Genomic DNA, 88,410 nt, shown 5'->3' with positions numbered 1-88,410 from the left:
CTGACTAGCCCCTTGATACGTTAGTATCAAGGGGCTTTTCTTTGACTGCAATTCTAATAACTCTCTATTTTACACTTGCTGCCAATTATATTCGTTCTACTTACTATTCATATTTCATATGGTTGCTTTCATTATGCTGATATTCAGCATGTCTTTATCTTATGCTTTGTTTATTATCAGTCTTTCAGATATTCAGTTATTAATTGAATAAAGTTGATTCAAAGCTTATATTTATATTGTTGCTCTGGGAGATTAGTGCTAACTTTGATTAATGATATATTATCATTTCAAAGAGCCAAACCATGAATATAGATAAACTCCCTCCTTATATCAGCGCTTCAGATAAAGTCATTCTTTTCGATGGTGTTTGCAAGTTGTGCAACGCATGGAGTAACTTTATCATCAAACATGATAAATACCGTCTCTTTAAATTGTGCAGCGTACAGTCAGAAGAGGGTCAAGCAATACTGCTTCATTTTGGCCTACCTACCGATTCTTATGAGACGATGCTCTATGTAGAAGGTGGTCAGGCTTTCCAAAAAAGTGACGCTTTTTTTCAAATAATGGCAAAGCTGGGTTATCCATGGAAAACGGCTTGTATCTTTAGCATTATTCCAAGACCAGTACGTGATTGGATGTATGACCGTGTTGCCCTAAACCGTTACCGCCTTTTTGGTAAATATGACTACTGTACTTTACCATCGCCAGAACATGAGACGCGCTTTTTAAATGCAAAACTCTAAGCTTACTCATATCTCATTTATCAGCAGATTATCACTCGGCTTCTTATTTATTTATCATGGCTTAGTGCCAAAGATACTATGGTTAAGCCCAGTTGAAACCCATTTGGTTTCTTTAAGTGGTCTCGATATTCCTGCCAATATAGTTTCTCTATTATCTGGTATTGGTGAGGTACTCTTAGGTGGCTCAATCCTATTTTTTCGAAAATCTATTATTACAATTTATATGGCAGTGGTCGTTTTACTGCTGCTACTACTCTTTGTAGGTTTTGTCAGCCCAGAGTATTTAGTTGAGGCCTTTAACCCTGTTACAACCAATATGCTGGGGCTGGGTTTTTGTTATTTAATATGGTTTGCTTATAAAGGTGAAAAGGTCTAAATAACAGATAACTTGTCGTTCGTTCTGATGCCTTATGCGTAAAAATTGAATAGCATTTTATTTAGCTTAGTATTATATGTTTAGGTGATATTTTAGGCACAATGCTATGAAAAAAATTAATGTGGTCGGAACGAGTGGAAGTGGGAAATCTACTTTTAGCCGTATGCTAGCGAAAAAACTGGATTATCCGTATCTTGAAATGGATGCGATGTTTTGGAGAGCCAATTGGCAAGAATCTAACGATGAAGAATTCTTTGCCAAGCTTCAGCAATATTTATCACAAGATACATGGGTTCTTGACGGTAATTATCATAGAACAGTCGATATAAAATGGGCGGACGTCGATCACGTTATATGGATAGATTACCCATTCTCTCGTACTATTTATCAAGCGGTAAAACGGGCATTTATTCGCTCATTAACTAAAACTGAGCTTTGGGATGATACAGGCAACATTGAGACATTCCGTAAGTCATTCTTTAGTCGCGATTCGGTTATTCTTTGGACGTTGAAAACATATAATCGCAACCGCGTTCGTTATATAGAAATGTTTAATGATCCTAAGTATCGTCACATAAAGTTTGTTAGGTTAAAAAGTCCAAAAATGGCTAAGAAATTTATAGATGAGTTAGACCTATAGCAGCAAGCTGGGTCGGGTTCATTTCATATTTAGCGCTACTATTAGTAAAAATTTTAATACCGCTTTAACTACTTTTGGAAATGATTATGAATGTAACTGATATAAAAGTGTTTGTGCCAAGTAAGGACTATGAAACCTCAAAATCGTTTTATTCGGAAATTGGTTTTAAGCCTGAGTCCGTAACGGATGATTTAACGCTCTTTCAAAGTGGATCGTGTTCTTTATATCTGCAACGGTTCTATAATCAAGAACTGGCAGATAACTTTATGCTGCAAATCTGCGTCTCAGATATCGAAGAAGCGTTCGATGTGTGCTCAAGCTCCGAGCATAAGACAAGAATCATGCCTATTCAGCAAGAGGCATGGGGTAAGGTATTTTACTTGTGGGGACCCGCGGGTGAGCTGCTGCATATTACTGAGTTTGATCGTTAATAATAAGTTCTGCGAAGATAGGTTTTGTGCAGTGCTCCAAGCTAGCTCTCGTTGTAGGTATTATTTTAGATGTGTATATCAAGGATAGATGTATGAGTATTCAAAGAGTGGCACTCATCATAGGTGGCGGTCGAGGCATTGGTGCTGCCACAGCGAAGCTGTTTGCCAAGCAAGGTTATGCGGTCGCTATCAATTATAAATCTAATTCGGAAGCAGCCAACAAACTGGCTGAGATGACCACTGCTGATGGTGGATAGAGTGGGTAGAGCGATTACAGAAGGTGATTCCACTGCAAAGAGGTGGGCAGCCTGAAGAGGTTGCCGAAGCCATATATTGGTTGGCGTCAGATAAATCCTCCTTTTCGACTGGGAATTTCTTAGATATCACAGGTGGGTTGTAGGTGGAATAAAGGATTTAAGGTCACATGATAAATGCATATTGTTTTTTGCTTGGTCTATTTGAGAGTAAGTTATGGTCGGCTTTGTATACTTGAAAGTTCCTAATTTGATTGAGAGTTTATTAAGAAGTCGTTCCTGTTCGATTTTCATGAAGTGTGTTAGATAGCTTTTCTTGTTATATTAGTTTTTAATATTGTTAAAAATTTATAATGGGCTCGAAATGGATGACTATAAAAACCCTCAAGCTGGGAAAACATATATAAGCCCAAAACTAGATGCCTTTCGAGATCCTACTAAAAAAGTCCGTATTGCTTCAAAACTAATCGAATCGCCAGATGCTTACACCTTTGTTAAGGTTAAAGATGAAGTCGTACTTCGCCACAAAGAGAATGCAAAATCGTATATAACAGCGAAGTTCATTGAAGATTCAAGAGATGTTTTTGTACTAAGTATACAGAAATATACTGTTGGAACTGATAATCCGCATAGTCTGAGCTTTTCTTTTGTGAATGAAGAAATTGGCAAGCTTCTTGAGTTTATACAAAATATACAATCAGTTAATTTAGATCGCTCCTCACCAATGAACATCAAAGATGAGGAGTTAAAAAAAATTATACTGTCAGATAATCAAGCCAAGAAGATAGTTCAAGAAAATCAGGAACTACTTATTGAAGTACTCCGTTCGGAAGTCACTAAGGAAGATATTATCTCAGTAGGGTTTAGGAAGAAGCAACTTGAGTGGTATGAAAAATTATTAAATGATTCAAAATGGTTTGAAGAAATTAAAGACAAAAAGGGAACAACTAAAGAAGGGCTTTGGCAGTATTATTTTGAAAAGAACTCTTGGATATTCGGCTATGGCCTTGGCTATATCTTCCTAGAAGGACTAGACGACAAAAAACTAGAACAGGTAGTGCAAGGTCATAACGTAAATAGTCATGGTAAGCGTGTTGATGCTCTTATGAAGACAAAAGGTATTATATCTAACCTTTGCTTTGTAGAAATAAAAACGCACACAACTCAACTACTTGACTCTACACCATATAGAACTGGTTGTTGGGCACCTTCAAAAGAGTTGGCAGGTGCAATCGCTCAAGTACAAGGAACGGTAGCTTCCGCTGTCGATAGTCTCACTGACAGAGTTAGTCTAAACGATAAGTTAGGTAATCCAAAAGGTGAAGATATATATAATTACCAGCCGAAAGCTTATCTCGTGATTGGAAATATGGGAGAGTTCTCGACTGAAAATGGAATAAATAAAGATAAACTTAGATCATTCGAGCTTTTTAGAAAAAATATATCAAGCCCAGAAATAATTACTTTTGATGAGTTATATGAACGTGCTAGATTCATTGTGCTTCATAATCAAAATCAACATGGTGTTGCAAGCGAATAACTTATTTGTTTCTCTAATTCTGATATAAGTAAAATTTTTTCATATGAACTTAGTGCTACAACAACCATTAAAGAGAACTCCCATGACCACATCAAAAGTAACTTACCAAGGCGATCTACGCACCACCGCCATTCATTTGCAATCAAATAATGAAATCATCACCGATGCGCCAACGGACAATCAAGGCAAAGGCGAGGCATTTTCACCGACTGATTTGCTAGCGACCAGTTTGGCCAGTTGTATGCTGACCATTATCGGTATCAAAGCCCGTGACATGGATATCGATCTCGCAGGAACAACGGCTGAAGTGACCAAAATCATGGCGGCCGACCCAAGGCGCGTGAGCGAAATACATGTCATCGTGACGTTTAACAGAGAGCTTGATGATAGAACGCAAACGATCTTTTATAACACCGCATTGACTTGCCCAGTCGCCAACAGCATCCATCCTGATATCACGCAAAATGTCGTTTTTAGATGTGCAAAACTGCTTGATTAAGGGCTGACTATGGCTGCCAAAACCTTACTTATCGTCGCGCATGCACCATCGCCCAATACTAAAAAGTTAGCGCAAGCTGCTTACAAGGGTGCCAACCATCCTGATATAGACATCAAGGTTATTATCAAGTCGCCGCAAGATACGCAGCCGGAAGACGTGTTGGCTGCCGATGCGCTATTACTGGGCACGACTGAGAACCTTGCGTATATGGCAGGATTGACCAAAGACTTTTTTGATCGTTGTTATTATCCTGTTTTAGAGGAGAAGCAAGGATTGCCGTTTGCCTTATATATTCGAGCAGGGCAGGATGGCACGGGTACTAAACGTGCGATGAAGACGATTACGACAGGTTTGCGCTGGTCATGGATACAAGAGGCTCTAATACTACAAGGCGAGTGGCAGGACGACTTTACTGAACAAGTAGAGACGCTAGCGATGACACTTGCGGCGGGACTAGAAGCTGGGATTTATTAGCATCATTAGCCTTATTATCCATATGGTGCTACTTATCATATAAGAAGTGAAAATACGATGATATATAGCAATACTGATTTTATGCCCTCTGAGGCGTTACCGTTTTCTCAAGCTTGTGAAAACAACAAACAACCTATCTTATCTGTTTTACAAAAAGAGTTGGTAGAAACGGCTCACGTGTTGGAAGTCGGTTCAGGAACGGGTCAGCATAGCGTGTATTTTGCCCCAAGACTCGCGCACCTAGCATGGCAGACCAGTGATGTTCTAGTCAATCATACTGCCATTCATGCGTGGCATGCCGCGTATCCTGCGAACAATTTATATGCGCCATTGGCGTTTGATCTGTCTCGTGATTCAGTACCTATCAATACAAATAATAACGCACCATATGATGCCTTCTTTACGGCTAACACTTTGCATATCATTGCGTGGCTATTGGTAGAGCGCTTATTTGCATTGGCAGGTGATACCTTGCCTTTGGGTGGCAAACTCATTGTCTATGGCCCCTTTAACGAAAATGGTCATTATACGAGCGCCAGCAATCAGCAATTTGATATAAGCCTGCGTCAGCGCGATCCAAAAAGCGGTATTCGTCATAAAGAAGATATTGTAGCTTTAGCAAGTCAGCATGATCTGAAGCTAAGCAATACTTATGCATTGCCTGCCAATAATCAGATATTGGTCTTTACCAAAGCAGATTGAAGCCATTCACGCTTCTAAAAAACAAAAACCAAGATAGGATGATGTAATCTATCTTGGTTTTTATATATGCTGTTTTTTATACAACAACTACAGTCTTTTGAATACAATTACAATGGTTTTACGAATAAGGTCTTCGTATAGATGATTTGCGCTATTTATATTCGTTGGCTAAAAAATCTAAATAACGTTTCCAAGAACGTTCATCAGCACGCGCATCGTAACGATCACTTCCAAACACGCTAAAGGCATGTGGGGCGCCGCTGTAAGTTACCATCTCATGAGGTACTTTGGCCGCTTCTAACGTTTTGCCCAAAGTAGCAAAACTCTCTAGCGAAACGGACTCATCGGCAGAGCCGTGGAATACTAAGATTTCTCCTGTGGTTTTATCATAGTTCTGTCCCGTTGGGATATCAAAAGCGCCGTGGAAAGGCACGAAGGCTTTTTGCGGAAAGCCTGAACGTGCCAGTTCTAAAGCAACCGTGCCCCCAAAACAGTATCCCATGGTTACGCCTTCACGCACATCATTTCCTTGCAAGCGACCCGCATTCAACGCACCTTCTAGTATGCGGCGCATTTTACTGCGATCATCATATAGGGCACCCGTTAGGCGCTTATTTTCTTCAACGGACGTAGGGCGAATGCCTTGCCCAAACATATCTGCGGCGAGGACGTTATAGCCCTCATTCGCTAACATATCAGCGCGCTTACGCTCATAGTCTGTGAGGCCGTCCCAATCATGAATCAGTAAAATAAAAGGGGCATTGGGCTTGTCGGCTTTGGCGTAATATCCTTCATAGGCTTGGTCATCGACGGTATAAGTAACGTTCTTGGTCGTGATGGCAGCTGCCGTCTGACTAAATGTCAATGCCATGACGCACATTGATGCACCTACTAGCAATGAGCGATAAGGTTTTTTGGATAAGATATTTGATGTTGGTCGCATAGTAGATAGCCTTATAGTTGTATGAGAAGGCGATAAAGAGATGGCTAAACACCATGCCACTATCATTTATCGATAATTTTGGAACGTCATAAAAGCATACCTTAAAGAATAACTACATTACAAGATTGGATTGTTAACGTTACTGCTCGTATTAAATATGGAGTTTATAGGACTTTCTGAACGCATACTTTAACCAAACATCAACAAGGTTCACCATATACACAACTTAGTTTTTGGGTAAGATAAGCCGTATGCCTTTTATTCCTTTATATTTTTTATTTCTTTATATTATTTGATAATCGGTTATACAAACACACAGATAAATAATCGACAGATGAAGTCAGCATTATCTCAAAGGATACTAAACCTGTGTAAGCACACTTTTAATGGTCTAAAAAAGACTATTTTACTCATTAGCTAGGATGTTTTATGAATAATAATATCGATCATACCGACCCAGCCAAAGACATGAATTCTGAACGTGGTAACGGTGGTGAAACCCATCAGCGCGCAGGCGATGACACCAAAGTATTAACAACGCAGCAAGGCGTGCCTATCTCTGACAATCAAAACTCTCTAAAAGCAGGTTCACGTGGACCTACATTGTTAGAAGATTTTGTGTTACGCGAAAAAATTAATCATTTTGACCATGAGCGTATCCCTGAGCGTATTGTCCATGCTCGTGGTAGTGCGGCGCATGGTTATTTTGAGCTGACCGAATCGTTAGAAGCGTATACGACAGCCAAAATTTTGACTGAAACTGGTAAACAGACGCCACTTTTTACGCGCTTCTCGACCGTTGCGGGTAATAAAGGCTCAAAAGATACACCACGCGATGTACGTGGATTTTCTGTCAAAGTATATACCGAAGAAGGTAACTGGGACATCGTTGGTAATAACATGCCAATCTTCTTTATTCAAGATGCGATTAAATTTCCAGATTTGATTCATGCGGTTAAGCCTGAGCCAGATCGCGGATTTCCGCAAGCGGCTTCAGCACACGATACATTTTGGGATTTTGTGTCTTTAAGCCCTGAAACCATGCACAACCTGATTTGGCTCATGAGTGATCGTGGTCTGCCACGTAGCCTACGCATGATGGAAGGTTTTGGTATTCACAGCTATCGTTTGATTGATAAAGACGGTAAGAGCACGTTCGTCCGTTTCCATTGGAAACCAGTACTGGGTGTACAATCAACCACATGGGATGAAGCAGTAAAAATCTCGGGCGCGGATCCTGATTACCATCGCCGCGACTTGTTTGAGTCCATTGATAACGAGATGTATCCTGAATGGGAATTTGGCGTACAGCTGTTTACGGAAGAAGAAGCGGATAACTTCCCGTTTGATCATCTAGATGCAACTAAGCTTATTCCAGAAGAACTAGTACCCGTAAAAATCATCGGTAAAATGGTCTTGAACCGCAATGTAGATAATTTCTTTGCAGAAACTGAGCAAGTGGCATTCTGTCCATCGCACGTTGTACCTGGTATCGATTATAGTAACGATCCTTTACTACAAGGGCGTTTGTTCAGCTATTTAGACACGCAGTTATCACGTTTGGGCTCACCAAACTTCGCCCAAATCCCAATTAATGCACCAAAATGCCCATTTGCGAACAATCAGCAAGATGGTCATATGCAAATGCAAGTACCTAAAACGCGCGTGATGTATGAGCCACAAAGTCTTGATCCAACACGACCTCGTGAAAGTGCCAAGCGCGGATTTGCATCATTCCAAGAGCGCTTGGATGATGGCGTAAAAGGTCGTATCAGAGCAGAAAGCTTTGCTGATCACTATAGCCAGCCACGTATGTTCTATCGCAGCCAGACGGCGACAGGGCAGGCTCATATTGCTTCTGCATATGCGTTTGAGCTAGGTAAAGTGGATACTGCGCATGTACGCACCCGTACGCTGAGCCATCTACGTCATATCGATGAAGATTTGGCCAATCGTGTGGCCACAGCACTTGGTATGGAGCTTCCAGAGCCTGCTGATGCCGCCGCTCCTGTACAAGATTTAGAGACGTCTAAAGCCGTTCAAACCATTGGTATCACGCCTAAGAGTTTGGAAGGTCGTTTGGTCGGTATTTTAGTTGCTGAAGGTTCTAGCCATAGCGAAGTTGAGAAGTTTGAAAAAGCCGCCCGTGCAGCTGGTGCTAATGTCAAAATCGTTGCTCCTAATAAGGAAGTGACGTTAGATAACGGTACGCGCATTCAAACGGATGAGCGTTTGGCTGGCGCGCCGTCAGTCATCTTTGATGCGATAGTAAGTATCATCATGCATCCACCTGCTAAAAAGCTGGCTAAAGACAGTGCAGCACTAGACTGGTTTAATGATGCTTATGCGCATTGCAAAGCGATTGCATACTGCCCTGCGACTGAAGAGCACATTTTGAGCAAACTACCTATCGAAAAAGATGCGTTTGTAACGCCGCTTGACGATGTTGACGGTTTTATCGAAAATGCTAAAACTCGCTTGTGGGAGCGTGAGCCAAAGGTACGTGACCTTGCATAATTGAAGGCATAATCTTTGAATATATAAAACACACTTTTGATATAAAAACCCAGCCTATGTGCTGGGTTTTTGCTTTTATACGAGCAGAGATCAATCCGTTATTAGATGGAAGGTTTAGTTTTTATAAGTTTTTATTTACGGTCGTCTCTTTTACTGATGGATATCTATAGTCACAAGCGTTCACTCAAAGTCATTTTTTTTGAGTTGACGGACGTTATACTAAAGATCGTCTATAAAACTGAATAAAACCTCATAATGATAATTATAAAGGAGGTGAGGGATAGCAATGAGTTTATGCAAGATTGTACGTTTAGAAGGATATATTCAAAGTACCTACCTTGCGATATATCCAGACAAGATAATGCTGCTGGACGGTGGCTGCCGTGCTGATGTGCCAATGGTTCTCGATTATATTAAATTGACATTGAAACGACCGATCACGGATTTAAAAGTCGTCGTCGTCACACACATGCATCCTGATCATGCTGGTGGGGCAAATAAGTACCGAGAAAAAACGGGTTGCCTCATTGTTTCCTCTAACAAAAAGCATCAGTGGTATGGCGGCATTGGTGGACGTGCCATGTACTTTATAGATATAAATCTTGCGTATTATGTGGCTAAGCGTCAAGGGCGCTCATTTAAAAACTTATATTACCCAGCAAGCCTAAAACCAGACATCACTGTGACAGATGAAGATTGCGTGCCAAGGTTTGAGGAATGGCAAGTACTAGAGACGCCAGGGCACACAGATAGGGATTTGTCTTTGTTCCATATGCCAAGTCGGCAAATATATACCGCTGATTTGATTATTAAGCTGCGTCACAAATTTGTGGCACCGTTTCCTATTTATGATCCTAAAGTCTATATTCAGTCATTGACCAGAGTCAGAGATTTAAAACCTTCCATGGTGATGATGGCACATGGGTGTGAGATGGCGATAGATGAGGATACTTTTGATGAGCTTATTGCTGGCGCGCCCAAACATCCTCGTACGATCAAAGACACGATCAAGCACAAACTACTATGGCGAAGAGATAGAGACCGTCATATTTTTAAACAAAATCGCAGGCAATAAAAAATGAAGTCAAAAAAAAGCCCCATGACGATATAGTCATAGGGCTCTCTAAATATGGTGGGCCGACCGCGACTCGAACGCGGGACCAATTGATTAAAAGTCAACTGCTCTACCAACTGAGCTATCGGCCCTGAGAAGCATTAAAAACTGTATAACAATTTTAGCTTCGCAAGATAAATTTCCTTATAGGCAAATTTATTAAAACTGGATATCTTAGCGATATCTTTTAAACTTAAACTCGTTAATCAACTACCGGATAGGGCAGAACAATTAATAAGTATCAAACTAAATATGGTGGGCCGACCGCGACTCGAACGCGGGACCAATTGATTAAAAGTCAACTGCTCTACCAACTGAGCTATCGGCCCTGAGAAGCATTAAAAATTTAGCTTCGCAAGATAAATTTCCTTAGAGGCAAATTTATTAAAACAAGACATCTAAAAAATGTCTCAAAACTTAATTCTTTATGTATTGAGCTGTCAATAATAAAAGAGGCATTAAGTTTCTTTCACCGTTTTGAGAGTTTGTATCCCTAAACGTGAGAGCACATTATATATATAATTCTGACAATTACAACCCCACATCGTAAAAAAAGTGCAATTCTTGCGTAAAAAGGGCTATTTTTCTGGAATACTTATAAAAATGCCTGTTCTGATTGCCATTTTGAGAAAAAGTACGCTCTTGATTAACCATTAATCTCTGGATAATGCTTCAACAGGATCTAATTTTGCCGCATTACGTGCTGGTAAGAAGCCAAAAACCACGCCAATGAGCGTTGAGCAAACAAAAGCCGCAATGATGGAGGTCATTGAATAAATCACTTTGAAACTATCGCCACCCACACGGTTGATCAATTCGCCAATAGCAAAGGCCATTCCAATACCAATCAGTCCTCCTAAGACACAGACCAAAACGGCTTCGATCAGAAATTGCTGCATGATATCGCTTTGGCGTGCGCCAACGGCCATACGTACACCAATCTCATTGGTACGCTCGGTCACTGATACCAGCATGATATTCATGACACCGATACCGCCGACCACTAACGAGATAATGGCGATGGAGGATATCAAGAGAGTCATGGCTGTCGTGGTAGACTCAATGGTTTGGCGAATAGAGTCTGAATTACGTATGCGAAAATCATCCGTACCGTGGCGACTTTCCATCAACTGATAGATGGCAGACTCAGCGGCCGAAGAAGATATCTTGTCATCGATGAGCGCGACGAAACTTTCAATATTATCGCTACCTTTGATACGTGACATCATGGTGGTATAAGGCATATACAATGTCGGTGTGTCGACCTCGCCACCAAAACCGCTGTTGTTGGGTTCAAGCACACCAATCACTCGTCCTGGTACGCTACCAATCAATACCACTTCACCAATAGGATCCGCATCATTGGGGAAAAAAGTATTTTTGGCATTATTATCAATAATGATGTCTTGCGTGCGACGTAAAATACTTTGATCATCAAAACCCTGACCTTGCGCCAATGTCTCACCACTAACGCTCAGATAATCTTGTCCAACACCGCTGATGCTGGCAGCTTCCTGTATGTTGCGATAGCGTACGTTCATATTGGCGTCAAGCTGAGGGCTGACACTAATGACGTAAGGCTGATCTTCGACGGCCTGAGCATCTTGCGGGGTCAAATTCTCATCGTTGTATTGTCGCCTTGGGTCACCATAAGGATACCCATCACGGACAGTGATCGTATTGGTACCAAGCGAGCTGATATTGGTCAGGATTTGTTCTTGTGAGCCTTTACCTAAGCCTACGACAGAGACCACTGAAGCAATACCAATAATAATACCTAGCATGGTGAGTAAGGTACGCATTTTATGGGCACGCATGGCCAACAGCGACATTTTGAATGCTTCGAGCAGCCGATCGATAAAGCTGCTAAAAACGCTCTTACGGTTATTGTCTAAGATAGGCGCGGGTTGAGTGGTCGTTGACTTATAGTGCTCGTTTTTATAGTCCGCAATCACGTAACCATCTTTTAGCTCAATCACACGCTCAGCTTGTGCAGCGAGGCCTGGGTCATGAGTCACCATGATGATGGTATGACCTTGAGCGTTTAGGTCATATAAGATTTTCATCACATCTTCGCCAGACTTGCTGTCAAGCGCGCCTGTAGGCTCATCGGCTAAGATGATATCGCCGCCATTCATGAGCGCCCGTGCGATCGACACACGTTGCTGCTGCCCACCTGAGAGCTGGTTGGGGCGGTTATTCACTTTTGCGCCCAAACCCAAATCTGCTAATAATTTTTCAGCGCGCTCGCTACGGGCTTGTCCATCCATACCAGCATATACCGCAGGGACAGATACGTTGTCTCGAGCACTGATATCGCCAAGCAAATGATAACGCTGAAAAATAAAACCAAAATGCTCGCGGCGTAGCTTAGCCAACTCATCAGCGTCTAAGCGACTGACTGATTGACCATAAATTTTATATTCACCAGCAGTCGCTTGATCTAAGCAGCCTAGGATATTCATCAGGGTTGACTTACCTGAACCCGACTGACCGATGATAGCAACCATTTCACCTTGATTGATGGTCAGATCGATATCATGGAGCACACGAATGGTTTGTTCACCAGCTTTGAACTCTCTGATTAATCCTTTGACCTGCATCAATGGGGTATCTGCTGCGGTAGTAGGGCTGGACTCTCTGGTATTCATTTGCGATGCTGCCTATATCAATGCTGCTTATATAATTGCTCTTATCGAAAGCAATAAAATGCTTGGCGATGAAGATTGGTACCAAATGCTTGTCTAAGTATTAAAACCCTCTCATGCCTCTACCGCCTTGTTCCTTTTTTTGTCCTTCTTCGCCCAGTATCACTTCATCACCTTGATTTAAACCGCTTAAAATCTGTACGCTGACGCGGTTGTTAATACCTGTTGTTACGGTTTGCTCGACTACTTGACCATCGGCTTTGAGCACGCGTACCATCGCCGTTTTTGCGTTTGGATCTGTATTAGCGTCACGAGATTTAGTGGTTTTACTGATAGGTTGTAGGGCAGCTGCTGGTATAAGAAGGGCGTCTTTTGCTTGATCGATGACAATATAAACCTGTGCTGTCATATCAATACGAAAACGTCGTTCAGTATTTGGCACTTCGATATAACCAACATAATAAATAGCAGAGTCGGTTGAACTGGTGTCACTGATGACTTCAGGAGCAGGTTCGACAGCCTTTAGGACAGAGTCGAATTTTTGATCCGGATTACCAATGATATTAAAATAAACAGGCATACCGGCATTGACGTTGATGACGTCAGCTTCTGATATTTGAGCATTGATTCGCACTGTAGACAAATCAGCTAATGTCACGATAGTCGGTGCAGTTTGGTTGGCGTTGACGGTCGTGCCTTGCTCTGTGGTAATCGATACGACGGTTCCTGACATAGGCGCACGGATTGTGGTATAGCTAAGATCTTCTTCAGCCGTATTAACGTTGGTCTGTGATTTGCGCAATGCCGCTTCTTGGCTGTTGATATTGGCCTCAGTCGTTGCAATCGCAGCTTTGGCAGTGTCGATGGCAGCAAGGGCATTGGCTACCGCAGCCTTAGCTGTCTCTACGCTGGTTGCTTGAGTGTCATACTCTTGCTGAGAAATCGCGTTAATGGCGACCAACGATTTTAAACGGGTAAAATCTGACTGCGCTTGCTTGAGCTCAGACTGACGGCTGGCAAGATCGGCATAAGCACTTTTTAGGCTGGCTTGTCTGCTCAAAGATTCGGCTTTAGCGCTTTGTATCGCGGCCACACTTTGTTCAAGACTGGCTTGCTCGTTACTTAGATTGTTCTTTTGCGTGACTTGATCGATTTGGGCAATCAAATCGCCTTGCTGTACCTCATCACCAACGTCAACATAAAGGCGTTTTACTTCACCTGAAACCTGAGCACCAACATCAACCGTGTTCAGGGCTTTGACTTTACCAGACGCCATGACATTGTTTTCAATGTCACCAATCTCAGCCGTCGCTGTTAAATAATTAGGCGTGGTTTCTTTTGGTTTTAAGAAATGATAAGCCAAGGCCGCGAGTGCTATGACAACTAAGGCGATAACCCCCCATTTAATAGCAGATTTTTTGCTCATTTTGCGCATAACAACAGTCCAATCACAATTAAATCAAATGTAGCTATAGTAGAGGCTTCATCAGCAAAAGGGAATGGGAATTAGTTTAAGAAAGGTTAAGGTAGCGTGAGACAAAGTAAGGATGTAGCAGCAAAACAGGCGTCGCACTAGGTTTGAATAAGCCAATTACCGTAAGCATTAAGAAAATAATATTAGTATAGGTGGGTTACTAGGAGAGTGGTTGTGCAAGAGAGTCAGTAAAAATTCAAAGATAGCAAGAAGAGTAAAATGGCAGTTATCGTTTTATAAACAAACGCTTTCCAGCCAGCTCAAGTGCGGCTTGTAATAATAATTCCCATGCAGGCTGGCGAATAAGCCCTTTGATGGCTTGGTCACAACGATAAAGTAGGGCGGGCCACTCGGCAGTTTGTACTTTTGACTGCCTGCGACAAGCTTGTTGATACAATCCTTGTTTGCTACGCCAAATGCCAAGCGCTTGCGGGTCTTGTCCATCCATCAATTGTATGATTTGACGCATGTCTTTACTGATTGCCCATAATACCAAGGTAGTTGGCTCATCTGTGGCTCTAAGCTGAAACATAATCTTTGCCACTTGGGCGCTGTTGCCCATCAGCATGGCGTCTGATAAATCAAACACGCTAAATTGAGCATCACTGACCAAGGCTGCTTGCAAGTCATTAATGTCCAGCGCCACACTATTATCAGGCTGGTTCAATGTACGACTTGTTTGCAAAGCATCCTTATTTTGACTGACAAGTTGCGGCGCAAATAAATAGGACAGTCGCCATAAGGTTTGATAAGCGCTCAACAGATGATGCTCAGTATGGGACATAAGTAGCTGCCACGCTTCTTGTGACAAGCGTAATCCAAATTGCTGGGCTTGTATTTGTAATAATTGTTGTCGTTGCTGCTCGTTATAGAGATTACAGTCAATCACGTGACCATATTGAGCAAATGGCGCAAACCACTTGCTGCTTTGACTGCGTTTGTCTTGCTTTGGCGTTAGCCATAACACGCTATGAGTATGTGCGCCTGTTTGCGCTTCTTGGGCAAAACGTTCTAACGCCTCAATTACGCCTTTGTCTGGTTTATGATTGCCGGTCACGATTAATGCGCTGGCATCATCAAATAGAGATTGACTGCCAAGCTCTGATAATACTTCTTGCCAACTCTTGACTGATATCAGCTCGATACGTTTGACGGCGTAGTTTTGCGCTCGCCAGTGTGGACGTAATGCATCAATAAGCCATTGACTCAACAGCGGCTCATCTCCATGAGCCAGCCACAAGCCTGCTACCACAACAGAAGATTGTAGTAGTCTTGGATAGGCTTGTATAAAGGTATCTTGCATAGATTAGAGGGACGCAGGTTGATAAAAATAAACGTGAAACGTTAAGGATCTGGTATTACAACAGTTGTCGAACCTACGTTACCAGTAACGGGTATCGGTTTGCTAGCACCGTTCGAAGTCACTTTGGGTAAGGAGATAGCGACATACTGATCCGTGATGCGGCGCGCCAAACTGTCATAGAGCCAATCACGAATCTGATCACCCTGTAGATCGTCTGTACTGACTGAGGCTTCATTATACTGATAGCTACGCTCGACTTGAATCGGGTTGGTTAAGGTGACGGGTTTGCCATTTTCAGTCGTTTGGTAAGTCACATTGGCTGACAATACCAAGCGTATTTCTGTCAAAACACCCACCAGCTCATAACGTTTAAAACGGACGTTACTGATATTGATGGCAGCAATTGGATCAGCACTGATGTTATTATTATTCGCCGCCACATCAGAAACAGTCATGTTATCGATAACATCGACACCTAATGTTTCTAGACGGCTTGTTAAAGGTAATTTGAGAGGAAACGAGATTCTGTTATCCTCAATAATCACTGCTGTTTTGGCTGCATCAAACAACATCGGAGAATCATACCCACGAAGCTGAAAACCGCAGCCACTAAGCCCTGCGGTTGCACCAACGACAGTAAACATAGGCAAGGCGGCAAATAGAGCGGCTGCTAGTTTCTGTCTGCTTGATGATTTGGCAAGATTGGAGGGTTTGCTCAATTTGATATGAGGTGACTGCCCAGCTCTCTGCTTATACCACATAATCGCTATCCTTAAATTATAAGAAGGCTTAGAGAGCTAAGCCTACAACACTCAGCTCAATGCACTTATTTTAAAGTACTTATTAATCAAAGTATTTCTCAATTAGAGCACTTAGCCTGCAACCACGATATTCACCAATTTATTAGGAACGACGATTTCTTTTTTGATGTCGCCCGTAATGAATTTTGCCACACTTTCCATCGTACGTGCTTGTACTTTTAGTTGCTCAGGATCGCTGTTCGGTGCCACATCCATCTTACCGCGCATCTTACCATTGACCTGTACCACCATCGTAATGGTATCTTGTACGAGCGCATTCTCATCGACGGCTGGGTAAGTTAGGGCGCTACTCTCAAGACCAAGCGCTTCAAGTAAATGCTCGCCCACGTGCGGCGCATAGACAGATAACATAGTTAGCAAATCAACCAAGGCTTCGTGTTGTACTCGCAAGTCTTGCTCACTACTGGCCTTGAAGCTTGCAAGCTCATTAGAAAGCTCCATCAAGCTAGACACTGGCGTATTCAATGCCAGACGATCGCCCAAATCATTATCAATCTTGGCAATGGTCTCATGTGTTTTACGGCGCAAGTTTTTGGCTTCTTTGCTCAAATCGTCTGTATTCAAGTCATTATTGTTTAGCGCATCAAGGCTTAAGTTTGCATCAGCAAGTGCTTGCATGTGTTCAGTTGCAATGCGCCACACTTTTTTCACAAAGTTGTAAGGGCCTTTTAACGCATCATCTGACCATTCAAGCGTTTGGTCAGCAGGTGCGGTAAATAACGTGTACAAGCGTACTGTGTCAGCGCCATATTTATCGATGGTAAGCTGTGGATCAACACCGTTGTTTTTTGATTTAGACATTTTCTCAATTTTGCCAATCGTCACAGGCTGTCCATCTGCTTTTAATAACGCTTTAATGGGTTGTCCGCGCTCATCGAATTCAATGTCGATGTCTTCTGCAAAATAGTACGTCGTACTACCATCCGCATTGACACGATAGAACGTACCAGCGAGCACCATACCTTGGGTCATCAAGTTGGCAAACGGCTCATTGCCTGATACTAAGTTTTCATCACGCATTAGCTTGTGAAAGAAACGCGCATAAAGCAGGTGCATGACGGCATGTTCTACGCCGCCGATATATTGATCGACAGGCAGCCATTTGTTGGCGGCAGATTTGTTGACCATGTTCTGTGCATCGTTCGGACTGGCAAAGCGAGCATAGTACCAGCTTGACTCGACAAAGGTATCAAAGGTATCGGTTTCGCGCTCAGCAGGGTTGCCACATTTTGGGCAAGTCGTGTTTACAAACTCTGGGATATTTTTGAGCGGGTTGCCACGGCCATCAGGAACGACATCCGTTGGCAATACAACTGGCAAATCTTGCTCTTCGACAGGAACTGTACCACAATGCTCACAGTTGACCATTGGGATAGGGCAACCCCAATAACGCTGGCGCGATACGCCCCAATCACGCAGACGATATTGGATTTTTTTCTTAGCCAATTCTTGTGGTTCAAGTTTGGCTAGCATTGCGTCGAACGCCTGCTCAAAATCTAACCCGTCGAATTCACCTGAGTTAACCAAGGTATTACGTTCAGTATAAGCAAGATTGGCCACAGTATCATTGGCCTTAGCATCAGCTTCTATCCCATCAAAATAACCGTTTGGAATATCGATCACTTGTTTAATAGGTAAGTTGTATTTGGTTGCAAACTCATAATCACGTTCGTCGTGAGCAGGAACCGCCATAACCGCGCCTGACCCATAACTCATCAACACATAGTTGGCCACCCAAACTGGCACTTCTTCACCAGTCAAAGGATGCGTGACCGTAAGACCTGTATCCATACCGATTTTCTCGGCTTTGGCAAGATCCGCTTCCGCCACTGAGCCTTTTTTGCACAGGGCACAGAATTCCGCGATTGTGTCATCTTGTTCAGAAGCGTACTGTGCAAGCGGATGCTCTGCTGCGACGGCAACATAAGTCACACCCATCAAGGTGTCAGGACGAGTGGTGAAGACGTCTAATGTGTTTTCTTGGCCAGCAAGTTCATAAGGGAAGTGTACTTCCATACCTGAACTACGACCAATCCAGTTACGCTGCATGGTCAATACTTCAGACGGCCAATGACCCTCTAGTTGATCCAAATCATCCAACAGCTCATCAGCATAATCGGTGATATTGAAATAATACATAGGAATGTCGCGTTTTTCGACTGGCGCACCACTACGCCAGCCTTTACCATCAATGACTTGCTCGTTTGCTAGAACGGTATTATCAACCGGATCCCAGTTGACGGTAGAAAGCTTTTTATAGACCAAACCTTTTTTGTACAACTGCAAAAATAACCATTGCTCCCATTGATAATACTCAGGGCTACAAGTGGCAAATTCGCGTGACCAGTCAATCGATAGACCAAGTAGCTTGAGCTGCGCGCGCATGTTGTCAATATTGGCAAACGTCCATGCCGCAGGCGGGGTCTGATTAGCAATCGCCGCGTTTTCTGCTGGCAAACCAAAACCATCCCAACCCATTGGCTGCATGACCTCGAAACCTTTGAGTCGGTAATAACGGCTTAACACATCAGAGATGGTATAGTTACGTACGTGGCCCATGTGCAGCTTGCCGCTTGGGTACGGGAACATCGACAGCATGTAACGACTTGGCTTATCGCTTGGCTCGTTGCCCACTTCATAGCGCTTATCATTTGCCCATTTAGCCTGCTGCGCGGCTTCGATCAGTTGTGGCTGATACTGGGTGCTGTTATTAGAAGTGTCATTTGCGCTGATAGGGCTGTTGTTAGTATTAGATTGGTCTGCTGTCACGGCATTGCTCATAGTCGGCTCGGAATTGGTTAATACTGATAAAAATAGGTGGAATTTGACAATGCCATAGCATAGCGTAATTTGGCAAAAATTGCGACGATATGATGTATTTGCTTATCAGGTTCACAGCTAAACATGCGATAGCAGAGACCTTATGTCTACCTGTGGTCAGTCTTAGGTATAATGAAGGGGCTTTCTTATAAATAATAGTATTGATTTGGAGTAAATATGACCATCACCATTTACGGTATAAAGTCTTGTAGCACGATGAAAAAAGCATTTACCAAGCTGGATGAACTAGGCGTCAGCTATGAGTTTCATGACTATAAAAAACAAGGTATCGATAAAGAAACGGTACAGCGCTGGGTCAATGAGCTTGGTATTGAAAAAGTACTCAATAAGCGCGGCACGACATGGCGCAAACTGGATGACCATCAAAAGCAAGCGGCTGATACCAGCGTAGACAATGCCATTGAGCTACTGGTTGAAAACACCAGTATGATTAAGCGTCCCATAGTAGAAGGTTCGCTTGAGGATAAAAATGCGCCGATACTGCTATGCGGTTATGATGAAGCAGTATTCGATACCAGTTTTCGTTAATAAAATTTTCATAAATAAGCTATGCCTTTTGCTCATTATAACTTATGCTACTTTTAATAGAATTATGTTCAGTAGTTAAGTGTGTTCAATGACGAGGATAAGACGATGAAAAAATTGTTAATAGTAGCGGCTTTGGCAGTCGCACCTTTAATGGTGACTAGTGTGCAGGCGGCTGATTCATCCACTAAGATAACTTTTGCAAAAGACAGTTATTGCGGTAGCTTTACTGGCAATATCAGGGATGGGAAAGTGTTTCGTTTGTGGCTCATGCCAGATCAGAACTTAATCATTCGTAATGTGGGCGACGATCAAATCAATGTCGCTTATGTGACAGGGCCCAATGGGCGCTTGAGTGGTGATCGCTATGATAAGGAAAACTCTTATTTTATTCAGCGTAAAGGCAATCATCATATGAAAGTATATGGCAACAGCAGCCATAGCGCTGTTGAGTTCTGTGCTTATTGAGCGATTTTTGATAAGTCCATTTTAGCAAACAAAAAAAGCCCAAGCGGGACATTCAAGCTTGGGCTTTTTCATATCAATTATTGCAAAAACTCCTAACTCTGTGAGGCATCTATCTCACGACTGATGAGCGTACCAACCCCTTCATTGGTGAAAATCTCAAGCAAGGTGGCATGTGGCACGCGACCATCAACGATAACTGCACTTTTGACGCCGCTACGTACGGCATCAAGCGCACATTGAATCTTAGGAATCATACCGCCTGAAATCGTACCATCTTCGATTAAAGCATCGACTTTTTTGGGTGTGAGTCCAGTCACTACTTCGCCATCACGGCCGAGTACGCCTTTAATATTGGTGAGGAGCATCAGCTTCTCTGCTTGTAGAAACTCAGCCACTTTACCTGCGACCAAATCAGCATTGATATTGTAAGTATTGCCTTCTTTATCAACGCCAAGCGGGGCGATAACGGGAATAAAATCAGAGGCAATGAGCATATTGATCACGTCTTTATTGACACTCACAACGTCACCGACAAACCCTAAATCTATTGGTACGGCAATACCGTCGTTACCGATTTTTTCCATCATAAGTTTTTTTGCTTGAATCAAATTCGCATCTTTGCCGGTCAAACCAATGGCACGACCACCATGTTTGTTGATTAAGCTGACGATAGACTTGTTGACACTACCGCCCAACACCATCTCAACGATATCCATAGTGCTCTTATCTGTAACACGCATGCCATCGATACGGTCAGACTGACGTCCCAGCTCTTTTAATAAGTTGTCAACTTGTGGACCACCACCATGCACGACGACAGGATGTATACCAACCGTTTTTAGCAAGACGATATCACGGGCAAATGAGCTTTCAAGTTCAGGGTCAGTCATGGCATTGCCACCGTATTTGACCACGATGAGTTTATCAACAAAGCGCTGAATATAAGGTAGTGCTGTGGTTAACACCTCTGCAGTGTTTTTGGCATCATCTAAATTAAGCGTCATTACAAGCTCCTCAAGAAGGGTTTTAATGGGGGATATTGTCAGCGTTATTCTTTTATCTTGGCTGTTATATCGTTAATTCTAAATTGTATGTATTCTATATTGGATTGACGATATAGTCAGTTCAATCTAAAAAAGATGTGCTTATTTTCTAGCAAATCCACTGTATACGGTGCAAAGCATCTCTACTCGGCTGGCATAGCAGAAATCTGCTCTGCCAGATTTTGATCAAATGGGCGACACAGTGCCGCAAATTTTGCCTGAATGTCTTTCAAATCAGCCAACGTATTGCCAGCGAAGCGTGCCGTCAAATTATGACTGGTATTTGATTGGCGCAGTACGCCAAAACCGTGTGCAAAATCTAAACGTACGCCATCGATGCAGCTCAGCTTTGTGCCTACTGGTAGTAAATGCCGCGCTTGTTCACGCGTTACGTGATGCTTGTCTGTTGAACATTCACACAGTGACGACGGACATGTATCTAACTGGTAATGACCAAAATCGCTCTCGGTCGTGGTCGTCACAAGCTTGCGTAAATAATGACAAAGTCTCGCCAACTGCTCTACAACAGGGCACTCTTGGTCAGCAGTGTTGGGCATTGGCAAGTAATGATCTGCCGTACTGACTATGGCTGGCAAGCATTGAGTAATGTTGGTCAAAGCATGTTTGCTATCAATGGCTGATAACCAATGCAGTAAACGTAAAGCGGCGTACATGGCGTCATCATAAATAATAAAATGGCTGTCGTTAAATATAAAGTGACCGGACAACTCACCTGCAAAAATAATGGGGCTATTAGCAGATTGCATGCGTTGACGCATAAAACTACTGCCTGTTTTGCTGAGTACAGGTGTCGAGCCAAGCTTGGATAATAAGCTCGGTAGATGATGAGAGCACTTGATATCAAATAAGATTTGCGGTGTGGATAGTGAGTCTATTAGCGATTTTGGGCGTTCAGCCAGTGCAACCTGTGCCAATAAATAGAGCAGATGGTCAGAGCTGACAACGTTACCGTTATTATCGACCATCATCAGGCGGTCGCCATCGCCATCGAACGCCATACCTAAGTCCGCGTGGTGGGCAATTACGTTCTGCTGTAACTGTAGCAGACGATAAGGCTCAGTCGGGTCAGGATTACCAGTAGGGAACCTGCCATCTGGTGCGTCATTGAGCATGATGACTTGTCGGCAAAATCGCTCAAATAAGCGCTGTGCAATCGTGCTGGTTGCGCCATGCATACAGTCAATCACAATTACCAAATCAAGTTTATTAGACAAGCGGTAGTCAGTTTGTTTATCAGAGGGATAAATCTTTGCAAAGACTTGAGTAATGGCGGTCATGTAAGCTGTAGCAACATTCTCACTGGTTAAATCGATGGATTCATGGCTGATGGCTGAATCTATTGTCTGTAACGGTAAGTGTTGATCTGGACGGTCTGCTTGAATACGGAGGCAACTTTTTGTTTCGTTGATAATGAGCTGCTGATAAAGAGATTGAATTTGTCTGCTATCAGGAGATTTATGGTCTACTAGCCATTTAATACCTAAAATGTCTTTGGCGGAATGACTGGCTGTTAAAACAATCCCATGACCCTGATATTGCTGTGCCCAAAAAGCCATCATGGGGGTGGTGATCAACCCGAGCTGAATAACTTGTATGCCATGTTGAGTCAAGATGTGGGACAGTCCTTGAGCAATACGGTCGCTACCACATCGCACATCATAGCCCATTACGATAATAGGGTGTTTAGAGTGCGTGTTTTTTTGGTCGTTAAAGGTAGTTGTATAGAGAGTAGCAAAAGCCCTGCCTAACGCTTCTATGAAGTGAGGCGTAAAAAGCTTGTATGATCCGCGAATATCATACGCACGAAATAAGGATTGCTGCGCAGCAAAAGGTGACATTGCTTACTCTCCTTATCGGCGTAATCTGTATTGTTGTAGCGGGTTATTGTAAATCATCATTGTTAGCCAATAGGTCTGCCAGCGATAATGGCAAAGACCTCAGTGATACTACTGAGCCGACGTGAATATTATCACTTTACGATGTGTCATCACTGTTTAATCTGGTAAATTGCTAGGCTAATAGTATTAACGACTAACAACTACTGACGACCAGAATGACCGAAACCACCTGCACCGCGTGCGCTCTCGTCACTAAATTCTGTGACTATCTCAAACTCAGGACGGGCAACGGGTACGACCACATACTGCGCCATACGTTCTGCTGGATTGAGAATAAAGTCTTCTTGACTGCGATTCCAAATACTGACCATCAGTTCGCCCTGATAATCGGCATCAATCAGCCCAACCAGATTGCCTAAGACGATACCATGTTTATGACCCAAACCTGAGCGCGGTAAAATCATGCCTGCATAGTTAGGATCTTGGATATAAACAGCAAGACCTGTCCCTATTAAGTGCGTGGTACCTGCCTTAATGGTTAAAGGCTCATCAATGCAAGCACGCAAATCAATACCGGCACTACCATCAGTGGCGCGAGTGGGTAGAGAAAAGGCCTCATCTTCAATGACTTTAGGATTTACCACTTTAACTTGGACAGCTTGCATAACGCACTCTCTTAACGATTTAATGGTTTTATAAATAAAATAAGGATCTTGATGTTTCAAATTTTTATTAAAGTATCAGTACACTGGCTAAGCCCAAAAATGACATAAAGCCAATAATATCGGTGACCGTTGTCAAGATAACGGAAGCGGATAGGGCAGGGTCGATATTCATACGTTTTAATAACAACGGAATACTGATGCCTGAGACATTGGCAACTGTCATATTAATCGCAATAGCAAAACCGATTACCGCACTAATTTTAGCATCATGAAACCATAATTGTGCAATAAACGCCATAATTATCGCCCATATGATACCGTTTATCGCGCCAACCCACAGCTCTTTATTGAGTAGCCATAAACGGTTAGACCCACCTATTTGACCCATGGCCATACCGCGAATCACGACAGTAAGCGTCTGTGAGCCTGCGATACCGCCCATGCTGGCAACCACAGGCATAAGAATGGCAAGTGCGACCACCTCTGCTAGTACCGCCTCAAACTGACCAATCACTGCTGCGGCCAGTAATGCCGTCCCCAAGTTGATACCCAGCCAGATGCTACGACTTTTTGCGCTGGTCAAAATCGGCGCAAACAGCTCTTCGTCTTGACTAACACCAGCAAGATTTTTCATGGTGCTATCGACATCATCTTGGATAATCTCCATGATGTCTTCACCATTTAATTGACCAACCAGCTCACCATGACTGTTAATGACAGGGGCAAAACGAATGTCTTCTGAACGAAAAATCGCGGCGGCATCTTGAATGTCTAAGCGATCGTTAATCGTGATGGCAGGATCAATCAGCTCTGAAACCAAAGTGTTTTGATCGTGTTTAATCAGATCGACCAAACTGAGCAGTCCAAGTAACTGTTGGCTTTGATCGACCACCAACAGCTCTTGGCTCTCATCGTCGAGCAACTCATCGTTTTCTCGTAGCCAATTTTGTACTTCAAATAAACTCACATCTTCTCTGACCTGAATCAGGTCAGGATCCATATAGCTACCCACTTCCCAGTCTTCATAAGTGTCGAGCTTGTTGACCTGTATACGGATGTCTTCGTCTAAGGTGGCCATGACCGAGGTACGAACGCTCTCAGTGACCGTATCTAAAATCTCGGAGATGTCTTGTGCATCAAGGTCTTGAGTAAATAAAGAGATCTCTTTTGATGAAATGTTTTCCATCAATGGCTGGCGTGTATCAAAATCCAGCTCAGCCAGTACTTCACCTTTAAGATGCTCAGGTACTTGCGCCCAAATCAGCAGGCGGTTCTGGGGAGGGAAAGATTCTAATAAGCTTGCGATTTCATATTCTGACTGCTTTTCTAAAAACTCTGTAATGGCATCGTAGGCCTTGTCAGCAACCAAACCCTGCAAGTAGAGGAGCTTATATTCAGCACTGTATTCTGCCGGATTGTAATCTCCTTGTAGCGTCGAGGGTCGTTCCTGATCAGGCATAGGGGTAGACATAAGGGTTCCCGTATTTTTAGAAAATGAAAATAAATACAAAAATAAAAATCAGTATTGAAAAAATTCGCTACTGATTTTTCTATTAAATAGTGCGTATTTGATACAGCTTGGACTAGTGTTTGCCAAGTAGTGCTCGAATATTGGCCAAATATTCATCGGCTACTTTTGCTGGATCTTTGGTCGCTTGTTTCTTTTTGGCTTTGGCAGGCCAGTCGATATGATCTTCTGGCAGCTCTTCTAAGAAGCGAGACTCTGAGGTGACACGCATCTGACCACCGGCTCGGCGCTGAGTGGCTAAGGTCAAGGTTAGCTCGCGGCGAGCACGGGTGATACCGACATACATAAGACGACGCTCTTCTTCGATCGTCTCGCTCAAGATAGAGTTACGGTGTGGCAGCATCTCTTCTTCAAGTCCCATGATGTAAACGTAATCAAACTCCAAACCTTTTGCCGCATGCAACGTCATCAGATTGACTTTATTGGTATTCTCTTCTTCTTGTTGCTGCTCTAGCATATCCAGCAAGACCAGCTTACGAATGATGGTGTCAATCGTTCGGTCTTCATCTTCTTCTGCACGATTGATCAATGACTGAATACTGGTGTACAGCATATCGATATTATCAATACGGTTTTTTTCTTGCTGCGGCGTTTTTGCATCGCTACGGACAAAATCAATATAACCTGTCTCATCGATCATTTGACGGACGATAGGGACGGGGTCAGGATGTTGATCCAGCTCACGCGTATAGTGCTCGATGAACTCACCAAACTCTTTGATTGTGCCATACGCTTTTGATGGCAACACATGTGCCAAACCAGCATGGGTACAAGAAGCCAGTAGCGATATACTATGCTCTTGCGAAAACAAGCCAAGTTTCTCTAGCGTTGCCGGTCCCATACCACGCTTGGGAGTATTGATAATACGCAAAAATGCGCTGTCATCTTCTGGATTCAAAATTAGACGCAAGTAACCCATGATGTCTTTGATTTCACTACGCGCAAAGAACGACTGACCACCCGATAATTTATAAGGCACTTGCAACTGGCGCAATTGCGCTTCCAACATACGCGCTTGAAAGTTGCTACGATAAAGAACGGCATATTGCTCCCATTCGTTACCAAAACGCAGTTTGTGAGTGACGATTTCTTTGGCAACGCGCTCAGATTCATCATCGTCATTGCGGCAGTTAATGATGCGGATTTTTTCGCCTTGTCCTTTGTCCGACCACAGCTTTTTCTCAAACAAATGCTCATTATTAAGAATGACCGCATTCGCTGAGGTCAAAATACGCGTGGTTGAGCGATAGTTCTGTTCAAGCATGACGATTTTTAGTTTAGGAAAGTCTTCTTTGAGTAGCGCCATATTTTCAGGTTTGGCACCGCGCCACGCATAGATGGATTGGTCGTCATCGCCCACGACTGTAAAGCGACCTTGTGGTCCAACCAAGTATTTAATCATTTCATACTGAGCCGTATTGGTATCTTGATACTCATCGACCAACAGATAGCGGATACGGTTTTGCCATTTGTCTCTCAGCTCTCTGTTTTCTCGTAGGATTTTCGTTGGTAATACAATCAAGTCATCAAAATCGACCGCATTGTAAGCGCGCAGATTACGCTCGTATAAGGCATAGAGCGTCGCAAAAATCATATCTTCTGGGTCGTCTAACGTTTCCATCGCCTTATCTGGCTCAATCAAATCGTTTTTCCAATCAGAAATCATCTTGATCGCTTTACCAACCAATTCACGACTTTCAGCGCCACTTAAGTTATCGCGCATCATCAGCTCCATCAGCAAACGCTTACTGTCATCGCTGTCCATGATAGAGAAGTTGCCCTTTAGCGGGGTATGAATAAGCTCGTAGCGTAAGAACTGTAGACCAAATTGGTGAAAAGTAGAGACCGTCAAACCGCGCATCTTTTCGCTTGGTAACAATTTGCTGACACGGGCTTTCATCTCACGTGCTGCTTTATTGGTAAAAGTCACAGCCGTGATGCGCTCAGCTGGCATGTTGCATTCTTCGATAAGGTAGGCAATCTTGCGCGTAATAACAGACGTCTTACCGGAGCCTGCCCCTGCTAATACCAGCAATGGACCGGAGACGTAGAGCATGGCTTCTTGTTGTTTGGGATTCAGTTGACTCATAACGTGACCTGTAAGACAAAGACTAAAAAGGATGGAGCGGAGAGCATCGTTTCAAAATGTAAAGATAAATATCGCGCATCTCATTAAAATTGGCATTGGGATGACGGATTAATAAAAAATCTTATAGTAAAAGCAGCAGAAATTTTTGCTCAATAATATTTTTATAGTCATAAGATATTGAATTTAGGTGGGCTATTATAAAGCAAAAACCATGACTTTAGGGCACCAGTTGCGTACTGATATCAGGAGATTAGACAATAGATCAAGGTCTTATGAAGCGATGATATGAGCGACGAGTTAAAAGCATGGATTTGGAGTTAATATAAGGTAACGTCTATATCATAATTTATATGCAAAAAAATACAGTTTTTTTGCATATAAAGTGACCGTTCAATACAGTTAAAAACTAGCTTTTAAGCGCCAAAATGCGTATAGTACGTAAATAATTTATGCCAGTTGTCACGTCATTATTAACCACGTGTAATGAGCTATTAAATCAATTAAATAAACTATCGGATATGATATTGATTTAATACGTTGATCTTACGTTGTTATGAGATGCGTTAGACGACCAGCCATTTATCCGTGTGCGTACCGGAATATGTTTAGTTGGTCACGTCTGACATCGTCGTTGATAAGTCTGATAATTGGTTATTACCAGCACAGTACCTAAAATAGTTACTTAAATACAGTGGCTCAATGACAGTCGCTTTGTGTTTTCGTCTGCGTTATGCGTGTCGCTAGACGACCTTGAATAGGTCAGTACTTGCGCTGCGCTTAACACTCTATTGGGTGAGGAGCACGTATTATCATGTCTGCTTTTAATTGGTCAGCAGTTGCTTTTATTCTAGCCGCCATTGGGTTAGTTGTCTTTATGCTGGTCGTTCCGCGCTTACTTGGCGGACGTTCTCAGGGCTCACAAAAAGAAGAGATATTTGAAGCGGGTGTTGTCGGAGCTGGCAACGCCCGTATTCGTTTGTCTGCCAAATTCTATTTGGTGGCGATTTTCTTTGTTATCTTCGATCTAGAAGCCCTCTATCTTTATGCTTATGCCGTTTCGGTACGAGAAGCAGGCTGGCTTGGCTTCGCCGCTGCCACTGTGTTTATTACCATCTTAATCATTGGTTTGATATACGAGTTGAGTTTGGGGGCGATGAACTGGGCACCTGCTGATAAGCGTCGCAAAAAAGCACGCCTATATGCAGCGCCTGTTGGCTTCAATTTGGCAGATATCACAGGCTTTGATGGCGTTGATGAATTGGTTGTTGATCCTACAGGTAAGATACCAGCACAGTCTTCTGGACAGATTAATGTCTCAAATAACATTGAGACCAATCGTCGTCACTTACAAAATATCGATCATATTAATACCACAGGTAATGTTACTTCCGTGGATTTTGTATCGCCTGTGCCCCAAGATCACGTTGGACGCTAACTACTTTTGCCTATCTCTGTCTAAGCTTCTAATAGCTTGGACAGATGGACGGTGAGGGTATGATCACAGAATCCTGTTCGTATACTACGTTTGTATTGATGACCATTTATTCATAATAGAAGTTAAGGCAGTGGTGATGGCAAGATGCTTGTCACGCTAGGCCTAATAAAAAGGTTGTATGTTATGAAATACACATTAACAAAAGCCAACCCTGATGCAGATGTCTATCCTGCACAGACCAGTCAAACGGTTAATGATCCTATCGAAGACGAAGTCAATAAAAACGTCTTTATGGGTCGTCTAGAAGACCTCGTTCACTCGACAGCAAATTGGGGGCGCAAGCACTCATTATGGCCATTTAACTTTGGTACATCTTGCTGTTATGTCGAATACGCTACCACATTAACGGCCGTTCACGATTTATCCCGCTTTGGGGCAGAAGTTATTCGTGCCTCGCCCCGTCAGGCAGACGTCATGATTGTGGCTGGTACTTGCTTTGTAAAAATGGCGCCTGTGATTCAGCGTCTATATGAGCAAATGCTTGAGCCAAAATGGGTGATTTCTATGGGTGCTTGTGCCAACTCAGGCGGTATGTATGATATTTATTCTGTCGTGCAAGGCGTTGATAAGATTATTCCAGTGGATGTTTATGTGCCAGGTTGTCCACCGCGTCCAGAGGCCTTGATTCAAGGTCTAATGTTGCTACAAGAGTCCATCACCAAAGAACGTCGTCCGTTGGGTATTCATGTCAATGAGCAGGGTATTTATCAGCCTCAAATGACGCCTGAACGTGACCGTAAGCAAGCAGATCGTATTGCGGTCAAAAACTTACGCAGCCCAGACAGTATTTAGTCATCTGGTATTGAGCAAGTAAACTGTCTCAATAATAAACAATCACTAGAAGGGCTAGTACGCTTACGCTCATCATAGTTCGGTTATGATTAACATAGTTCAGTTATGATTAATGAAGGAATATATCATTCATGGTCACGGTAGTCGAAAACATAGATCCTAAGATTAAGCCTGTCCCAGCCGTTATCACAGAGCTGGAGCAGAAGTATGCTGGCAAGTTTGTGATACAGCACACTGTGGATGAGATTCCAACGGTTTGGGTGGCTCGCGCTGATTTACTCGATGTGCTTTTATTCTTGCGCAAGCTTCCTAAGCCTTACGTCATGCTGTTTGATCTATCAGCGATAGATGAGCGCCTGCGCCAGCATCGCGGGGGCATGCCGGACAGTGACTTTACGGTGTTTTATCACCTAATGTCACTTGAGCGAAATAGTGATGTGCGCATCAAAGTAGCATTGAGTGAAGAAGATCTCAATGTGCCTAGTGCTACCCAGATTTGGCCCAATGCCAACTGGTACGAGCGCGAAGTGTGGGACATGTTTGGTATCGTCTTTACAGGTCATCCGCATTTGACGCGTATTTTATTGCCAAAATATTGGGAAGGTCATCCTTTGCGTAAAGAGTACCATGCGCGCGCGACTGAATTTACCCCATACTTCCTGAACACAGCCAAGCAACAATACGAGCAAGAGAACCTACGTTTTGTGCCAGAAGAATGGGGCATGAAGCGCTCAGGTCGTGATGAAGACTTTATGTTCTTGAACATCGGCCCTAACCATCCCTCGGCTCACGGTGCTTTTCGTTTGGTACTACAGCTTGATGGCGAAGAAGTGGTTGATTGTATTCCTGATATCGGCTATCACCATCGCGGTGCAGAGAAAATGGCTGAGCGTCAAACCTGGCACTCATTTATTCCTTATACCGATCGGATTGATTATTTGGGTGGGGTAATGAATGAGCTACCGTACATCATGTCGGTCGAAAAGCTAGCAGGTATCACGATTCCGCCTCGCGCCGAGACCATCCGCGTGATGATGAGCGAGTTTTTCCGCATCACTAATAACTTACTCTATGTCGGTACGTTCATTCAGGATGCGGGCGGTATGACGCCAGTATTCTATATGTTTACCGATCGCCAAAAAGCGTATGACGTCATCGAAGCTGTGACGGGTTACCGCATGCACCCAGCATGGTTCCGTATTGGCGGTACAGCGGCTGACTTGCCACGCGGTTGGCAGCGATTGGTTCGTGAGTTTTTGGACTGGATGCCAAAACGTTTGGATGAGTATGTCAAAGCCGCTCTACAAAACAGTGTATTAAAAGGTCGTACCCAAGGCGTGGCGCAATACAATGCCAAACAAGCATTGGCGTGGGGCGTGACGGGTGCTGGCTTGCGGGCAACGGGTTTGGATTTTGATCTGCGTAAAGCACGTCCATATATGGGCTACGAGAATTACGACTTTGAAATACCCGTAGGCTATAACGGTGATGCTTATGACCGCTGTATGGTAAAAGTCGAGGAGATGCGTCAGTCACTGCGCATCATTCGCCAATGTATGGATAATATGCCACAAGGTCCTTATAAAGCCGACCATCCACTCGCTGTGCCACCACCAAAAGACCGTACACTGAACGACATTGAAACATTAATCAATCACTTTATCTCGGTATCGTGGGGTCCTGTGATGCCAGCGGGCGAGTGCGCAACGATTGTAGAGGCGACCAAAGGTCTGAATAGCTATTACATCACATCAGACAAAGCCACCATGAGCTACCGTACCCGTATTCGTACGCCGACATTTGCACATTTGCAGCAGATGCCATCGGTAATTAATGGCTCGCTGGTATCTGATGCCATTATGTATTTGGCATCGATTGATATCGTGATGGCAGATTGTGATCGATAATATATTTCATTGAAATCGTAGTTATCTGACACAGTTTGCTAAGTATTGTAGTTAATAAATAAAGTCTATCATTATCAAAAAGATACGTTAATCCATATATTGCCGCCGAATGGCACACCAAAATGCAGTCATATTTCAAGACAGTGACAGAATTCATAACACTGTTTTGGTTAAAAGATGGAGCATGATGAGTGAGGAAAGATAGAAGATTATGAAAATTGTTTCCGACAAAATGCCAAAAGTAGATGTGGCAAGTATCCTCACCGCTGAGGAGATTGCTGCTATTCATGAATTTATGCACCATTATCCGCAAGCGCGTGCAGCCTCATTGGATGCGCTAAAAATAGTACAAAAGCGCAATGGCTGGGTGGATGATGCGCAAGTCAATGCCATTGCCAATATCCTAGATATTCCGATGTCAGATATGGATGGAGTCGCAACTTTCTTTAACCGTATTTATCGTCAGCCTGTCGGTCGTCACGTGATTCTTATCTGTGATTCAGTCGCTTGTTATCTGACTGGCTATGAGGCGCTATCGGCTGAAATAAGAGCGCAGCTAGGTATCGAGTATGGACAGACGACCACTGATGGTCGTTTTACGCTATTGCCGATTTGCTGTCTGGGTAATTGTGACAAAGGCCCTGCCGTCTTGATTGATGAAGATACTTATGGCCCTGTTCAGCCCACCGAGGTCGCGCAATTATTGGAGCTATACGCATGAGTTTAACGATTTCAGAGCAGATTGCTCGTCGCGGTCAAGGCAAAGCACCCAGTCAGCTTAACGAACAGCGCGTTCCAATTTATGGTGATAAAGCAACCGCGACTAGCGAGACCAGACCCTTGACATGGCGTTTGGCACATCATGATGCCGTGCTTGATTTGGCTACTTATGAATCTCTAAAAGGCTTTACTGGTTTAAAAGAAGCGCTATCTAAATCACCTAAAGACGTTGGCAACATGATTAAAGCTGCTAATGTCCGCGGACGTGGTGGTGCTGGTTTTAACGCAGGTTTGAAGTGGACGTTTATGTCGCCTCCTGATGGTTTGCCGCGCTATCTTATTTGTAATGCCGATGAGATGGAGCCGGGCACGTTTAAAGACCGTTTGCTCATGGAACGCCTACCGTTTCAATTGATTGAAGGCATGCTTATCACAGCGCATGCAATCGGTGCGACCGACGGTTATATCTTTATCCGCGGTGAGTATATCGTGGCCGCTGAGCGTTTGGTTGCCGCGATTGATGAGTGTTTAGCCAACAACCTGATGGGCAATAACATTTTAGGCTCTGACTTTAGCTTTAATCTTCATGTGCATACAGGCGCTGGACGCTATATCTGCGGTGAAGAGACGGCACTGATTAATTGTCTAGAAGGCCGCCGCGCTAATCCGCGTACCAAACCGCCATTTCCACAAATCTCTGGCGCATGGGGTCGTCCAACGGTTGTCAACAACGTTGAGACCTTATGCAATATGCCAGCCATTTTGAATCATGGGGTTGACTGGTATCAGTCATTGGCCAACATCAAAGGTACCAGTAAAACACCAGGCACTAAATTATTTGGTTGTTCAGGCTTGGTCAATGATCCTGGTCTGTGGGAGCTGCCTTTTGGTTATACCGCTCGCGAGATTATTGAAGAGTTGGCGGGTGGTATGAAAGACGGCAAAACGCTTAAAGCTTGGCTACCAGGCGGCGCATCAACAGATTTCTTGACAGCAGATCATTTAGACGTAGTCGTCGATTTTGACTCGATTCAAGAAGCAGGTAGCCGTATGGGTACGGGTCTTATTATGGTCGTCGATGAAGCGCAAGACATGGTGCCATTACTGCGTAATCTTGAGATTTTCTTTCAACGCGAATCTTGTGGTTGGTGTACACCATGCCGCGATGGTTTGCCGTGGGGCGTCAAACTGCTGACTGCTATTAATGATGGTGAAGGGCAGTTGGGCGACGTAGAAAAACTAGAAGGTCTGACGCGTGACTTGTGGATTGGTAAAACATTCTGTGCCCATGCTCCAGGTGCGATGGAACCACTCATGAGTGCGATTAAATATTTCCGTCCTGAATTTGATCAAAAAATTGCTCAGGCGGTTGGTGTAGATGTCATTGATGCTGCAGCCAATCAACAGCCAGTAGCGAAATAAGGAGAGCGGCATGGCAGTCATACATATTGATGGAACCACTGTCGAAGTAGATAGTAGCGATAACTTGCTACAAGCGTGTTTGTCTCTTGGCATTGATGTGCCATATTTTTGTTATCATCCCGCCCTCGGCTCAGTAGGATCATGCCGCCAGTGTGCGGTTAAGCAATACCAAAATAAAGAAGATATGGAAGCAGGTCGTGGTCGCCTAGTGATGTCATGTATGGTGGCACCTGGTGATGATATGTATATTTCGGTCACTGACGATGAGGCCAAAGCCTTCCGTAAGTCGATGGTTGAGTTACTCATGACCAATCACCCGCATGACTGTCCTACCTGTGAAGAAGGGGGGCATTGTCACTTGCAGGACATGACTTACATGTCAGGTCACAGCCGTCGTCGCTATCGTTTTACCAAACGTACGCATCACAACCAAGAGCTTGGGCCGTTTATTGCTCATGAAATGAACCGTTGCATCGCTTGCTATCGCTGTGTTCGCTTTTATAAGGATTATGCAGGTGGTGAGGATTTGGGCGTTTATGGCTCAAACAACCGTGTCTATTTTGGTCGTGATAAAGACGGTCAGTTTGAAAGCGAGTTTTCAGGCAACTTAACTGAAGTATGCCCAACGGGCGTCTTTACGGATAAGACGCATTCTGAGCGCTACAATCGTAAGTGGGACATGCAGTATGCGCCAAGCATCTGTCATGGCTGCTCAGCGGGTTGTAATACCTCGCCAGGTGAGCGTTATGGTGAATTGCGCCGTATTGAAAACCGCTACAATGGCGAAGTCAACCGTTACTTCCTGTGTGACCGTGGTCGCTTTGGTTACGGTTATGTCAACCGTGATGATCGCCCAACGCAAGCGCTTGAGCGTATCAATGATAAGCATGTCAAAATCAATATCGACTATGCGCTAGATGAAACCATCAAACGTATCAAAGACAAAAAGGTTATTGGTATTGGCTCACCACGTGCTAGCCTAGAAACCAACTTTGCCCTAAAAAACTTAGTTGGCTTTAATAACTTTTCAACTGGTCTTAATCACCAGCAGCAAGCTTTGGTCAATAAATGTATCGAAGTGCTTAGCACTGAGGGCATCTATAACCCAAGCATGACTGATATCGAAAGTTATGATGCCGTATTGGTATTGGGTGAAGACATCACGCAAACGTCATCAAGAGTCGCGCTATCAGTACGCCAAGCCGCTAAAAATGAAGGTCTGAAAATGGCAGCCGCGTTGCAGACTCAGCCTTGGCTTGCTGAACCTGTCAAGCGTATTGCCCAAGATGCTTTAAGTCCCGTTTATGTCATCGATGTGACCCAAACTAAGTTAGAAGATATCAGTAAAGTGAGTGTGGTAGCAACGCCTGAAGACATTACCAAACTTGGCTTTGAAGTGGCCGAAGAAATTGCTCATTTTTCTGATGATTTAGCCAAAATTGCTCATCCTCAGGACAGTAAGCAACAAGATGCCAGTGCTGATGCCAACATCGACGGTATGCAATCGCTTGCCCAGCAAATTGCTTATGACTTGATTCAAGCGGATAAACCATTAGTCATCTCAGGCACGGGTCTGTCGTCTGTTGCCTTAATAGAAGCAGCCGCGCAAATCACGCAAGTATTAACCCAAAAACGTGCTGCCATTCAAGCGACAGAGCAGCACCAAGTTGATGTTCATAATGAAAAAGTGAGAGCGGCAGAGCAGCAAGCCCAAACCGATCAGCCTGACGAAGATCAAGAGCTCTCAGCCAAACCAGAAAAACCTGACACTGGTACAAATAAAGAAGCGCAAGACGATGTTGAGCGTAAGCCAGCTGAGAAGCTTGAGCTAAAAGAAGTGAATGACAGCTATCATGCACAAGCGGGTATTTATCTGACGGTTCCTGATGCTAATAGTATGGGCGTTTGTATGCTTGGTGGTCAATCAGTCGAAGAGCTACTAGCGAGTGACTTTGATGTGGTCATCGTTGCCGAAAATCAGCTAACCGATGCAATAGATGCCAGTAAGTTAACACAGCTATTAGCTGATAAAACCGTGATTGCGCTTGATCATCAGTTGCTTGATTGGCACAAAGATGTTGATATCGTATTACCAGCAGCAAGTTTTGCGGAAGCTGATGGTACATTGATCTCGGCTGAAGGCCGCGCTCAGCGTTTTTTCCAAGTCTATGACAATAACTATTATCATCCAATGAGCAGTATTAAAGAAGGCTGGCGCTGGCTGCATGCTGTGCATAGCAGCTTAGAAGGCAGAGAGGTCGATTGGACGCAATTGGATGATGTGATTAATGCGTTAATAGTCACGCATCCTAAGCTTGCAGGTATCAAAGGCGCAGCGCCAGAAGCAGATTACCGCATTACTGGTCTTAAAATTGCACGTCAACCGCGTCGCTATTCAGGCCGTACTGCCATGCGCGCACCGATATCCGTCCATGAGCCAATGCAGCCAAAAGATTTAGACACAGGTTTAACTTTCTCGATGGAAGGTTATAGCGGTAAAGAAACGCCAAGCTCGATGATTCCTTTTGCCAATGCGGCAGGTTGGAACTCACCGCAAGCGTGGAACAAATATCAAGATAAAGTCGGTGGTCATCTAAAAAATGGTGATCCAGGTGTGCGCCTGTTTGATCGATTAGAACGTCTAGCCACTCGTCAGTATGTGGCACCTGAAGCCATGGCTGTGATCACAACGGATATGCAGCAAGGACAAGCCAAACTAGTTCCTATTTACAATATTTATGCCAGCTCAATGATGGTATCACGCAGTCCAATCGTCGCTGAGCAATTACCAGTTGCTGCATGGCGCATTGGTATTGATGATGCCAAAAACTGGAGTATTACTGCTGGTGACTATTTGGCCATTGAGATTGATAAGCAACAAATCACCTTGCCAGTCCAGCTTGTCGGTTACTTGGCGGAAGGCTGTATTGGTTATCCAGTCGGACAGGTGAGCATTATTCATCCGTCACTACCCGCGTCAGTACGCAAAGTGGATGCACCTGTTACGATGATGGGTAGCATGGCTAACGATATGATGAATGATAATAATACTGCGCAAATGAACGCAGCGCCGACCACCACACAGGAGGTGTGATATGCAAGTCACTCGTATTATTCCTGATGTGCCAAGCTTTTTGGCCAATAGCATGAGTTTCGATGCGTGGTCCATTCTATTTTTAGTGGGCCAATCACTGGTTATCTTTTTAGTCGTGGTACTCGTTGCGGCGATGATGATTGTCTATGAGCGCCGTATGTTGGCTTTGTGGCAGGATCGTTATGGTCCAAACCGTGTGGGGCCTTTCGGCTCGTTGCAGTTAGTGGCAGACATGCTCAAAATCTTCTTTAAAGAAGATTGGACGCCAAACTTTACTGATAAGTTTATGTTTACTTTGGCACCTGCGGTTGCCATGTTTACGGCATTGGCTTCATTTGCCATTATTCCTATCTCACCAACGCTTGGTGTCGCTGATTGGGATATTGGCATTTTGTTCTTCTTTGCCATGGCGGGTATCGCGGTCTACGCTGTGATGTTCGGTGGTTGGGCATCGGCGAATAAATTTTCTCTTTTGGGTGGCTTACGTTCAGCTGCACAGACGATCAGTTACGAAGTGTTTTTGGGATTGTCATTGATGGGTGTGGTTGCATTAACCGGCTCATTTAACTTGCGTGAGATTGTCGAGTCACAAATTGATGGCTGGTATATCATTCCGCAGTTTTTTGGATTTTTGACTTTTGTGGTCGCTGGTGTGGCCGTTACCCATAGACATCCGTTTGACCAACCCGAAGCTGAGCAAGAGCTCGCTGAAGGCTATCATGTCGAATATTCTGGCATGAAATTTGGTATGTTCTTTATTGGAGAATACGTCAACGTTGTCTTGATTTCTGCGCTGATGACGTGTTTGTTCTTTGGTGGCTGGCTTGCACCTTTTAACTTAGACATTCCATTTATTCCACCAGCTTTTTGGTTCATGATTAAGACACTGTTCTTTATGACCATGTTTGTTTTGGCTCGAGGCTCACTCATGCGTCCGCGCTATGATCAGGTGATGAACTTTGGCTGGAAAGTTTGCCTGCCAGTAACGTTGATTAATTTATTGATTACGGCTGCAGTCATTTTGATCTTTTCCCCAACGTTGTAATCATTACTAGCCATCACTGATGAACTAGGGTAAAGCTGATAAGGATAATAATCCCATGTTTACTACTATAAAAAAGACCGTCATTGGTATATTTACCATTGTCCGCAGCATGTGGATGGTCAATAGTCATGCGCTCAGGCCACGTGATACCATTCTTTATCCTGAAGAGCCGGTACCTGTACCGCCACGTTTTCGTGGACGTATTGTCCTAACGCGTGACCCTGATGGAGATGAGCGCTGCGTTGCCTGTAACTTATGTGCTGTTGCATGCCCAGTCGGTTGTATTTCGCTACAAAAAGCGGAGCGTGAAGATGGCCGCTGGTATCCAGAGTTTTTTCGGATCAATTTTTCACGATGTATCTTTTGTGGAATGTGTGAAGAAGCCTGTCCGACAACCGCTATTCAAATGACACCAGATTTTGAGCTTGGTGAATATAAGCGTCAGGACTTGGTTTACGAAAAAGAGCATTTGCTCATTTCAGGACCGGGTAAATATCCTGATTATAACTATTATCGTGTGACGGGTATGGCGGTCGCGGACAAACCAAAAGGTGCAGCTCAAAATGAATCTGCACCTATTGATCTAAGGAGCTTGCTGCCATGATGAATATCTTAAATCATCCTGAATTGGCAGGGTTTTATTCGCTTGCAGCCGTGGCTATTTTTGCCAGCCTGCGAGTGGTCACTCAAGCCAACCCCGTACATGCTATTTTATCAATGATTGTGTCATTGCTAGCGATTGCTGGGATATTTTTTGTGCTTGGTGCGCCATTCGCAGGCGCGCTTGAAATCGTGGTCTACGCAGGCGCTATCATGGTGCTGTTTGTCTTTGTCATCATGATGCTGAATCTCGGTATGAGTAATGATGAGCGCGAAGAGAAATGGCTAGATGCTGGCAGTTGGGCGATACCGACAGGTTTGACCATCATCATTGCTGTGATTCTTTATGCGCTGATTGGTCTTAATGACGACGGCACAGCGATGATTGGTGGTACCACCGTATCTGCCAAATTAGTTGGCACGGTGTTGTTTACCAAATACGTGATGCTGATAGAAGTAGCAGCCTTATTGCTGTTGGCAGCTTTAGTGGCCGCTTATCATTTGGGTAAAGAAGCCAATGATGACGGTATTGTGAGTGACGACAGCCATAAAGGGCAGCTGAGTGCGGCTCGCACCAAGTCGTACAATCACGATAGCTCTCATGTAGAAAACAATGCAGCAGAAACGGCTGAACCTTATGAATATAAAGATGTTGATCCACGTGACTATGTGGGTGTAAAACGAGTCTCGCGCAAGGAGTCAGACTGATGGTACTAGCAGCGAGCGTGGCACAAGACGTATCGAATGTGCCGTTTGCCCATGAAGTGGCAGGCTTAGTACAGCCTGCTGCTGAGGCACAAAACTTATTGGGAATGATACCGATGAGCCATGGATTGATTTTGGCAGGTATTTTATTTGCCATTGGTTTGTGCGGCGTCATGGTACGACGTAATTTCTTATTTATGCTAATGAGTCTTGAGATTATGATGAATGCGACAGCATTGGCATTTGTCATAGCAGGGAGTCGCTGGGTCGATCCAGATGGGCAGATTATGTTTATCTTTATTTTGACGTTGGCAGCAGCCGAGGCCGCCATTGGTTTGGCAATATTATTGCGGTTTTATCATAAGCGTGGGCATCTAGATGTCGATACCGCCAATGAGATGAAAGGATGATGTCATGAGTTTATTACCATTAACCTTTGTATTCCCGCTCGTTGGCTTTTTGATTTTAGCCTTTATGCGCGACAAGTTAACGGAGCAGGTGGCAGCGATTGTCGGTGTTGGCAGTATGCTGTTATCAGCATTATGTACACTGGTTGTCAGTTATACCTTTTTGAGCACCAGTCCAGCAGGAACGGTTGTAGAGATACCGATGTGGACATGGTTCCAAGTTGGTGATTTTGCGCCAAATTTTGGACTCAGCTTTGATGGCTTGGCATTGACCATGACTGGCGTCATTACTGGTATTGGCTTTTTAATCCATTTGTTTGCTGCTTGGTACATGAAAGGCGATACAGGATTTGCGCGCTTCTTTAGCTATATGAATTTGTTCGTCGCCAGCATGTTATTGCTGGTATTGGCAGATAACTTATTCTTACTCTATCTTGGCTGGGAAGGTGTAGGTATCTGTTCGTACTTGCTCATCGGCTACTATTATCATGATAGAGCCAATGGTCGTGCGGCGATAAAAGCCTTTACAGTCACGCGTGTGGGTGATGTTTTCTTAGCCTTCGGTCTGTTCTTATTGTTCCGCGAGTTCGGTACGCTCAATATTCAAGAGATTATCACGCGCGCGCCAGAAGTTTTTGATATCAATAACCCAATCATGATGTTAACCACTATGATGCTTGTGGGCGGTGCAATGGGTAAATCAGCCCAGTTGCCATTACATACGTGGCTTGCCGATGCGATGGCAGGTCCGACGCCCGTATCAGCGCTGATTCACGCTGCAACGATGGTGACAGCAGGGGTGTATTTAATCGCTCGTCTGCACCCATTATTTGAGCTGACGCCAGGTATTTTATTGTACTGGGTTGGCGGTGTAGGGGCATTAACGCTGGTCGTTGCTGGTTTTTGTGCATTAGCACAAACAGACATCAAACGTATTCTTGCGTATTCAACCATGAGTCAGATTGGTTATATGTTCTTAGCGTTGGGTGTGGGTGCATGGCAAGGGGCTATCTTCCATCTGATGACGCATGCCTTCTTTAAAGCATTGCTATTTTTATCATCAGGTGCGGTTATTCTTGCGGTACATCATGAGCAAGATATCTTTAAGATGGGCGGCTTACGTAAAAAGATACCATTGGTATTTTGGTGTTATATCGTTGGTGGCGGTGCACTCGCGGCTATTCCATGGGTCACCGTTGGTTTTTACTCTAAAGAAGCGATTCTTTGGGAAACCTATGCGACAGGCCATCTAGTACTGTTCTATATGGGTGTATTCGGCGCGTTCTTAACGGCAATTTATACCTTCCGTATGATTTGGATTATCTTCTTTGGTGAAGAGAAAACCCATGCACACAAATTGTCAGGGGTATCGTATTGGTTACCGCTTACTGTACTGCTGGTGCTATCAACAGCGGTTGGTGCATGGATTACGCCGCCATTACAAGGCGTGTTACCAGAGAGCGTTGGGCATCTATTAGAAGTGGCGGGTCAAGATCATGCTAAGCACACAGCAGAGTATATTGCGATGGGTGCGATGGCAGCTGGTTTGATCATCGCTGCGCTACTTTATGTGGTAGATAAGGGTCGCATGCTAACCAGCTTCAAACGTTCACGCATTGGTGGCGGGCTATATCACTGGTGCTATCACGGTCTAGGCTTCGATGCGCTATATGATCTAATTTTTGTAAAACCCTTTTTATTCATCGGCCGCTTATTTAAAGCCGACCCTATTGATAAAACGTGGTATGTATTACCCAAGCTGGCTTCAGCAGGTAATAAGATATTGTCTGCGACGCAAACAGGGTCACTTCGAGGTTATGCGACAAGCTTTGGCTTGGGCATGGCTGTGCTGTTGGTGCTGGTAATGATGACGGTGGTATAAGATGATTGAGTTACAACAAACGTGGATGCTACCAGCATTGATTGCAATTCCTTTTATTGCAGGGTTGCTGTGTTGGATAGTAGAGCGATTTAATAAGCGTCTGCCGCGCTGGATTGCGTTGGTCGGTATGATATTGACCTTTGCACTATCACTGGTGCTCTGGCAGTACGGCAATTTTAGTGGTATGAGCAAACAAGTCATTGCACCAGACTCAGCAGTGCCTTGGGTTGCTGAATTCAGTGTGCCGTGGATACCAAGTTTTGGTATCAGTTTTCATTTGGCGCTAGATGGTTTATCACTATTAATGGTGGCATTGACAGGTCTGCTCGGTATTGCTGCTGTGGCCTGCTCATGGAATGAAATTCAACGCCGTGTTGGTTTCTTTCATCTAAACTTGCTGTGGAGTCTGGGCGGCGTCATTGGTGTTTTCTTAGCCATTGATTTGTTCTTATTCTTCTTCTTCTGGGAGATGATGCTGGTTCCTATCTATTTCTTGATCGCTATTTGGGGTCATGATGTGGTCGGTAAAACCAAAGAATATGCGGCCACCAAGTTCTTTATCTATACCCAAGCCTCTGGTCTTATCATGCTGATTGGTATTTTGATATTGGTTATTATCAGCTACGCACAAAAAGGCGTAGTGAGCTTTAACTATAATGATTTACTCGGTACGTCACTTGGCGGCTGGGAATATCCAATCATGCTGTGCTTCTTTATTGGCTTTGCGGTTAAGTTGCCGATTATCCCGTTCCATGGCTGGTTGCCAGACGCGCATGCGCAGGCACCAACAGCAGGTTCGGTGGATTTGGCAGGGGTTTTGATTAAGACTGCGGCTTATGGTTTGATTCGATTTGTTTTGCCGTTATTTCCTGTGGCATCTCAAGAGTTTGCGCCGATTGCAATGACGTTGGGTACGATTGGTATCTTTTACGGCGCTTGGCTGGCCTTTATGCAAACCGATATGAAGCGTTTGCTGGCTTATACCAGTATCTCGCACATGGGATTTGTGGTATTGGCTATTTATGCAGGAACGTTACTCAGTCTACAAGGTCTGATGATTCAGATGCTGGCGCATGGTTTAAGCTCAGCGGCACTCTTTATCATGGCAGGTCAGTTGTATGAACGTTTGCATACGCGCGATTTGACTTTAATGGGCGGCATGTGGGGACAGTTCCGTTACTATGCACCGATATTGATGTTCTTCTGTGCCGCGCTGCTGGGTATCCCTGGTACAGGTAACTTCATCGGCGAATTTATGATCTTATTTGGCTCATTTGCTCAATATCCTGTATTCGTGGTATTTGCAACGTTTAGCTTGGTATTGGCAGGGTTGTACTCGCTAATATTAATCCATCGTGCGTTATTTGGAAAAAACAATATTGCAGCACTGGCGCTCGAAGAGACCAAATCACATGGGTTGCCCACGCGCAGACTCAAAGATTTGGGCAAACGTGAGCTGTCATTGTTACTGGTATTGGCCGCTGGACTGGTATGGCTTGGACTTTATCCGCAGCCGTTCCTCGATACGTCGAGTCACGCGATGCAGTGGATCAACAATGCGTATATATACAGTCAAGTAACACAGGTAGATGCATCGCAGTTGCTTGATGCAATGGAGGCACGTTAAGTCATGAATAATATTACAATGAATGATTTGATGGGATTGTTGCCTTACACGCCAATTATTATCGTAGTCATTACGGTATTGGCAGTTATGATTGCCATTGCAATCAAGCGCTCACATATGGTCACTGCGGCAATCACGGTTGCCGGTTTGAATATCGGTTTGTTTACCTTAATTGGTCAAATGCTGGGTATTGTTAATAGTGGCAATATGATGCCAAACGCTGAGCAGTTATTTGTCATTGATAACTTCGCTCAGTTTAATATGGTGGTTATTTTCATCTGTGCATTGGCCTGCTGTACGCTATCGTATGCGTATCTGGCGAATTTAAAAGACAATAAAGACGAGCTATATTTGCTCATGTTGCTATCGACAATTGGTGCCTTACTCATGGTAAGCGCTCAGCACATGGCATCGTTCTTTATGAGTTTAGAGATGCTATCAGTGCCGCTCTATGGATTGCTAGCTTATACGTATATGCGTAATCGCTCGCTTGAGTCGGGTTTGAAGTATTTGGTATTGTCTGCGACTGCATCGGCGACGTTGCTCATGGGCATGGCCTTTATTTACGCAGAAGTTGGCTCGTTGGCTTTCAAGCCCATCAGTATGGTGCTGAGCAATCTATTTGAATCGCCACTATTGATTCTTGGTGCGGCAATGATGATGTTTGGTATTGCCTTTAAACTGTCTGCGGCACCATTTCATATGTGGACGCCCGATGTTTATGAAGGCGCACCAGCACCTATCGCAACCTTTTTAGCGTCAGTTTCAAAAGTGGCGATGATGGCGCTCGCGGTTCGCTTTTTGATTGATACGTCTTTGTTGGCACTGCCCTCGGTACAGATGTTGCTGATGGTGATGGCAACCTTGTCAATTTTGGTGGGTAACTTATTGGCCATACGCCAAACCAGCCTAAAACGTCTACTTGGTTACTCTTCGATTGCCCATATGGGTTATGTGCTGATCGTCATTGTTAGCATTGGTGCAGCAGCTGATAGTATCTCTAGTATGTATATGGCAATTTATGCGTTTACCTCTATTGGTGCCTTTGGGGTTGTGACCTTGATGTCGAGTCCATATCGCTTGTCTGGTGAAGCGGATGAGTTGACGCATTATCAAGGACTGTTTTGGCGTCGTCCTGTATTGACCGCTGTTATGACGATTATGATGTTGTCATTGGCAGGTATTCCGTTAACAGCAGGTTTTATCACTAAGCTATTTGCGATATTGTCTGCCGTACAAGGTACTCATTGGTTCTTAGCCGCAATGATTATTCTCGGTAGTGCCATCGGTTTGTTCTATTATTTGCGCGTTATGCTCACGTTGTTCAAACGTCCTAAGCAATTTATTGAATTTGATGTGTCTGGACAATGGGGTATTCGTATGGGCGGTATAATGGTGATTGCGGTAACTGCCATTATCGTCTTCTTCGGTGTCTTACCCAATAGTATGATTGAGTGGGCAAGTCTGGCACGTATCTGGTAGCTGTCAGATGTGGTAAGTTGTTATCATAGAGAAAAGGTAAGCCACTGTATACGGTGGCTTGTCTATTGTTACGGTTAGAAAACCAAGATGCGCCTGCTTTGTGATAAGCTTGGCGCATCTTTTCGTTTGTAGCGTCTAATAATTCAATAAGTATAAATACTAGGTGGGTGAACAATTATTATGAGTGACAATATTCAAAAGGTAACGGTGCTCAGCAAAACCACATGGACACCAAATCTATTTAGCTTTACGGTGAGCCGTCCTGACAGTTTTAAGTTTACCGCAGGTCAATTTGTGCGTTTGGGCGTCAATCCTAGCCAATTACAGTATTATAAGCAGCAAAGCGACGTATCTGATGATGGCGTTGATGAAGCAGCGAATACAGCATTGAATGAAGATATCTTTCGTGCCTATTCAATAGTGTCGTCCCCTTTTGACGAAGTGCTAGAATTCTTCTCTATCGTGATTCCAGATGGTGCATTTACCTCGCAGTTACAACACTTGCAAGTAGGCGATGAATTGCTACTCAATACAATGCCATTTGGTTTTCTAACCTTAGCCCGTTATCAAAAACCCTTGCCAAAAGATCTATGGCTACTAGCGACTGGTACTGGTTTGGCTCCTTTCTTATCCATGCTACAAGATTTAAAGACATGGGAAGATTACGAGCATATTATTCTTGCCTACAGCGCACGTTCAACGGAGGAACTTTCTTATGTGGAGAAGATTGAAAGCTTGCAAGAAGACTTTGGTTCGTTGGTAGATAACCCAGCGACGTTGACCTTTATTCCTATTATCACTCGTGAGTCTGTCGAAGGGGCATTGACAGAACGTCTGCCAAAGCTGTTGTTAGAGGGTACTTTGCAAGCGCGAGCAGGTATCGAGCTGGATATCGATAGTACGCATGTCATGCTATGTGGTAATCCAGATATGGTAGAAGATACCAAAGAGACATTAAAATCGTTAGGGTTGGTCATGAACCGACGCGGTGAGGGTAATATTGCAGTAGAAAACTACTGGTAAGTATCAGCTGTGAGCAGACACAGGGTTGATATTGACCATTTGTAAGCTATTTTGTAAAAAACTCGGTCTCTAAAGGTAAATAGGCTTTCAGAGACCGCGTTATGGTATAAAAAAAGCAAACATGCTTTAAACTTGGCTAGGTTCGGTGGCATCCTCTATCGGTCTGATTGGACCTTGCATCAGCTGCGGTTCATCATCATCGCTAATGATGTCTTCATTGCTACTGGCAGCCAGTAAATCCCGATAGTTGATTTGTGTTTTTAAAACCATCTGCTCTTCTTCAAGCTCGCCATAGTTCACTTGAACCTTATGCAGCGTGCTAATGATTTTTTTGTTGCTCTTGAGCCAACGATTGATATCAAGATAAATGACTTCATCTTTTGTACGAGCAATATTGATATAAGACAGAATAAATCCTAAAGGATCTTTTTTGAGGATACTATGATAAAACCAGATGAAAAGCTTAACCCCTTGACGTTTGAGAAACGACTCACAACGTAGGTTGAGTACATCGGTATAGGTCTGCTGCCCAAAAACAAAGCGCTGAACATTACGATCAAGCTGCACATGAACCAAGCTAAAATTACTGGCCACCTCAGCATAAATACCACTGGTATTGACTGTACAGAATAATCGAAACCAGTCGTCATGCATCTCAACACGCAATTCTAAAATGGCTTTTACATTATCAGTGACAAATTTTTGCAGGGCGTCGTTGACATATTTTTGGGCAACGGGCAGGGCAATTTCGTCTTCGAGCTTGTCAGTCGTTTTATTATATATCTGCTTAATAGACTGAGTAAGGCGCTCCCAGCCTCCGCTAAATGACTCGTCAAAACGGTCACCCATATTTTCGAAAAACTCATCGAAATTGTCTGAATCATTCACGTTGTCATTCATGTTATCAAAGCCACTCAAACTTATTATCCTTATAATAATAGGGGTCGTTATTTAATACTTATAAAACAGTATATAGTAAATGTGATAGCTTCAAAATAAACACCTACACTTTGTAGTAATTCATTTGATGACGCCTGCTGCTAAAGTAAAACAAACATTGCCATAACAAAAACATTATTGCTACCGATCTATTTTATTTGAAGCTACTGGGCCTATTAATCAGCCGATCAGAGCTGCTGGCATAGCAAAAGTGGGTGAAAATACGGCATCACAGTTATACTGGCAGTATAATTCTATGTCATGTTATGATATCACTGGCATTGTTTTAGGCTCTGTAGCAATAGTGCTTTTTATTTGTTTGACTTGATTTTTATCCGCTGAGACCTATTGTGGCCTATATCAAAGATTCACAAAGTTACCATTTTTCTGCTCAAGCGCCCAAGCGTGATTTGGGTTTGCCTATCGCGATTGTGATCGCTGTTGCGATACATATCGGGATTATCTTTGGTATCAGCTTTTCGATGGGTAAAGATCCTGCTGCAATGATGCAAGACGTCGCAAAAGCCCTTACGGACAACATGCAACCAAATGAAGACGCGCATTTCATTGCCAATGCGTCACAAGAAGGTGGTGGTACAATAGAAGAAACGCTAAGGCAAGAGACTGACCAAACCAGTCCTTTGTCCGCTGAACAAATGAGTGAGACGCAAGACGTCATCAATTTACAGCGGCAAGTTCGTCAGCAGCGTTATCAAGAAAGTTATCTACGCACCACTTTGAGCTGGCGTCAAGCAGCGGTTGAGTCTGATAATGATAGCAAACAAGCTCAAGACAATGCCATGGCACAAGAAGAGCGGCTACGCAAACAAATAGCTACATTAGAAGCACAGCTTTCCCAGCGTCAGCAAGTCTATGCGACCAAATCAAAAGTCGTGACGATGGATAGCAATTTGACCACGCGCGGTGTTGCAGCAGATTATATCAATACCTTTCGTGAGCATGTTGAGCGTGTTGGTAACTTGCACTATCCAGTACAAGCTCGTGCCCAAGGCATTACAGGTGATGTGCGCTTGATGGTCATCATTAATAACGATGGCAATATTAAAGCCATTCGTCTGCTAGAGAGCTCGAACTCGACAATACTAGACGAAGCGGCAAAACAATCAGTGCGTCAAGCGGCGCCTTTTGGTCAATTTACCAAAGATATGAAAAATATTGTAGAGTTGCGCCTGATACGGACGTATCGCTATAGTGACAAAGTCGATGTCACTTATTAACATTTGTGGTTAAATACTACACAGACAGACAGACAGACATAAAAAAATATTAACATGAATTTATCAAAACATTTATAGAATAAAGAGTCAGTATGGAATTTTTAGGTTTCACCATCGATATCGCCACGCTAACCGCCAGTGCAGTAGTGTTAACAACCAAGCTAGTGTTGGCCATTCTAATATTCGTCATCGGACTGTGGTTGGCCAAAAAAGCAGTAAGCATCGCTCATAAGGTCATGCTAAAAAGTCGCTTGGATGACACGGTTGCCAGCTTTTTAGGTCGTTTATTGTATGGCGTTTTACTCGTCGTGGTTACCTTAGCGGCTTTAAGTAAGGTAGGCGTACAGACGACATCTGTTGTTGCGATCTTGGGTGGTGCAGCGGTCGCCATTGGTTTGTCATTAAAAGATCAGTTATCAAACTTTGCAGCTGGCATCATGATTGTGACTTTTCGCCCATTTGTAAGTGGCGACTATGTCCAAATCAACGGCTTTACTGGTACAGTGGGCGAAATTACTTTGGTCAATACGCATTTAACGACGACCAATAACCACGATATCATCATTCCAAACGGTAATATTACTACTTCAGCGATCACCAATTATTCATCGTTGCCCAATCGCCGTGTTGATATCACAGTCGGTATTGGTTACGACGCAGATATTAAAGCGGCTAAAACCGTCATGCTTAACTTGGCACGAAATAATCCATTGGCCTTTACTGATCCTGAGCCGATCGTGCGTGTTACCAACTTGGGCGATAATTCGGTGGATTTGACTTTGAATGTTTGGACCACCAATGCTGACTGGTGGTCAATGCAGTGTGAGTTGTTAGAACAATTCAAAGTGGCACTAGACGATGAGAAGATTGAGATTCCATTCCCGCAGCGTAGTGTCCATGTCAAAGGTCTAGATCAAATGATTAACCAAATGGGTGAATCACAAAAACTACCGATGAAAAAAGACTAAAGCATGTCCTCAATTTAAAAATGGGACCGTAAAAGGTCCCCAATCTAGACATATGGACTAGATATATGGATTTGGCAAATCCAGATTTGCTAAAATATCGATCTCAAACCTTTCCATCTCATCTTGTTCGGCCTGTCCAAGCTCATGATCGAAGCCCAGTAGATGCAGTACCCCATGTATCAACAGATGGCTGATGTGCTGATCTACTGCTTTGTTCTGCTCTTCGGCTTCACGCACCATAACGTCATGACAGATAACGAGCTCACCGAGCGGTAATGTGGGCATTAGCTCAATGATAGCAATGGGCAAATCGCTTGGGTAAGATAGAATGTTGGTTGCATAATCTTTATCACGTGCTTCCAGATTTAATGCCTGTCCTTCAATCTCATCAGTAATATATATGTCTAGCGCTTTTGTTTTTGACTGCCAGCGCTCAGGCTCAATATCCTCAAAGTAAGGCAGCGTCAAACCTTGAGGCATACGCTCATTCACATAATCTAACGTTGCCATCATAATCGTGCGTAGTTTATCTCGCTGATAAAAGGTATCCAGTATCTCATCATCAATACTTTCAGTCGCATTGATATCGAGTGCTACTAAGTCTGCATCGTTATTAGTCATGTCATCATTTACGTGATCTTGGTCATCGTTAGACTGACTCATGTCATTATCCTTTTATCGGTTGATGAGACGATGTCTCTAAATATTATTATCTCAAACATTTCAGTGTTGCCTGACTGCATAATCAATCCAATATAAAGTAAATATAGTGCTGCCAACGTTATATTTTTTAGCAAAAAACCGGACTACTCTAGAAGTAATCCGGTTTTTTATTTTAGAGTGACAGCTTAAGCGTGCCAGTTTATAATTTAGCCGCTGCGTTAGCAATCACTTGTCTACGTTCTTGCTCTTTAATGCGCTCAAACTTGCGTTTTTCTTCTAGTATCAATTGCTCTTCATCAAACACATCGTAAGCTTCGACAATTTTTTGTACCAACTGATGGCGTACCACGTCTTTTGAGTCAAACTTAGTGATATGAATCTCTTCAATACCGCTTAGAATCTCCATCGCTTGTGCCAAGCCTGATTTGTGGCCACGTGGCAAATCGACCTGAGTGATGTCACCCGTAATCACGGCACGTGAGCCAAAGCCCAACCGCGTCAAAAACATTTTCATCTGTTCAGGGGTGGTGTTCTGCGCTTCGTCTAGAATGACAAACGAGTTGTTTAGTGTACGACCACGCATATAAGCAAGTGGCGCAACTTCAATGATTTGACGTTCAATCATTTTGCCCACTTTTTCAAAGCCAAGCATCTCATACAACGCATCGTACAATGGACGCAAATACGGATCGATTTTTTGGGTCAAATCACCTGGTAAGAAGCCCAGTTTTTCACCCGCTTCTACGGCTGGGCGTACCAATAAAATACGTTCAATCTCATTACGCTCAAGCATGTCGACTGCACAGGCAACCGCTAAATACGTCTTACCTGTACCAGCAGGGCCAATACCGAACGATACATCAGAGCTTAGTACATTTTGTACATAACGTTGCTGATTGCCGCCACGAGGGACGATGCGGCCTTTACGTGTGCGTAAACTAATGGGCGTAAACTCACTGGCTTCTAGCTCGTTTTCGTACTCTGCATTGTCATCGTCTTGCTCATCGGCTTCCATGTCTTCATCACGCGAGAGGCTGGATTGAATGATGAGGTGCAACTCTTCTGCGCTGATGTCTTGTGAGTTTTGGGCTTCGTCTACCATTTTATATATAATGCGCTCACCGCGCTCGACACCAGTCACATCGCCACTGAGGCAAAAATCGCCTTGACGTTGGCTGATTTTGATGTCGAGGCGTTCTTGGATATATTTCATGTGATTGTTGTATTCACCAAGTACAGTTTTTAGCTGGGCTGGTGTCAATGATTCAAACTTTATACGGCGGCTCATGGAATCAGTCAAGCGATTATCCTTATGTTGTGTACCCGATACTAGGATGTATTTTTAATAAAGTGACGGGTTTAAACGGAAAATAGTTATTAATTTTAGATCGTAGAGATAAAAATAACGGCAATGTTTTAAAAATTATTATTGGTTATTGGTTATTGGTTATTGGTTATTGGTTATTGGTTATTGGTTATGAAGAGAAATAAATGTCTTGTCTTTATTATGGTAGATAGTTTTTAAATTTCAAGCAGTACATCCGCCAGATAGCCCTGTTTTTGTATGACGATTGCAACTACCTTAAGTGGTTTTTGTTTTGTATGACTCAAGAGAGGATATCTCAAATATCCTAAACTTGACATGCGATTGATACACGTTTTATGTACGGTTAAGAGCATAAAGGAACAGGCAATTTATGGTAATCTACGAGTCATATCACCCATTTTATAATTGATCGTAAAGCTGGCGTACAATAATAAAATCATGAGAGAACTATAATAATGAGAGAGCAATAATATAGTTGGGTCGGAATAAAACAGATACGTGAATAGCCACGTGCTACTGGTATAAATGTTTCTTGCATGCTGCTAAACAGAGGCGGCGCAACATGCACATCAGTAGCACTGTGTCGTTTTTAAAATAAATCGACTATAGATGAGCGTATTTGGCACGCAGGCTCAATCAATGGCAATAGGCATAACAATTAGGAACAACCATGATGCAAAAAACGGATTCAAATTTATCACAGGCTACAACGAAAGAAGCAGTCACTGAGCAGCAGGTGCTTATCGCTGGAGGGGGGCATGTAGGCTTGTCCTTTGCATTGCTATTGGCGCATCATGGCATCGCTAGCACCTTATTAGAAAAAAACCGTTATCCAGTCATTAGTCCTACCGATGATAGAACCCGCAGTCATTATTTAGACAGTCGCAATACGGCACTATCACGCCGTACAGTACAGATTTATCAAGAAATTGGTCTGTGGGATGAGCTACAAAGCCATGCGTGTCGCATCGATACGGTGCAGATTAGTGAGCAAGGTAGCTTTGGGCGTGCACAACTGAATAAAGCGGAAGAAAAGGTCGAATCGTTTGGGCAAGTGATCGAAAATGCGTGGCTCGGACGTAAGCTGTTATTGGCGGCTCAACAAGCGCCGCTGATTACGCTGATTGATGGCGCCAACGTGATAGCGGTTGAACAACATGTCAACAGCGTCACACTCAGCTTTAACCATGATGGCGATGAACAAAATGAGCAGCAATTACAAGCCAGCGTTTTGGTCGCTTGTGATGGACGTGACTCTACGGTGCGTCAGCTGCTAGATATTGGTACGACGACTTATGATTATGGACAAAGCGCGATTGTCGGTGTGGTTGAGACAGACAAACCTCATTTCCATACTGCCATTGAACGCTTTAGTCCAGCAGGTCCATTAGCGGTGCTGCCATTGACGGATCCAGAGGGCGATAGCAATGAGAAGCATCAAGAAGGCTATAGACGCTCAGTCGTTTGGATATGTCCAAAAGGGGAAGAGACACAGTATCTAGAAGATGACGCGCATTTTTTGACGACGTTACAGCAAGGGTTTGGACAACGGGCAGGCACGTTTAAAGCTGCTGGTCGACGCGGCGCGTATCCATTGACCCGAGTGTTGGCAGACAGGCAGGTGCTAGGGCGCTGCGTCATCATGGGTAATGCCGCTCATACTCTACACCCCGTGGCAGGGCAAGGTTTTAACCTTTGTATGAGAGACGCTCATGTCTTGGCGCAAATGATGAATGCGCAAGTATTAAGAGGCGACGACATTGGAAATACGCAATTGCTCCAACGCTATGAGAAAGCCAGAAAAGCCGATCAAAAACGAGTCATCCGCTTCTGTGATGCCGTGGTGCATGGCTTTACACATACCAATCCAGCCGTGAAGCTAGCGCGAAACGTGGCTTTGGTTGCGTTTGACAAACTACCGAATATTAAACCGTTAGTGGCGACTTATGCGATGGGCTTAAAATCTTAAACTTGAAATCTTAAATTTAAAAGTCTATCGGCGTAGATTGTGTTAAAAAATGAAGCGATACATACTATGAGCAGACCACCGCTCCATAAAGGATACTCCATGAAAAACAACCATACATTGATTATAGGTAGCGGTATCGTTGGTGCCACGCTTGCGTTAAAGCTGGCGCAAGCAAAAATGCCAGTGACTTTGATTGATGCTCGTCCTGGGCGTGATGAATCAATGTGGCAAGCGGTACTGAATAAGCGCGATGCACGTGTGTATGCGCTGAGCTTAGCCAGTATTCGTCTGCTAGAAGACGTAGGAGTGTGGCAAAAAATTGCAGCCTCCAAACGCAAGGCGGACTATTCACAAATGCAAGTATGGCAATTGAATGGCATGGGTGAGTTGCTGTTTGGTGATAGCGATAACCAGAACGTCGCACCTGACATATTGGGTAGTATGGTTGAGCCTGCCGTTATTGAACATGCACTGTGGCAGCGCATCAATGACGAGACAGTTAGTGACTATCTTACCGTTATCGCAGGTCAAAAAGTAGTGAACATGGATTGGCATGGCGCTGACAAAGGTTATCATGTGACTTTAAACGACGGCACAATCATTGAGGCCGCGCTAGTGGTTGGCGCAGATGGTCGAAACTCCTTTGTGCGTCAGCAAGCGGGCATTGGGCTTGATACCTTGGATTATCATCAAACTGCGATTTGCTGTGCCATTCAGACAGAAAAGCCGCATCAAGCGACGGCGCGCCAAGCCATGCTGCCTACGGGGACTTTAGCCTTATTGCCTTTGGCTGATATTACAGATACGGACAAAGCCAATCCACACTACTGGCAGTCAGTCGTTTGGACATTGCCGCGCAATCAAGCACTGTCACTACTGGAAGAAGAGGATCGCTTTATCGCGGATAAGCTTGCGGCTGCGACGAACTATGAGCTTGGCGCTATCCAGCAAATTGAATCAATCGCCAGTTTCCCATTAATGGCACAACAAGCGAAGAGCTATGTCGCTGATAACTTGGTCTTAATTGGTGATGCAGCGCATGGCGTGCATCCGTTGGCAGGCCAAGGATTGAATCTGGGCATGCTCGATGTGCAAGTATTGAGTAAGCAGTTAACCCATGACTTTGCCCGCAGTGGCAGTAAGCTTTGGGGTAGCAATCAAACTTTACGTGCTTATGAGCGCTCGCGTCATCCGCACAATAGCCTGATGATGCATAGTTTTTCTGCGCTTAACTGGTTGTTTGCAGGATCGCTTGCTCAAGCTCGTCCTGTACAACAAATCCGTAATGAAGGCATGTACCGCGTCGGTAAAATCAAGCCATTGATGCGTTTGTTTGCAAAGCAGGCGAGTGGGGTGTAGCACTATAAGGAAAAAATGTGGCTAAAAAGTTATGTGAAACGATAGTGGTTTTGGTAAGCGCTTTAGCATTATTGGGGTGTCAAACATCATTAAAAAATATTGAGCCAAACCAAATTATCGAAGGAACACCTATTACCTTATTGCCAGAAACTCCTGATTCAGACGGTGATGGGGTGCCTGATAACATCGATCACTGTCCAAATACACCTAAAAATGTCTCAGTAGATGAGCTTGGCTGCCCGATGCCTGTCGACTTAATGGATCTCATTACAATGGATATGAGAATATTCTTTGAGCGTAATAGCAATGAGCTACAATCGAATTATTTTCCAGAACTGGAAAAAGTAACTGATAAAATGCTAACCAGTTCTGATCTGGATCTGGTGGTCGTACTATCTGGTCATACCTCTGAGCCTGAAGCACGGCAATTAACAACGACAACTGGTGAAAATCTCAAACAGAGAGCAGGCGGCCAATTTCAATTGGGACGTAAGCGGGCACAGTTAGTAAAAAGCTACTTAATCAATAAAGGTGTGCCTACTAGTAAAGTTTATAGTTTTGATTGCGCCGATAATATGCAAGTTACGCCCAATGATACCGAGGAAGGTACACTAATGAATCAGCGTGTCTATGGGAAGGCACTACCAGCCTATGACTTTTTCAATGGTCAAGATCATGGGCAGATGGACTCGTTTGACAGATACAAAGCCTTTTGTCAGCAGTTTTAGGAAGAAAAGTCATGTCAAATAGGTTATGGGCAACGATAACCACTATAGCAGTACTCACCTCGACGCTCGCAGCGTGCCAAACGCCATTAAAAAGCACTGCGCTAAATCAAAGTATCGAAGAATCACCTATTACCTTAGTACCAAATATCCCAGATTCAGACGGTGATGGCGTACCTGACGATATAGATGAATGTCCAGCTACTCCTCTGAATGTGGTAGTAGATAAAAAGGGTTGTCCTTTTACGGGTATGGGAATAGGTCTAAAAATGGAATATCGGGCCTTTTTTGCAAAAGGTAGTAGTGAATTAGCACTTGAGTATCAGTTTGAGCTAGATAGAGTGGCAATGCAGATGAAAAAATACGATACCGCTACCATGAAAATTGATGCTCACATCTCAGAAGATGAGCTCGACCAAGTTTCTAATTCTCTGAGCAGAGATAGAGGGCTTATGGTTAAGAACTATCTTATTTTAAAACATGATATCGAACCTGGTCGTTTGAATACTTTTGACTGTGGAGCTAAAGCGCTTATTACATCATCTGATACCGAAGATGAAACATCCATGAATCGTCGAGTCTACGCACTAGCGATAGAGCCTGAAGACGGAGTGGTTTACCATAATCAAAATGACTCAAAATCCGATATATGTGTTAAGTTTTAAATAGCGCTATTATTGGTCGATAGTTATCTTTTTAGTATAGATGAAGCGTGGCATGTGACAATGTTTAGAGAGTAAAAAATGATAACTAAACCCTATAATTCTTTGCTATTTACAGCATCCTTGACGTTAGCTGGTTGCCAGACTGTAACAACTGCGCCATCTCAAGATATACCACAACATGAAAATATAATGACGATGCAGGCAAACATTCCTGATTCAGATGAGGACGGCGTACCTGATGATATAGATGAGTGTCCTAAAACACCGCCTACTAGAGTATTAGATGCTAAAGGTTGTCTAGTAGTCGTTGAGGTGGGTGGACTCGAAATGTCATTTGCTGGTTTTTTCCCGCCCATGAGCAGCCAGTTACCTGATGTTTATGATAAAGAATTTGCAATAATTGAAGAAAATCTGAATGCTTATCCAAAAGCCAAGGTTTTTATTTTTGGTCATACTGCGTCAAGTGAGCGCGATGAGGAGGCTATTATGAATTTCGGTATCGATATGCTAGCGCGCAATCGAGCACTTATCGTCAAAAATAAACTGATATTAGACCACAGTATTGCGCCTGACCGTATCCACACTTATGACTGCTCAATTAGATACTTAGCGACAGAACAAGATTCCGTAGACCGTACTTTCGCAGCATTAAATGTTGATGATATTGAGGCTAAACAAAGCCGTTTTACTTTAATGGCAAGCTCTGAAGTTCATGACTTAAATAACTTCAAATATATATCTTACGAGCAGCTATATGGAAAATATGCCCAGAAGTGCACACCATTTACATAACCGTATTGTTAGTGGCTTGACCAAATTACCCAAGTGCCGAAAAAAACACCATCAGCACTGGCGAGACGATATTAATAATAAAGCCAAAACTGATCGCCAGTGGCACGACTTTTAGACCACCTGATTGTTGAATGATTGGTAAAGTAAAATCCAAGCTGGTCGCGCCCCCAAGCCCAACAGCAGCGGAAGGGTATTTGCGCATAAAAACAGGAATGAATAATAAAGCAAAAAACTCGCGTACCAAATCATTAAATAGCGCGACACTGCCCCAAACCGCGCCATAAGCATCTGTCATCACAATCGCTGAGAGCGAATACCAGCCAAATCCTGACGCCAACGCTAAACCTTTTGCCCATGACACATCAGTAAATAATAAAGCAAAAATCAGTCCGCCAACCAACACCGATAGCGTAAAGATGATACTCATCTCCACGCCGCGTCTATTCAATAGCACCTCTTTTAAGGTGATGCCTGACCCTTTTAAGCCAATACCGACCAATAAAATCAGTATCATCAATAGTGCAGTCATAGTGTTTTCAGGTGGCATGTAGTCAGCTGGTAATAAATACCCAATTATCATGCCAATTGCCACACAAAATACTTGTGCTAAGCTGCCACGAATACTGACGCGATGCGCTTTTGACTTTACGCTGGGTTTTTTAGCATGCCATGGACGCATGTGGTCAAACAACATAAGAGCGAATAAACCTGTGCCAACCGTGAGTATCGATAAGACCGTCACGTATAAAGCGATCTCGCCAATCTGACTGCCTAAGCCTTCCACTTGTGACAGCTCAATACCAATGAGTCCCAAGATGACAAACACCAAATAAGACAGGCCTTTGTCTGCAAACTTGGTCATGGTTGGGTTAGAAGGAATGGCAAAACCAATGAACATTGGCATCAATACCAAAACAAGAGTGATTAGGCTATGCATGGTGGTAGGCTCGCAGCATTTTTAATAAGGCATTTTGGACAAGCCGACGATTGTAGCACACTGGGTCATAATGGTGGCACGTGCGTCAAAGGGTGATGCATACGCCCCAGTTGATTGATGAAAAAAGAATATAATAATGACAAGCATTTACCTGATAAACATTTGTTGTTACATTAGAGTATTCAGATAGCTGATCTTTATTATGTCACTTTACCAACTCAAGTCTCAATTTCAAGATCAGCTGCGCCCTGTTAGCGATATGTTGGTTAAGCATCATTGTACTGCAAATCAAGTGACTATCAGCGCGGTCGTGTTAAGCATGGGTACGGCTTATGTGATTGCGACGCGGGCAGGAGAGAGCCCACGTTTATGGTTATCATTGCCTTTGTCTTTGTTCATGCGTATGGCGCTAAATGCAATCGACGGCATGATGGCACGTGAGCATGGACAGGCATCGACAATGGGTGCCGTACTCAATGAAGCAGGCGATCTGGTAGCAGATACGGCATTTTTTATCAGCATTTTGCCGCATTTGAATCAGACGACAATATCGGGCGCTCATAATCATGGCTCTTATCAGCAGCATATTGCCAGTTTGTCCTTATTAAGCATCGGTACAGAGCTGTTGGCAATTGGTAGTAATATAGGTTTCCAAGAGCGAGGCAATCAAGGGCCACTAGGAAAAAGCGATCGTGCGTTATTGCTTGGGGTGCTTGGTACGGTTATGGGGATGAAGTTACCGCTCACGCGTTTAAGTGCTTGTCTATCACCATTGTTCATCATCTCAGAAGCATTACTCATAAAAACGTGTCTAAACCGCTTACGGTTTATCGCTGAGCTTTATCTGCGAAGTAATCCACCCCAACTTCGGTTAAACCGCGCAGTTTTTTCGAGTCATGCCGATGACAATACATTCGAGCAATTGCTTACTAAGAAAATACAGTTACCTTTAAAGCATACTTCATCAAAATTAGATAATCTCTCAGAGATAACTCACGCATCGACTCCCCATCATTTGGATATTCAAACCATGGCTAAGCCTTCATCACCTCATTATTTTCATCAATCGGCATGTGATCAGACACTGCCCATCAGTGGCGAAAGCTGTTTTAATGCTTACGATGGCACAGCGATCTATTACCGTTATTGGTTGACCATGCCGATAGCTGACATAAAATTACAAGCAGCCAATCAGTTATTACGCCAAGTAATTTTGTTACACCGTGGGCATGAACATTCGGGACGACTGGCAGAGCTTGGTGTACAGTTTGCAAGGGCAGGTTATCAGGTATTTGCATGGGATGCGCGTGGTAATGGACGCTCAGGTGGCATCAAAGATCATGCTGATAGCGTCACAGAGCTTGAACGAGATTTGAATGATTTTGTGCAGTTGGTCAGAGCTCAGACGGGCATTGCTATCGAAGACACATTGATTGTGGCCAGCAGCATAGGGGCTGTGTTAGCAGCAGCATGGGTACATGATTATGCGCCTAATATTCGCGGGATGATATTGGGTACACCTGCGCTCAATATTCGCTTGTATATGCCGTTTGCCATTCCAACGCTAAAAGTGGCACGAACCCTTGGGATGATGTCTCGTGTGAGCAGTTATGTGAAGGCGCAAGTGCTCACTCACGATAAGGCCGCGCAGGAAGCATACAATGCCGATCCGCTAATATCGAGTAGTATCTCAACGGATTTGTTGATTGACACTCACGCCACAGGGCAGCGTTTGCTCGACGATGCTGCTGCTATTACTGCACCTGTTTTTGTGTTGTGTGCCGGCAAAGACTACGTGGTAGATAAACAAGCTGAGCGTGATTTTTATGAAGCCATTAATACACCTATCAAGCGCTGGCAGCTATATCCAGACAGCTATCATGCTATTTTTCATGAGACCAATAAAGCGGATATATTTGCAGATTGTCTTGATTTTGCTGAGCAAGTATTTGCAACGTCAGTACAAATGCCAGATCTAAATGATGCGCATCTTGCCAGCGCCAGCAAGGACAAAGTCGATCGTTTAGCGATTAAGCCATTTAATCCAAGCTTTGCTATCACGCGCTTTGCCATGCAAAAATTTGGTCATGTCAGTCAAGCCATCTCGGCAGGGCTTGAGCACGGTTTTGACTCTGGCAGCTCATTGGATCAAGTGTACAATAATACCCCAAGTGGACGTGGTACAGTTGGGCGTGCCATAGATAAGTTCTATTTAAATAATATTGGTTGGCAAGGAATCCGAGTACGACGCAAGCACTTATTAGAATTAGCAGGTGAGGCGATCGCGCATGTACAAATGCAGAAAGAGGCTAAAGACGGTCAGCATGCCCTTATCTCTGAACAGCCAAAGCATGTCCCAAGATCATATACTCCAAAACTATTAGATATTGCGAGTGGTCACGGCGCTTACGTATTTGATTTGCTGGAAAGATTTGACAACTTACATGCTGAGTTGCGTGATTATGAGACCCACAATATACAGGCCCTACAATACAAAGCAGAGCGTTTGGATATGGGCAATCGCGTGGTAACTTATCAAAAAGATGCATTTGATAGCAGTAGTTATCATAACATTAATGCTGATACATCTGCATTTGATATTGCTATTGCTTCAGGGGTGTTTGAGCTGTTTTCTGATAACACATTACTTGCGACAGCGTTGGCAGGGATGTACGCCAGTCTTCAGGCGGGTGGGTATCTTATTTATACCAATCAACCTTGGCATCCTGAGCAAGAATTTATCAGCAAAACCTTGAATAATCATCGCGGCAGTAGTTGGGTGATGCGTTGCCGCTCACAGGCAGAAATGGATCAACTGGTTGAGCGTGCAGGTTTTGAAAAAGTATCTATGCGTATCGATAAGTTTGGTATTTTTACGGTATCATTGGCAAAAAAACCACTCACTGCCGATATAAGTGCCGCTAACAAAGATAGCGAAGTATCTCTACAAGACAGTAAAGCTGAGCCTACCAAGCCTAATGAGAGCCAGTAATGAAAACCACGCACCCTTATGAGCGTGTTCAGCTTTTTTCTGGTGGCGGTTCGCGCTTTGGGTATTATTTGGGCAGTTATGCCGCGCTGGTTGAGCATGATCTCAAGCCGGGTTTAATCATTGGGACTTGCGGTGGTAGTTTGTCCGCTCTTCTGGTACAGCTTGCGCCTGATCCTGTTGTCCTCAAACAGCTTATTGAGAGTCATGCGCTATATAAGGTAATTGGCAATATCACCCATGTCGCTCCTGATGAGGTTAGCATGCGGCATAAATGGCGTTATGCCAGTCAGGCATTCAACCGTTGGCGTACTTCTCATCTAAGTATGCGCCAGTCTGCTAATATGCATGCTGATCTTTTGGATGAACTACAACATTTGGCTATGTTTCGTATCACAAATGACGATCAATGGCTTGATGAGTTGATACACTTGGCAAATACTAATAAACAGACGGTAATTGATCCAATGACACCTGATATTGCGATTATTGCCAGTCGACTTTATCAAGGGCAAGCAGCACAAACAGCGCGTGGCCAGCCGCAGCTACAAGAAGTTTTATTTGCTCCGTTACCTTTGGCTCATCGGTATCGGACCCAGTTAATACCGAATTCTACTACCGAACCAACAGCATGTACTACGTTCGATAAGCTTATTTCTCCTGTCAATACACTAGCACGTACACGCATTCATCAGAACGTGGCCGTACTACAAGAATGGGAAATAGCCACTGCAGTTCGTGCTTCGATGTCAGACATGTATTATTTACCGCCCATCCATATTCGAGAGTTGGGTTGGTGCTTGGGCGGTGTGATTAATTTAACCCCCATTGAGCTGGCAGCTGCTACTGGTCACACAGTCTTTGCCGAAACTAAGGCAGGATATGATCGTTGGCTTGCCGCGCCTGCTATTCGCCATGTTTTTGGGTTTGACCCAAATGTGCGCTTGGCACAGGTGCATCAGTATCAGCATAGAGATGGGGCAAGCGGTTTTACCAGTCAAATACATTGGCTGCCTTTTTCTGACAATGCAGCGCAGTTAGTAGGGCAGCAAGTAAGAAAACGCTTGAATATGAAGACGGCAATGATTGAGCTGGTACACAGCTCTCACGATACGTTTGTCCGTCAAATGCAGGCGCAGTGGGACTACGGGTATAAGCGTACAGTGAGCTATATTCAACAGCATCTTTAATACAGCTACTTTATTACAATGACTTATCGGCAGGCACTATGACAGATGTTATTAATCCTTCCTATACTAATACCAGTAGCACACCGCATCTGATTGTGGTGGGTGGTACAAGCGGAATTGGCTTGGCACTAGCACGCCGCCACCAGCTGCAGGGCTGGCGAGTGAGTGTGGTTGGTCATAATCAAGAGAAGATAAAAACGTTAAATCAGAGTCATCCTGATATGATTACTTATTCTTGTGATTTAGCCCATGACATTGAACGTCGAAGATTATTGCAACAACTATCAGAGGTTGATTTTCAGCGTTTGATCTATAGCGCAGGCAGTTATTTCAATGAGAGAATACACACACTTGACCGCGTGCAGAGTGACCAAATGCTGGCGATTAACTTGCAAGCGTTTGAGCATGTATTTTATTGGGCAAGTACGCAATTAAAGCGGCAAATAGAGGAGCAACCAGTCACTTGTCCTGCTACTCATACTGTATCTGATCCTAAACTCGGTCTCATTTGTATTGCGTCGATAGCAGGAGTGTTGGATTATCCTTATGCCAGTCTATATGCCAAAAGTAAGAGCGCCATGATTGCCACTGCCAGTGCTTATCGCTGTGCTATGCAGCCTTTTAATATACAAGTTACTTGTATTGCATCAGGCTATATTGACACGCAAGCTTTGCGCGATTTAAATAAAGGGGATGCCAGTCATAAGCCTTTTATCATGTCCACTGAGCATGCAGTCGATAACATAATGCAAGCAATTAGCGAAGATACTGAGCTAGCTATATTTCCATGGCCTATGCGTTACATCACTAGAATATTGAATCGACTGCCAAAGCCTGTATTACATCGACTACTACGTAGTAAATTAGACAAGTAATGGGAGATCTTCAATTTTAGTAAAACCAATAAACCAAGGTAAACAGTGGCACACCAATCAGTAGACTATCAATCCTATCAAGAATACCGCCATGTCCTGCCAGTAACGTACCAATATCTTTGATCCCATGTTGACGCTTGAAGGCTGACTCTAGCAAATCCCCTGCAATGCCACTCACAACTAGCCCATAAGCAATAATAAAGCATAACCAGCCATCAAATGGCGTCAACCAAATCCCAAATATCGTAGCAAGTACGGCAGCAGCGAATCCACCAAATAGGGCACCTTCAATACTTTTGTTAGGGCTAATGGTGGGTGCAAGATTACGTTTAAATAGCTTGTTCTTGAGCCATTTGCCACATAAATATTGAGCAATATCGTTAAATTGACTCGAAAATAACACAAATAATACTACGCCATACTCGCTACGTTGCCATGCCACGTGTTGAAGAACAATGAGACTGATGGTCAAACTAATAGTAGCAAGTACTAGAGCGATATCAATACCATTTATTGTTGGAGTAAGCGGAGATGAGTGAGGAATAGCATTAAGGAATGCAGGTTTGTGATCAGTTGGTGTAGAAGGATGTAATCCACGCTGTTGTAGCTTATAAATCAAATGTGCTTTGCTGCTTGGTCGCCACAAACGAATGATTTCGTATAAGGCGCGTGAACCCACTAATAAAAAAAAGACCGTCAATAGCCATGCATAAGGATGCTGATTATTGAGGTCTATTTTTGCAATCACATAGCAGCTGCATAATGTGGCTAGCATCCACCACCATGAGCGGGCGATAAAATAAATTTTAGGTAAGCGGAGGCGGATGCCTGGATAGGCCAGTGCACCCCAAACTGTGCTTACGGTTAACATCAGACCAACCACAAACCAAGTATCAGCAGTCATCGTCCATCGTCTTAGTCATACATTACGAATAAAAGGTAAAAGTGAGTCCAGCATATTATACTCAGTATAAATAGGGTACCTGCTGCTAAATTGAGAAAGTATAGTTTGTTGCATCTGATTCACTCTTTTACCCTATATTTGCTGGTCAAAGCAGGTGCATTATCCTGTGGCAGTTGTTTTAGCTGCTACAACAGAGGTATTTATAGGCAATGTACCATGATATCTGCTTGGCTTATCAAGGCTGTGACTATCCAACTCAACGATTGGATAAACGACACTGGTTCGCGGTTCGCTGTCTGTGTCAGGATAGTCTAGGCGCGCGTGACCACCACGACTTTCACAGCGTTGATACGCCGCGTGAATAATAAGAGAGGCTAAAGATAGTTGCTGCTTTAACTGAAAAGATGCCAAAGAATGGAGTATAGCAGATTCATCAACACAATTTGATAAATTTAAGTCGGTCCCACTAGTGCTATAACTCTCGGTTCCATCTTTTAAAAGGATAAAAGCTTTTTCATCAGACAGTGCATCCAATGCTTGTTGCCACTGCTGTACTTGCAGGAGCGCTTGCTCTAACTTATCAGCATGACGCACGATACCCATATTATTGGTCATCAGCAGTTTTAATGCGGCGGTTATTTTGACAGCATCAACGTCAAAATGTGTATTGTCTTTTATATCACTATGAACATATAAATGAGAGCTAGAAGGTGACAAGGCAACAGCCTGAGTCTCTTTAAGACGTGGTAGCGTCCAAGCCGTACATACCGCTTGCGCTGAATGAATCTTATATAAAGGGCGGTTTGGTTTGGTAATGGCCTTCAAATACTGGGGCACATGTGTAGCAATGTACCGACCAACGACCACGCACTCTAATAATGAGTTACTTGCCAAACGATTGGCGCCATGCAATCCGGTATAGGCAACTTCACCAGCCGCATAAAGTCCTACTACATCGGTCAAACCGTCCGCAGACGTCACCACGCCGCCGCAGCTATAATGGGCAATCGGCGCTACGGGAATAGGCTCAGCAGTCATATCAATGCCGAGTGTCTGCAATGTTTGGTAAATCTGCGGAAAATGCGCCTTTAAGAATGCCGCTGGCAAATGGCTGACATCAAGATGTACGTAACCCAGACCATTACTATCAATTTGCTCGGCAATGGCACGGGCAACGATATCGCGTGGTGCGAGCTCAGCGCGCACGTCGATATCCAGCATAAAGCGCGTACCGGTCTGCGGACAATACAACCGTCCACCTTCACCGCGTAATGCCTCTGATATCAAAAAGTGACTATCGCCAAGCACCAAACCTGTCGGATGAAATTGAACAAACTCTAGATTGGCTAAGCGGCAACCTGCTTGCCATGCCATCATCACCCCATCACCAACACAAACGTTGGGCGCACTGGCGCGTTTAAACAGTTGCCCTAAGCCGCCACTGGCCAATACGACAGCACTACTATGAAAGGTAAATTGGCGCTGATTGATATGATCAAAAACATGTGCACCGTGACAGTGATTAATGGCTGCGTTATCCAGATTACTGCTGAATGGTGCTGTCAACAATTCCAACGCTTCATGATAGTGAAGGATAGTAATATTACTCGCCGCCTGCGCTTTGAGAAGTAATGCTTCCATCATATGCCGACCAGTCGCATCGTCCGCATGGGCGACTCGGCGACAACCATGCCCGCCTTCTTTGGTTAAGTGTAAGTCGCTGGTACGCAGAGTGGCGATGGTTTTTTGCTGAGTATCTGAATGAGATATTTGGGTAAAAGGCACGCCTTGTTGGCACAGCCATTCAACCGCTTGTTTTCCAGCGCTTAAGATGCGGGCGGTATTATTAAACTCACATAATCCTGCGCCAGCAACCAACGTATCAGAGATATGGTCGGCAACAGTATCCTCTTTGTCTAAGCTTGCAGCGATACCGCCTTGCGCATAGTGACTCGAGCAAACCTCAAGTGCAGCTTTGCTCAGCACCGTGACCGAAAGCGATGTTGGCAAAGACAAAGCCGTGCTCAAACCCGCCAGTCCTGCACCAATGATCAACACATCCGTTTGTCTCACACCATCTTCGCTATGCGCATCATCAATGGCGCTGCCTAGGTTGATAGCATCGCTCATGCTAAGCGGCCCCTACATTGGCAAACAAGGCGCGGTCTTTGACAAGATCGCCGCTGGCTGCCACACGCTGTTTTTGTGACTCAGCAAAATCAAGCATGCGTTGCAAAGGTTTTCTAGCCGCGGCGGCCAACTCAGGCGTCATTAGTACCTCACCACTCTGATTGGTTAAGCATTGCTCGATACCTTTTAAGCCATTCATTGCCATCCATGGACAAAAAGCACAGCTTTTGCAACTGGCGCTTTCACCAGCGGTGGGCGCGGCCAAAAAGCGCTTGGTTGGTGAGCGTTTTTGCATCTCATGCAAGATACCCAAATCGGTGGCAACAATAAACGTATCGGCGTCCATCTCATATGTCGATTGCAGCAGCTTACTGGTTGAGCCAACCACATCGGCGAGCGCCACGACGCTATTAGGAGATTCAGGATGTACCAATACTTTTGCCTCTGGATAGGCTTCTTTTAACTGTATCAGCTCAGTGGCTTTAAACTCGTTGTGTACCAAGCATGAGCCTTGCCACAGCAGCATATCTGCACCAGTCTCACGCGCGATATATTTACCCAAGTGACGATCAGGCCCCCAAATGATGGACTCGCCTTTTGCGTGCAGATGGCGAACGATATCGATACCAACGGAGGAGGTCACCACCCAGTCTGCCCGCGCTTTTACGGCAGCGCTGGTATTGGCATAAACCACCACGGTACGCTCAGGATGAGCATCGCAAAATGCAGCAAACGCATCGGCAGGGCAGCCCAAATCAAGCGAACACTCCGCCTCCAAATCTGGCATGAGGACGGTTTTTTCCATGCTTAGTATTTTTGCTGATTCACCCATGAAGCGCACGCCCGCAACCACCAAGGTTTGCGCGCTATGTGCTTGACCAAAGCGCGCCATTTCAAGCGAGTCTCCGACACAGCCACCTGTTGCCAATGCTAAATCTTGGATAAAGGGATCGACATAATAATGGGCGACCAGTACCGCATTTTTATCCTTTAACAACTGCTTGATGTTTGCTTCGATCGCGATGCGCTCTGCACGTGGCAGATCCTTTGGGATTTTGGCTCGGGCATAGTCGATATTCATTTGAGTAGCAATGCGAGCATCAGTGCTCATTATTGGCGCATCGTATGGGTAGATTTTCATAATGACAACCTTTTATGGGGTAACGACAATTGGTGTGCCGCTAAAATGGATCAATCAAGTACTGCTGACAAAACATTATTTAATTATGCTCATTTTGAGTATAAATACAAGTGCTTTTTAGATGTCGCTGATTAAAGGATGCGATTTACATAAACTGCGTTTTTGTACTTGAGTGATAAGAACTTGAGTGATAAAGCGTCGAGATGATAGGAAAAAGGCTTTGGTTTTTTAGAGAGATTCGCGTGTAATGGGAAAGAGGGTAGATAAATGGTGCTGTAAATTGTGTAATTTGAACCAACTATCCTCTGCTGATTATCGTTTTTGACATTACTTTCGATACTGTTTTCGACATTGTTTTTGACTTTTTATCGTTACAACCGCAGTCTATGATAATGCGACATTCACGCTATACTAAGCCATACTATCAGCCATTCGTTTTATTACCTTTTGACTCTAAAAATAAAGGATGACCTTTAACGTTATGACATTGTCTTACTCGCACGCCCATCAACAAGGTAGTGGCACAACCGAAGTAGTCGCAGTACTTGTGGCCATCACAGACCATACCGCTCGCGTATTAACGGTCGATCAAGGGAAATTATTACCCAATGGACCACTCATGCCGTTGCACCGCTCTTTACAAGCAGGCGTTCGTCAATGGGTCGAAGAGCAAACACAGCAGCCACTTGGATATTTAGAGCAGTTATATACCTTTGTCGATACCAATAGGCGCAACATCGATGGTCACGCATTGGTTTATGTGAGTTATCTAGGATTGGTGCAAGAGACGCAAGCGCAGCTACAAAGCCAAGCGTCATGGCAAGATTGGTACGACTATTTTCCTTGGGAGAATCACTTGGATGGTATGCCAAGTATGATTGTAGAATTTATCGTGCCTGCATTATTAGATTGGGCGAATACCGCAGAGGATGACGTCGGTCAACAACGCCGAATACAACGCATTGGCTTGTGCTGGGGCGTAAGTCAGCCAGTTTTTGCAGATGATGACGCTCACAATATAGAGTTGGTAAGTGAGTCAGATAAAAAGCCTGAATACGAGAGTAAAGAATGGGTAGCTGAGCATGTGTTGCTGCGTTATGAAATGCTTTATGAAGCGGGGCTGATACCTGAAGCGCCTACTTATCCGCCCACTTATCAGACAAAAATACTGCCTGAACAATGGTCACAGCTGATAGGTGTGCCGATGTACTATGATCATCGCCGTGTGATTGCCACTGCTATCTCAAGGCTGCGTGCAAAAATCGAATATCGACCCCTTATCTTTGGCTTAATGCCTGAGGTGTTTACGTTGTCGCAGTTACAGCAAAGCGTAGAAGCATTATCAGGCGTGCGTTTGCACAAACAAAATTTTCGTCGCCTGCTCGATGCACAGCACCTCGTAACAGAGACAGGAGACAGTAGTAGCGCTCAACGAGGTCGCCCTGCAAAGCTTTATCGCTTTCGTCATGATATTGAACTACAAAGCTTATTGATGGATAGCAAATTACCCAAGCGTAAATAAGAAGCCATTTTTGCAGTCGATGATGTCCACTTGGTTAAGCACGAAAACAGGTACTTGGCTTGCGAGAGTGTTCACTTTACGCTATATTTATGCTCATTTTGAGTTTAATTAAATCAAGCTCATATTATTAGTGTACGCATATAAGGGTTAAAGATGACAGTCAAAAAAGAGCCAGCATTGGATGAAGTATTGCTTAAACCCTTGGTTGAAGCTGCCTTAATTGAAGATTTGGGTAGACGCGGCGATGTGACGTCGCAAGCCACCATCCCAGTTGACCTGCAAGCGCAACTAGAAATTAAGACGCGGCAAGCAGGCGTGATATGTGGTATGGATTTGGCGCGTTTGTCGTTTGCTTTGGTCGATCAGCAGATTGAATTTAGCGCTTACGTCAACGACGGTGAATCGGTGGCTGCTGGTACAGTTTTGGCAACCGTTCGGGGCAATGCTCGTCATCTGCTGACGGCCGAGCGCACCGCACTCAATTTTATGACGCATTTGAGTGGTATTGCGTCAGCGACAAAAACAATCGTCGATAGTGTCGCTGCCTATCCTGCGCAAATTACCTGCACGCGCAAGACCATTCCAGGTTTGCGTGTGGTACAAAAATATGCCGTACGCTGCGGCGGCGGGCGCAATCATCGCTTGGGATTAGATGATGCCATCTTGATTAAAGACAATCATATTGCCATAGCAGGTGACATCAAGACAGCCATCCGCCACGCCCAAGAGTTTGCAGGTCACCTGATTCCAATCGAAGTGGAAGTTGATACATTAGAGCAGCTAGAGAAAGCATTAGAGGCTGGCGTGAGCTTGGTCTTATTAGACAATATGTCGCCTGACGTCCTATCGCAAGCAGTGGTCATGTGTCAGGGCCGCGCCAAAACAGAAGCGTCAGGCGGGATTACTCCTACCACCGTACAAGCAGTGGCAAAGACAGGCGTTGATTTTATTGCGATGGGGTACCTCACACACAGTACTACCGCCTTAGATATTGGTTTGGACTTTAGTGTGTAGTTTGATTTGTTAAGGTTTGATAATATTGCTTGATAGCTTAGTTGCTCATTCCTTAGCGCCTGAATAAAGCATTTGATAAAAGTCTGATATTGGTGATATAAAAAAATCGACAAAGTTAATGATTTTATTGGCTTATCTGCCTATGTTACAATGCCATTTTTCGATGCGTATTGGGTCATCTTTGCACTCGCACGATGACCTTACTTTTTGTACAAGTTATCTCAATAGACAAGCGAGCGCTCAGTGAATACTGAAATTATCAAGATAATCTTAGCCTTTATGGTATTGATTAATCCATTTAGCGCTCTGACGTTATTTTTGGATTTGACCCGTGATTATTCGATGAATAACCGGCGCAAAGTGGCGCGCGTTGCTTGTGTGACGATTTTTATTACCATTAGCTTTTTTACGTTAGCGGGCGAAGGGCTACTAAAAATACTGGGTATCTCGATAGGCTCGTTCCAGCTGGCAGGCGGAATATTGGTCTTTTTGATTGCGCTGAACATGATGAATGGTGAGGGTAACCCGGTTAAGCCTGATCAAGAAAATTTTGATGTCGATCATGTACAGGACGCGCCGCCAACGATGGCTTCTGCCGTCGTTCCGCTTGCGATTCCGATGATGATTGGACCCGGTGGTATCTCAACCGTTATTATCTATTCGTCACAAGTCTCGGGCGTGTTGCAAGTCTCTGCTATATTGATCGCTGGATTGTTCATCAGCTTGTTTTGTTATTTGGCATTGATGGCAGCCGGTCGTATCAGCCGTTTATTGGGCGATACGGGGCTAAACATTATGAGCCGAATTATGGGTATGTTACTGGCGGCCGTTTCTGTCGAAATCATCGTCAATGCATTGCGTACATTGTTTCCAAGCATGATGTAATAAGGGTTTTAATATAACAGCCGTTTTGTGAGCAAGCGCTTAGCATAGACTCTAAATCATATACGTGTGCTAAGTGCTTGCTACTGCTCTATATAAATGACTTGTTTGACTTAGTCTTGACTAAACTCTCTAAAATCTGCCTTACGAATTTTTGCATGGATGCCTTTTGTTTTATCGACCACCTGTGATACTTCAAAGTCAGTGGCGGCACTCAAATAAGCATACGCCAATGCTTCATCAATACCATACTCTCTATTCAAAAAACCAATGGCTTCACGAGTCGATTTTTTCATGGCTTCGTCTAAGTCTTCATCCAACCCCGGCGTCATCCAAAACTCAGCATTTTCGCCCAAAGGTTGTGACATCGACTGACCAGGGATTTTGTCTTTACCTGCTTTTAACAATGTGAACTTAAAGGTTGCACGCGCTGATGCTTCGAGCGCGGTCAGAGCGACTTCACCATCTCCCTGAGCAAAATGACTGTCACCTGTGTAGAAGAGTGCGCCTGGTACTTGTACAGGATAATAGACCGTTGAGCCATCACCCAAGTCATTGATGTCCATATTGCCGCCATGTTTTGCTGGTGGTACAGAGTGTACAGGCTCTGAGGTGTTTGAGGCCACGCCCATCAATCCCATAAATGGATTGAGTGGAAAGCGGATAGAGGGACCAGACTCGGTTTTGATGACGCCTTCATAATTGCCGTTGGCGTTTTTTTCTATCGGCGTAAAGACGGAGACATTACCGAAGCGTTCAGGATGAGCGGTCGAGGCATTTTTTTGCTGCGGTGTTTTTGGAAACTCTCCCACCAAGGTGCCTTTGCCATGACGATTAGAGATAACACCATAAGGCACACGAGGCTCAATTTTGATCACTTCTACTTTTAAAATATCGCCTGGCATGGCGCCGCGTATTTCAAGTGGTCCTGTCACAATATGCGGGCCATCTTTATGAAAATCATGTTCTAAGTCAGAACCAGTAATCTTTTTTGCTTCATCCAAGACGTAATCTGCTGAGACACCTTTTGATTGAAAGTATTTTTCTGCATCGCGTCCTTGATCTTCAAGTAAGCCTTCATGAGACACCGTATCAAACGTCACTGTACTTCCAGATGGCACACTTAACACAGGTTTGGCATCTCTATTTGGCAAATAACCCCAGCTGATGGTTTGTAAGGTAGACGGCACGTAGTAGTTGCCTTTATATGGTCCTTCTTTTAGTTGAGTGGGTTTATTTGTGATTTCCTTTAGAACCTGAAAGTCTTGTGCATGAGCTAGGGATAGAGTGAGCGTGCTTAAAACAAATAGTGACAAAGCCGTTTTTTTCAACATAGAGCATATCCTTAGTTTTTAAGAGCAATGGTTTTTAAGAGCGATAACTTTTTAACTGCGCTTTGATTAAGGCAAGTTCTATACCATTGTAAAAAAACACTCATTCAGCCATAAAATCTATGTTCAAACGTTCGGATACGTTCTAATTTGGTGCTATTAAACCATTTAAGAGCGATTTTGGTGCAGTGCGTCACGATATCTCAGTAGTACTAACTGCGATATAAGTGCCAAGCAAGATAGAGCATCAATATACCGACCAAGGCATCAAGGATGTTCCAAGCTTTTGGTTTGGCAAACAGCGGTCTCAGCAGGCGCGCGCCATAACCCAACGCAAAAAAGAAAAAGAAGGACGCCGTGATGGCACCCGCTGCAAACACCAGCTTGCTGCTAGCGCCTGTTGAAACCATGCCAACGAGCACCAATGTATCTAGGTAGACGTGTGGATTTAGCCAAGTAAAGCCAAAGCATAATAATAAGGCTTTTTTAAGACTGGTGACTACTTGTCCCTCAACGGTCATCGCATGTGACACTCGCATGCTGGCATACAAGCTTTGTAAACCGTAGCATAGTAAGAACAGGACGCCAGCTATCTTTGCAATATTGACCACTTGAGGGTAACGTGCGGTGACTGCGCCAAAACCACCCACGCCTGCTGATATTAAAAGCGCATCACTCACCGCGCAAAAAAGGCAGACAAAAAATATGTGCTCACGTTTAAGCCCTTGTTTGAGTACAAAGGCGTTTTGTGAACCAATGGCAATAATGAGCGATAGCCCAAGAAAGAAACCAGAAAAATAATCATGGGCATTCATAGTAGTAGGCTTATTGTTTTTAGAGTAATAACGTTGACAGTTTGCTTACTGGCAGCGCCAAAAAAAGCTGTTAAGATACGCTATTGAATCTACGTATGCAATACAAGCACAATGAATGAGAGGCGAAGTGGGTCATGGTGGTAAGTTTGGCAAGAATGCTACAGTCGTTTGGACAAGCGCAGAATGACTTGCCAACGCTAGCGGCTGAAAATGCTCAAAGAGCGAGTATCAATCAGGACGCTGAAGTTAAAGAGGCTGGAGTGACTGAAGAAAGTAATCAAGTAGATCAGCAACCCTCCACGCTGACTCCACCTGAACGGGCGGATCGTATCTGTGATGCTTTAGCACAAGTCACTGATATTCGAACACCCACGCCTTTGACGGATCGTTATTTGTCCAATCGCGCTCAAATGCGCCCCACAAATAGACCTCCTTTTGACCCAGATACGTTATGGTATCTAAGATATGGACGCTGTCCGATTATGACTGAACTGATTGATGTGGTTGATGAGGCCACCTTAAATGCTATGCCGATTGAAGCGGTTGCCATATTAGATCGAATCAATGGTAAATTAAAGCGCTATCGTGAGTGGAGCAGTGAGCTCAACGAACAGCAACAGCAGCAGCACAATGAGCGCCAGTTTGTCATCGATAAGCTGGTGTCAGAGAGTATTCCTGAAGCGTTACATCATTATGAACAGCTACAGCGCTTTAGTCCGCATCGCACCAAGAATAGTACGGTTCAAGGTAAAATGACAGCAGGGGACATGCTGACCGATTTGTTTTTAGAAATTGACTATGAGCTTGATGAGTTATTAGATGAGTTGCATCAAACCGTGATGAACCGTCTGGCATCGACCCATCGTTATGTCAAAAGTCGCACCCAAAGCTAGTTTATATAAGACCAATTCCATAAGGACGCTATGATGACCCAAATGACAGCGATGTTCGTGATGTTTGTTTTATACGGGCTGTTACCAGCAGCTGGGTTATATTTGGGGTATCGCGGTATCAAAAAATTCACAGCGCCCAAAATGCTCGAATACACTGCCATGCCACAATTGGGCTATATTCCCGAAAAAAGCTTGCCAGTTGAAATCAAAACAGCACTTGACCAAATCAACCAAAAAGGCAAAAAGCTGCGTCTGATTTATGGTGATACCAATAATGATGGAAAGATTGATGACAAGGATACTGTCAACGAAACTTATATCATGATTCAGAACCTGATGGACACACATATACCACAAGCAGTGGCTGACTATCGCCGCTTGCATGACTTAGATGTGGCGGATGGCGCGCTTGCTAATACAACAAAAATTAAGCACTCTAACGTCACTGGCAAAGAAGCATTATTAGATATACTAAAGACAATCAATACTCAGTTCGACGATTTATTAAACGCCTCTTATCATCAAGATGGACAAAAACTGCTGGTCGCCAATAGATATCTACAAAGTCGCTTTGATGACCCAACAACCACGGTAGAAGCGCCTTCTCTGAGCAACATTAGTAATCCTAATACAGTCCCTAATATGGATAAAAATAATGACCCTAATGAGCTAAATCCTCAAGAAGAAAACCTTCAAGAAGCAAGTACTCAAGAAAAAAGTAATCAGCGGTAAACCGATCAGCCAAAGAAAAGTATATGCGAAATAACAGTTGATGACATGTATGAGTGAAAAACAAATAGCGAGTGTATATGAGTATCATAATAGGCATTGGCGTTGTGACGACGATTACTACCTTATATTTGGGAAAAAAGTGCTGGCACGCATTTCATAAAGCAGTTGGCATTTCTCCAGGCGTACTCACGTATCAAGATTACCAGGCGCCATTGTCTCTAACTACCCTAAACTGGCAGCAGCTAAATCTGAATAAAAAACATTTGGAGAGTCTATCAGAGCAGCAGTTGCGTCAACTACAGAGCATTGACGAAAAAGTACATCACTACCAAGCATACCAACAAGAGTTACAAGGGCTGCATAAAACACCTACGGTCAATGAGTCTCAATTTGTGCTGCACAAGATGTTGCATACTCGATTGCCAGAAGTGTTGGCCAGTTACTACCAGCTCACACATATGCATAAGAATGCAAAAACTGTGAATGGTGACAAAAAAGCGGAGGCAGGTGAGTTACTACAAAAGGTATTAGACAATATTGAACAACGTCTGGATACGTTATTAGAGCAAATGGAGATGCGGCATTTGCAGGATTTACGAGTCATGAATCAGTATCTCGATAGCCATGATAATTGAGTAGTTAAAGTTATTGAATGGGTATAAGAGTTAAACAATCTTAAGACTTCAATAGTCATAATACTTGAGCTGACGGTATGTCTATAAAGACCCAAGAACACCACATAAAAAAGCTGCCCATGACTCATCATCATGGGCAGCTTTTTTGAATTTACCTTAACGCTTTAACAGATTTAAAGCAGATACAGATTAACGTTTGTCATTACGGTCACGAGTATTGCGTGAACCGCGGCTGGCAGGGCTTGCGCTGCTCTTAGATTTTGCATTGCTGCTCTCGCCACGGCTGTCTGTACGACGTGCTTTTAGTGGCTTGTTGCGGATACGCTCTTGCTTCTCTTTTGCCGCACCATGTAGGCCCGTGCCATAACGTGGGCGTAAGCTGACTAGGTCTGTCAATGTATTGATGTCTTTTTTGTCCAGCTCTAAAAAACGACCTGTACGCAGCTCTTTTGGTAAGGCAATTGTACCGTAACGCGTACGCAATAGACGACTCACTTTAAGGCCTTGCGACTCAAATAGACGACGCACTTCACGGTTACGTCCTTCTTTTAGCTTAACGTGATACCATTTATTGACGCCTTCACCACCGCCTTCTTTGATGTCTTCAAACTGTGCCATGCCGTCTTCTAGCATTACACCAGCCGTCAAGTTTCGAGCAATGTCAGGTGTCACTTCGCCCAATACACGTACAGCGTATTCACGTGTCACTTCGCTTGATGGATGCATCAAACGATGCGCCATTTCGCCATCGTTAGTGAACAGGAGCAGACCAGTGGAGTTGATATCCAAACGTCCAACCATTACCCAGCGATCATGAGTCAATTTTGGCAAGCGCTCAAATACCGTTGGACGACCTTCTGGGTCCTTAGCTGAACAAACTTCACCTTCAGGCTTATAGTATGCCAACACGCGGCGACGCTTCTCGTTTTCAGCGGTGTATTTGATCTGGCGACCATCAACGCGAATTTCATCGCCTTGTGTGACGCGATCACCAATCGTTGCTGGGCCGTTATTGACAGAAACGCGACCCGCTTTGATCACCTCTTCCATCTGACGACGCGAACCTAGACCCATACGGGCGAGGGCTTTCTGTAATTTTTCATCTTTCATAGTGATGTCCTTGAGTCGGTGGGTTTACATTTCTCAATGTATAAAATTTTAGCAAAGTAATTTGCAGCCGCTATTCTACGCTATTTATGCGCTTTAAAGGTATTTTCCAATAAAAAATATTGAATAAAAAAAGATAGTAACACAAATTTTTTTTGCTAAAAAATGTCTTGAGAAAATTATTTAGATAGAAATTATTTTCGCCAAGTAAATGATTTATATGCTAACCACAATAATAAAGTTGTCATTACATATTAATGTAATGAATTCAAATCTTACTTATAGTTGTCATCAAAATAAACTATTATCAAGTAATAAAAGTTTAACAAGAGCATATTCATGTTATTATGCGTTATAAATTTTTATAAAAAATGTAATAGCTCGATATTATAAAATAAAAAATAATGCGTTGTAGAGGGTTATTTATGCAGCATCATGCACTTAGACGGCTAGGCGTAACGTGTATATTACTTGTGAGTGCATTATCAGGATGTATGAGTCTCAATTCAGGATTACAGTCTGGTAATTTGCCACCTAGTGGTACTTTTGTCGCGGAAAATGGTCTTCAGTTTAATGTTCAGCCATTGAGCTTAACAACGCTACCGCCTAAACAAGTGGTGACTCCTAACAGCGACTTGGCAGAACTAGTACAAAGCTCTGGTCAAGCAAACTATCGAATTACTGAAGGTGATATTCTAAGTATTTCAATGATAGGTTACCCAGATATAACGCCCTCTGCAGTCAGTAGCAATAGTAATCCTTATGTCTCAGGTTTTCCAGTTGATCAACAAGGTTTTGTTCAATTTCCTCTCATAGGGCGTATTAAAGCCAGTGGCCTAAGCGTGCCCAAGTTTACCGCCAACTTACAAAGCAGTTTGAAACGCTACCTCAAATATCCAGACCCGCAAGTCAAAATTGTCAATTATCGTGGCAATAAATTTTTTATTGATGGTGAAGTAAAGCAACCGGGTGAATTCCCCATTGCTGATATTCCTGTATCGTTATACGGTGCAATTTCTATGGCAGGCGGGGCAAGGCCTACAGGAGATTCAAATAGTATCGTACTGGACCGTCAGGGGAAGAGTTACTCTATCGGTCTACAATCGTTACGGGAAATGGGTACATCGGCTAATCAAATCTATCTACGAGACGGTGACTCGATTCATATCAATAGTCAAGATCGCAATAAGATATATGTCTTGGGTGAGTTTGGGCGTGTAGAGCCTGTTCCTATTTTAGAACAGGGCATCAGTCTAGCGCAGGTATTGGGTGAGTCTAGAGGTCTCAACGCCAATACAGCCAATGCTGCCAAGATTTATGTGGTGCGTGATAATCTCAAAACGAGAGTTACTAATATTTATTATATCGATATGCAGACTATTACCAGCTTTCCCCTTGCCAATCGTTTTGAGATGCAAGCCAACGATATTGTCTATGTTGATCCAACTGGCTTGACCCGTTGGAATCGTGTAGTTAGTGCTCTATTACCTTCTACTTCTACCATTAGAAGTCTTTCTGGCTTATAGCACACACGGGCACAGGTATTTTTGAGATGGCGTTTGATAATATTTTGGTCGTTTGTGTGGGTAATATTTGTCGCAGCCCTATAGCAGCTGCGCTACTAAAAAATCAGTATCCTCAAAAAAATATTGATTCAGCAGGTCTTTCAGCAATGACTGGTCATCCAGTAGAGCCAAAATCACAACAAGTCATGGCTCCCTACAATATAGATATGTCTGATCATGTGGCCAAGCAGATAAACGAAAATCTAGTTACGATCGCAGATCTTATATTTACAATGTCAGACAGTCAAACCAAGTGGATTGAAGCACGTTGGCCACATTGCCGTGGCAAAACTTTTCGGATAGGTCATTGGGTCAATAAAGACATTGCTGATCCTTATCAGCATGATATAAATGTGTTTGAAGCAGCATGTAAAGATATTGTTAACAGTCTTGAGCAATGGGCTAACAAACTTAGTTAAGCCGCAATTATTAAATGACTATCCTTGAGTGATGACCCTATTATTATGAATACAGATTCAAAAAATGCATCAAGCGCTGCCTCTAAAGATGATAATGACGAAATTGATCTAATGGCGTTGCTATTTGCCATTTTACGTGGCTGGAAAATCATTGTCTTCTTTGCTGTAGTGGGTTTGATTATAGGGGTCTTGTATAGTAGATATGTCAATCCTACTTATAAATCTGATGCGCTTATTCAAGTTGAAGAAAAGTCTCAGGGCATCGCAGCGCTTGGTAGTGATATATCTGAGCTTATTGGATCTGAAGTTAGTAAGGCTCAAACAGAAGCAGAGCTCATTCGTTCGCGTATGATATTAGAGCCAGTTGTTAATACATTACATCTACGCATTCGGCTATCTGATCCTAATATTGGCGCGCTTGATAGAATAAAAAGCAGTAGTATCGATACTCAGGTAAATATACCTGAAGGTGTGTCACTGAGTACTAAAGATGGTGAAGTACAAATCAGTCAGTTCAACGTTTCACAAAACTATTTGAATCGTTCATTTATCTTAGCACGCTCTCCAACAGGGTTCGTGTTAAGCAATGGTTTTGACGAATTTAAGGGTCAAATTGGTAAAGCGCATCAATTTAGAGGGACGGATGGTGAGATTCAGGTCACCGTCAATGATCTTCCGGTTGATGGATACCCAGTTAATATCATCAAACAATCCCTTCAAACAACAACTGACCAAATAAATAGCGCGCTATCAGTCGTTGAAAAAGGTAAGCAAACGGGTATTATCCAACTGTCTATGACTGGATCAAATCAGCGGCAGACCAGCTTAATATTGAAACAAATCGTCTTATCCTATATTAACCAAAATCAATCTCGTGGATCTGAAGAGACGACTAAAACCATTAGCTTTATGGAAACGCAGATTCCAACATTAAAGAAAAGGCTAGAAGACTCTGAAACAATATTCAATGAGTTCCGTAAAAAATACGGCACCATCGATGTCAGTAAAGAAGCTGAACTTTTGTTAGGTGAAAACTCGCAAATCGATTTACAGCTTAATGAGCTTAAATTAAAAAAAGCAGATCTCACTACCTACTATACCGAAGAGCATCCATTGGTTGTACAGATCAATGAGCAACTTGCTGTACTTAATAGTAGAAAACAAGAGATAGATAATACAATTGCTGGTCTACCAGAGATACAAAGAGAGTTTTTAAAGCTATCAGCTGATACTGAGATTAATAGAGAAATCTATTTGACGCTGCTCAAGAATTATGAACAATTAAAAATCGTTAAGGCTGGTCAAATTGGGTACGCTCGTATCATTGATCTACCTATTAGTACCTTTAGAGCGATTGCGCCAAAGAAACTCCAAATTATGATATTGGCTATGCTTTTAGGAACAATGCTTGGCATAGCATTAGTATTACTCAAAAACCTGCTGAAAAACGTGGTCAAAGATCCGGAGCGCTTGGAAACCAAAACAGGCATACCGGTGGTTGCGACCATTCCGCGCTCACTTTTACTATCAAGATTAAATAAAAATAAAAAAAGTCCGCATCGTATGCTCGCTCATGTAGATCATGATAGCTTGAGTTATGAGGCAATCAAAAGTCTCAGAACCAACTTGGTATTCAGTTTGGCAACCAAAAGCTTAACCAAGCAATCTGGCAAAATCATCTTAGTAACTGGTGAGAGCCTAGGCGTTGGTAAATCTTTTATCACAGCTAACCTTTCAGAAGTATTCGCTCAACTCAATAAAAAGGTACTGGTCATAGATGGTGATATGCGTATGGGTGAGATGCATAAAATGTTCAATATCAGTCAAGATAATGGCCTAGCGGATTATTTGTCACAGGATAACAGTCGATTGGTCCCAGTCGATAGTGTCCAAAAAGATAATGAGCTCTTTAATCTAGGTATTTCCGATTTTATCCATCCTACGGCTATGGATCATATTGATTTTATACCGCGCGGCAAGCATCCGCACAACCCTGCATCACTACTGATGAATGATAATTTTGGTCAGCTAATAGCAGTGCTAAAGTCTCAGTACGATTATATCATTATCGACTCACCGCCAGTACTGGCGGCCTCAGATGCTATGGTGTTAGGTCATTATGCAGACAAAGTGCTAATGGTAACGAGATACGATGACTCAATAGAAGGGCAGTTGGTTTATGCTATCAAGCAGATGAATAAATCAAATGTACAAGTAGATGGCATTATTCTTAATGACGTACGGCAAGGTTTGATGAGTAAATACAGCTATCACTATAGTTATGCTTATGGGAATAAGTCTTAAGCAATCGTGAATTTTTAGAATTCTTCTCTCATGCATCTCTTTTGAATCGTTGGTGGTTATGTTTTCAAAATCAGTAACTAAAAATGCCTGTCCGCCGTTAAATCATAAAAATACGTGGCCCTCATACATCGCTGAGTATCTTTTATCACTACCGCGTGGTGTCAAGCGCACAGTTATGTTCAGTGCAGACTTTGCGATGTCATGTGTTTGCTTGTTTTTAGCGTTGTCCTTACGCTATGGCAATATCGCTCATCATATTAGCCCTGCCATATTATTCTTTTATGCCGCTATTCCTATCATTGGCTTGTATACCATTGGCTTCTATAAAGGGGTGGTTAGAGGTTTTCTTGATAACGTCATGGGCACTGTAGCCCAGTTATTTTTTGTCCTTATCATCATTTTTGAAATCATTATTTATCTAAACCCCTTGGAGAGTATACCGCGCTCTGTTCCAATCATCTTTTTGTTTCTGTATTTTATTTGGTTATGGAATAGCAGGCTGATTATTCGTGAGCTTTTGATGCGACGGTGGGGTCAGCATCGGTCGCACCTTAGGAATGAGGGTAGTTGTGATAATATCGTGATCTATGGCGCAGGTGAGGCCGGCAGGAACCTATTAAAAGGTCTAAGAAACTCGCACAATTACAATGTAGTGGCGTATGTTGATGATGATCGACAGCTCATAGGAGGGTATTTACTCGATAAAAAGATTTATGCTGCTCATGAACTTGAGTTTGTTATAAGAAAATATGACGTCGCGCAAGTCTTTTTAGCGTTACCTTCCGTCAACCATACGCAAAAAAGAAGAATTATAGAGAAGCTATCTGGTATTTCTATCAAGATTCAAGACTTACCGAGTCTTAAAGAGCTTGCTGATGGCAAAGTGACTGTTAGTAGTATGCGTAAAGTTGATATTTTAGACGTGCTGGATCGTCAAACAGTCGAACCGAACATGCATCTGCTGCAAAAAAATATTAGTGGTAAATGTGTGCTGGTCACGGGTGCAGGCGGCTCTATCGGTAGTGAATTATGTCGACAAGTAATCAAAAACCAACCAAAGTGCCTTGTGCTCTATGAGTCGTCCGAATATGCACTTTATAGTATCCATCAAGAACTCATAGCGTTGCAATCAAAGCATAACAGTTATCAGACTATTGACATCATCGCGGTGATTGGCAACGTCACCAATGAAGACAATCTATATAGAATACTGACACAACATCAAATAAAGACAGTGTATCATGCTGCCGCCTATAAGCATGTGCCTTTGGTAGAGCATAACCCTTTTGAGGGAGTCATTAATAACACCAAAGGCACGTATCACTGTGCGCGCGCTGCCATTGAAGCGAACGTTGAGACCTTTGTTCTTATTTCCACAGATAAGGCAGTGAGGCCGACCAATGTCATGGGCGCAACTAAGCGCTTGGCAGAGCTGGTCTGTCAAGGATTAAGCAAAACAAGCAATAGCACCTGCATTAGCATGGTACGTTTTGGTAATGTGCTTGGGTCTTCAGGCTCTGTCATACCTGTATTTACCAAACAAATCGAAGAAGGTAAATCTATAACAGTCACTCATCCTGATGTGACGCGTTACTTTATGACCATTCCTGAAGCGTCAAACTTGGTGATACAAGCAGGAGCAATGGCGACTGGTGGTGAGGTATTTGTCCTCGACATGGGTGAGCCGGTAAAAATCGTCGACTTGGCTCGTAGAATGATTCATCTCAGTGGTCATGAAACAAAAACCGCTGAAAACCCTGATGGAGATATAGAAATTGTCTTTACAGGACTACGTCCAGGAGAGAAGCTCTATGAAGAGCTGATCATCGGTGATGATAATGTAGAGGCGACTGACCATCCTTTGATTATGCAGGCGATGGAACATAGCTTTCCATTAAATGATATCGAAAACATTTTATTTGAGCTTACCGAAAAACAAAAACAGCATGATGTGAATTGGCTAAAAGCGCAGTTTAGGCAGTTTGTAGATGGTTATCAAGAAAGTTCCGAATCTGTATAGCGCTTAGAAGACGTATTAAAAATTAAGTTTGAAAACAAAATTCAGGCACATTACTAAAGGAATATTATGTTAGATATCAACAATATTAAAATTGCAGTAATTGGACTGGGTTATGTGGGTTTGCCATTGGCCGTTGAGTTTGGCAAGCAGCATACGGTAGTTGGTTTCGATACCAATGTTGATCGTATCACAGCATTGAATGCTGGTACTGATCACACTTTAGAAGTGAATGACAAAGAGCTGGCACAAGCAATACATTTAAGCTATAGCTCGGATATTGAATCATTAAAAGACTGCAATTTCTTTATTGTGACTGTACCCACACCTATCGATGCTTATAAACAGCCAGATCTCACGCCACTGATTAGCGCTTCAAAAGCGATTGGTAGTTTGCTGAAACAAAACGACATCGTGGTCTACGAGTCAACGGTATATCCAGGGGCAACAGAAGAGGTGTGTATTCCTATATTGGAAGAAACCTCTGGACTGACGTTTAACAAAGATTTTTATGCGGGTTATAGTCCAGAGCGCATCAATCCAGGTGATAAAGAGCACCGAGTCACCAACATCTTAAAAGTGACGTCAGGCTCTACGCCAGAGGCCGCCGACTTCGTAGACGCAGTTTATAACCTAATCATTACCGCTGGTACTCATAAGGCATCAAGTATTAAAGTAGCAGAAGCGGCTAAAGTTATTGAGAATACCCAAAGAGATGTCAATATTGCGCTTATCAATGAGCTAGCAGTTATCTTCAATAAAATGAACATAGATACTGAGGCCGTATTAGAAGCGGCAGGCACGAAGTGGAACTTTTTACCGTTTCGGCCTGGACTAGTAGGCGGTCACTGTATCGGTGTCGATCCTTATTATTTGACGCACAAAGCTCAAGCGATCGGCTATAACCCAGAGATCATACTCGCTGGTCGTCGTTTGAACGATAGTATGGGTGAGTATGTGGTCACGCAACTGGTCAAGAATATGATTAAAAAGCGCATCCAAGTTGAGGGTGCTAGAGTTTTAATATTGGGATTGAGCTTTAAAGAAAACTGTCCTGATGTACGTAATACTAAAGTCATCGATATCGTCCATGAGCTACAAGAATACAATATCGACGTCGATGTCTATGATCCTTGGGTAGCTGCTAAAGACGCTGAGCGAGAGTACGATATCACACCTATCTCTCAACCCACTTCAAATCAATATGACGCTATTATTTTAGCGGTCGCTCATAGCGAGTTCGTCGACATGGGAGTAGATCATATTAGACGTTTGGGTAAAGACAAGCATGTACTCTATGATTTAAAGTACGTCTTTGATAAAGAAGCCACTGATATTCGGTTATAAAATTTTTAAGAAATAAGGAAAAACTCATGACAGTGACAGCTTACCAAACAGTCAAAGATATGTTAGTTCAATCGCCTAAAACATGGCTCATCACTGGGGTCGCAGGGTTTATAGGTTCAAATCTGCTTGAGACTTTGCTACTCCTTGATCAAAAAGTAGTCGGTTTAGATAACTTCGCCACTGGTTTTCAACACAATTTAGATGAAGTGCAGGGATTGGTAAGCGACGCTCAGTGGCAAAATTTCACCTTTATAGAAGGTGATATCCGCAAACTAGAAGACTGCCAAGCAGCATGTGTAGGCATAGATTATGTCTTGCATCAAGCAGCATTAGGTTCAGTACCACGCTCTATCGCCAACCCTATTAATACCAATGACACTAATATCTCAGGCTTCTTAAACATGCTAGTGGCGGCTCGTGATGCTAAGGTAACTAGCTTCACTTATGCGGCTAGCAGCTCAACTTACGGTGATCATCCTGCCTTGCCAAAAGTTGAAGCCAATATTGGTAATCCCTTATCGCCCTACGCGGTCACTAAGTATGTTAATGAGCTATATGCTGATGTATTTGCTCGTACTTATGGCTTCAATACTATCGGTCTACGCTACTTCAATATCTTTGGTAAACGCCAAACACCTGATGGGGCTTATGCGGCAGTAATACCCAAGTGGACAGCAGCTATGATCGCAGGTGATGATGTATATATAAATGGCGATGGTGATACCAGCCGTGACTTTAACTTCATTGAAAATGCCGTACAGGCCAATATCTTAGCAGCCACTGCTAACGAAGAATCTAAAAATCAAATCTATAATGTCGCTGTAGGTGGGCGTACGACTCTGAATACTTTGTTTGCTGCATTAAAAGATAATTTGGCAGTTAACGGAGTGGATTATACTCAGGACGCTGTATATAGAGATTTTCGAGAAGGGGATGTGCGTCATAGTCAGGCAGATATTAGTAAAATACAGAGCGCTTTAGGCTATGCGCCTCAGTTTGAAATTATTCAAGGTATTGAGAAAGCGATGCCTTGGTATATTATAGTACTAAGTAAAAATGATAAATAAATGAAAAAAAACATAATGTTTGCTTTGTTAGCTAATATAGTTAATGCAGGTATTGCATGGCTAATGTTATTATTTTTGATTAGATTTGGGAATAACGAAGATATTGGTGTTTATAGCCTTGCACAAGCCCTTGCATTACCGATTCATTTATTCTTCACATTAAAGCTCAGAACTGTTCAGCTATCAGATGTGGATCAGGTACATAGTAATTCAGATTATTTTAATTCAAGAGTTATACTGGCTTTAATAAGTCTCTTAGCTACTATTATATTTGCTGTTATTATGTATAAAGGTGAGCATGATTATATAATTTCTGTTTCCGTTTTAGGGATTGGTTACTCAGCTATGTTGGTCAGAGAGTACTTTATATCTGTATATCAGATTAAAGAAAAAAATGAATATTTCTTTTATTCTAACATAATATTGGGATTAACTACTTTTCTGTCTTTCGTTGTTACTTACTTATCCTCTAAGGAGATTGTTTTAGCTATTGCCGCATTCTCCATCACTAGAGTATTTTGTTTATTAGTTGATTTAGTACTATTAAAAAAGTTTTTTCTAGATAATGTCATTTCCTATTTCAAAATATTTGATAAAAAACAGATATTTTCGTTATTCAAAATAGGCTTGCCGTTAGGTATAACTGCAGCCTTATCTTCTTTATTTACAACTATACCCAGAATAAAGTTGGAAGATATATCAGGTCTAGTGATATTAGGGGTATTCACAACGCTGATGTCTTTGATTGCATTTTTTAATTTATTTATGGGGTCATTTAGTCAAGCTCTGATTCCTAGACTTTCTTATCTTTATCGTTACTCTAGAAATAATTTAATAAAAGAAATATTTATATGGTTAGCTATATTAATTTTAGGACTAATGCTCTGTATTGTAATTACTTATTATAACTCTGCTTTGATATTAACTCTAGTATTTGGTAAGAAGTATGCTCAATATACAAATGAGTTTTTCCTTGCTATAGTCTCTGGATGTTTTCTATGTCTGTTTTATTACTCAAATATGATGTTAAATATACAAAGAAGTTTTAAGTCGCAAGTATATATATACACTATATGTGCAGTAGTATGTTTTGTGGTGTCTGCTTTATTAATACCAAGTATGCAGCTCAAAGGTGCTATCTATGTCTCAATAATTTGCTCGTTAGTAGGCATATTGATTTCAATGTGTGTTTTCCTAGCTAATCTGCGTAGGTTATAGTTCATCCTAAATAAAAAAATTATACTACTAGATATCTTGTGTAAGTCGTCGCTACCTTTTGAAACTCTTTTTGTCAAAGTAAATGAAATGATAGTTTTGTAAGAGGTTTAATAAAATAAAAAACGAAGATTGCTAATAATGAATGAAAAATCTATAATGCGCTCGTTTTATCTATCAGTATTGATATTTTTTTTAACTATCAACATTATTTTATTTAATAATGCAGGTTATTTTACGGGACTCAGTTTTTTTAATTTGTTTCCCTCGTTGTTATTATTAATAATTTATTTACTTTCAAAAATAGTGAATAAAAAAAGCATAGATTGGACTGCGATTGATAATATATTTATAGTGCTATTCTATGTATTTCATTTCAGCTATATATATTTATATTTCTTAGATATGTCTGAATATGATTCAGAGGTATTCTGGGATAGTAGATATATCTATCAATCTATATATTTTTTGACTATTGCTGCATCAAGTTTTCTTATAGGTTTTAATATTATTGTTAAAGACATAAGCTTGATATCAAAGGATAATAATAATTTTAATTACAAAAGTTTATACGACGTCAGTAAATTCTTCATTATTTTTGCGTTCTTATCTTTTTGGTTACCTATTGTATCAATAATATCTTTAGCTTTTTCAGATTATAAGTCGTTGATATCTGTAGGGGCAATTTCTCCAATTGGTAAGCTGTACTGGATTGGACAATATGTAGGGGTGGGTGCATTAGCAATATACTATATATCTCGAGTTAAAATTAATAAACCCTTAATAGGTGGCATCAGTAGTTATTTTGCTATTGCGTATATTCTAGGATATTTAGTAATTGGAGATAGGGGAGGGTTCATATTTTATGCTGTTATTCCTTTAATAATTTATAATATTTTTTATAAAAAAATAAATTTATTGAAAGGAGTTGTAATAGGGGTATCAGTACTATCTGTGTCATCAATTCTTGCCGTTTCACGCGTGAATTCCATATATAATCCTATAAAAGCATATGAAGCTTATAGTAAAACAGCTAGTAATAATATAATCGTCAGTGCGCTTGAAGAGTTTGGTAAAAGCTTTAAAACAATTCCATTGATAATGAGTTATATACCAGAACAGTATGATTATTGGTATGGTAAATCATACTATGAATCTTTATTGATTATTTTTCCTAATCTATTTGGAAATAGAGTTTCTGAAAGTATATCAACTTGGTTAACTGAGACCGCATTTGGAAAAGATACTTATGGTAGAGGTGGTTCAATTCTAATGGAAAGCTATGGAAACTTTGGCCTTTATGGCTCTGTATTATTTTTTATTATTTTAGGTCTTATAAGTGGAAAGCTTTACAATAAATATAAGTATTCTTCCAACATATATTGGATGATTGCTTATATAGCCTTTGTTGCCTCATTATGTATGTGGATGAGAAACTCTAGTGCAGTTGTATTAAGAACAGTTATTTGGTCTTTGCTGATGGTGTGGATAGCTATACATATCGCCCCATATCTTCCAATGAAAAAGGCTAAGATATGAAAGTATCTTTTTTTGACTTCACTTTAAATTTTGGCGGAGCCCCACAAGGAAGTTTATATTTAATGAAACGTTTACAAGATAAAGGATATGAGTGCAGTATCATAGACGTATTCGGCGTATCTGAGCAGTATAAAGCTAAGTCCTTAGAGTATAATTTGAATCATTTTGTACTATATTCAAAAAGTACAAATGTAACGATAGGTCATAGTAATCAACCCTTACTTAGAGCTTTTGGTTTTCTCAAACAAGCTTCCAACTTTTTTATTATTACCTTAAGACTGATTAATTATATTAGGATTAACAAACCAGATTTGGTTATTGTCAATAATGAAAAATCATTATTTTTTTCACATATAGCGAAGTTACTACTGAATTTTAAAATACTTTTTTATTTTAGAGGTGAAGGTACAGATACTCAGTTATCACCTAGATTGGTTAAAGCTATAAAAACTAAAGTAGACTATATGGTTGCTCACTCTAAGAATGCTGTCGATAATCTTTCTAGAGCAGGTATATCTAAAAATGTACTGGGTTATATCCCCAATTGTATTGAAAGTAGCAAATTTGAAACACCTGAGAAGTCTACTGATTTGCCAGTAAGTAATAAGTTTAAAATTATGCTTACAGCAGCACGACCAGTTAGAGAAAAAGGTCACCATATTGCTATTGAAGCATTGAACAAGCTAAAAATTGAAGGTTATGAAATCGATTTGTGGTTACCAGGTGCATCTCCCATAGGAGTAGATGATTCTTATATAAATTACCTGCATAATCTTATTATTAACTATGGACTAGATAATGATGTTCATTTTATTGGTTGGAGGGACAATCTTGTATCCGATATAGTTTCTTGTGATTTAGTTATTTTGCCTAGTCATACTGAAGGTTTTCCTAGATCCATCATTGAGTCTATGATTCATGGAGTACCTGTGTGTGCTACTCCGGTAGGTGGCATACCTGAAGCAATTAAACATATGGAAACAGGTCTATTATTTGAAGTCGATGATATAGATGGATTGAAGGAGTCTATAAAATTAATGATAAGCGATAAAGAGCTCTATAAGTCTATTTCTACAAGAGCGAAAGATTTTAGTAGATCATATTTTGACCCAAAGAATAATACCGATAGCATTATATCAGTAATAGAAAAAATATAAGGATTGTTTGAATGAGTTCTCAGCCTTTAGTGTCCGTAATGATGCCAGCATATAACGCAGAATATACAATTGATAAAGCTATTAAATCCTTACAGTTGCAGACTTACGAAAGCTGGGAGTGTGTCATTGTAGACGATGGCTCGATTGATGATACTGTAGCTATAATTAATTCTATCCAAGATGATAGAGTTAGGTTAATCAAACTAGAAAAAAATATGGGTAGAGGTTATGCGCGTCAAGTAGCACTTGATAATTGCTATGGTGAATATGTAGCTATGCTAGACGCAGACGATTGGTATTACAATGGTAAGCTACAAGCTCAAGTCGAAGCTTTTAACAA

Annotated in this window: 75 protein-coding genes and 2 tRNA genes (1 of these 77 only partly in view); 54 read left to right on the top strand and 23 right to left on the bottom strand. The window is 42.9% G+C overall.

Annotated elements, in window-relative coordinates; genetic code table 11:
- The first annotated feature begins 302 nt into the window (after window positions 1-302).
- From FW759_RS09915 to FW759_RS09870, 10 genes are all read left to right on the top strand, one after another.
- Complete coding sequence (locus FW759_RS09915) at window positions 303-743, top strand: thiol-disulfide oxidoreductase DCC family protein (RefSeq protein WP_446442884.1); 441 nt, start codon at window positions 303-305, stop codon at window positions 741-743.
- Entirely contained in the window at window positions 730-1,119 is a 390-nt protein-coding gene (locus tag FW759_RS09910) for a DoxX-like family protein (RefSeq protein WP_443531500.1), read from the top strand. Before FW759_RS09915 ends, FW759_RS09910 begins: the two co-directional genes overlap by 14 nt.
- A 106-nt stretch (window positions 1,120-1,225) precedes the next feature.
- Window positions 1,226-1,759, top strand: a complete 534-nt coding sequence (locus FW759_RS09905) for an AAA family ATPase (RefSeq protein ID WP_446442883.1) — start codon at window positions 1,226-1,228, stop codon at window positions 1,757-1,759.
- Between the two features lie 86 nt (window positions 1,760-1,845).
- The gene (locus FW759_RS09900) at window positions 1,846-2,190 is read left to right on the top strand and encodes a lactoylglutathione lyase (protein ID WP_131397292.1); all 345 of its coding nucleotides are present in this window, start codon (window positions 1,846-1,848) and stop codon (window positions 2,188-2,190) included.
- A 92-nt stretch (window positions 2,191-2,282) separates the two neighbouring features.
- Window positions 2,283-2,447 (top strand): SDR family NAD(P)-dependent oxidoreductase, encoded by a 165-nt coding sequence (locus FW759_RS09895; RefSeq protein ID WP_446442882.1) that lies wholly within the window; start codon window positions 2,283-2,285, stop codon window positions 2,445-2,447.
- Window positions 2,444-2,590 (top strand): SDR family oxidoreductase, encoded by a 147-nt coding sequence (locus FW759_RS09890; RefSeq protein ID WP_446442889.1) that lies wholly within the window; start codon window positions 2,444-2,446, stop codon window positions 2,588-2,590. The genes FW759_RS09895 and FW759_RS09890 overlap by 4 nt, the downstream gene beginning before the upstream one ends.
- A gap of 218 nt (window positions 2,591-2,808) precedes the next feature.
- Window positions 2,809-3,984: a Shedu immune nuclease family protein gene (locus FW759_RS09885; protein WP_446442881.1), complete on the top strand. Its 1,176-nt coding sequence runs from the start codon at window positions 2,809-2,811 to the stop codon at window positions 3,982-3,984.
- Between the two features lie 82 nt (window positions 3,985-4,066).
- The gene (locus FW759_RS09880; RefSeq protein WP_446442880.1) at window positions 4,067-4,483 is read left to right on the top strand and encodes an OsmC family protein; all 417 of its coding nucleotides are present in this window, start codon (window positions 4,067-4,069) and stop codon (window positions 4,481-4,483) included.
- A 9-nt stretch (window positions 4,484-4,492) separates the two neighbouring features.
- Window positions 4,493-4,957: a flavodoxin family protein gene (locus tag FW759_RS09875; RefSeq protein WP_446442879.1), complete on the top strand. Its 465-nt coding sequence runs from the start codon at window positions 4,493-4,495 to the stop codon at window positions 4,955-4,957.
- A gap of 57 nt (window positions 4,958-5,014) precedes the next feature.
- Window positions 5,015-5,659, top strand: a complete 645-nt coding sequence (locus FW759_RS09870) for a DUF938 domain-containing protein (RefSeq protein ID WP_446442878.1) — start codon at window positions 5,015-5,017, stop codon at window positions 5,657-5,659.
- 151 nt (window positions 5,660-5,810) lie between these two features.
- Here FW759_RS09870 and FW759_RS09865 read toward each other — a convergent pair whose 3' ends face one another.
- Window positions 5,811-6,602 carry a dienelactone hydrolase family protein gene (locus tag FW759_RS09865; protein ID WP_446442877.1) on the bottom strand — a complete coding sequence of 264 codons (792 nt, stop codon included), beginning with the start codon at window positions 6,600-6,602 and terminating at the stop codon, window positions 5,811-5,813.
- Window positions 6,603-7,031: 429 nt separating this feature from the next.
- Here FW759_RS09865 and FW759_RS09860 point away from each other — a divergent pair, with 429 nt between their 5' ends.
- Window positions 7,032-9,119, top strand: coding sequence for a catalase (locus tag FW759_RS09860; RefSeq protein ID WP_353671041.1), 2,088 nt, complete (start codon window positions 7,032-7,034; stop codon window positions 9,117-9,119).
- A gap of 286 nt (window positions 9,120-9,405) precedes the next feature.
- Window positions 9,406-10,194, top strand: a complete 789-nt coding sequence (locus FW759_RS09855; RefSeq protein WP_446442876.1) for an MBL fold metallo-hydrolase — start codon at window positions 9,406-9,408, stop codon at window positions 10,192-10,194.
- A gap of 55 nt (window positions 10,195-10,249) precedes the next feature.
- Here FW759_RS09855 and FW759_RS09850 read toward each other — a convergent pair.
- The 7 genes from FW759_RS09850 to leuS form a co-directional block, all read right to left on the bottom strand.
- A tRNA-Lys gene (locus FW759_RS09850) sits at window positions 10,250-10,325 on the bottom strand.
- A gap of 161 nt (window positions 10,326-10,486) precedes the next feature.
- Window positions 10,487-10,562, bottom strand: a tRNA-Lys gene (locus tag FW759_RS09845).
- A 324-nt stretch (window positions 10,563-10,886) separates the two neighbouring features.
- Window positions 10,887-12,884, bottom strand: coding sequence for a MacB family efflux pump subunit (locus FW759_RS09840; RefSeq protein WP_443504732.1), 1,998 nt, complete (start codon window positions 12,882-12,884; stop codon window positions 10,887-10,889).
- Between the two features lie 100 nt (window positions 12,885-12,984).
- Window positions 12,985-14,316, bottom strand: a complete 1,332-nt coding sequence (locus tag FW759_RS09835; RefSeq protein WP_446442875.1) for an efflux RND transporter periplasmic adaptor subunit — start codon at window positions 14,314-14,316, stop codon at window positions 12,985-12,987.
- Between the two features lie 265 nt (window positions 14,317-14,581).
- Window positions 14,582-15,658 carry a DNA polymerase III subunit delta gene (gene holA / locus FW759_RS09830; RefSeq protein WP_446442874.1) on the bottom strand — a complete coding sequence of 359 codons (1,077 nt, stop codon included), beginning with the start codon at window positions 15,656-15,658 and terminating at the stop codon, window positions 14,582-14,584.
- Window positions 15,659-15,699: 41 nt separating this feature from the next.
- Window positions 15,700-16,419 (bottom strand): LPS-assembly lipoprotein LptE, encoded by a 720-nt coding sequence (locus FW759_RS09825; protein ID WP_446442873.1) that lies wholly within the window; start codon window positions 16,417-16,419, stop codon window positions 15,700-15,702.
- A 111-nt stretch (window positions 16,420-16,530) separates the two neighbouring features.
- Window positions 16,531-19,260 (bottom strand): leucine--tRNA ligase, encoded by a 2,730-nt coding sequence (gene leuS / locus FW759_RS09820; protein ID WP_446442872.1) that lies wholly within the window; start codon window positions 19,258-19,260, stop codon window positions 16,531-16,533.
- Between the two features lie 216 nt (window positions 19,261-19,476).
- Here leuS and FW759_RS09815 point away from each other — a divergent pair, with 216 nt between their 5' ends.
- Together FW759_RS09815 and FW759_RS09810 are read left to right on the top strand one after the other, a co-directional pair.
- Window positions 19,477-19,848: an arsenate reductase gene (locus tag FW759_RS09815; RefSeq protein ID WP_446442871.1), complete on the top strand. Its 372-nt coding sequence runs from the start codon at window positions 19,477-19,479 to the stop codon at window positions 19,846-19,848.
- 105 nt (window positions 19,849-19,953) lie between these two features.
- Window positions 19,954-20,313, top strand: a complete 360-nt coding sequence (locus FW759_RS09810) for a hypothetical protein (protein ID WP_062844002.1) — start codon at window positions 19,954-19,956, stop codon at window positions 20,311-20,313.
- 92 nt (window positions 20,314-20,405) lie between these two features.
- On the opposite strand, the gene argB is transcribed toward FW759_RS09810, so the two are convergent.
- From argB to FW759_RS09785, 5 genes are all read right to left on the bottom strand, one after another.
- Entirely contained in the window at window positions 20,406-21,317 is a 912-nt protein-coding gene (argB, locus tag FW759_RS09805) for an acetylglutamate kinase (protein ID WP_446442870.1), read from the bottom strand.
- A gap of 182 nt (window positions 21,318-21,499) precedes the next feature.
- Window positions 21,500-23,215, bottom strand: a complete 1,716-nt coding sequence (locus tag FW759_RS09800) for a phosphomannomutase (RefSeq protein ID WP_446442869.1) — start codon at window positions 23,213-23,215, stop codon at window positions 21,500-21,502.
- A 200-nt stretch (window positions 23,216-23,415) separates the two neighbouring features.
- Window positions 23,416-23,880 (bottom strand): dUTP diphosphatase, encoded by a 465-nt coding sequence (dut, locus tag FW759_RS09795; RefSeq protein ID WP_446442868.1) that lies wholly within the window; start codon window positions 23,878-23,880, stop codon window positions 23,416-23,418.
- Window positions 23,881-23,947: 67 nt separating this feature from the next.
- On the bottom strand, window positions 23,948-25,351 hold the full coding sequence (mgtE, locus tag FW759_RS09790) for a magnesium transporter (protein WP_084387244.1): 1,404 nt from the start codon (window positions 25,349-25,351) through the stop codon (window positions 23,948-23,950).
- Between the two features lie 112 nt (window positions 25,352-25,463).
- Window positions 25,464-27,497 (bottom strand): UvrD-helicase domain-containing protein, encoded by a 2,034-nt coding sequence (locus FW759_RS09785; protein ID WP_446442867.1) that lies wholly within the window; start codon window positions 27,495-27,497, stop codon window positions 25,464-25,466.
- 811 nt (window positions 27,498-28,308) lie between these two features.
- Between FW759_RS09785 and ndhC the strand changes: the two genes are divergently transcribed.
- The 14 genes from ndhC (at window position 28,309) to FW759_RS09715 (ending at window position 45,698) form a co-directional block, all read left to right on the top strand.
- Window positions 28,309-28,932: an NADH-quinone oxidoreductase subunit A gene (ndhC, locus tag FW759_RS09780; RefSeq protein ID WP_446442866.1), complete on the top strand. Its 624-nt coding sequence runs from the start codon at window positions 28,309-28,311 to the stop codon at window positions 28,930-28,932.
- A gap of 183 nt (window positions 28,933-29,115) precedes the next feature.
- Complete coding sequence (locus FW759_RS09775; protein ID WP_062844008.1) at window positions 29,116-29,784, top strand: NuoB/complex I 20 kDa subunit family protein; 669 nt, start codon at window positions 29,116-29,118, stop codon at window positions 29,782-29,784.
- Window positions 29,785-29,915: 131 nt separating this feature from the next.
- Complete coding sequence (gene nuoC / locus FW759_RS09770; RefSeq protein WP_062844009.1) at window positions 29,916-31,691, top strand: NADH-quinone oxidoreductase subunit C/D; 1,776 nt, start codon at window positions 29,916-29,918, stop codon at window positions 31,689-31,691.
- A 211-nt stretch (window positions 31,692-31,902) separates the two neighbouring features.
- Window positions 31,903-32,412, top strand: a complete 510-nt coding sequence (nuoE, locus tag FW759_RS09765) for an NADH-quinone oxidoreductase subunit NuoE (protein ID WP_062844010.1) — start codon at window positions 31,903-31,905, stop codon at window positions 32,410-32,412.
- Window positions 32,409-33,833, top strand: coding sequence for an NADH-quinone oxidoreductase subunit NuoF (nuoF, locus tag FW759_RS09760; RefSeq protein WP_446442865.1), 1,425 nt, complete (start codon window positions 32,409-32,411; stop codon window positions 33,831-33,833). Before nuoE ends, nuoF begins: the two co-directional genes overlap by 4 nt.
- A gap of 10 nt (window positions 33,834-33,843) precedes the next feature.
- On the top strand, window positions 33,844-36,927 hold the full coding sequence (nuoG, locus tag FW759_RS09755; RefSeq protein ID WP_446442864.1) for an NADH-quinone oxidoreductase subunit NuoG: 3,084 nt from the start codon (window positions 33,844-33,846) through the stop codon (window positions 36,925-36,927).
- A 52-nt stretch (window positions 36,928-36,979) separates the two neighbouring features.
- Entirely contained in the window at window positions 36,980-37,972 is a 993-nt protein-coding gene (gene nuoH / locus FW759_RS09750; RefSeq protein WP_443504937.1) for an NADH-quinone oxidoreductase subunit NuoH, read from the top strand.
- A gap of 55 nt (window positions 37,973-38,027) precedes the next feature.
- Window positions 38,028-38,576, top strand: a complete 549-nt coding sequence (nuoI, locus tag FW759_RS09745; RefSeq protein ID WP_062844013.1) for an NADH-quinone oxidoreductase subunit NuoI — start codon at window positions 38,028-38,030, stop codon at window positions 38,574-38,576.
- Entirely contained in the window at window positions 38,573-39,280 is a 708-nt protein-coding gene (nuoJ, locus tag FW759_RS09740; RefSeq protein WP_446442863.1) for an NADH-quinone oxidoreductase subunit J, read from the top strand. Before nuoI ends, nuoJ begins: the two co-directional genes overlap by 4 nt.
- Before the next feature lie 98 nt (window positions 39,281-39,378).
- Window positions 39,379-39,687 carry an NADH-quinone oxidoreductase subunit NuoK gene (nuoK, locus tag FW759_RS09735; RefSeq protein WP_062845843.1) on the top strand — a complete coding sequence of 103 codons (309 nt, stop codon included), beginning with the start codon at window positions 39,379-39,381 and terminating at the stop codon, window positions 39,685-39,687.
- A gap of 4 nt (window positions 39,688-39,691) precedes the next feature.
- Complete coding sequence (nuoL, locus tag FW759_RS09730; protein WP_446442862.1) at window positions 39,692-41,566, top strand: NADH-quinone oxidoreductase subunit L; 1,875 nt, start codon at window positions 39,692-39,694, stop codon at window positions 41,564-41,566.
- Window position 41,567: 1 nt separating this feature from the next.
- Window positions 41,568-43,193: an NADH-quinone oxidoreductase subunit M gene (nuoM, locus tag FW759_RS09725; RefSeq protein ID WP_446442861.1), complete on the top strand. Its 1,626-nt coding sequence runs from the start codon at window positions 41,568-41,570 to the stop codon at window positions 43,191-43,193.
- 3 nt (window positions 43,194-43,196) lie between these two features.
- On the top strand, window positions 43,197-44,675 hold the full coding sequence (gene nuoN, locus FW759_RS09720; RefSeq protein WP_446442860.1) for an NADH-quinone oxidoreductase subunit NuoN: 1,479 nt from the start codon (window positions 43,197-43,199) through the stop codon (window positions 44,673-44,675).
- 180 nt (window positions 44,676-44,855) lie between these two features.
- Entirely contained in the window at window positions 44,856-45,698 is an 843-nt protein-coding gene (locus FW759_RS09715) for a ferredoxin--NADP reductase (protein WP_446442859.1), read from the top strand.
- A 126-nt stretch (window positions 45,699-45,824) separates the two neighbouring features.
- Here the strand turns inward: FW759_RS09715 and FW759_RS09710 are convergent, their stop codons facing one another.
- Complete coding sequence (locus FW759_RS09710) at window positions 45,825-46,598, bottom strand: hypothetical protein (protein ID WP_062845844.1); 774 nt, start codon at window positions 46,596-46,598, stop codon at window positions 45,825-45,827.
- Between the two features lie 389 nt (window positions 46,599-46,987).
- Here FW759_RS09710 and FW759_RS09705 point away from each other — a divergent pair, with 389 nt between their 5' ends.
- Window positions 46,988-47,875 carry an energy transducer TonB gene (locus FW759_RS09705; RefSeq protein ID WP_446442858.1) on the top strand — a complete coding sequence of 296 codons (888 nt, stop codon included), beginning with the start codon at window positions 46,988-46,990 and terminating at the stop codon, window positions 47,873-47,875.
- Window positions 47,876-47,967: 92 nt separating this feature from the next.
- On the top strand, window positions 47,968-48,843 hold the full coding sequence (locus FW759_RS09700; RefSeq protein ID WP_095568937.1) for a mechanosensitive ion channel family protein: 876 nt from the start codon (window positions 47,968-47,970) through the stop codon (window positions 48,841-48,843).
- A 57-nt stretch (window positions 48,844-48,900) separates the two neighbouring features.
- Here the strand turns inward: FW759_RS09700 and ybeY are convergent, their stop codons facing one another.
- On the bottom strand, window positions 48,901-49,506 hold the full coding sequence (gene ybeY / locus FW759_RS09695) for an rRNA maturation RNase YbeY (RefSeq protein WP_446442857.1): 606 nt from the start codon (window positions 49,504-49,506) through the stop codon (window positions 48,901-48,903).
- Between the two features lie 199 nt (window positions 49,507-49,705).
- Window positions 49,706-50,794, bottom strand: coding sequence for a PhoH family protein (locus FW759_RS09690; protein ID WP_446442888.1), 1,089 nt, complete (start codon window positions 50,792-50,794; stop codon window positions 49,706-49,708).
- A 709-nt stretch (window positions 50,795-51,503) separates the two neighbouring features.
- Between FW759_RS09690 and FW759_RS09685 the strand changes: the two genes are divergently transcribed.
- The 5 genes from FW759_RS09685 (at window position 51,504) to FW759_RS09665 (ending at window position 56,343) form a co-directional block, all read left to right on the top strand.
- A complete protein-coding gene (locus tag FW759_RS09685) occupies window positions 51,504-52,802 on the top strand; it encodes an FAD-dependent monooxygenase (protein ID WP_446442856.1) in 1,299 nt (432 codons plus the stop codon).
- A gap of 99 nt (window positions 52,803-52,901) precedes the next feature.
- The gene (locus FW759_RS09680) at window positions 52,902-54,161 is read left to right on the top strand and encodes an FAD-dependent monooxygenase (RefSeq protein ID WP_446442855.1); all 1,260 of its coding nucleotides are present in this window, start codon (window positions 52,902-52,904) and stop codon (window positions 54,159-54,161) included.
- Between the two features lie 17 nt (window positions 54,162-54,178).
- Window positions 54,179-54,889, top strand: coding sequence for an OmpA family protein (locus FW759_RS09675; RefSeq protein WP_446442854.1), 711 nt, complete (start codon window positions 54,179-54,181; stop codon window positions 54,887-54,889).
- An 11-nt stretch (window positions 54,890-54,900) separates the two neighbouring features.
- Entirely contained in the window at window positions 54,901-55,551 is a 651-nt protein-coding gene (locus FW759_RS09670) for an OmpA family protein (RefSeq protein WP_446442853.1), read from the top strand.
- A 78-nt stretch (window positions 55,552-55,629) separates the two neighbouring features.
- Window positions 55,630-56,343, top strand: coding sequence for a hypothetical protein (locus tag FW759_RS09665; RefSeq protein ID WP_446442852.1), 714 nt, complete (start codon window positions 55,630-55,632; stop codon window positions 56,341-56,343).
- Window positions 56,344-56,368: 25 nt separating this feature from the next.
- On the opposite strand, the gene FW759_RS09660 is transcribed toward FW759_RS09665, so the two are convergent.
- Window positions 56,369-57,280 carry a LysO family transporter gene (locus tag FW759_RS09660; protein WP_131397228.1) on the bottom strand — a complete coding sequence of 304 codons (912 nt, stop codon included), beginning with the start codon at window positions 57,278-57,280 and terminating at the stop codon, window positions 56,369-56,371.
- 202 nt (window positions 57,281-57,482) lie between these two features.
- Here FW759_RS09660 and FW759_RS09655 point away from each other — a divergent pair, with 202 nt between their 5' ends.
- The 3 genes from FW759_RS09655 to FW759_RS09645 are packed head-to-tail and all read left to right on the top strand — an operon-like array spanning window position 57,483 to window position 62,334.
- A complete protein-coding gene (locus tag FW759_RS09655) occupies window positions 57,483-60,272 on the top strand; it encodes an alpha/beta fold hydrolase (protein WP_446442851.1) in 2,790 nt (929 codons plus the stop codon).
- On the top strand, window positions 60,272-61,459 hold the full coding sequence (locus FW759_RS09650) for a patatin-like phospholipase family protein (protein ID WP_446442850.1): 1,188 nt from the start codon (window positions 60,272-60,274) through the stop codon (window positions 61,457-61,459). The genes FW759_RS09655 and FW759_RS09650 overlap by 1 nt, the downstream gene beginning before the upstream one ends.
- Window positions 61,460-61,497: 38 nt before the next feature.
- Window positions 61,498-62,334: an SDR family NAD(P)-dependent oxidoreductase gene (locus FW759_RS09645; RefSeq protein ID WP_446442849.1), complete on the top strand. Its 837-nt coding sequence runs from the start codon at window positions 61,498-61,500 to the stop codon at window positions 62,332-62,334.
- Window positions 62,335-62,350: 16 nt separating this feature from the next.
- Here the strand turns inward: FW759_RS09645 and FW759_RS09640 are convergent, their stop codons facing one another.
- The 3 genes from FW759_RS09640 to nadA all read right to left on the bottom strand — a co-directional run bounded on the left by FW759_RS09640 (window position 62,351) and on the right by nadA (window position 66,509).
- Window positions 62,351-63,238 (bottom strand): phosphatidate cytidylyltransferase, encoded by an 888-nt coding sequence (locus FW759_RS09640; protein ID WP_446442848.1) that lies wholly within the window; start codon window positions 63,236-63,238, stop codon window positions 62,351-62,353.
- A 159-nt stretch (window positions 63,239-63,397) separates the two neighbouring features.
- Window positions 63,398-65,368: an L-aspartate oxidase gene (gene nadB, locus FW759_RS09635; RefSeq protein WP_446442847.1), complete on the bottom strand. Its 1,971-nt coding sequence runs from the start codon at window positions 65,366-65,368 to the stop codon at window positions 63,398-63,400.
- A 1-nt stretch (window position 65,369) separates the two neighbouring features.
- On the bottom strand, window positions 65,370-66,509 hold the full coding sequence (nadA, locus tag FW759_RS09630; RefSeq protein WP_446442846.1) for a quinolinate synthase NadA: 1,140 nt from the start codon (window positions 66,507-66,509) through the stop codon (window positions 65,370-65,372).
- A 481-nt stretch (window positions 66,510-66,990) separates the two neighbouring features.
- Here nadA and FW759_RS09625 point away from each other — a divergent pair, with 481 nt between their 5' ends.
- From FW759_RS09625 to FW759_RS09615, 3 genes are all read left to right on the top strand, one after another.
- Window positions 66,991-68,031: an NUDIX hydrolase gene (locus FW759_RS09625; protein WP_443508725.1), complete on the top strand. Its 1,041-nt coding sequence runs from the start codon at window positions 66,991-66,993 to the stop codon at window positions 68,029-68,031.
- Window positions 68,032-68,184: 153 nt separating this feature from the next.
- On the top strand, window positions 68,185-69,045 hold the full coding sequence (gene nadC / locus FW759_RS09620) for a carboxylating nicotinate-nucleotide diphosphorylase (protein ID WP_446442845.1): 861 nt from the start codon (window positions 68,185-68,187) through the stop codon (window positions 69,043-69,045).
- A gap of 243 nt (window positions 69,046-69,288) precedes the next feature.
- Entirely contained in the window at window positions 69,289-69,930 is a 642-nt protein-coding gene (locus FW759_RS09615; protein WP_446442844.1) for a MarC family protein, read from the top strand.
- Between the two features lie 110 nt (window positions 69,931-70,040).
- Here FW759_RS09615 and FW759_RS09610 read toward each other — a convergent pair whose 3' ends face one another.
- Both FW759_RS09610 and FW759_RS09605 read right to left on the bottom strand, forming a co-directional pair.
- Window positions 70,041-71,261, bottom strand: a complete 1,221-nt coding sequence (locus FW759_RS09610) for an acetamidase/formamidase family protein (RefSeq protein WP_446442843.1) — start codon at window positions 71,259-71,261, stop codon at window positions 70,041-70,043.
- Window positions 71,262-71,470: 209 nt separating this feature from the next.
- Window positions 71,471-72,073 carry a LysE/ArgO family amino acid transporter gene (locus tag FW759_RS09605; protein WP_446442842.1) on the bottom strand — a complete coding sequence of 201 codons (603 nt, stop codon included), beginning with the start codon at window positions 72,071-72,073 and terminating at the stop codon, window positions 71,471-71,473.
- A 134-nt stretch (window positions 72,074-72,207) separates the two neighbouring features.
- Here FW759_RS09605 and FW759_RS09600 point away from each other — a divergent pair, with 134 nt between their 5' ends.
- The 3 genes from FW759_RS09600 (at window position 72,208) to FW759_RS09590 (ending at window position 74,333) form a co-directional block, all read left to right on the top strand.
- Window positions 72,208-72,966, top strand: coding sequence for a hypothetical protein (locus FW759_RS09600; RefSeq protein WP_443570867.1), 759 nt, complete (start codon window positions 72,208-72,210; stop codon window positions 72,964-72,966).
- Window positions 72,967-72,999: 33 nt separating this feature from the next.
- Window positions 73,000-73,698, top strand: coding sequence for a hypothetical protein (locus FW759_RS09595; RefSeq protein ID WP_446442841.1), 699 nt, complete (start codon window positions 73,000-73,002; stop codon window positions 73,696-73,698).
- A gap of 77 nt (window positions 73,699-73,775) precedes the next feature.
- Window positions 73,776-74,333: a hypothetical protein gene (locus tag FW759_RS09590; protein WP_446442840.1), complete on the top strand. Its 558-nt coding sequence runs from the start codon at window positions 73,776-73,778 to the stop codon at window positions 74,331-74,333.
- Between the two features lie 189 nt (window positions 74,334-74,522).
- On the opposite strand, the gene rluB is transcribed toward FW759_RS09590, so the two are convergent.
- Window positions 74,523-75,443 (bottom strand): 23S rRNA pseudouridine(2605) synthase RluB, encoded by a 921-nt coding sequence (gene rluB, locus FW759_RS09585; protein WP_446442839.1) that lies wholly within the window; start codon window positions 75,441-75,443, stop codon window positions 74,523-74,525.
- Between the two features lie 491 nt (window positions 75,444-75,934).
- Between rluB and FW759_RS09580 the strand changes: the two genes are divergently transcribed.
- From FW759_RS09580 to FW759_RS09535, 10 genes are all read left to right on the top strand, one after another.
- Entirely contained in the window at window positions 75,935-76,966 is a 1,032-nt protein-coding gene (locus tag FW759_RS09580; protein ID WP_446442838.1) for a polysaccharide biosynthesis/export family protein, read from the top strand.
- Between the two features lie 26 nt (window positions 76,967-76,992).
- Window positions 76,993-77,424, top strand: coding sequence for a low molecular weight protein-tyrosine-phosphatase (locus tag FW759_RS09575; protein WP_062844041.1), 432 nt, complete (start codon window positions 76,993-76,995; stop codon window positions 77,422-77,424).
- A 45-nt stretch (window positions 77,425-77,469) separates the two neighbouring features.
- Entirely contained in the window at window positions 77,470-79,728 is a 2,259-nt protein-coding gene (locus tag FW759_RS09570) for a polysaccharide biosynthesis tyrosine autokinase (RefSeq protein WP_446442837.1), read from the top strand.
- Window positions 79,729-79,903: 175 nt separating this feature from the next.
- Complete coding sequence (locus tag FW759_RS09565) at window positions 79,904-81,748, top strand: polysaccharide biosynthesis protein (protein WP_446442836.1); 1,845 nt, start codon at window positions 79,904-79,906, stop codon at window positions 81,746-81,748.
- A 66-nt stretch (window positions 81,749-81,814) separates the two neighbouring features.
- Complete coding sequence (gene tviB / locus FW759_RS09560; protein WP_446442835.1) at window positions 81,815-83,092, top strand: Vi polysaccharide biosynthesis UDP-N-acetylglucosamine C-6 dehydrogenase TviB; 1,278 nt, start codon at window positions 81,815-81,817, stop codon at window positions 83,090-83,092.
- Between the two features lie 32 nt (window positions 83,093-83,124).
- Window positions 83,125-84,159, top strand: coding sequence for an NAD-dependent epimerase/dehydratase family protein (locus FW759_RS09555; protein WP_446442887.1), 1,035 nt, complete (start codon window positions 83,125-83,127; stop codon window positions 84,157-84,159).
- Window positions 84,160-85,377 carry an oligosaccharide flippase family protein gene (locus FW759_RS09550; RefSeq protein ID WP_446442834.1) on the top strand — a complete coding sequence of 406 codons (1,218 nt, stop codon included), beginning with the start codon at window positions 84,160-84,162 and terminating at the stop codon, window positions 85,375-85,377.
- A 138-nt stretch (window positions 85,378-85,515) separates the two neighbouring features.
- Window positions 85,516-86,913, top strand: a complete 1,398-nt coding sequence (locus FW759_RS09545) for an O-antigen polymerase (protein WP_446442833.1) — start codon at window positions 85,516-85,518, stop codon at window positions 86,911-86,913.
- Window positions 86,910-88,070 (top strand): glycosyltransferase family 4 protein, encoded by a 1,161-nt coding sequence (locus FW759_RS09540; RefSeq protein ID WP_446442832.1) that lies wholly within the window; start codon window positions 86,910-86,912, stop codon window positions 88,068-88,070. Before FW759_RS09545 ends, FW759_RS09540 begins: the two co-directional genes overlap by 4 nt.
- A gap of 11 nt (window positions 88,071-88,081) precedes the next feature.
- On the top strand, window positions 88,082-88,410 hold the start of the coding sequence (locus FW759_RS09535; protein WP_446442831.1) for a glycosyltransferase family 2 protein. The gene runs 535 nt beyond the window's last position; the window shows 329 of its 864 coding nt (coding positions 1-329); it begins with the start codon at window positions 88,082-88,084; the stop codon falls past the right edge of the window.

Source organism: Psychrobacter sp. 1176_08, assembly GCF_052850615.1.
This window is presented reverse-complemented; position numbering and strand designations above follow the sequence as displayed.

Excerpts from the sequence above, each read along its gene's own strand:
- FW759_RS09915 (WP_446442884.1), top strand. The coding sequence starts at position 303 with ATGAATATAGATAAACTCCCTCCTTATATCAGCGCTTCAGATAAAGTC.
- FW759_RS09910 (WP_443531500.1), top strand. The coding sequence starts at position 730 with ATGCAAAACTCTAAGCTTACTCATATCTCATTTATCAGCAGATTATCA.
- FW759_RS09905 (WP_446442883.1), top strand. The coding sequence starts at position 1,226 with ATGAAAAAAATTAATGTGGTCGGAACGAGTGGAAGTGGGAAATCTACT.
- FW759_RS09900 (WP_131397292.1), top strand. The coding sequence starts at position 1,846 with ATGAATGTAACTGATATAAAAGTGTTTGTGCCAAGTAAGGACTATGAA.
- FW759_RS09895 (WP_446442882.1), top strand. The coding sequence starts at position 2,283 with ATGAGTATTCAAAGAGTGGCACTCATCATAGGTGGCGGTCGAGGCATT.
- FW759_RS09885 (WP_446442881.1), top strand. The coding sequence starts at position 2,809 with ATGGATGACTATAAAAACCCTCAAGCTGGGAAAACATATATAAGCCCA.
- FW759_RS09880 (WP_446442880.1), top strand. The coding sequence starts at position 4,067 with ATGACCACATCAAAAGTAACTTACCAAGGCGATCTACGCACCACCGCC.
- FW759_RS09875 (WP_446442879.1), top strand. The coding sequence starts at position 4,493 with ATGGCTGCCAAAACCTTACTTATCGTCGCGCATGCACCATCGCCCAAT.
- FW759_RS09870 (WP_446442878.1), top strand. The coding sequence starts at position 5,015 with ATGATATATAGCAATACTGATTTTATGCCCTCTGAGGCGTTACCGTTT.
- FW759_RS09865 (WP_446442877.1), bottom strand. The coding sequence starts at position 6,602 with ATGCGACCAACATCAAATATCTTATCCAAAAAACCTTATCGCTCATTG.
- FW759_RS09860 (WP_353671041.1), top strand. The coding sequence starts at position 7,032 with ATGAATAATAATATCGATCATACCGACCCAGCCAAAGACATGAATTCT.
- FW759_RS09855 (WP_446442876.1), top strand. The coding sequence starts at position 9,406 with ATGAGTTTATGCAAGATTGTACGTTTAGAAGGATATATTCAAAGTACC.
- FW759_RS09840 (WP_443504732.1), bottom strand. The coding sequence starts at position 12,884 with ATGAATACCAGAGAGTCCAGCCCTACTACCGCAGCAGATACCCCATTG.
- FW759_RS09835 (WP_446442875.1), bottom strand. The coding sequence starts at position 14,316 with ATGCGCAAAATGAGCAAAAAATCTGCTATTAAATGGGGGGTTATCGCC.
- holA (WP_446442874.1), bottom strand. The coding sequence starts at position 15,658 with ATGCAAGATACCTTTATACAAGCCTATCCAAGACTACTACAATCTTCT.
- FW759_RS09825 (WP_446442873.1), bottom strand. The coding sequence starts at position 16,419 with ATGTGGTATAAGCAGAGAGCTGGGCAGTCACCTCATATCAAATTGAGC.
- leuS (WP_446442872.1), bottom strand. The coding sequence starts at position 19,260 with ATGAGCAATGCCGTGACAGCAGACCAATCTAATACTAACAACAGCCCT.
- FW759_RS09815 (WP_446442871.1), top strand. The coding sequence starts at position 19,477 with ATGACCATCACCATTTACGGTATAAAGTCTTGTAGCACGATGAAAAAA.
- FW759_RS09810 (WP_062844002.1), top strand. The coding sequence starts at position 19,954 with ATGAAAAAATTGTTAATAGTAGCGGCTTTGGCAGTCGCACCTTTAATG.
- argB (WP_446442870.1), bottom strand. The coding sequence starts at position 21,317 with ATGACGCTTAATTTAGATGATGCCAAAAACACTGCAGAGGTGTTAACC.
- FW759_RS09800 (WP_446442869.1), bottom strand. The coding sequence starts at position 23,215 with ATGTCACCTTTTGCTGCGCAGCAATCCTTATTTCGTGCGTATGATATT.
- dut (WP_446442868.1), bottom strand. The coding sequence starts at position 23,880 with ATGCAAGCTGTCCAAGTTAAAGTGGTAAATCCTAAAGTCATTGAAGAT.
- mgtE (WP_084387244.1), bottom strand. The coding sequence starts at position 25,351 with ATGTCTACCCCTATGCCTGATCAGGAACGACCCTCGACGCTACAAGGA.
- FW759_RS09785 (WP_446442867.1), bottom strand. The coding sequence starts at position 27,497 with ATGAGTCAACTGAATCCCAAACAACAAGAAGCCATGCTCTACGTCTCC.
- ndhC (WP_446442866.1), top strand. The coding sequence starts at position 28,309 with ATGTCTGCTTTTAATTGGTCAGCAGTTGCTTTTATTCTAGCCGCCATT.
- FW759_RS09775 (WP_062844008.1), top strand. The coding sequence starts at position 29,116 with ATGAAATACACATTAACAAAAGCCAACCCTGATGCAGATGTCTATCCT.
- nuoC (WP_062844009.1), top strand. The coding sequence starts at position 29,916 with ATGGTCACGGTAGTCGAAAACATAGATCCTAAGATTAAGCCTGTCCCA.
- nuoE (WP_062844010.1), top strand. The coding sequence starts at position 31,903 with ATGAAAATTGTTTCCGACAAAATGCCAAAAGTAGATGTGGCAAGTATC.
- nuoF (WP_446442865.1), top strand. The coding sequence starts at position 32,409 with ATGAGTTTAACGATTTCAGAGCAGATTGCTCGTCGCGGTCAAGGCAAA.
- nuoG (WP_446442864.1), top strand. The coding sequence starts at position 33,844 with ATGGCAGTCATACATATTGATGGAACCACTGTCGAAGTAGATAGTAGC.
- nuoH (WP_443504937.1), top strand. The coding sequence starts at position 36,980 with ATGAGTTTCGATGCGTGGTCCATTCTATTTTTAGTGGGCCAATCACTG.
- nuoI (WP_062844013.1), top strand. The coding sequence starts at position 38,028 with ATGTTTACTACTATAAAAAAGACCGTCATTGGTATATTTACCATTGTC.
- nuoJ (WP_446442863.1), top strand. The coding sequence starts at position 38,573 with ATGATGAATATCTTAAATCATCCTGAATTGGCAGGGTTTTATTCGCTT.
- nuoL (WP_446442862.1), top strand. The coding sequence starts at position 39,692 with ATGAGTTTATTACCATTAACCTTTGTATTCCCGCTCGTTGGCTTTTTG.
- nuoM (WP_446442861.1), top strand. The coding sequence starts at position 41,568 with ATGATTGAGTTACAACAAACGTGGATGCTACCAGCATTGATTGCAATT.
- nuoN (WP_446442860.1), top strand. The coding sequence starts at position 43,197 with ATGAATAATATTACAATGAATGATTTGATGGGATTGTTGCCTTACACG.
- FW759_RS09715 (WP_446442859.1), top strand. The coding sequence starts at position 44,856 with ATGAGTGACAATATTCAAAAGGTAACGGTGCTCAGCAAAACCACATGG.
- FW759_RS09710 (WP_062845844.1), bottom strand. The coding sequence starts at position 46,598 with ATGAATGACAACGTGAATGATTCAGACAATTTCGATGAGTTTTTCGAA.
- FW759_RS09700 (WP_095568937.1), top strand. The coding sequence starts at position 47,968 with ATGGAATTTTTAGGTTTCACCATCGATATCGCCACGCTAACCGCCAGT.
- ybeY (WP_446442857.1), bottom strand. The coding sequence starts at position 49,506 with ATGAGTCAGTCTAACGATGACCAAGATCACGTAAATGATGACATGACT.
- FW759_RS09690 (WP_446442888.1), bottom strand. The coding sequence starts at position 50,794 with ATGAGCCGCCGTATAAAGTTTGAATCATTGACACCAGCCCAGCTAAAA.
- FW759_RS09685 (WP_446442856.1), top strand. The coding sequence starts at position 51,504 with ATGATGCAAAAAACGGATTCAAATTTATCACAGGCTACAACGAAAGAA.
- FW759_RS09680 (WP_446442855.1), top strand. The coding sequence starts at position 52,902 with ATGAAAAACAACCATACATTGATTATAGGTAGCGGTATCGTTGGTGCC.
- FW759_RS09670 (WP_446442853.1), top strand. The coding sequence starts at position 54,901 with ATGTCAAATAGGTTATGGGCAACGATAACCACTATAGCAGTACTCACC.
- FW759_RS09665 (WP_446442852.1), top strand. The coding sequence starts at position 55,630 with ATGATAACTAAACCCTATAATTCTTTGCTATTTACAGCATCCTTGACG.
- FW759_RS09660 (WP_131397228.1), bottom strand. The coding sequence starts at position 57,280 with ATGCATAGCCTAATCACTCTTGTTTTGGTATTGATGCCAATGTTCATT.
- FW759_RS09655 (WP_446442851.1), top strand. The coding sequence starts at position 57,483 with ATGTCACTTTACCAACTCAAGTCTCAATTTCAAGATCAGCTGCGCCCT.
- FW759_RS09650 (WP_446442850.1), top strand. The coding sequence starts at position 60,272 with ATGAAAACCACGCACCCTTATGAGCGTGTTCAGCTTTTTTCTGGTGGC.
- FW759_RS09645 (WP_446442849.1), top strand. The coding sequence starts at position 61,498 with ATGACAGATGTTATTAATCCTTCCTATACTAATACCAGTAGCACACCG.
- FW759_RS09640 (WP_446442848.1), bottom strand. The coding sequence starts at position 63,238 with ATGACTGCTGATACTTGGTTTGTGGTTGGTCTGATGTTAACCGTAAGC.
- nadB (WP_446442847.1), bottom strand. The coding sequence starts at position 65,368 with ATGAGCGATGCTATCAACCTAGGCAGCGCCATTGATGATGCGCATAGC.
- nadA (WP_446442846.1), bottom strand. The coding sequence starts at position 66,509 with ATGAAAATCTACCCATACGATGCGCCAATAATGAGCACTGATGCTCGC.
- FW759_RS09625 (WP_443508725.1), top strand. The coding sequence starts at position 66,991 with ATGACATTGTCTTACTCGCACGCCCATCAACAAGGTAGTGGCACAACC.
- nadC (WP_446442845.1), top strand. The coding sequence starts at position 68,185 with ATGACAGTCAAAAAAGAGCCAGCATTGGATGAAGTATTGCTTAAACCC.
- FW759_RS09610 (WP_446442843.1), bottom strand. The coding sequence starts at position 71,261 with ATGTTGAAAAAAACGGCTTTGTCACTATTTGTTTTAAGCACGCTCACT.
- FW759_RS09605 (WP_446442842.1), bottom strand. The coding sequence starts at position 72,073 with ATGAATGCCCATGATTATTTTTCTGGTTTCTTTCTTGGGCTATCGCTC.
- FW759_RS09600 (WP_443570867.1), top strand. The coding sequence starts at position 72,208 with ATGGTGGTAAGTTTGGCAAGAATGCTACAGTCGTTTGGACAAGCGCAG.
- FW759_RS09595 (WP_446442841.1), top strand. The coding sequence starts at position 73,000 with ATGACCCAAATGACAGCGATGTTCGTGATGTTTGTTTTATACGGGCTG.
- FW759_RS09590 (WP_446442840.1), top strand. The coding sequence starts at position 73,776 with ATGAGTATCATAATAGGCATTGGCGTTGTGACGACGATTACTACCTTA.
- rluB (WP_446442839.1), bottom strand. The coding sequence starts at position 75,443 with ATGAAAGATGAAAAATTACAGAAAGCCCTCGCCCGTATGGGTCTAGGT.
- FW759_RS09580 (WP_446442838.1), top strand. The coding sequence starts at position 75,935 with ATGAGTCTCAATTCAGGATTACAGTCTGGTAATTTGCCACCTAGTGGT.
- FW759_RS09575 (WP_062844041.1), top strand. The coding sequence starts at position 76,993 with ATGGCGTTTGATAATATTTTGGTCGTTTGTGTGGGTAATATTTGTCGC.
- FW759_RS09570 (WP_446442837.1), top strand. The coding sequence starts at position 77,470 with ATGAATACAGATTCAAAAAATGCATCAAGCGCTGCCTCTAAAGATGAT.
- FW759_RS09565 (WP_446442836.1), top strand. The coding sequence starts at position 79,904 with ATGTTCAGTGCAGACTTTGCGATGTCATGTGTTTGCTTGTTTTTAGCG.
- tviB (WP_446442835.1), top strand. The coding sequence starts at position 81,815 with ATGTTAGATATCAACAATATTAAAATTGCAGTAATTGGACTGGGTTAT.
- FW759_RS09550 (WP_446442834.1), top strand. The coding sequence starts at position 84,160 with ATGAAAAAAAACATAATGTTTGCTTTGTTAGCTAATATAGTTAATGCA.
- FW759_RS09545 (WP_446442833.1), top strand. The coding sequence starts at position 85,516 with ATGAATGAAAAATCTATAATGCGCTCGTTTTATCTATCAGTATTGATA.
- FW759_RS09540 (WP_446442832.1), top strand. The coding sequence starts at position 86,910 with ATGAAAGTATCTTTTTTTGACTTCACTTTAAATTTTGGCGGAGCCCCA.